This window comes from Burkholderia sp. JP2-270 (assembly GCF_003233675.1).
Lineage (GTDB): Bacteria > Pseudomonadota > Gammaproteobacteria > Burkholderiales > Burkholderiaceae > Burkholderia > Burkholderia pyrrocinia_C.
Genome location: NZ_CP029825.1, coordinates 1,261,745 through 1,377,087 on the forward strand (window position 1 = coordinate 1,261,745; position 115,343 = coordinate 1,377,087).

The following is a 115,343-nucleotide window of genomic DNA, read 5'->3' on the forward strand; positions in this document are numbered from 1 at the left end:
TGAGCCTCACGCCGCTCGCGCCGCGCTCGAACAGCAGCACGCCGAGCCGGCTTTCGAGCGACTTGATCTGGTGCGACACGGCGGCCGGCGTCACGGATAGTTCGTCCGCGGCGGCCTTGAACGTGCCGAGCCGCGCCGACGACTCGAATACACGTAATGCGGTCAGGGGAATTTTCGAGAACACGGAGCCTCGCGGGCCGGATGCGGCCGGGTTGAATTCGATTCAATCGGGGTGAGATTAGGTGAATTGAAGCAGGCGTGCAACGCGGATAGCCTTGCGGAACGTCGCGGCACGGCGCCGCGGCGGTTGCCGTCGAACCGGAGAAACAACGTGCAAGGCCTACCGCGCAGGATCACGCAGGCGGTGCTCTACGAAGCGATCGCCATCTCCTGCATCTCACCCGCGATCGCGGCGATCTTCAAACAGGACCTCGTCTATTCGGGCGCGCTGTCGGCGACGATGTCGGCGATCGCGCTGCTGTGGAACATGATCTTCAACGCGCTGTTCGAGCGCTGGGAAGCGTCGCGCCGGCAGCCGGCGCGCACGCTCGGGCGGCGGATCCTGCACGCCACCGGATTCGAAGGCGGGCTGATCTTCATACTCGTGCCCGTGGTGTCGTGGTGGCTCGACATCTCGTGGTTCGACGCGTTCGTCGTCGATATCGGGCTGTTCGCGTTCTTCTTCTGCTACGCGTTCGTATTCCAGTGGGCGTTCGATCGCGTGTTCGACGTGCCGGCGACGACGAAGGGGGCGTGACCTTCATTCTCGCGCGCTGCTTCGCCACACCCAAAGCAACGCGGCCCGCCCGCACGATGCGGGAGGGCCGCGCTTCATCACGCCGGCGCGCCGCCTTCAGCAGGCGCGCCAGCCACGTCGACGCTCAATGCACGCCGAGATACGCCTTCACCGCCGGCAGCCCCGGCTTCCCGTCGAGCGTCGTCACGCCCGCGAGCCACTTGTCGAGCGCCTGCGGGTTCGCCTTCAGCCACGCGGCCGCCGCCTTGTTCGGGTCTTCCTTGTTCATGATCGGCATCATCACGTGGTTCTCGATCGTCGTCGTGAACTGCAGGTTCGACACGAACTTCGCGACGTTCGGGCAGCGCTGCGCGTAGTCGGGCGGCGTTGCCGTCAGCACCTTCGCCTCGCCGTAGTTCGGGCCGAACACGTCGTCGCCACCGCTCAGGTAGTCGATCTTCATCTGCACGTTCATCGGATGCGGTTCCCAGCCGAGGAACACGATCCACTGCTTGTCGCGGATCGCGCGGTTCACCTCGACCAGCATCCCCGCCTCGCTCGATTCGACCATCTTGAACTTGCCGAGGCCGAACTGGTTGCCGTCGATCATCTTCTTGATCAGCAGGTTGCCGTCGTTGCCCGGCTCGATCCCGTAGATCTTGCCGTTCAGCTTGTCCGCGTACTTCTGGATGTCCGCGAACGACTTCAGGCCGCCCTGGTACACGTAGTCGGGCACCGCGAGCGTGTATTTCGCGCCGGTCAGGTTCGGCGTCGACAGCACCTTGATCGTGCCTGCCTTCGTGAACGGCTGGATGATCGGGTCCATCGTCGGCGACCAGTAGCCGAGGAACACGTCGATCTGCTTGCTCTTGATCCCGGCAAACGTGATCGGCACCGATGCGATCGTCTTCGTCGGGCTGTAGCCGAGCCCCTGCAGCATCGTCGAAGCGAGGCCCGTGGTCGCCGCGATGTCGGACCAGCCGACGTCCGCGAAGCGCACGTTCTTGCATACGGGCGGATCGGCCGCATAAACGGCCGACATCGGCGCAGTTATCCCGATCCCGCACACCGCTGCGATCAATAGGCGCTTCATCTTGCTTCTCCTCAAAGTGATGTCGTTTGCATGAATACGGGATCGTTTATTGGAGCCGAGCGCCGCGATCCCGGCGACGCTGCGGACTGGATGATTCTTGACGGTCAACGCCCCGGCAACCTGCGCTCGTAGCTCGGCGCATGGCCGAACTGCGCGCGGTACGCCTTGCTGAAATGACACGGCGAATGAAAACCGCAGACCGTCGTCACGCGCGCGATCGACGCATCGGTCGTGCGCAGCAGGTCGCGTGCGCGCTTCAGGCGCAGCGTCAGGTAATAGTGGGTCGGCGACACGTTCAGATACACCTTGAACATCCGCTGCAGGTGCCGCTGCGACAACCGCACGAGCCGCGCGAGTTCCTCGAGTGACAGCGGCTCCTCGATGTTCGCCTCCATCAGCCGCACGACCTCGATCAGCTCCGCACGCGAGAAGCCGACGCGCGCATCGACGGGAATCGGCTGCGTGTCGGTCGAGCTGCGGATGCGCTCCAGGATGAACTGCTCCGACACCTGCGCGGCAAGCTGCTGGCCGAACCGCATGCCGACGAGGTTCAGCATCAGGTCGAGCGGCGCGGTGCCGCCCGTGCAGGTCAGCCGGTCGCGGTCGACAACGAACAGCTCGTCGGCGAAGCCGACCTGCGGAAACTCGGAATGCAGCGCGGACAGGTTCTCCCAGTGGACGGTGCAGCGATAGCCGTCGAGCAGCCCGCTCGACATCAGCGCATACGCGCCCGTGCAGATTCCGCCGAGCGGCAGCCCGCGTTCGGCGAGCGCCGCGAGCGTATCGCGAGCGCCCTCGTCGACCACGTCGCGGATGCGGATGCCGCCGCACACGATCATCACGTCGGGCAGGTTCGTGTAGTCGAGCGCCTGCGTGGGTCGTACCGCTATGCCGTTGCTGGCATGCACGGGGGCACCGTCGAGCGAGTAGATCGACCACTTGTAATGATCTGCGCGCCCGACGTAGTTCGCCATCCGAAGCACTTCGACCGCGCTAGAAAACGCGATCATCGAGAAGTTCGGCAGCGTCAGGAAGCCGAAATGGGCCAGGGACGAAACCGGTGAAACGCAGGCGGCGGGCGCGACAGCGGCGGCGGACGTCACATCGGTCTCCTGGCGAACAGGTTGCAAGCGGCCAGCCCCGCGGCAAACGCCGCGGAAGCGGTTATCGAATCAGGGAAGGCGGCCGGAAGACGGGCCGGCCGCCGGTCAATCAGGCTTGCGCGGGTGTGGCCTTCGCGCGAAAAAGCTGCTTGAGGCCCGAGAACAGCGGCGATTTCACGGTGCCCGGTGCACGGCCGAAGCTTTCGGTGATGCGGTCGAGAATGATCGCGAGCAGCACGACCGACAGACCGCTTTCGAAACCGAGGCCGATGTCGAGGCGCTGGATACTCGCGAGCACGTCGTTGCCGAGACCGCCCGCGCCGACCATCGACGCGATGATCACCATCGACAGCGCCATCATGATCGTCTGGTTCACGCCCTGCATGATCGACGGCAGCGCGTTCGGGAACTGCACCTTGTACAGCAGTTGCCACGGCGTGCAGCCGAATGCCTGGCCGGCTTCGACGATCTCGCGGTTCACGTGGCGGATGCCGAGGCTCGTCAGGCGCACCGCAGGCGGCATCGCGAAGATCACCGTCGACAGGATCCCCGGCACGCGGCCGAGACCGAACAGCATCGCGGCCGGAATCAGGTAGACGAATGCGGGCATCGTCTGCATCAGGTCGAGGATCGGACGCACGATCGCGGCGACCCACTTGCTCTTCGCGGCCCAGATGCCGAGCGGGATGCCGAGCACGAGGCTGATGATCGTCGACGACAGCGTGAGGCCGAGCGTGATGACCGTCTGGTCCCAGAAGCCCGTCGCGAAGATCAGCAGCAGCGACGCGGTCGTGAACAGCGCGAAACGCCAGCCCACCCGCCATAGCCCGACGCCGATGAAGATCGCCATCATCAGCCACATCGGTATCGCTTGCAGGCCGTGTTCGACGAGCGCCGCGAGGCCTTCGATCGCCTGGCCGATCGCGTCGAATGTCTTGGCGTCATGGTCGAGCAGGTAGTGAACGGACTGGTCGACCCAGGTACCGAGCGGAATCATTTCAGACATGGGAACCTCGCGAACGCGTGATGGCTTTCAGGATGAGTGCGCGGTCGACCGAGCCGCAGTAGCAGCCGTCGTCGTCGACGACGGGCAGTGCGTTCGGGCTCGCCACCACGCGGGCGACAACGTGATCGAGCGTCGCGTCGCGGCGAATGCTTTCGATCGGACGGACGGACGGCGACGCATCGCCGATCGCGTCGCGCGTGACGAAGCCGCGGATCTTGCGTTGGGCGTCGAGCACGAACGCGTATTCGTCGCTGCCGTTCAGCGCCGCCGCGACGTTCGCGGCATCGCACTTCGACATGGTCGGCACGGCACCGGTCTGCATCAGGTCGCCGGCGGTCAGGTAGCGGCTCGTGTCGATGCCGTCGAAGAACGCGCGCACGTAGTCGTCGGCCGGGTTCGCGATGATGTCCTGCGGCGTGCCGACCTGCACGAGCCGGCCGCCTTCCATGATCGCGATGCGGCTGCCGATGCGCAGCGCTTCCTCGAGATCGTGCGACACGAACATGATCGTGCGGCGCTGCTCCTTCTGAAGCTGCAGCAGCACGTCCTGCATCTCCCTGCGCTTCAGCGGATCGAGCGCGGAGAACGCCTCGTCCATGATCATCAGCGACGGGTTCACGGCCAGCGCACGCGCGAGGCCGACACGCTGCTGCATGCCGCCCGACAGCTCGGACGGCAGCTTGTGCGAGAACGGCGCGAGGCCGACCTGCTCGAGCACTTCCATCGCACGGCGCTCGCGTTCCTTCTTGCCGACGCCCGCGACCTCGAGGCCGAACGCGGCGTTCGACACCACGGTGCGTTGCGGCATCAGCGCGAACGACTGGAACACCATGCTCATGTCCTTGCGGCGCAGCGCGGTCAGCGCCGAGCGGCGTGCCGACGCGACGTCGAGTCCGTCGATCAGCACCTTGCCGGCGCTCGGATCGACCAGCCGGTTCACGAGGCGGATCAGCGTGGATTTGCCGGAGCCGGACAGGCCCATCAGCACGAAAATTTCGCCTTCCTGCACATCGAAGGAGACGTTGTGTACGCCGACGACCTGACCGGTGCGCTTGAGCACTTCGTCCTTCGTCGCGCCGGCGGCGAGCATGTCGAGCGCCTGCTTCGGGTTGTTTCCAAACACCTTGCACAGACCTTCGACTACGACCTTGGGGGCATCCATCGAAACCTTCTCCTCGTGTAGCGGGGACTCACGCGAGTCATAGCGTGCCTACATAGTTGCCAGAAAAAACCCTGACCTGCCGACGAATTACGACAAACGCTTGCGCAAATACGACACGGCCTCCAGCCCCGCCAGGCGGGCCGCGGCACGCGGCGACATCCGATTGCGGCGGCGCAATACGCGCACACCCAATAACGACGGGCATCGCATGCGGGACTTGTGCGCAGCAGCGCGGCGCGCATCGCATGTTTTTTTGCGCCAATCCGCATCGGGCGCGCGTCGTTTTGCGACAATTTCACGTCCGATCAGCCGGCGTCGCGACTGTCGTCAGATCAATGCATCCCAGCGGCCGTCTCGCCGTGCCTGTCGGCCCCCGCAAAAAGCATGACCGTACAGAAAATACCGTGCCGCGCGATCGTCATTAACGGAAATCAGGCACGCATCGGGGCCCGCCCGCAACCCAGAAAATCCCGCATGGCCGCTGTGATACATTGCCGGCAAACACGCCGATCGCGCTGTTGCCGCGCGCCTTGCGCACGACGATCCGCCAACGGCGCGCATGCCGGTTCGCCTGCCGGCCGTGCTGAATCCGCCTCGATCCGGTGCGAACCGCGAGCGAAGGACGATAACGATACGAGAGAGGGAGTAAGGCGTTGAACTGGGCATTCGCCGTAATCGGCTTCATCGTGGGCGGCATCGCCGCATTGACCGGGGATTTCTCGGCCGTGAACGGCTCGCTGCTCGGCGCCGTCGTCGGATTCTGCATCGGTCACGCGCTGCGGCAACACAAACCCAAAAACGACAGCCCCGCGCCCGACGCGTTCGCGATGCCCGCGACGCCGCCACCCACACCCGCGCCGCTCGTCGATCGTGTCGCACGCCTCGAAGCGACCGTCGAAACGCTCACGCGCGAACTCGATTCGCTGCGCGGCCAGCTCGCCGGCGCGAAGGCCGGTGCGGCCGCTGCCGGCAGTGCCGCGCAAACGCCTTCGTCCGGCGCGGCCGGCGCCTCGTCCGCTCCGCTCTCACCCGCTGCGTCGGCAACGCCACCGACACCGCCTGTGCAACCCGCAATCGCAGCAGCCGCGCGCGCGGGCATGCCGGCATCGACATCGGTGCCGACGCCGGCCGCGGCACCTGCAACCGCGGTACCCGCCCCCGTTCCCGCCGCCGCCCACGCAACGGCGAACGCACCCGCAATACCCGTCCGTCCCACCCCGCCCGCACCGCGCGAAACCGGCATTACCGAACGTGCATTCAGCGCCGCGCGCGACTGGCTGCTCGGCGGCAACACGGTCGTGCGCGTCGGGATCGTCGTGCTGTTCTTCGGCATCGCGTTCCTGCTCAAGTACGCGGCCGACAACAACATGCTGCCGATCGAATTCCGCCTCGCGGGCACCGCGCTCGCCGCGGCCGCGCTGCTCGCGATCGGCTGGCGCGTGCGCGGGCGCCGCGCCGCGTACGGCCTCGTGCTGCAGGGCGGCGGCATCGGCATCCTGTACCTGACGATCTTCGCCGCGACCAAGCTTTATGCGCTGCTGCCCGTCGGCGCCGCGTTTCCGCTGATGGTTGCGGTCTGCGCGCTGAGCGCGTTCCTCGCGGTGAGGCAGAACGCGCTGCCGCTCGCGTTCATGGGCAGCGCGGGCGGTTTTCTCGCGCCGGTGCTGCTGTCGACCGGCCAGGGCAACCATGTCGCGCTGTTCAGCTACTACGCGCTGCTGAACGCGGGCATCTTCGCGATTGCGTGGTTCAAGGCATGGCGCCCGCTGAACCTGCTCGGCTTCGTGTTCACGTTCACGATCGGTTCGGCGTGGGGCGTGACGGCCTACCGCCCCGCGCTGTTCGCGAGCACCGAGCCGTTCCTGATCCTGTTCTTCCTGATGTATGTCGGCATCGCGCTGCTGTATGCGGTGAAACGCGAACTCGCGCTGCGGCACTACGTGGACGGCACACTCGTGTTCGGCACGCCGATCGTCGCGACCGCGCTGCAGGCGTCGCTCGTGAAGGGCATGCCGTTCGGGCTCGCGTGGAGCGCCGTCGCGCTGTCGGCGTTCTACGTCGCGGTCGCCGCATGGCTCGCGCGGCGCCGCGACCGTCTCGCGCTGCTGTTCGAAGCGATGCTCGCGCTCGCGGTGATCTTCGCGACGCTGGCCGTGCCGCTCGCGTTCTCCGGACCGACGACGAGCGCCGCCTGGGCGATCGAAGGCGCGGCCGTCGTGTGGCTCGCGGTGCGCCAGAAGCGCCTGCTGCCGTTCGGCTTCGGCCTGCTGATGCAGGTCGCCGCGGCCGGCGCGTTCTTCACGAGCCTGCTCGGGCCGGCCGACGCAACGGCGCTGCCCGTGCTCAACGGCCCATATATCGCGATGCTGCTGATCGCGCTCGCCGGCCTGTTCACCGGCTGGTGGCTGCACGGGCGCGGCGAAGCGCGCGCGTGGCATGCGTGGATGCCCGAGATCGGCGCCGCGGCCGCGGCGTGGGGGCTGCTGTGGTGGGTGAGCGGAGGGCTGCACGAGATCCTCGTCTACGCGAGCCGTCACGTCGACCTGCATGCCGACCGCTTCGTCGTCGACGCAACCGCGCTGTTCGCGGCCGGCACCGCGTGGCTCGCGCACGTCGCGCGCCGCCGGCTGGCATGGCCGCTCGCCGAATGGCCCGCGCTCGCGCTGACGCCGGTGCTGGCGCTGCTCGCGTTGCGCGCGTTCGATGCCTACGAAGCGCCGCTGTCGGGCCTCGGCGCATTCGCGTGGCCCGTCGCCGTCGGCGCAGGTCTTGCGCTGCTGTGGCGCCAGTCGCGCGGACCGGCAAGCGCCGATGCCGCGCAGGATGCGGCATCCGGCATCGGCCAAGCCATCGCCGCAGGCGTGATCGCGCCGCTGCATACGCTGATGTTCTGGACCCTGTGCGGGCTGCTGTCGCTCGAAGGCTTCTGGCGCCTGCGCGCATTCGTGCCAGAAGGTGCGTGGAGCTGGAGCGCGTGGGCCTACGGTTTCGGTGCACTGCTCCTGCTCGTGTCGGGCCCCGGCTCGCGCCTGCGCTGGCCCGTCGCCGCGTTCCCGCGCGCTTACCAGGTATGGGGCGCGGCGCCGCTCGCCGCGCTGCTGTGGCTGTGGAGCATCGCCAGCGCGACAAGCGACGGCGACGCATCGCCGCTCTTCTGGCTGCCTCTGCTCAATCCGCTCGACATCGCGCAACTCCTGGTCTTCGTCGCGTTCGCCACGTGGCTGCGCCGCCTGAAGACGCTCGGCATCGCGTGGCATCCGCGCGCGGTCGACTATGTTGCGATCGCAACCGGATTCCTGTGGTTCAACGCGCTGATGCTGCGCACGCTGCATCACTGGGCCGGCGTGCCGTACGAATTCGGTGCGATGGCCGAATCGACGCTCGTGCAGGCGTCGGTGTCCGTGTACTGGACGGTCTGCGCGCTCGCGACAACGATCTGGGCCACGCGCCGCGGGCGGCGTCCGCTGTGGTTCGCCGGCGCCGCGCTGCTCGCGCTCACGGTCGTCAAGCTGTTCCTGTTCGACTTGTCGCACGTGACCGGCATCGAGCGCATCGTGTCGTTCATCGGCATCGGCGTGCTGCTGCTGTTGATCGGCTATTTCTCGCCGCTGCCGCCGAAGGCCGCGGCCCAACGGGACGACCCGCAATGAAACGACTCGCGGCCCTGCTCGCACTGAGCCTGCTCGCGTCGTTCGCGGCCGCCGACGGCACGCCGGGCGCGGGGCGCGTCGCGCAGCGCTTCTCGCTCGAACTCGACGGCAGCGCCGCGTATTACCAGCTCACCGTGCCGCAGCCCGTGTATGCGGCCAGCCGGCGCGACGATCTCGGCGACGTGCGCATCTTCAACGGCGCGGGCGAGCCGGTTCCGTATTCGCTCGACGCACCCGCGGCGGCCGCGCCCGCCGTGCCGCCGTCGCGCACGCCGGTGCACTGGTTCCCGCTGCCGCCGGTGCGCGCCGATAACGGCAACGCGCCGCTTGGCGTGACGGTCGGCCCCGACGGCTCGCTGCGTGCGGCCGTCGCCACGCCGTCGCCGGCAAAGCGCGGCGCGGATCTCGTCGACCTGTCGCGTTCGAACGGCAACATCGACGCGCTGCTCGTGCACGTGGGCGACGACAGCTACCAGGGGCGTGTCGCCGTCGATGCCAGCGACGACCTGCGCAACTGGCGCTCGCTCGGCAGCACGCAGTTGCTGAAGGTCGGCCGCGGCGACGACATGCTGGTGCAGGAACGCATCCCGCTCGAAGGTGCGGCGCCGCGCTATCTGCGACTGGACTGGCTCGACGGCGCGCCCGCGATCGCGTCGATCGACGTCGAGACGCATCCGCGCGACGCGCGCGGGACGGACACCGCATCCGTGCCGCGCCAATGGCGCGACGCCGCGCGCGTGCGGGCCGGCAGCGCACCCGGCGAGTATCTGTTCGACACCGACGGTGCGTATCCGGTCGACCGCGTGCGCATCGACCTGCCGCAGCCGAACACCGTCGCGCGCGCGACGCTGCAAAGCCGCGCCGACGCTCAGGCGCCGTGGCGCGACGTCGCGGACGGTGTGCTGTTCCGGCTGCAGGGCAAGGCCGGCGAGCAGCGCAATCCGCCGCTCGAGTTCGCGGCGAACACGGATCGCGCGTGGCGGATCGTCGTCGACATGCGCAACGGCGGGTTCGGCGCCGGCCAGCCCGCCGTCGCGATCGGCTGGCATCCGGCGGCGCTGACCTTCGTCGCGCGCGGTACGCTGCCGTTTACGCTCGGTGTCGGCGATGCGTCGCTCGTGTCGTCGGCCGTCAGCCGCGATGCGCTGCTGGTCGGCATGGCGCCCGAAGTCCGGCCTGCTCGCGTCGGCACGGCGCTGCCGGTATCGGCGGTTGCGCCGGCGGCGGCTGCCGATACGGACGCGAAGCGCCGCTACGTGCTGTGGGGCGCGCTGGTCGTTGCGGTCGGCGTGCTCGGCACGATTGCCTGGCGTCTCGCGAAAGGCGGCGGCGAGTCGCGCAACCGCAACGAGTGACGCGACGCGGTCGCCTTTGTACGGCGTTTATCCGGCGTGCCTGTTTCTTTCTCTTTCGACGACCGCAACGCATCACTGCGACGAACCGTCGTGACGGCGTCAGGCATCGCGCTTCACGGGCCGACGCCGTCGCGCGCACGGTCGCGCAGCATCCGTTTCCACTTGAACCATCTTATGAAGGTTCGCGTGAAGATCGCTGCAAGGCATAAAAAGCGCGTAAACATCGGTTTCGCCGCGGCGCGACGGGGGTGTCTCATGGGCCGTACGCGAGCGGAAGCGCCACACTCCGCTCACGCGATGTTTACGCGGTGAAACCGGGAAAAGAGCCGGTGCGCGATGCTCAGCCGAACGTGTAGCGCCCATGCTGGCGCGGCCGCCACGGCGACGAACGGCAGCTCGCGGCGCCGGCCGCGCGTCGCGCCGCCCATCCCGCGCCACGGCGCACGCGCAGGTCGCGCCGGGCCACTGCCACAACGCGCGCCGGCAACGCATGCGCGAGACGCCGCACGGCCGCCACGCGCACGGCCAGCCGCGACACCGGCGACACGCGGCGCGCGACGGGCCGCTTGCAGAGGATCGCACTGTCGTAGCGCTTGCCGGCGAAGCGCATCACGTCGACGACCTCGAAACCCTGCTCGCCGTAAAACGCCAGCAGATGCGACGCGGGATGCGGCGTATCCAGCGCGAGCAGCGTATAGCCGCGCAATGCAGCCCACTGCTCGGCGAACGACAGCAGCAATGCACCGATCCCGCGGCTCTGGCAATCGGGATCCACGGCTACCTGGCGCACGCTCGCGACGCCTTCCCGCCGGTACAGCGAGCAGGCCGAAGACGGATCGGTCCCATACAGCGTGGCCGTGCCGATGACGCGCCCGCCGCACACGGCGACGTAGCACTCGCCCGCTTCCGCACGGCGGCGCGTGACGTCCTCGCCCTGATCGACGCACGTGCAGTTGAGCCCCATCGCGCCGAGCCGTGCGAACGCGCGATGCAGCATCGGCGTGAGTTGCGCGTAGCTGTCGACTGCCGGATCGAAACGCCGTACGACCACCCGGTCGGCGCACACGGAAGGCGGCGCGGCAGGGAGACGTTCGGCAATCGCGTTCCAGGGTATCGACATCGCAGTGCTCCGTGGTTGGGATGCCCGAAGTCTATGAGCGCGCCGACCGCCCTCGCAAGAAAAAATGTCGTAAAAGTTCGGGGAAATACTTGCAGGAAAAACGGCGACGACGGTACGTTCCGCCGCTTTGCCGGCGTCGTTGCGAACGCATGAAAATGCGTCGATCGTTGTTCGCGCAAGCAACGAATCCAGCGACGGCGTCGACGCCCCGCACGCGCTCCGTTGACACCTGCGGCGACGCGATCCAGACTCGCTGTTCCGTCACCGCACCGCGAGCGCACATGGTCACCTGTTTCCTCCGCTACGTCATCGATCCGTACAAGCTCGACCAGTTCGAAACCTACGGCAAGATGTGGATTCCACTCGTCGAAAAGTTCGGCGGCACGCATCACGGCTACTTCCTGCCGTCCGAAGGCGCGAACGACATCGCGCTCGCGATGTTCTCGTTCCCGAGCCTCGCCGAGTACGAGCGCTACCGCGAACGCTCGAAGGACGACCCGGCCTGCCAGGCCGCGTTTCGCTACGCGGAGGAAACGCGCTGCATCGTCAGCTACGAACGCAGCTTCTTCCGGCCGGTATTCGAGTAACCGGCGACGTCCGCCGGCATCGCGCCCCTTTTCCTGACCGGGACGAAAAAAAGGCCCCGCCTGCATCCGCGCGGCGGGGCCAACCCATGTCAGTAGAGACATCATGGAGGAGACGGGCCCATCTTATCGACCGTCGCGCACCGTCCCAACCAAGCATTTCTGCTATCGATCTGCGCGGCCGCGCACACGATTGCCCTCGCCGTGCGGCATATCGATAGAACGAAAAGTCGTTTTCAGAGTGGCGACGGGGTCGTTACCATCTGGTTTTAAGCCTGTGCTTAGCCGGGCAAGCCATCCCCGAGGAGCGCCCCTTGACTGCATTCGATCAACATCGCCGCCCGTTCGTCGTCGGCATCGGCGGTACCACCCGAGCAGCGTCGTCGACCGAACGCGCGCTGTCGTTCGCGCTGCGCGGCGCGCAGGCCGCCGGCGCACGCACGCGCCTGTTCGACGGCCCGTTCCTGCATACGCTGCCGCACTACGCACCCGAACACAAAACGCTGACCGACGCGCAGCGCGAACTGATCGACGCCGTGCGCCAGGCCGACGCGATCATCATCGCGACGCCCGGCTATCACGGCGGCGTCTCCGGCCTCGTGAAGAACGCGCTCGATACGCTCGAGGAACTGCGCGCGGACGAGCGCCCCTATCTCGACGGCCGCGCGGTCGGCCTGATCGTCACCGCGTACGGCTGGCAGGCAGCCGGCACCGTGCTGACGTCGCTGCGTTCGATCGTCCATGCGCTGCGCGGCTGGCCGACGCCGTTCGGCGCGACCGTGAACACGCTCGAAACGCGCTTCGAAAGCGCCGACAGCTGCTCGGATCCGAAGGTCGTCGCACAGCTCGAGACGGTCGGCGCGCAAGCGGCCGAGTTCGCCCTCGCATTCGCGTCGCATCGCGCGACCGCGCACGCGGCATCGGTCGACGCGCTCGCACCCGTGCTGAAGGTCGCCAACCAGTAATCCCCTTCACTCCGCCGCCCGCGCCCGGCCGACAAGGTTCGCCGTGCGCGGGCGGCGCGCCTTCGGACGTGCGGCGATGTACCGTACGTGCCGGCACCGCACCACACGCAGGCCGCGCCGACGCTTCGCGTTGAATACCCTTCCCCGGCATGCCCCCTCGATATCGATTCGGCCCGCCGCGTGATTTGCATTGGCCGAAAGATTGGTTCACGCGGCCGGCGGGTTTTCGTACGCTGAAAGTCCGAACTTTCTCCGCGCACGCCATGAACCGTACGATCCGCTACAAGGGCTATGAAGTCGCCCCCGCCGCCGCCCGGTTGCCGAACGGGCTGTTCGCCGCCAACCTGACGATCGAGCGGGCGGGCGGCGGGCCGTCGCCGCGCTCCGTTTCGTTCGACGCGATCGACTTCTTCTTCGAAGAAGAACACGCTCTCGCCTATGCGTCCCGCTGGGGCCGCCTCTGGGTCGACACGCACGCGTGACGCACGCCTGACCGGCATGCGCATGGCCGCACGAAAATACGCGTTTACGGAAGCTATGCAAGAATCTTTCGACCCGTAATCGCATAACAATAGCCATGACTGACACGCTGCAGGAAGAGCAAGCAGCCGCAGATCACGCGATGCGCAACTGGACCTTCGAGAGTCAAGGTCCGGTCAGGATCGGTTCCGATGCGCACAAGCAGATGTTCTGTCGCATGCTGCTCGACACACACAACCCGTACAAACCGGCCGTGATCGACTGGCCGGCGCTCAAGTCCGACGAGCTCAGGCGGCTCACGTCGCTGCCGATCTGGGACATCGCGGTGCAAACCGAAGGCCGTGCATCGATTCGCGTGGCGACCTACGCAGCGACGATCGACGATCCACTGTTGCGCCGCGCGCTCGAGATGGACGGCGGCGAGGAAGCGCGTCACAAGGTCGTGCTGTCGAAACTCGTCGAGGCCTATGGCATCCGGCTCGCGCCCGAGCCGGCCTACCCGGCGCCGAAGGACCCCGAGTGGTCGTGGATGATGACGGGCTTCAGCGAATGCATCGACAGCTTCTTCGCGTTCGGCCTGTTCCGCTCCGCGCAGCGCTCCGGTTATTTCCCGCCCGAACTCGTCGATACCTTCGAGCCGGTGATCCAGGAAGAAGGCCGCCACATCCTGTTCTTCGCGAACTGGTATGCGTGGTACCGGCGCACGATCCCGTGGTGGCGCCGGCCATGGTTCTTCGCACGCGTCGCGGCCGTGTGGGTGCACCTGATCCGCGACCGCATCGGCATCGCGCGCGGCATCGATGCCGACGGCGTCGCGCGTGACGCGAACTTCCCGGCGACCAGCACCGCCGACATCGGCGAGGCGCTGAACCCGCGCGAGCTGATCGAGCTGTGTCTCGTCGAGAACGACCGGCGGATGGCCGGTTACGACAAGCGCCTGCTGCGCCCGATGTTCGTGCCGCGGATGGCACGGTTCGCACTGCGGTTTCTCAAGAAGTAAGGTCGAGGGGCGCGGCCACCGGCATGCGGGCAAGCCTTCGTGCGTAGCGTGGGCTGATCGTCGCCACTGCGGCCGATTCGATCCGGAACGCTTGCGTCGCACTCCGGACGAATCGACGCCCCTCCTGCTCGAAGCCGGCTCGTTGCCGGCGATGAGCGACCGCTTCGGCTCACATCCGTGGACCGAGTGTGGCGCGCCCGGCACATCTTCTCCCGCCTTTTTTCCTCCGGCGAGTCGGCGCGCCCACGGCGTGAGGGCACTGACCAGCGAGGTCTTTGCCCCCCCTTGGCGACGCCACGTGGGGCACGCTGCGGGGCCGTCTCCGTGGCTGTCCGGCACGCCTCCCGATTTCGCTCTTATACCGGCATCACCTATATCGTCAATAGGACAAATCCGATAGTTGAATGCCAAGAATCCTATCTGTCGCTTTGTAGCAATTTTCGTAGCAATTTTTTACAAATTCGACGAGCCAGCCAGCCTGGAACGCCCGCCGCACGGGCTGCCACGACGGCCGAGATGCGCAAATCAGCACAGACCGATATCCGCAACTTCAGATTAAATTGATTTACATAAAATCAAATAAAAATAAAAACCAATCCCACATCAAATCACAAATTAATAAGACAACAAGATATTCAACACATTATCAATCAGCGCATCATTTGACATTATAAAAATGAAAGAATGACTTCATGCGCAAACGTTTGCTATTTCATTCGTCTTACTTATTCGCCTCTTTCTTATGTAACCTGCCGCACACATCATACATAACTCCTTGATTTTTATACACATTAAGAGTTCGTCGGCGGAAAACTCAAACCCTACATGTAACATTCTTACACCTTTCACATCAATTCTTCACCGATACATCAAAACACGATGCATTAACCATATTTTAACTTTCACAACCCTCCATTTATCACTATTTAGCAATTAATAAAATCAGCCTCCAATAAACTCCGCCCATCAATTTTGAGATTCGCGCGAGCGCACGGAGTATTCCTCTAACAAAAGAGACCGGTGTGTGGCGTGCACATTTGGAGGTAGTAGGACATGAACCGTACATACCGCTCGATCTGGAACGAAGCTCTTGGCGCCTGGGTCGCGGCATCGGAAATCGATTCGGCACGGGGCAAGCCGAACAAGTCGGCCGTCGTGGTCGCCGCAGTCGCAGCACTGGCGATCGGCCTGCCGGGGCTCGCCGAGGCCAACACACTCAACACACAGCAGACCTGCTTTACGGGAAGCAACGGCGCAGTCGGCCGAGTCAACCCGGGCGGCACGGCGAACCAGGCAGGGGACGGCTCCGGTACGTATTCGGTCGTGGCCGGCTGTAACTCCAACGGCAACGGCTGGACCGGCGTCACGGTTTACGGCTCCTTCGCGCAAGCGACCGGTAACGGCGCCGTCGCCACCGGCATGCAGTCGTCGGCCGGCCTGTGGGGCGTCGCCGCCGGCCTCGAAACCACCGCGAGCGGCACAGGCGCCACCGCGCTCGGCTTCGGCTCGACGGCAAACGCGTTGAACTCGGTCGCGATCGGCGGTGCGGGCGGCAACGGCACGACGCCGCTGTCGCAGGCGAACTCGACCATCGCGTCGGGCGCGGGCTCGATCGCCATCGGCAGCAACGCAACGAAGGGCGCGCAGTCGGCCGCTTCGGACAGCATCGCGATCGGCGGGCAGTCGTCCGTCGCATCGACCGCAACGTCGGGTATCGCAGTCGGCCGCGGCGCGACCGTCAACGGCACGTACGGCATCGCGCAGGGCGACGGCGTCGTCTCCGGCGCGACGGGTCAGAACGTGGCGATCGGCTCGAGCGGCACGACGGCCAATAGCAGCACGGCGGCCGGCGGCGCCGTCGCAATTGGTCGCGGCCAGACGGCGACGGGCAACGGCGCGGTCGCGATCGGCGACCCGAACTCGGCGATCGGTACGGGCGCCGTCGCGCTCGGTGCGAACGACTCGTCGAACGGCCAAGGCGCCATCGCGATCGGCAATGCCAATTCCGCGACCGGTCAAGGCTCGGTCGCATTGGGCAACAGCAGCACGGCCACCGCGGCCGGCGGCGTCGCGATCGGCGACACCGCGGTCTCCGGCGCCACCAACGCCCTGGCCTTCGGCTCCGGTTCCAATGCGAACGTCGCCGGCTCGGTCGCGCTCGGTTCCAATGCCGTCACGACCGGCACCGCGAACACCGCCACCGGCGGCACCGGTACCGTCAGCAGCACGACGATCGGCAGTCAGACGTTCGGCACCTATGCCGGCGCGAGTTCCGGCGCCGGCGTGGTCAGCGTCGGCGCAGCCGGGGCGGAGCGGCGCATCCAGAACGTCGCCGCCGGCCTGGTCAGCGCGACCAGCACGGACGCGATCAACGGCAGCCAGCTTTTTGCGGTCGCCAGCACGACGACGTCGAGCATTGCCAGCCTGTCCACGTCGACTTCGACGGGTCTGTCGTCGGCTAATAGCTCGATCTCGTCGCTGTCCACGTCGACGTCGACCGGTTTGTCGTCGGCTAACAGCTCGATCACGTCGCTGTCCACCTCGACGTCGACCGGTCTGTCGTCGGCTAACAGCTCGATCACGTCGCTGTCGACGTCGACGTCGACCGGCCTGTCGTCGGCCAACAGCTCCATCTCGTCGCTGTCCACCTCGACCTCGACCGGTTTGTCGTCGGCCAACAGTTCGATCACGTCGTTGTCGACCTCCACGTCGACCGGCCTGTCGTCGGCCAATAGCTCGATCACCTCGCTGTCGACCTCCACGTCGACGGGTCTGTCCTCGGCCAACAGTTCGATCTCGTCGCTGTCCACGTCGACCTCGACCGGCCTGTCGTCCGCCAACAGCTCGATCTCGTCGCTGTCCACCTCGACGTCGACCGGTCTGTCGTCGGCTAACAGCTCCATCACGTCGCTGTCGACCTCCACGTCGACCGGCCTGTCGTCGGCCAATAGCTCGATCACCTCGCTGTCGACCTCCACGTCGACCGGCCTGTCCTCGGCCAACAGCTCCATCACGTCGCTGTCGACCTCCACGTCGACCGGCCTGTCGTCGGCCAACAGCTCCATCACGTCGCTGTCGACCTCCACGTCGACCGGCCTGTCGTCGGCCAACAGCTCGATCACCTCGCTGTCCACGTCGACCTCGACGGGCCTGTCGTCGGCCAACAGCTCGATCACCTCGTTGTCCACGTCGACCTCGACGGGTCTGTCGTCGGCCAACAGCTCGATCACCTCGCTGTCGACCTCGACTTCGACCGGCCTCTCGTCGGCCAACAGCTCGATCGGCTCGCTGTCGACCGGCCTGAGCACGGTCACGACCAAGACGGACAACCTCGGCAACAGCACGGCATCGGCACTCGGCGGCGGCTCCACGTACGACCCGACGACCGGGACGGTCTCCGCGCCGGCGTACACGACCTACAACGCGAACGGCACGACGTCGACCGCCAACAGCGTCGGCTCGGCGATCGACAACATCAACAGCCAGGGCATCAAGTACTTCCACGCGAACTCGACCGGTGCCGACAGCGTCGCGACCGGCACCGACGCCGTCGCCATCGGCAGTGGCGCCACCGCCGGCACCAACAATTCCGTCGCGCTCGGCGCCAACTCGCAGACCGCCGCGGCCAATCCCACGAGCAGCGCGACCGTCAACGGCGTCACGTTCGGTGGATTCGCAGGCACCGCGCCGGTCGGCACCGTCAGCGTCGGCAGCCCGGGCAACGAGCGACAAATCACCAACGTCGCCGCCGGCCAGGTGACGCAGACCAGTACCGACGCGATCAACGGCAGCCAGCTTTATTCGGTCGCCCAACAGGTTGGTACCGCGACCAGCGCCATTTCGTCGCTGTCCACGTCGACTTCGACGGGCCTGTCGTCGGCTAACAGCTCGATCTCGTCGTTGTCCACCTCGACCTCGACCGGTCTGTCGTCGGCCAATAGCTCGATCACGTCGTTGTCCACGTCGACCTCGACCGGTCTGTCGTCGGCTAACAGCTCGATCACCTCGCTGTCGACCTCGACCTCGACCGGTCTGTCGTCGGCCAACAGCTCGATCACGTCGCTGTCCACCTCGACCTCGACGGGTCTGTCGTCGGCCAATAGCTCCATCACGTCGTTGTCCACCTCGACCTCGACCGGCCTCTCGTCGGCCAACAGCTCGATCTCGTCGTTGTCCACCTCGACGTCGACCGGCCTGTCGTCGGCCAACAGTTCGATCACCTCGCTGTCGACTTCGACCTCGACCGGCTTGTCGTCGGCTAACAGTTCGATCACCTCGTTGTCGACTTCGACCTCGACCGGCCTCTCGTCGGCCAACAGTTCGATCACCTCGCTGTCGACTTCGACCTCGACCGGCTTGTCGTCGGCCAACAGTTCGATCACCTCGTTGTCGACTTCGACCTCGACCGGCTTGTCGTCGGCTAACAGTTCGATCACCTCGTTGTCGACTTCGACCTCGACCGGCCTCTCGTCGGCCAACAGTTCGATCACCTCGCTGTCGACTTCGACCTCGACCGGCTTGTCGTCGGCCAACAGTTCGATCACCTCGTTGTCGACTTCGACCTCGACCGGCTTGTCGTCGGCCAACAGTTCGATCACCTCGTTGTCCACCTCGACGTCGACCGGCCTGTCGTCGGCCAATAGCTCGATCACCTCGTTGTCCACCTCGACGTCGACCGGCCTGTCGTCGGCTAATAGCTCGATCTCGTCGCTGTCCACCTCGACTTCGACCGGTCTATCGTCGGCCAACAGCTCGATCACCTCGCTGTCGACCTCCACGTCGACCGGTCTGTCCTCGGCCAACAGCTCGATCACGTCGTTGTCCACGTCGACGTCGACCGGTTTGTCGTCGGCCAACAGTTCGATCTCGTCGCTGTCGACTTCGACCTCGACCGGTTTGTCGTCGGCCAACAGCTCGATCTCGTCGCTGTCGACTTCGACCTCGACCGGTTTGTCGTCGGCCAATAGCTCGATCACCTCGCTGTCGACCTCGACTTCGACCGGCCTGTCGTCGGCTAATAGCTCGATCACCTCGTTGTCCACCTCGACGTCGACCGGCCTGTCGTCGGCCAATAGCTCGATCACCTCGTTGTCCACCTCGACGTCGACCGGCCTGTCGTCGGCTAATAGCTCGATCACGTCGCTGTCCACCTCGACTTCGACCGGTCTGTCGTCGGCCAACAGCTCGATCACCTCGCTGTCGACCTCGACTTCGACCGGCCTGTCGTCGGCGAATAGCTCGATCACCTCGTTGTCCACCTCCACGTCGACCGGTCTGTCGTCGGCCAATAGCTCGATCACCTCGCTGTCGACCTCGACTTCGACTGGCCTGTCGTCGGCCAACAGCTCCATCACCTCGTTGTCCACCTCGACGTCGACCGGCCTGTCGTCGGCTAATAGCTCGATCTCGTCGCTGTCCACCTCGACGTCGACCGGCCTGTCGTCGGCCAACAGCTCGATCACCTCGCTGTCGACCTCCACGTCGACCGGTCTGTCCTCGGCCAACAGCTCGATCACGTCGTTGTCCACGTCGACGTCGACCGGTTTGTCGTCGGCCAACAGTTCGATCACCTCGCTGTCGACTTCGACCTCGACCGGCTTGTCGTCGGCTAATAGCTCGATCTCGTCGCTGTCCACGTCGACTTCGACCGGTTTGTCGTCGGCCAATAGCTCGATCACCTCGTTGTCCACCTCGACGTCGACCGGCCTGTCGTCGGCCAACAGCTCGATCACCTCGCTGTCCACTTCGACCTCGACTGGCCTGTCGTCGGCTAATAGCTCGATCACCTCGTTGTCCACCTCGACGTCGACCGGCCTGTCGTCGGCTAATAGCTCGATCTCGTCGCTGTCCACGTCGACCTCGACCGGCCTGTCGTCGGCTAACAGCTCGATCACCTCGCTGTCGACCTCAACGTCGACGGGCCTGTCGTCGGCCAACAGTTCGATCTCGTCGCTGTCCACGTCGACCTCGACCGGCCTGTCGTCGGCCAACAGTTCGATCACGTCGTTGTCCACGTCGACGTCGACCGGTCTGTCGTCGGCCAACAGCTCGATCACGTCGCTGTCCACCTCGACCTCGACGGGCCTGTCGTCGGCCAACAGCTCGATCACCTCGCTGTCGACCTCGGCGTCGACCGGTCTGTCGTCGGCCAACAGCTCGATCTCGTCGCTGTCCACCTCGACCTCGACGGGCCTGTCGTCGGCCAACAGCTCGATCACCTCGCTGTCGACCTCGGCGTCGACCGGTCTGTCGTCGGCCAACAGCTCGATCTCGTCGCTGTCCACCTCGACCTCGACGGGCCTGTCGTCGGCCAACAGCTCGATCACGTCGCTGTCCACCTCGACCTCGACGGGCCTGTCGTCGGCCAACAGCTCGATCACGTCGCTGTCCACGTCGACGTCGACGGGTCTGTCGTCGGCCAACAGCTCGATCACGTCGCTGTCCACTTCCACGTCGACGGGCCTGTCGTCGGCCAACAGCTCGATCACGTCGCTGTCCACTTCGACGTCGACCGGCCTGTCGTCGGCTAATAGCTCGATCTCGTCGCTGTCCACGTCGACCTCGACCGGTCTGTCCTCGGCTAACAGCTCGATCACCTCGCTGTCGACCTCAACGTCGACCGGTTTGTCGTCGGCCAACAGCTCGATCACCTCGCTGTCGACCTCGACCTCGACCGGCCTGTCGTCCGCCAACAGCTCCATCACGTCGCTGTCCACCTCGACCTCGACCGCGATCAACGCCGCGAAGACGCACTACTACAGCGTCAACGACAACGGCACGCAGCAAAGCAACTACGTCAACGACGGCGCAACGGGCACCAACGCCCTCGCGGCAGGCGTCAACGCCAGCGCGGCGGGCGCAAGCAGCGTCGCGGTCGGCGACGGCTCGAACGCGCAGTCGAACGGCGCGGTCGCGATCGGCCAGAACGCATCGGCAACGGGCGGCAAGGCCGTGTCGATCGGCTCCGGCAACACCGCGAGCGGCGACGGCGCGGTCGCGATCGGCGACCCGAGCATCGCGACGGGCACCGGCGCGGTCGCGATGGGCGCGAACGACACGGCGACCGGCAACGGCGCGGTCGCGCTCGGCAACGCGAACACCGCAAACGGCGCCAGCGCGCTCGCACTCGGCAGCTCGAACCAGGCCACCGCGGACAACACGATCGCGCTGGGCAGCCAGGCCACGGCCAGCGCCACCGGCGCACAGGCCTACGGCTCGGCTGCCAAGGCCACGGCCGCCGACGCGCTCGCTTTCGGCACGAACGCGCAAGCCAACGTCGCCAACTCGATCGCGCTCGGGGCGAACTCGGTCACGAGTACCGCGAACCCGACGTCGAGCGCCACGATCGGCGGCGTCACGTACTTCTTCGCGGGCAGCTCGCCGGCCGGCGTGGTGAGCGTCGGCGCGCCGGGCCAGGAACGCCAGATCACGAACGTCGCCGCCGGCCGGATCTCGGCCAGCAGCACGGACGCGATCAACGGCAGCCAGCTCAACGCGACGAACCAGGCGATCACGAGCCTGTCCACGTCGACCGCGTCGAACATCTCGTCGCTGTCGACCGGCATCAACTCGCTGTCCACCGGCCTGAGCACCACGAACAGCAACGTGGCATCGCTGTCCACGTCGACCTCGACCGCGATCAGCTCGCTGTCGACGGGCCTGAGCTCGACGAACAGCAACGTCAACTCGCTGTCGACGTCGACGTCGACCGGCATCGGTTCGCTGTCCACCGGACTGAGCTCGACGAACAGCACGGTCGCCTCGCTGTCGACCGGCGTGACGAACATCAACAACACGCTGAACTCGCTGTCGACGACGATCAACAACAACACGACGCGTACGACGAACAATTCCGGCATCGCGGCCGACATGAACGGAACCGGCTCCGACAAGCCTACCGTCACCGCCGGCTCGAACTCGGTGGCGATCGGCGCGAATTCGACGGATGGCGGCCGCCAGAACGTCGTCTCGGTCGGCAGCGACACGCAGCAGCGCCAGATCGTGAACGTCGCGCCCGGTACGCAGGGCACCGACGCGGTGAACGTGAACCAGCTGACGCAGGTGCAGACGACGCTGTCGACGGCACTGTCGGGCCAGCAGGCGCAGATCAACTCGCTGGGTTCGCAACTGCAGCAGACCGACCAGATGGCGAAGCAGGGTATCGCGGCCGTCGGCGCGATGGCGTCGATCCCGCAGCTCGATCGCGACGCCAACTTCGGGATGGGCGTCGGCACGTCGACCTTCCTCGGCCAGAAGGCGATGGCGGTCAGCATGCAGGCCCGCATCACGGAGAACCTGAAGGCGTCGATCAACGGCGGCTTCAGCGGCGGTCAGAAGGTGATCGGCGCCGGCATGCTGTACCAGTGGAAGTAATGCGTCGCGCCGCCAGGCCGCCCGGCTCGCCAGCCGGCCGGCCCGCGGCAGCCCCGACGGCAGGACGAGCCGGCCGCGCAGCCCGCGGCCTGCTTCTGTCAACCCAAGCTTTGAGGACGTAACCGTGAACAAACTCGCTCTTGCTCTTGCGCTCGCGCTTTCCGCAATGGCCCTCGCCGCGTGCTCGACCGCATCCGGCCCGACCTTCAGCGCCTCCGAATTGCAGCCGCGCGACGGCGTGCGCACGTTCCAGGTGGACTGCCACGGCCTGCTGTCCGGCCCGCAGACCTGCATGAAGGCTGCCCGCAAGATCTGCGGCGACCAGCCCGTACGCGCCATCGACTCGGCCCGCGCGCTGCGCGACAAATCCGATCCCGCGACACTCGTCTTCCAGTGCGGCGCCGCGCCGGCCGAAGCGGCCTCGGCCGCCGAGCCGGCGCCTGCCACCGTCGAACGCGTGAACCTGTCGGGTGACGCGCTGTTCGCGACCGACCACGCGACGCTCGCACCGACCGCGCGCGAATCGCTCGACCGGCTGCTGAGCGAGCGTGCGGACCGCACGTACTCGCAGGTGACGATCACCGGCTTTACGGATACGGTGGGCAGCGAAGACTACAACCTCGCGCTGTCGAAGCGCCGCGCCGAGTCCGTCGCCGCCTATCTGAAGGCGCACGGCCTGAAGGCCGACACGCTGACGGTCACGGGCCGCGGCAAGGCCGATCCGGTCGCGTCCAACGCGACGCCCGAAGGCCGCGCCAGCAACCGTCGCGTGGAAATCACGCTGCAGCACTGAGCGGACGGCCGCCGCGCGCGGCGGCCCGATCCGGCAGGCCGCCAGCGCCGCGCCGGACATCCGCCGATCGACGCGCGCGTCGCTGCACCGGCGCCCCGCTCTCGTTGGCCGGCGGCTATGTCAAAGTTCGTCACGTCCCTCCACAAACCGGCGATTTCCGTGCCACAATCGCCGCAGACAGTCGCCGGGGCAGCCTGCCCGAATCGCACGCCGTGCCAGGCGTGCCCGACGACACGCCGGAATCCGGCTGCCGCCCTCGCGAACCACGTCGCCCGATTCGCGTGCCGCGGCGCACCGGCGCGAATGCAACCACGACAATCCACGGCGCGCCGCTTCCGGGCCAGACGCTCGACGCCATGCCCGGACGCACGACGCCGCAGAGGAAACCAACCGGTGACGGACATCAATGAAGCCGCCTCGGGCGGCACCCGCAAGCCACGGCCGGCCATCGGCATCTCGCTGTTTGCGCGGGACGGCCAGGCGATCTGGGAAAACGGCATTCACCAGAACATCGCGTTCCTCGCGATGATGCTCAAGCGCTCGGATCGCGTGGGCCCCGTCTATTTCCTGAACGGCGGCGACGCCAACGCACTGCCGGCCGGCCTCGAACTCGACGGCCTCGACATCCCGCTCGTGAAACCCACCGACGTCACGCACGAACTCGACGTCGTGATCGAAATGGGCGCGCAGTTGCCGGTCGAATGGCTCAGGCACATGAAGGCGCTCGGCAAGAAAATCGCCGCGTTCTTCTGCGGGCACGTGTATGCCGGCCTGTGCGAAACCCCGATCTTCGAAAAACCGTCGGGGCATATCTTCAACGGCGCGCCGTTCGACGAAGTGTGGCTGCTGCCGCAATACGACAAGACCGCGGCGCCGATGCTGCAGACCATCCTGCGCGCGCCGGTGCATCTGATGCCGCATATCTGGTCGCCGTACTTCCTCGATCGCCGCATCGCCGCGCTCGCCACCGAAGGCGAAACGTTCGGCTATCGGCCCGGCCGCCGCCCGTGGCGCCTGGCGATGCTCGAGCCGAACATCTCGGTCGTCAAGTCCTGCCACTACCCGATGCTCGCGTGCGACGAGTTCTACCGCGCGCGGCCGGACGCGGTGCAACACATGTTCGTCGTCAACTCAATGCATATGAAGGAGCATCCGACCTTCGTGCACTTCGCGAACAGCCTCGATCTCGTGCGCCAGCACAAGGCGACCTTCGAACCGCGTATCGACCTGCCGGGCTTCATGGCGCGCCATGCGGACGCGGTCGTGTCGCACCACTGGGAAAACGGGCAGAACTATCTGTATTACGACGTGCTGCACGGCGGTTATCCGCTGATCCACAACTCGACGCTGCTCGGCGACGCCGGCTATTACTACCCGGACTTCGACTCCGCCGCGGGCGGCCGCGCGCTGCTCGAAGCGTGGCTGCATCACGACGAACGCCTCGACGACTACCGTGCGAAGGCCGGCCGGCTGCTGCAGTCGGTCTCGCTCGACAACCCCGCGAACCTCGACGCGTTCGTCTCGCGTCTGGTCGCCTGAACCGGAGCATACGCATGTCGGACTCCAATGCCCGTCAAGCGCCCGGCGAGGGCAAGCGTCTCGTCGTCGGCGTGTCGCTGTTCGTGCGCGGCGCCGGCCAGTCGCTGTGGGAAAACGGCATCTTCCAGAACTGCCTGCTGCTGATCCTGCTGCTGCGCCAGTCGCCGCTCGTCGCGGAAGCCGTGATGGTGAACGGCGGCGAACAGGTCGCCGATCCGCAGATGATGCTCGGCGAATGGGACGTGCCGCTGCTGTCGATGGACGAAGCGCTGCAACGCTGCGACGTGCTGATCGAAATGAGCGCGCAGTTCGGCGCGGACTACCTGCGCGCGTTCCGCGAGCGCGGCGGCAAGGTCGTCACGATGCGGGTCGGCAACGACTACGTGATCGACATCGAACGCGCGATGTTCAACAAGCCGTCGGGCTTCCTGTTCTCGGGCGCACCGTACGACGCGGTGTGGACGATTCCCGAATTCGAGCGCTCGTGCCTGCACTATTACCAGACGGGCCTGCGCGCGCCCGTCACGATCGTCCCGCACATCTGGCACCCGATGCTGTTCGACAAGGCCCGCGCGACGCTCGGCGCCGGTTTGTCGTACGGGTATCGGCCCGGCAAGCCGCGCTGGCGCGTGACGATGTTCGAGCCGAACATCTGCATGGTGAAGACGAGCATCATCCCGATGCTGGTCACGGAAGAGGCATACCGTGCCAACCCGAAATTCCTTGAATTCGTGCGCGTGTGCAACACGATCCACATCAAGGAGCACGCAACCTTCGTCCACTTCGCGAAGAGCCTCGACATCGTCGAGCACGGCATCACGACGTTCGAAAGCCGCTATGCGGTGTACGAGTTCATGGCCGCGTACGGCGATGCGGTGGTATCGCACACGTGGGAAAACGCGCAGAACTACCTGTATTACGAGCTGCTGTACGGCGACTATCCGCTGATCCACAACTCGCCGTTCCTGGGCAAGGCCGGGTATTTCTATCCGGACTTCGACTGCCAGGCCGGCGGCCGCGCGCTGCTGCAGGCGTTCGCCGAACACGACGCGAACCTGGAAGCGTACCGCGAGCAGTCGAAGCACGTGCTCGACTCGGTCAGCATCTATAACCCCGAGAACGTCGCCGCCTATACGGACGCGATCGCCACCCTCTATCGCGACGCGTGACGCGCCGCCCTTTCCGGACCCCGACATGAACGCACGCACGCCCCTCACCCGAGCCAAATGGATGATCGGCTGCGCCGTCGCTTCGATCGCGATCGGCGCGCACGCGCAATCCGCCGGCGCATCCGCCGACTCGCTGCTCCGCGACTCGAACGCGGTGTTCAAGCAGCTCGATGCCGGCCAGTACGGCGCCGTCTGGATCGGCGCCGCCGCGTTCGTGAAGGCGCGCATCAAGCAGGACCAGTTCGCGGCCGACATGCAGCAGGCCCGCCAGTCCGTCGGTGCGGTCAGCCATCGCGGCTGGGCGCAAATCACGCGCATCCGCTACACGAACGCGTCGGCGATGCCCGACGGGCTCTACGCGAACGTCGACTATGCAACCACGCTGACGAGCGGCGCAACCGTGTACGAAAAGCTGAGCTTTCGCCTCGACGACGACGGCCGCTGGCACCTCACGGGCTACGTGCCGCGCCAGTCGCAAGGCGCCGTGCAATAAGCCGCGCACCGCCCGCCTCACGGAGCCGATATGAAACTCAATGTCGCGATAACGATGAACGTGCAGCGCGACGCGACGCAGTCGATCTGGTACAACGGCGCGAACCAGCACTGCGTGTACCTGTACATGCTGCTGAAGCAGTCGCCGCTGATCGGCGAGGTCTGGCTCGCGCACGACGACGGCATCACCGACTATCCGCAGGCGCTGATGATGGACGCGTTCGGCAATGCGCTGCGGCCGCTGTCGTCGGTCGTCCACCAGACCGACCTGCTGATCGAGATGAACGCGTTCATCGACCCGTCGCACACGGACGTCGTGCGCCGGCGCGGCGGCAAGTGCGTGTCGTACCGCTTCGGCAACGACTACGTGATCGCGGTCGAGACGATCAACTTCGAGAAGAACGACTGGCGGCCGAACCCGCACCGCGTGCAGTTCGACGAGATCTGGACCAACCCGCAGCACATGCACACGTGCGCGGCGTATTTCCAGGCCGTGTATCGCGCACCGGTGATCGAGCTGCCGCACATCTGGTCGCCGTATTTCATCGAGCGCAGCCTCGACGCCGACCCCGAACTGAAGGCCCGCTTCGGCTACCGGAACCACGGCCCGGCAAAGCGCATCGCGTTCTTCGAACCGAACCTGAACGTCGTGAAGAGTTCGATCGTGCCGATGCTCGCCGCGAACGCGTGCTACGTCGAGCATCCGGAACTCGTCGAGCACGTGTACATGACCAACACGTTCGACAAGAAAGAGAACGTCGCCTTCAAGCATCTCGCGCTCGGGCTCGAAATGGTGCGCGACGGCAAGGCGACGGCCGACGTGCGCGCGCCGTTCGTCGCGTGGGCCGCGCATCACACCGACATCGTCGTGTCGCACCACTGGGAAAACGGCCTCAACTACCTGCTGTACGACGCGCTGTACGGCAACTACCCGCTCGTGCACAACTCGCCGTTCCTGCGCGACGTCGGCTACTACTACCCGGACTTCGAGATCTTCGACGCGGCGCGCGCGATCGCGACCGCCGCGCAAACGCACGACGCGCGGCTCGACGACTATGCGGCGGCCGCCCGCCGCTGCCTGCAGCAGGTCGACACGCTCGCCGAACACAACGTCCGCGCGTATTCCGCGCAGATCCAGCAGCTGTTCGCCGGCCGCGCGCTCGGCTGACCTCCTTCGCACCCGTCCCGCCCATGAATCAGACCGTCCGCAATTTCGTCGTGATCGATTCGATCCACGGCCCGTTCGTCATCAACCGGCACTGCGCGCTGCAGGCCGAAGCGCTGATCAAGACCGGCCGGCCGCATATCCAGGCCGAGCTCGACACGATCCTGCAGGTGATCGACCAGTTGCCCGACGGCGCGATCGCGGTGGACGGCGGCGCGAATGCGGGGCTCGTGTGCGTGCCGATCGCGCACCGGCTGCACGCGCGCGGCGGCCACGTCTACGCGTTCGAGCCGCAGCGCACGCTGTTCCATGCGCTCGGCGGCACCATCGCGCTCAACGAGCTCGACAACCTCCATCTGCTGAACATGGGGCTCGCCAGCGCCAACGGCACGATGAAGGTGCCCGACATCGACTACGGGCAGGACGCCGATTTCGGTTCGGTGTCGCTCGTCGACGGCCAAGCGGCGGGCGGCACGCCGACGCCGGTCGCCAGGCTCGATTCGCTCGGCCTGCCGCGGCTGGATTTCCTGAAGCTCGACATCGAAGGGATGGAGATCGACGCGCTGCGCGGCGCGCGCCGGCTGATCGAGACGCATCTGCCGTGGTGCTGGATCGAATACTGGAAAGTCGGCGAAGCGCCGATCATCGATACGTTCGCCGGTCTCGACTATACGTTCTACCGGATCGACGGGCTGAACATGCTCTGCGTGCCGAACCCGCGCTGGGACAGGCAGCGGCTGTTCATCTCGGGCGAGCCGCTCGCCACCGCATCGACGGCCGAAAGCAATGCGAATCATGCGACCGCCGGCGCAGTGGACGCCGACGCGCCCGAAACGAACTGGAACCGCGCGCTCGACCATGAATCGCGCTGCGAGTGGGGCCATGCGATCGACCGCTGGCAACGCGCGCGCGGCCGCGGGCTCGACGACGATGCGATCGCGCTGCAGCTCGCGTCGTGCTACGGCTTCGCCGGCGTGCCCGACGCGGGGCTCGCGGCGCTCGACCGCTTCGGCGATCCGGCGGCGCTGCCCGACGCAACGCGCGGGCGCATCGAACTGGCGCGCTCGGCGCTGCTGCTGCGCGCCGGCCGGCGCGAAGAAGCAGCGCGCGCCACCGTCGCCAGCGAAAACGTGCTGACGGCCGCGCAGTTCGGACTGCCTACCGAACGGCTCTACCAAGGCCAGCCGCTGCAAGGCAAGCGGCTGCTCGTGCTCAGCTACGGCGGCGCCGGCGACCAGCTCCAGTACGCGCGCTACCTGCATGCGCTGGACGCGCTCGGCTGCGCGGGCGTGACCGTCGTCGTCCCCGATGCACTGACGGGGCTGCTGCGCCATACGTTCCCGCGCATCGAATTCATCGGCGTGCACGGCGCATGGGCCGACACGTCGCAGATCGCGCACGACTACTGGTGTTCGTTCCTGATGCTCGCCGCCCGGTTCGGCTACGCGCCGGCGCCGGAAGGCGCACCGGCCGCCTACCTGTCGTGTCCGCCCGCGCACGCGGCCGCGTGGCGCGAGCGCGTGTCGCACGATGGCCACGCGCCCGGCACGCGCCGCATCGGGCTCAACTGGCGCGGCCGCGACGAAAGCGACGCGCGCTTCCATCGCGCAGCGAGCCCGCGTGATTTCGCGCCGCTTGCACGGATGCAGGGCTACGCCGCGTACTGCATCAACCGCGACCTGTCCGCGCAGTCCGAGCAATCGGACCTGCCGGTGACGTTCCCCCATCACGCGATCGGCGATTTCGGCGATCTCGCGGCGCTGATGCTCGCGATGGACGCCGTCGTGACCACCTGCACCGCGCACATCCACCTCGCCGGCGCGCTCGGCGTGCCGGCCGTGCTGCTGCTCAGCCCGAAAGCCGATGCGCGCTGGGAAACCGGCTCGCGCACCGCGCTCTACCCCGGCATCCGGATCGTGCGCGCGGCGCGCGTCGGCCAATGGGACGACGCGATCGACCGCGCGATGGCGCTGGTGCTCGGCGGTTTCGGGAAGGATTGATCGATTTGCTGCGCGTCCGGGCGGCCGGGCCGCTGCGCCCGCACGATGTCGAAGCCGGCCGCGTCCGGCCGGCACGCGCACCGGATGCGCCAGGGCCTGCTCACGCTAATGACGGGCCCTTCTGGCGGCCAGCCACACGAATGATTTTGTCGAAACAGGGGGGCGCGCCCTACACCAGCATCCGAGCGCCGCTTTGCGCGGCGAATGCGCGGCCATGCCGCCGCCCCTTGCGTGCGAGCATGGCGAAGCAACGGGCCGCCGGCCGGCTTGCGCCGCCGGATTGCTTCACAAGGCTGTCGGACACGCCGCGCGCGATCGCCGAATCGTCGCCGCACGCACCCGCGATGACGCCCGCGTAATAGTGGCGCGCCGCCAGCTCGCGGCCGTTGGCGTCGAGCGGCGTCATCCGCTGAATGCGGCGCGCGACGGCCTTCAGGCCATCGAGATACGGCGTGACGTCGATCGGCACATCGGTCGATTCGGCGCCCAGTTGCCACAGCATGTCGGCCAGTTCGGCGAGCGCGGCCAGGTCGCGCGCATCGGTCGCCTGCATGCTTGTTCCGCCTCCGGCCTTCGTCCCCGCCATGTGTGCCCCTTTGCGATTCGTCCCGGCCACGCGCCGGATCCACCCGACTCCGGCGCGCATCACGCACGCCGCCCGCCGGTTCCCGCGCCGTCACGCGGCGGCCGCCATGTAAAACGGATGCCCTGCGCCCATGCGACGCCGGCATCCACGATGATCTGCCGGTCGATCTCGTTCTCCACGCCTTCGACGACGACGTGCCGCGCGCCTTCATGCGCGAACGCGATCAGCCTGCGGAACTGGTAGCGCCCGATCGAGTTGCGCTTGATCATCGACAGGACCGACCGGTCGAGCTTCACGATGTCGGGATTGCCGACCACCAGATTGTTCAAAGCGCTGAAGCCGACGCCGAAATCGTCGATCGCGATCCGGCATCCGGCCTGCCGGAAGCGGTTCACGAACGATCGGCCCGCGACGGGATTCAGCGGCCCCGTCTCCGTAATCTCGACCACCAGACGCGCCGCAACCGACGGTTCGCGCTCGAGCCGCCTGAAAATCGCGAGCCACGCATCGTCGACGACCGCGCTCGCCGCCGCGACGTTGCACCCGTAGACGGCGCCCGGATCGGCGCGCAGCCCGTCGATCGTCCGGCTCACCACGAGCCGGTCGAACCAGCGCATCAGCCCGAGCGCCTCGAGGCGCGGCAGGAACGCGACCGGCGGCAGCACGTCGCGCTCGCCCCAGCGCAACCGCGCCAGACATTCCTGGTACAGCACGCCGCCCGACAGGTCGGAGCGGCACACCGGCTCGTGTGCGAACCCGAGTCGGCTTTCCACGAAACTGCGTACCGACGCGAGGTCGGGATGATCGTCGGGTGCGCCGAACACGAGATCGATTTCGTCACGATTCGCTTCCCGATTCGCCTCCAGGCGAGTTTCGACCGCATTCATCCGGCGCTCCGGCAAATGGCGAGCCGCCGAAGGCGGCTCGACCTCAACAAACATGCGGAGCGAACCGACCATGACGCGCTCCGCCGCCTACCCGGCCCATCCTGTTATGTCGATCTTTTCCGGGAGCGTACTTATCGCTTCGGCGCGCCGTCAAATTCGATATTTTCAACGATATTCAATTACTGGGAATACATCATGTACGCACGACACCGACAGTGCGACAGGTTACACAACGCGAATTACGAAACCCCAATGCATACGCCGCCTATCCCTTCCATCCAAACAACTTCATCCAAATTGTTTTCCCGCGACATGCCCCCTGCAAATCGCGATTTTTCTCAATTGACCAGATAAATACCGCCCCGTAAAACGCCGCCCGCATTCGATGCCGAGCCCGCCGCCGTGGCCGGCTGCCCGGGCCATTACCTGCTGAAAACCTGTCGCCACGCGTCATTCGATCGTCGCAGCATGCAATTTCCCGCCTCAAACAAAATTATTAAATTTCAAAACAGAATCAGATCGCCTTGAATCAATAATATCAATTTTAATTATATGATGATTGCCGATCGAAACAAATTTAACAATCTTTCAGACTTGTTAACCTATAAACTTGTTTTCGACGGACTTCCCTCGGAGCCGTCAAATTCGTGCCTTCAAAAACCGTCGACCCGACCGGGTTCGACGGTTTCTTTTTTAACGGCATCAATTCATCAGACATTAGGGCGGGACAACCCCGATGGCGGCCAGCGGCGCAACGGATAAGCGCCGCGAAAAAAACGCCTTATGCGGCCGTCGCGCCGATCAGGTTCGCGAGCAGCGCGTCGTATTCGGCGACGAGCGCGGGATTCGCCGACGTATAGCGGCTGAGGATGTCGCGCTGGCGCCGCGTGTACGCTTCCCAGTCGTCGTCGTGCGTATGCAGCGCGCGCAGCAGCGCATCGGCGCCCTGCTGCACGTCGTTGTCCGGATAGTAGTAGCCGAGATCGGGCGCGAGGCTCGCGTTGTGCACGAGCGGATAGCCCTGCCAGCACACGTCGAAATAGAAATAGTTGAGCGGGTTCGACCATTGATGCGACACGACGATATCAGTCAGGTCGGCCAGGAACAGCGGCGTATCGAAGCGCCCGACGAAGCTCGCCTTGCCCGCGCGCACGATGTCCAGGTAATTCATCAGCATCACGAACTCGGGGCTGTCGTGCGCGAGGCGATCGGCGTTCGTCACGTGCGTGAAGCAGATCGCATCGGGATCGTGGCGATACGCCTCGTCGATGATCAGCATCGGATACACGCAGAACTTCACGACGTTGTGGTTCGGCTCCATTACCGTCAGTCGCTTGCCAGGCTCGCTGCGCGGCCGGTATTCGCCGTGCTCCGGCAGCGATTGCGCGCGTGCGCTCAGGAACATCGGATCCCACACGAACGGCACGACGCGCCCCGGGCAGCGGCGCAGCGACTGCAGGAACGGCAGCGACGACGGCGCGATCTGCGGAATCGCCCACACCTCGTCGTAGCCGCGGTTGATGAACAGCGTGTCCCATAGCCGGCGGCCGAACAGCATCGACTCCATCGCGTTGATGTACTCGACGCCGCAGCAATAGCTGACGAGCTTCGCGCCGCGCGCTTTCAGGTAGGCCGTCTGCTCGCCGTCGATCTGCCCGCCGAGCTCGATCACCACGTCGAGCGAATCCTTCATGTCGGCGAACGCGCGCGTGTCGTACACGGCGCGATCCCACGGCAGCGCGTCGGTGAGCGGCACGTCGGTCGTGTTGACCAGCGTCACGCGGTAGCTGTGGGGCGATGCCATCAGCAGCTTCGCGAGAAACAGCGCGTTCTGCTTGATGCCGTTGATCCAAAGGCTTTCGTCGGGGGCACGCAATCCGATCGTGATACCGATGCGCAGGCCGTTCAGGGCAGGAGACGTCATCGTCGGCGGGATGGGAGGTTCGAGGTGTGGAATGAGCGCAGTGTAGCGCGCGAAGCGCCGCCCGCGTCAAGCGACGGCGGCAACCCGGCATTTTAGCGAACCGCTAACGGGCACACTGTCATGGATGGTTAGTACCGGGCTGGCGTACGCAAATCCGCGACACGGATATGCGATCCTCCGGCGACCAGCTTCATTTCATTCGCGCGATGGAGTGCGACGGGCAGCTGCACGGCGAAGGCGTGGCCGCTCTCGTCAGCTTCAACACGCGCTGGCAGTTTCGCCGCGCGGACACCTACATCGTGCATTCCGACGGCATGTGGCCCGCCATGCGCGCGCTGATGATGGCGCACGACGACGGGCAGCTGCGCTGACGCCGCCACCGCAGCCGCAACATCGCAAGCGCATGCGCCGGCCGGATCCAACCAGCCGGCGGCGCATGCCGGTTGCCGTCAGATCGCCGTAATCGTCGGCGCCACGGCGGCCGGATCGGTAATGCTGGCCTTGCCGGTTTCGACGTGCCCCGCGATGCGGCGCATCCAGCCCGCATTCCCCGCAACCGCGAACTGCAGGTCGTACCAGTGGCTGCTGCACGACAGATCCCAGTGCGCCTCGACGCGCTGCCCCGCAGGAATCGTCAGCGTGCGCGCCGCCCCGCCGTACGCGACATCGGTCGCCGTGACCGTCAACGCGCTGCTGCCCGCATTGGCGAACGTCACGTAGACGTCGCCGTTCGCGGCGTCATAGCACGCGGTGATTTCGGGTTTCGCGGCCGCGTCCGCGGCGGCGGCCCCCGCAAAGCGCCGGAAATAGCCGTTCGGGCCCCAGACGCTCACCAGGTAGTTGCCGTTCGCGTCGAGCGCCCACGTATCGGTCAACTGCTTGCCCGCTTCGACCGTGTAGCGGCGCGGCATCGCGGTGGCGTCGCCCGTATAGACCCAGAAGTGCGCGCCTTGCGTGCCGGTATTCGCGAACGTCAGCGCGTAGCCTTGCGCGCCGAGCTGGCCCGTGACGTGCAGTTCGTACGGCAGCGCGCGCGCCGGCCGCGTGCCGGGTTCCTGCGCGGTCACGACCTGCTGCGCGGTGCTGGCCGGCGCGGTCTGCGACGACGCACGCGAGCATTGCAGGTCCGCCTGCGCGACATACGCCTGCGTGCTCGGCAGGGTCGGCAGCGTCGCATCCGATTTCGAGAAGTCGAGCGCCGACGTCAGGTCGCCGCAGATCGCGCGGCGCCACGGCGAGATGTTCGTTTCCATCACGCCGAAGCGCTTCTCGATGAATTGCAGCACCGACGTGTGATCGAAGACCTGCGAGCAGACGAAGCCGCCCTTCGACCACGGCGACACGACGAACATCGGCACGCGCGGGCCGAGGCCGTATGGCAGGTTGTCGGCGGTATACGTACCGGTCTGCGTCGAAGTCACGACGTTGTGCCGCTCGAGCGACACATCCACGGTGCTCATGCCGGAGCCCGGCAGCGTCGGCGCCTGCGGCGGCACGACGTGGTCGAAGAAGCCGTCGTTCTCGTCGTACATGACGAGCAGGACGGTCTTGCTCCACACGTCCGGATTGGACGTCAGCGCGTCGAGGATCGTCGACAGGTAGTAGGCGCCGTACAGCGGCGTGAACTTCGGATGTTCCGAATACGCGGCGGGCGGCAGCAGCCACGATACCTGCGGCAGCGCGTTCGCCTGCACGTCGGCTTTCAGTTGCGTGATCGGGCGCGTGCTCATCCCGCGCGTCTGCAGCGACGAACCGGCCGGCGCATTCACGAAGTTGTCGAAGCACGCCAGCATGTTCGTGCCGTAGTTGCCGGTGAAGTTGTCGAACCCGGTGCCCTGCTGATAGACCTGCCACGAGATGCCGGCCTGTTCGAGCCGCTCCGGGTAGGTCGTCCAGCTGAAGGGCGGCAACTTGATCTTGTCGAACTGGTTGTCGATGTAGTCGGTGTTGTCGAGCAGCGGGCCGCCGCCCGTGCCGAGCGGATCGACCATGCCCGTCATCAGGTACATGCGGTTCGGGTGCGTGTTGCCCGGGATCGAGCAGAAGTAGTTGTCGCACACCGTGAACGCATCCGCGAGCGCGTAATGGAACGGGATGTCGTCGCGGACGTGGTAGCCCATCGTCATGTTGGACTTCTGCACCGCCCATTGGTCCGCGCGGCCGTTGTCGATCGCGCCGTGCGTCGTCGCCCACGTATGCGGCAGGCCGCCGACGCACTGCGCGTTGACGCCCGGGTTGGTCGTGTCGTAGCGGAACGGCGCGATCACGCTCGTATTGTCCTCCTGCCGCGGCTGGAACCACACCGGCCTGCCGTTCGGCAGCGTGACCGGGAAGCGGTCGTTGTAGCCGCGCACGCCGCTCAGGTGACCGAGGTAGTGGTCGAACGAGCGGTTTTCCTGCATGAACACGACGATATGCTGGACATCCTGGATCGTGCCCGTCACGGTATTCGGCTCGATCGCAAGTGCCTTGCGGATCGATTCGGGAAGCAGTGCGGTGGCGGCGGTCGCGCCAGCGAGGCCGGCGGAGAACTTCAGAAAATCGCGTCGCGAATGGGTGACCATGCTGGTTGCTCTTGATTGGATTTCTGGTTGGAACGACCGGGATCAGGAAGCGGGCGACGATGCGGGCGCGATGAAACCCGGCGGGCAGCGCATCTGCGCGGTGGCGACGGCGGCGCCGCCGCAAGCGGCCTTCTGCTGCGCGACGGGCGCGGGGTCTGCATTCAGGTCGTCGCCGCAGGCGCTGAGGAGTGCTATCAGCGCGACCAGACCGACGACCGCGAAAGGCCGTAGGGCCGACGTTCGCATAACGTATCTCCGTGGATGTGATGACGTGACACGGACGCGAGCCCGCGTCGGTCATATCGACGGCGAGATGCTATGTTCGACTTGTTACACGACGGTGTCGAGTGACGATGGACGCGCGGTGGGAGGGTATGGCGCAGCAGGCCACGCGTTCGACGGAAGTATGGATTTCGCCGGCAAAACGTAATTCGATCGAAAGATTCGTACGGCGTCGGCGTGTCGATGCAATCGAGGCAGCGCCTGTCACAACCGCCTGCGTGCGGTGATTCGCGAAGCGGTTTTCACGGGCCGGCAGCCGCCGGCCCGCGCACCGCGAAAGCGTCGATCAGCCTTCCGCCATCATCAGCAACTGCGCGCCATCCGCGACCTGGTCGCCGACGCCGTACAGCACTTCCGCGACGACGCCCGCGCTCGGCGCGCCGATCGTGTGCTCCATCTTCATCGCTTCCATCACGATCAGCGGCGTGCCGGCTTCGACCTTCTGACCCGGTTCGACCAGCACTGCGATCACCTTGCCCGGCATCGGCGCGGTCAAACGCCCGCCGCCCTGTTCGGTGTCGCCCGCATGCGCGAGCAGGTTGCGCCATTCGAACGTCTCGGCCGCGCCCTGCGTGAACACATGGAACGTGTCGCCGTCCGCATATACGCGGCCGCTGCTGCGCACGCCGCCGAGCGTCACGTCGAAATCGAGCGGCGTTGCGCCGCGCGTCCATGCGAACGGCTGCGCGGCCGCGTCGCCGGCCGCGATGCGCACAACGGCGCCGTCGTCTTCATACGCAACCGTTACGTCCGCTTCGCGGTCCACCGCACGCCATTCGAGCGTGCGGCGATAGCCGCCGTTCAGTCGCCAGTCCGGCAGCGCGCCCCACGGCGATGCGCCCGGCGCGGCCGCGCCGCGTTCGCGCGCGAGCAGCGCCGCGCAAGCGAGTGCGAGCGTCGCGCGCGGCGGCTGTTGCGGCGCGAACAGCGCGTCGTGGTTGCGCTCGATCAGGCCCGTGTCGAGATCGGCCGTCGCGAACGGCTCACACGCGACGATCCGCTGCAGGAATGCGGCGTTCGTATGCAGGCCAACCACCTCGCACGCGCGCAGCACGCGCAGCATCAGGCCGAGCGCTGCCGTGCGGTCTGCGCCATGGACGATCAGCTTCGCGATCATCGGATCGTAGAACGGCGTGATCGCATCGCCTTCGCGCACGCCGCTGTCGACGCGCACCGCGGCGCCGATGTCGAACTCGACGCCGTCCGGCAGCCGCAGGTGCTTCAGCGTACCCGTGGACGGCAGGAAGCCGCGTGCGGGGTTCTCCGCGTAAAGGCGCGCCTCGAGCGCGTGACCCTGCACGCGCAGCTCGTCCTGCTTCAGCGGCAGCGGCTCGCCGAACGCGACGCGCAGTTGCCATTCGACGAGATCGAGCCCCGTGACCATCTCGGTGACCGGATGCTCTACCTGCAGGCGCGTGTTCATTTCCATGAAGTAGAACGCGTCGCCCGTCATGATGAATTCGACGGTGCCCGCGCCGACATAACCGACCGCGCGCGCGGCCGCGACGGCCGCCTCGCCCATCGCGCGACGCAAGTCGTCGGGCAGGCCCGGCGCCGGCGCTTCCTCGAGCACCTTCTGGTGACGGCGCTGCACCGAGCAGTCGCGGTCGAACAGGTAGACGGTATTGCCGTGCGTGTCGCCGAACACCTGCACCTCGACGTGGCGCGGGCGCGTCAGGTATTTCTCGATCAGCACGCGGTCGTTGCCGAAGCTGCTCGCGGCCTCGCGCTGGCACGATGCGAGCGCCGCCGGGAAATCGTCGGAGCGCTCGACCACGCGCATCCCCTTGCCGCCGCCGCCCGCACTGGCCTTCAGCAGCACCGGATAGCCGATCTCGTCGGCTTCGCGATGCAGGTTCCCCGCGTCCTGGTCGTCATCGTGATAGCCGGGCACGAGCGGCACGGCGGCCGCGTGCATCAGCGCCTTCGCGGCGGCCTTCGATCCCATCGCCGCGATCGCATCGACCGGCGGCCCGATGAACGCGATGCCGGCCGCTTCGCACGCATGCGCAAAATCTTCGTTCTCCGACAGGAAGCCGTAGCCGGGGTGGATCGCCTGCGCGCCGGTCGCGCGCGCGGCTTCGATGATGCGCTCGATGCGCAGATAGCTGTCCGCTGCCGCCGAGCCGCCGATATGCACGGCTTCGTCGCATGCAGCCACGTGCTTCGCGTTGGCATCGGCATCTGAATAGACGGCGACGCTCGCGATCCCGAGACGTTTGCACGTCGCGGCGACGCGGCACGCGATTTCGCCGCGGTTGGCGATCAGAATCTTGTCGAACATGGCTTCGGTTTCGTCCGGAAAGGGTGGATCACGACGACGTCATTCACGCCACGACGGCGTGCGTTTCTCGAGGAAGGCCGCGATCCCTTCGCGCGCTTCCGCGCCTGCGCGGGTGCGCGCAATCCAGTCGGCGGTCTGCTCGATCAGCGTCGCGTCGAGCGCGCGGCCAGCCACATCGGCGACGAGCCGCTTGCACGCACGCACCGCGTCCGGGCCGTTCGCGACGAGCGTCGCGGCCAGCTTCGCGACCGTCTCGTCGAGCGCACCGGCCGGCACCGCGTCGTGAATGAAGCCGAGCGATGCGGCGCGCGCGCTGTCGAACACCTCGGCCGTCGTGAAGTAGCGGCGCGCCGCGCGCTCGCCCATCGCGCGCACGACGTACGGTGCGATCGTCGCGGGAATCAGCCCGAGCCGCGCTTCGGACAGGCAGAACTTCACGCCGTCGGCGGCGATCGCGATATCGGCCGCCGCGACGAGGCCCACGCCGCCCGCATACGCATCGCCATGCACGCGCGCGATCACCGGCTTGCCGCAGCGATGGATCGCCTCGAGCATCCGCGCGAGCTTGCGCGCGTCGGCACGGTTCTCGTCGTCCGAGTAACCGGCCATCTTCTTCATCCAGTTCAGGTCCGCGCCCGCGCAGAACGCGGCGCCTTCCGCCGCGAGCACGATCGCGCGTACGCCTTCGTGCGCATCGAGCCATTCGAACGCGGTGGTCAGCTCGGCGATCGTCGTCTCGTTGAACGCGTTGCGCACGTCGGGACGCGCGAGCGTGACGGTCGCGACGCGGTTTGCTTCGTTAACCCTGATGGTTTCGTATCGCATCGTCCGCTCTCCTCGTTACATCCGGAACACGCCGAAGCGCGTATCGTCGATCGGCGCGTTCATCGATGCGGCAAGGCCGAGCCCGAGCACGTCGCGCGTCTGCGCGGGATCGATCACGCCGTCGTCCCACAGCCGCGCGCTCGCGTAATACGGATGGCCCTGGCGCTCGTACTGGTCGCGGATCGGCTGCTTGAATGCTTCCTCTTCGTCGGTCGACCACTCGCCGCCCTTCGCCTCGATACCGTCGCGACGCACGGTCGCGAGCACCGACGCGGCCTGCTCGCCGCCCATCACCGAGATCCGCGCATTCGGCCACATCCACAGGAAGCGCGGCCCGAATGCGCGGCCGCACATCCCGTAGTTGCCGGCGCCGAACGAGCCGCCGATGATCACCGTGAACTTCGGCACCTTCGCGTTCGACACGGCCGTCACCATCTTCGCGCCATGCCGCGCAATGCCTTCGTTCTCGTACTTGCGCCCGACCATGAAGCCCGTGATGTTCTGCAGGAACACGAGCGGGATCTTGCGCTGGCAGCACAACTCGATGAAATGCGCGCCCTTCACCGCCGATTCGGAAAACAGGATGCCGTTGTTCGCGACGATCCCGACCGGGTGGCCCCAGATGTGCGCGAAGCCCGTGACGAGCGTCGTGCCGAAGCGCGCCTTGAATTCGTCAAACTCGGAATCGTCGACGATGCGCGCGATCACCTCGCGCACGTCGAACGGCTTGCGCGTATCGACCGGAATCACGCCGTACAGGCTCTTCGCGTCGTAGCGCGGCGGCTTCGGCTCTCGCAGCGCCACCGGCGACGCGATCTTCGGTGCGAGATGATCGACGATGTTGCGCGCGATCGACAGCGCATGCGCGTCGTTCTGCGCGAGATGGTCGGCCACGCCCGACAGGCGCGTGTGCACGTCGCCGCCGCCGAGATCCTCGGCGCTCACTTCCTCGCCGGTCGCGGCCTTCACGAGCGGCGGCCCGCCGAGGAAAATCGTGCCCTGGTCCTTCACGATGATCGACTCGTCGCTCATCGCGGGCACGTACGCGCCGCCCGCCGTGCACGAGCCCATCACGACGGCGATCTGCGCGATCCCGGCCGCCGACATCGTCGCCTGGTTGAAGAAGATGCGGCCGAAGTGGTCGCGATCGGGGAATACGTCGTCCTGGTTCGGCAGGTTCGCGCCGCCCGAATCGACGAGGTACACGCACGGCAGCCGGTTTTCCGCGGCGATTTCCTGCGCGCGCACATGCTTCTTCACGGTCATCGGGTAGTAGGTGCCGCCCTTGACCGTCGCGTCGTTGCACACGATCACGCACTCGCGGCCCGCGATCCGGCCGATCCCGGTGATGACGCCCGCGCCCGGCGCGTCGTCGTTGTACATGCCGTTCGCCGCGAGCTGCGACAGCTCGAGGAACGGCGCGCCCGGATCGAGCAGTTGCGCGATGCGGTCGCGCGGCAGCAGCTTGCCGCGCGACAGGTGCTTGTCGCGCGCGGCCTGGCCGCCGCCCTGCGCGAGCTGTTCGATCTTCGCGCGCAGGTCGGCGACGACCGCCTCGAGCGCCGCGGTGTTCGCGCGGAAGTCTTCCGAACGCGGGTTCAGTCTGGATTCGATGATCGGCATCGACGGGGCTCCGTTCGCGTGACGTGGGGCGTTACATCGTTTCCGCGAACAGCTCGCGGCCGATCAGCATCCGGCGGATCTCGCTCGTGCCGGCGCCGATTTCATAGAGCTTCGCATCGCGCCACAGGCGGCCCACCGGGTATTCGTTGATGTAGCCGTTGCCGCCGAGGATCTGGATCGCCTCGCCGGCCATCCACGTCGCCTTCTCGGCCGTATAGAGGATCACGCCCGCGCAGTCCTTGCGCACCTGGCGAATGTGGTCGCTGCCCGCCGAGTCGAGATGGCGCCCGACCGCGTACAGATACGCGCGGCACGCCTGGAACGTGGTGTACATGTCCGCGACCTTGCCCTGGATCAGCTGGAATTCGCCGATCGCCTGGCCGAACTGCTTGCGGTCGTGGATATACGGCACGACCGCGTCGAGGCACGCAGCCATGATGCCCGTCGGGCCGCCCGACAGCACCGCGCGCTCGTAGTCGAGGCCGCTCATCAGCACCTTCACGCCGCCGTTGAGCTGGCCGAGGATGTTCTCTTCCGGCACCTCGACGTCCTGGAACACGAGCTCGCCCGTGTGCGAGCCGCGCATGCCGAGCTTGTCGAGCTTCTGCGCGACCGAGAAGCCCTTCATCCCCTTCTCGACGATGAACGCGGTGATGCCGCGCGAATTCGCTTCGACGTCCGTCTTCGCGTAGACGACGAGCGTGTCGCAATCGGGGCCGTTGGTGATCCACATCTTCGTGCCGTTCAGCACGTAGCGGTCGCCGCGCTTGTCGGCGCGCAGCTTCATGCTGACGACGTCGGAGCCGGCATTTGGCTCGCTCATCGCGAGCGCGCCGATGTGTTCGCCCGACACGAGCTTCGGCAGGTATTTCTGCTTTTGCGCTTCGGTGCCGTTGCGGTGGATCTGGTTCACGCACAGGTTCGAATGCGCGCCGTACGACAGGCCGATCGACGCCGATGCGCGCGAGATCTCTTCCATCGCGACCATGTGCGCGGTATAGCCCATGTTCGCGCCGCCGTATTCCTCGGCAACCGTCATGCCGAGCACGCCGAGATCGCCGAACTTCTTCCACAGATCCATCGGAAACTGGTCGGTGCGGTCGACCTCCGCCGCGCGCGGCGTGATTTCCTTCGCCGCGAACGTCGCGACGGCATCGCGCAGCATCTCGATGTCTTCACCGAGCATGAATTGCACGCCGGGCAGGTTGATCATGTCTCCTCCGTCTCCAGAAAGTGTGTCGCATGCACCGATTTCTGAGTTTCGCTCAAATCGAATGAATGCGCCGATTCATTGACCAATACAGCGTAAATTTTGCACAGTTTCACGCCTCTCCCGGTGCGGCGTCAATAGTTTTTTGAGTGACACTCAGATATCATGCCGACATGACAGCCGCTACCGCCGACACCATGACCGCCACCGTCAAAGCCGACCGCGCCGACACGCCGCGCGCACCCGCCGGGCGCAAATCCCAGCAGCGCGTGCAGGACATCTTGCGCGCCGGTCGTGAAGTGTTTGCCGAAAAAGGCTACGAGCATGCGACGGCCGCCGAAATCGCGCAGCGCGTGGGGGTATCCGAGGCGACGGTGTTCAGCTACTTCCGTGGCAAGCGCGAGCTGTGTGCGCGCGTCATCGCGGATTGGTACGACGAAATCATCGCCGCGTTCGAGCACGGGATGCCGCAGGATGCGTCGGTGCAGCAGCAGTTCGCGTTCATCGTGCGCACCCACCTGCGGCTGATGCTCGTGAACGGCACGGGGCTGTGCGCGCTGGTGCTGTCGGAAGGCCGTGCGAAGCAGCATGCGCTGAGCGACGAGCTCACCGCGCTGCAGCGCCGCTATACGGCGCCGCTGATGGACGTGCTCGCGCGCGGACAGGCGGCCGGGCAGGTTCGCGCGGACCTGCCGCTGAGCCTGCTGCGCTCGATGGTGTTCGGGCCGATCGAGCACGTGCTGTGGGACGCGATCCTCGGGCACCGAAAGCTCGATACGGAAACGACGGCCACGCAGTTGATCGACATGCTGTGGGCCGCCGTGCAGCCGCCCGCGCCGGAACAGGCGGCGCTGGTGCGCTTCAGGAACGAGGTCGCGGAAGCGGTGCGGCGGCTGGAAGGGGAAGCTTCACGCCCGTAATGCAGGCAGGCGGCGCGAAGCGCCTGCCGCGTTGCCGCATCTCCTATTCCATCGCGCGGAAATCAGCCGCTACGACTCCTCGCCGACCCGCAGCGGCGCGCGGCTCTGCTCGTTGTTCAAATGGACGAACTTGCGCAACAGACGCATCAGTTCCTGCGAATCGTCCTCGCCCATGCCGTCGAACAGGCCTGCACGCAGTTCCTGCACCGACGGAATCAGGTGCGTAAGCAGTTCGACGCCCGCCGGCGTCAGCAGCAGGCGCCGCTGACGCCGCGGCAGCACTTCGCGGACGATCAATCCTTTCGCTTCGAGCCGGACCGCGAGGTCCGCGGTCGTCGACGTGTCGAGCGCCACCCGCTGCGCGAGCGTCACCTGATCGAGCCCCGGACACTCGTACAGCATCCGCAGGACCGCGTACTGCACCGGCGTCACGTCCCGGCCCAGCTTCTCGTAGAACATCGCAACCGCGATCTGATGGGCGCGCCGGATCAGGTGCCCGGGTTCGTCGTACAGATCGAGCGGGAAAGCCGGTGCGTCGGCAGGATTCGTTTTTTCCATGAATGAGTCGATGACATAGGCGGCGCACGCTGTTGCGTGCGCCCACGGCATGGCGCTGCCTCGCGCCATTTCCCGGGAAAACCAGTATACCGCTCGCCTTGCCCCGGCCAATCTCAATGAGTACACTGAATCTCATTCAGTACACGGAATGAAGAACTGCCGCGTACCGGCGGCACCGCCCCGAAGGAGACGATGAACGTGTTTCTCAAGAACGCTTGGTATGTGGCGTGCACGCCCGATGAAATCGACGGCAAGCCGCTGGGCCGCAAGATTTGCAACGAATCGATGGTGTTTTACCGCGCGGCGAACGGCGAGGTCGCCGCGCTCGAGGACTTCTGCCCGCACCGCGGCGCGCCGCTGTCGCTGGGATTCGTGCGCGACGGCGTGCTCGTGTGCGGCTATCACGGGCTGGAAATGGGCTGCAACGGCAAGACGGCCGGCATGCCGGGCCAGCGCGTCGGCGGATTCCCGTCGATCCGCAGCTTCCCGGTAGTCGAGCGGTACGGATTCGTCTGGGTCTGGCCCGGCGATGCGTCCGAAGCCGATCCCGGCAAGCTGCCCGCGCTGTCGTGGGCCGAAGATCCGGCCTGGGCGCACGGGGGCGGCCTGTATCACATCCGTTGCGACTACCGGCTGATGATCGACAACCTGATGGACCTCACGCACGAGACCTACGTGCATGCGACGAGCATCGGCCAGAAGGAAATCGACGAGGCGCCGCCGAAGACGACCAGCCACGGCGACGAAGTCGTCACGAGCCGCTTCATGGAGAACGTGATGCCGCCGCCGTTCTGGCGGATGGCGCTGCGCGGCAACGGCCTCGCCGACGACGTGCCGGTCGACCGCTGGCAGATCTGCCGCTTCACGCCGCCGAGCCACGTGATGATCGAAGTGGGCGTCGCGCATGCGGGCCACGGCGGCTACGACGCGCCGGCCGACCGGAAGGCGTCGTCGATCGTGGTCGACTTCATCACGCCCGAGACCGACACCTCGATCTGGTACTTCTGGGGGATGGCGCGCAACTTCCGGCCCGACGATCACGCGCTGACCGCCGAGATCCGCGAAGGCCAGGGCAAGATCTTCGCCGAGGATCTCGAGATGCTCGAGCGCCAGCAGCTCAATCTCGAGAAGTGGCCGGACCGCAAGCTGCTGAAGCTCAACATCGACGCCGGCGGCGTGCTGTCGCGCAAGGTGATCGAACGGCTGCTCGCCGACGAAAACGCGTCGAACCCGCAGCGGCCCGCGATTCCGCTCGCACACATCAAGGAGGCGTCATGAGCGCCGCGACGCTGACGGTCCGGGTGGCACGCAAGTGGCAGGAAGCGCGCGACATCTGCGGCTTCGAATTCGTCAGCGATGACGGTTCGCCATTGCCGCGCTTCGACGCCGGCGCCCATATCGACGTGCATTTGCCGGGCGGCCTCGTGCGCCAGTACTCGCTGTGCAATCACCCGGAGCACGACGATCGCTATCAGATCGCCGTGCTGCGCGATGCCGAGGGCCGCGGCGGGTCACGCGCCATTCACGACGAAGTCCGGCAAGGCGACACCGTGCGGATCGGCATGCCGCGCAATCAATTCCCGCTCGCCCCCGACGCACCGCACCACCTGTTGCTCGCGGGCGGGATCGGCGTCACGCCAATTCTCTGCATGGCGGAACGGCTGTTCTCGTCCGGCATGCCATTCGACATGCACTACTGCGCGCGTTCGACCGACCGCATGGCCTTCGTCGAGCGGATCAACGCAGCCGGGTTCCATGACCGCGCCCGCATCCATGTCGACGACGGCGACCCCGCGCAACGCTTCGACCTGGCCTCCGTGCTCGCCGCCGCGCCTGACGGCACGCACCTGTACGTATGCGGCCCGCGCGGCTTCATGGATGCGGTGCTGAACGCAGCGCGCGAGCGCAACTGGGCCGACGAGCGGCTGCACTACGAGTTCTTCGGCGGCGCGGTTGCGACGTCCGGCGCGGATCGCGCGTTCCAGGTCCGGATCGCGAGCAGCGGCAAGGTGATCGACGTGCCGGCCGAATGCACGGTCATCGCGGCGCTGGCGGCCAACGGTGTCGACGTGCTGACGTCGTGCGAGCAAGGCGTATGCGGGACCTGCGTAACGCGCGTGCTGCAAGGCGAGCCCGATCATCGCGATTCGTATCTGACGGAAGCGGAACAAGCGGCCGGCGACCAGTTCATGCCGTGCTGTTCGCGATCCCGAACCGACCTGCTGGTACTCGATCTGTAGACGGACCGCCCGACACGCGGCGGCCAACCACAATACCGGAGACGATCAATGGAGCAAGATGCCCGACCACCGATCAATACAACTAAATTCCCGATCGACCGATGGTGGGTCGCCGCGCTGTCATCCGAACTGACGGACAAACCCGTCGCCCGCACCCTGCTCGGCCGCCCGGTCGTCCTGTTCCGGTTGCCGTCCGGGGAAGTCGGCGGGCTTGAGGATCGCTGCTGCCACAAGTCGCTGCCGCTGTCGTGCGGTTCGCTCGAGGCGCGCGGCCTGCGCTGCGGCTACCACGGGCTGCTGTTCGACCGCGGCGGCACCTGCGTGGAGATTCCCGGCCAGGACCGGATTCCGGCGAAGGCGTGCGTATCGTCGTATCCGGTGCAGGAACAGGACGCCGTCGTGTGGATCTGGATCGGCGCCGGCGCGCACGCCCAACCGACCTGCGCGCCGCCGCGCTATGCATTCCACACCGATCCGCAATACCGGTTCGGCGGCGGCAACTACCATTACGACGCACCGTATCAGCTGATTCACGACAACCTGATGGACCTGAGCCACCTCGGCTATGTCCATCTGAAAACGATCGGCGGCAACGCGCCGCTGCACATGGGCGCGGAAACCCGCGTCAGCACCGACGGCGACACGGTGACGCTGGTCCGCCGGATGCCGGATTCCGACCCGCCACCGACCTACACCGCCGCATGGCCGTTCGCGGGCCGCGTCGATCGCTGGCAGGAAATCGAATTCCACGTGTCGCATATACGGATCTGGACCGGTGCGATGGACGCCGGCACCGGCGACCTGCGCGATCCGTCGCGCGGCGGCTTTCACATGCGCGGCTTCCACGGCATCACGCCCGAGACGGACACCACGACGCACTACTTCTGGACCGTCGCGACCAATCCGCAACACGATGTCGAACGCGTCGCGCAAACGGTCATCGAGCAATCAGCGGCGACGTTCGATGAGGACAAGACCGTGATCGAAGCGCAATACCGGAATCAGATGCGGTTTCCGGGCCGCCACCAGATCGACATTCACGTCGACGCAGGGCCCAATCGCGCACGGCGCGTGATCGAGCGGCTGCTGCAATCCGAACCCGCGTAATCATCGCGCCGGTGCGCGAACGACGCCTGCCGGTCGCGACGAGCGTTCCCTGGGGTTGCCCGTCAGCCCACGCATTCGCTTTCGTCCCATTTGCTACTGCCGGCTTCGATTTCATCCTATTCGATTAGTCATACTATTTTTTATGAAGGGTCTTTGACGTGAGCGCAAATATCCGCAATACGATCGACGAATCCCCGATGAGCGCGTTCCAGACGACGGCTGTCGCAGCCTGCGTCGTGCTGAACATGCTCGACGGGTTCGACGTGCTGGCCATCGCGTTTGCCGCGCCGCACCTGGCGGCCGAATGGAAACTGAGCGGCAAGGAAATCGGTCTGCTGCTGAGTGCCGGGCTGGCCGGCATGGGCATCGGCTCGGTGCTGATCGCGCCGCTGGCCGACCGGGTCGGCCGCCGCCGCATCATCCTGCTCTGCCTCGCCGTGATCTCGACCGGGATGCTCGCCTGCGCGGCCACGCACGGCACGCTGCAACTCGCGGTCGCCCGTGCCTATACGGGGCTCGGCATCGGCGGCATGCTGGCGAGCCTGACCGTCATCAGCGGCGAGTACGCATCGAACAAATGGCGCAGCGCCGCGATCGGCATGCAGTCGACCGGCTACGCGATCGGCGCCACCGCCGGCGGCGTCATTGCCGGTTACCTGCTGTCGGTATGGGGATGGCGCAGCGTGTTCGCGTTCGGCGGCATCCTGACCTTGATGTCGATCCCGATGGTGCTGGCGCTGCTGCCGGAATCGCTCGACTTCCTGCTGGCTCGGCGTCCGGACAACGCGCTGCAGAAAATCAACCGCATCCTCGCGAGAATGAAGCGCGCACCGCTCGACACGCTGCCGGCCGCGACTGCTTCCATCGACACGGCGAACCCCGCGTCGAGCTGGACGGCCGTGCTGCGCGCACCGCTCACGCGCCGCACGATCGCGCTGTGGATCGCGTTCTTTCTCGTAATGGGCAGCTTCTACTTCGTCGTGAGCTGGACGCCGAAGCTGCTGGTCCAGGCCGGATTGTCGGCATCGCAGGGCGTGACCGGCGGCGTACTGCTCAATCTCGGCGGCATTGCAGGCGCCTCGCTCTTCAGCCTGCTGTCGACGCGGTTCGGCCTGCGCAACCTGCTGGGCGCGACGCTGCTGCTGGGCGGCGCACTGATGGTCGTGTTCGGTGCGAACACAGGCTCCCTCGGCATCGGGATGACCGTCGCAGTGCTCCTCGGTGCCGTGATCAATGCGTGCGTGGCCGGCATGTATGCGCTGTCGCCGACGCCGTATCCCGCGGAGATCCGCACGACCGGCATCGGCCTCGCGGTCGGCATCGGCCGCCTCGGCGCGATCCTGTCGCCGATGACGGTCGGTGCGCTGCTGGACGACGGCTGGTCCGTGCCTCATCTCTATCTCGCGTTCCTCGTGCCGATGGTCGGCGCGGCGATCGCCGTCGCCGTGGCGGGCGCGCGTGCCGCGGCACCGCACCGGCAACGCGATCCGGCGATGTCGTAACGCGCCCGCAGTCCTGCCGATACCCGTCGGTATCCCGGACATGTCCGGGGCATAAAAAAATCGATAAGTATATCTACATACTGTTTGGAGACAGCCATGAAAACGAAACTGGGCGCCGCACTCGCGACGGCGATGGCGCTGGCCGGACCGGCCTGCGCGCAAAGCAGCGTCACGCTGTACGGGATCATCGATACCGGCATGTCCTACTACAACAACGCCGCGCACGGCGGCTCGTTCACCGGGATGCCGACGCTGACCGGCGAGGTGCCGTCACGCTGGGGCCTGAGGGGCACGGAGGATCTCGGCGGCGGCTACCAGGCCTTCTTCGTGCTCGAAAACGGCTTCCAGCCCGGCACCGGCGCGCTGAACTACGGCGGGCGCCTGTTCGGGCGGCAGGCGAACGTGGGCGTGAACGGACCCTTCGGCGCGCTGACCCTCGGCCGCCAGATGAACATGTCGATGATTGTGCTGACCAATGCCGACGTGATCGGTCCGTCGATTCATTCGATGGCGGATTTCGACTCCTATCTGCCGAACGCGCGCAGCGACAATGCAATCGGCTACAAGGGCACGTTCCACGGCGTGACGCTCGGCGCCACCTACAGTTTCGGCCGCGACGCGGCCGGGCCGGCAGGACCGTCGGCGACGGGCTGCGCCGGACAGGTGCCCGGCGACATCATCGCCTGTCGTCAATACACGGCGATGCTTGCCTATGACGCGAGCAATTTCGGGCTGGCCGCATCGCACGACGTGATGCGCGGCGGCGGCGGCGCGCTCGCGCCGCTGAACAATCCGGCGTACACCGACACGCGCGACATCGTCGCCGGCTACGTGAAGATCGGCCCCGCGAAACTGGGCGCCGGGTGGATCCGCCGCAACCTCGCGGCGGCCGAACACCTGCAGGCCGACATCGTGTTCGCCGGCGGCACGTACTACGCGACGCCCTACCTCGCGCTCGACCTGCAGGGCGTACGCTACCTGCAGCGTCGCGAAAACAGCGAAGGCGGCACGAACGCCACGCTGCTCGTCGGCCGCGCGAACTATTTCCTGTCAAAGCGGACGACCGTTTATACGTCGGCGGGCTACATGTTCAACAGCACGCTGGCCGCAAACGCGGTCGCCGCCGGCGGGACGGTCGGTACCGGGATGAATCAGCTCGGCGTGATGGCCGGCATCCAGCAGAAGTTCTGAACGCCGGCCTCCGCACTACCTCAATCGGCGAGCCGGCAGTGCGAGAGCTTCAACCCGGGCAGCACCGGCGCGTCGATATAGCCTTCGTTCACGCAGCTGAAGCGGAAATTCGCGGATGCCGTGAACGGCTTGATCTCGCCGCCGGGGAATTTCGGCTTCAGCGCGGCCTGGTCAGCCACGTCGAAATGCGTGTCGAACTGCCCGCCGTCGGTCGTCAGCGCGCCGAAGTACGTGCCGCCCGGATCGCTGCCCATCCGGATCACCGCGCCGACGAACGCGAGGCGCTTGCCGTCGTATTTCGTCTTCGCGGCAGCCATGTCCTGCGTATAGGCCTCGATCACGACACTGTAGCGCGCATCGATCGCGGGCTCGTCCGCCGGTGCGGCGCAGGCGTTCTGGTGAACGCCCGCCAGCATCGCGCACACCGCAAGCGCGGCCGCCGCGAACGGCGCGGAAATCTTTTTCATTGGGTGGTCTCCCGTCAGGCTTGGTGGTTGAAGTGATTGAAAGCGGCGCGGTGCCGGCTGCCCGGCATAACGCCAGATGAATTCGCTTCCGTTTTAATCGTTCGAATGGCGGAACACGGCTGTGATCACTTCACCACCCGCAAGGTCGAGTGCGGTACGTTGCGTCGCGCCGAACGCGACGTGGCAGGAAGATGACATGGTACGGCCCCCGGCTCTCTCATTGAATTTCACTGCGTCTGATTTTGGCCGCTACGGTAGCAGACGGCCGACGGCCCGGCAACCAACGCCCGCCCGCTGCCGATTGCCCCATTACAATTGCAAATAATTCTCATTACATATATCATCCGCATCCCGGTTGTGGCGCAGTGCTGCGGCCCGCGACACGATCCTTAGCACTCCGCCCTGCATCGATTCATGCCATCCCGTCGAACCACCCGCCGCGCCCGGACCCTTCGCCCGTGGCGCACGAGCCTGCCTGCCCTGATCACTCTTTGCGTCGCAAGCGGCGCGCATGCCGACGCCGCCGAACGCGCCAACGCCGAACCCGTTGCGTCCGCATCCGCCTCCACGCCCGCATCGACACCCGCCGAACGCGAACTGCCGGCCATCAGCGTCAACGCATCGGCGGCCGTCGATCCGACGATCGGCTACCAGCCGCGCACCAGCAGCATCGCGGGCGGCAGCGACCGCCCGCTCAAGGAGATTCCGCAATCGGTCGCGGTGGTCAGCAGCAGCGTGATGCAGGACCAGCAGGCACGCTCGCTCGACGACGTGCTCGGCAACATCAGCGGCGTCACGCAGACGAACACGCTCGGCGGCACGCGCGACGCGTTCACCAAGCGCGGCTTCGGATCGAACAACGACGGCTCGGTGCTCGTCGACGGCGTGCGCACGCCGGTGCTGCACAGCTATCTCGCGACGATCGATCGCGTCGAAGTGCTGAAAGGCCCTGCTTCGCTGCTCTACGGGATGCAGGATCCGGGCGGCGTGATCAACCTCGTCACGCGCAAGCCGGAAGACACGTTCGGCGGCTCGATCTCCGCGTCGCACACGAGCCACGGCGGCAGCAGCGCGCTGTTCGATCTCACGGGCCCGCTCGGCAAGCCCGGCCAGGTCGCGGGCGGCACGCTCGCGTTCCGGCTCACCGGCGAATACGACACGAGCCGCTACTGGCGCAGCTTCGGCCGCCAGCGCGACGCGCTGATCGCGCCCGCGCTGGCGTGGCACGACGCGAACACGTCGGTCGACGTCAGCTACCAGTACGTCGACTACACGACGCCGTTCGATCGCGGCACCGTGCTCGTGAACGGCCAGCTCGACGATGCGCTGCGCTATCGCCGCTACGAGGAAGCGTGGTCGCAAAGCAGCGGCATCCAGGAAACGCTGCGCGCGCGCATCGAGCACCGCTTCTCCGACGCGTGGCGCGTGCGCGCGACCTACGGCTGGGGCCGCGATCGCTACGACCAGTACATCACGCGTGCCACGGCGTTCAACAGCAGGACCGGCGCGCTGACGCGCTCGTCCGATGCGAACCTCGGGCGCAACGATTCCGACCAGATCGCAACGCTCGGCCTGCTCGGCAACGTGACGCTTGCCGGGATGAACCACGCGATCTACATCGGCGGCGAATACGAGCGGCAGCGCAGCTTCCGCGGCGACACGATCCGCGGCAAGGCAACGACGGGCTTCAATCTCTACGATCCCGTGTACGGCCTGCTCGCGCCTGGCGGCACGCCCAACCCGAAGCAAAGCGATTCGCGCTCGGTGGTGCATGCGTATTCGATGGTCGTGCAGGACTCGGTGAAGCTCACCGAGCGTCTCACAGCGGTCGGCGGGCTGCGCTGGGAAAACTGGCAGCAGGAATCGGGGATGGGGCGGCCGTTCGTGTTCGCCGACCGCTCGCGCGGCAATGTCTGGCTGCCGCAGTTCGGGCTCGCGTATGCACTCACGCCGGCGCTGACCGCGTATGCGAACGTGAGCCGCTCGTTCAAGCCGAATGTCGCAACGAACGTCGCCGCGCCGCTCGCGCCGGAATACGGCCGCGTGCTCGAGGCCGGGCTCAAGTTCAGCCTGAAGCCCGCGATCACGGGCACGCTCGCGGTCTACCAGATCGACAAGCGCAACGTCGCGATCACGAACGGCGACATCACGTCGACGATCGGCACCGCGCGCTCGCGCGGAATCGAACTCGACGTCGCGGGGCAGATCACGCGCCACCTGAGCGTGATCGGCAGCTATGCGTATACGAACGCGACCGATCGCGACAGCAATACGCCGCTCGTCAACGTCGCGCGCCACACGGGCAGCCTGTTCGCGGTGTACGACACGGCGATCGCGAACCTGCCCGGCCGCTGGCGCTTCGGCGGCGGCGCACGCCTGGTCGGCGCACGCTCCGGCGACACCGCGAACAGCTTCACGCTGCCCGGCTACGTGACCGTCGACGCGTTCGCGGCCTACGAAACGACGATCGGCAAGTTCCCGACGCGCTTCCAGCTCAACGTGAAGAACCTGCTCGACAAGACCTACTACCCGTCGAGCAACAACAACCTGATCATCGCGGTCGGCGAGCCGCGACTCGTCACGCTGACGACGACGGTGTCGTTCTGACGGCCGGGGCAGCCGGAAGCCGGGCCCGGCTCGACGTCATTCCGCCGTCGGCGGACAGACCCGGTAGAACACGACGCTGCATAGCAACAGGAAGCCGGCAAGGATCGCCATGCCGGTGCGGATGCCCGCATAGCCGATGATCATCGCGCCGAGGATCCCCGACAGGCTCCCGCACGCGTTGATCAGCGCGAGGCCGGCCGCCGCGGCCGCACCGGACAGCACGCGTCCCGGCAGTGTCCAGTAGATCGGCATCAGCGACAGGATGCCCGACGTCGCGACGGTCAGCATGATCAGCGCGAGCCAGAAGCTGTCATGCGCCACCGTCGCGACGAACAGCCCGATGGCGGCCAGCGCGACCGGCACCACGCCGTGCCTGCGCAGCCGCCCGGACTTCTCCGCGTACTTCGCGTTCACGTACATGCAGATCGCCGCGACGCTGAACGGGATGGCCGTGAACAGCCCGACATCCAGGCTGTTCGCGACGCCGGCATCATGAAACAGCGTCGGCATCCAGAACGTCAGTCCATAGAAAGCGGTGTTGAAGAGGATCATCACGACGATCAGCGCATAGATCTTCGGTGTCCGGAACGCGTCCGCGACGCGATGCGACTTGAACGCCGCCTCCTTCGCGACATTCGCCTCGATGATCTGCTTCTCGCGCGGTGTCAGCCAATCGACGTCGGCCGGCCGGTTCCGCAGCAGCGCCAGGATGACGACGCCCAGCACCGCGGACGGCAGCCCTTCGAGCAGGAACAGCCACTGCCACCCCCTGACGCCCGCCACGCCGTCCATCGTCTCCATGATCGCGCCGGACAGCGGCGCACCGAACACGACGGCAATCGGCAACGCCATCAGGAACAGCGAATACATGCCGCTCTGGCGCCGGGCGGGCAGCCACGTGTTCGTGTAATACATCACGCCCGGAACGAACCCGGCCTCGCATACGCCAAGCAGGAAGCGAAGCGAGTAGAACGCGGCCTCGTTCCTCGAGAAGATCATCAGGGTCGACACGATCCCCCACGTGATCATGATCCGCGCAATCCATGCGCGTGCGCCGACCCGCCGGAGAATCAGGTTGCTCGGAATCTCGAACAGCATGTAGCCCCAGAAGAACACGCTCGCGCCGAGTGCGAAGGACGCATTCGTCAGGCCGAAATCGGCTGCCATCTGCAGTTTGGCGAAGCCGATGTTCACGCGATCCAGATAGGACATGATGAAGCCGAGGAAAAACAGCGGGACGATCCTCAGGATCACCTTCCGGTACAACGCGTCTTCGTGCAGCGCTTCGATGCCTGCGCCGAGCGCAAGCGTGATGTCCGCCTTCATGATCAGCTCTCCCGATTAATACAGGAACCTCGACGGCGACGGGACCGATCCGTACGCTGGTACGTTTCGCATGCTCGCGGCGGGGCCGGGTCGCCTGCCGGCGCCGCGTCACGGATTCGGCGGCCTCATCGCTCCGCAAGCGCGAGCACGTCGGCCCAGATTCCGTCGTCGACGGCAACGCCGTGCCGCCGCTGTTCGATGCGGGTTCGCAGCGCGCTTTGTCCGGGGTACAGCACCTCGTCGCTGTCTTCCGCGACTTCCGACGTATTCACATAATCGGCCACGCCGTCGGCGACCTCGTTCGTGAACGCTTCGCCGCCCAGCTTTCGCGGGTCGATCAGGATGAACACCTGCGAGCAGCCGGTGCAGCTTCCCAGCTGCACGGCATCGATCCCGTTCGTCGCCAGCCCCTCCGACAGCACGGCGGCCAGCACGTCGAGCATGATCGCGAATCCCGAGCCCTTCCAGTAACCCATCGGCAGGATCCGCATCGACGCCTCGATCGGGCCGGGCTCGACAGTCAGCTTCCCTTCGCTGTCGAAACCTGCGGGAAACGGCATGTTTCTCCCCTTGAGGCGGGTAGCCTGCAGTTTGCCGTACGAATACTGCGACATTGCCATGTCGAGCACGATAGGGCCCTTGTCCCGCGGCACCGCCATCACGAACGGGTTGTTGCCGACGCGCGGTTTCTTGCTGCCCCAGCCCGGCATGCAGGATTCGGTATTCGTCCAGCAGATCGCGATGTAGCCGCGATCCGCCGCGTGCCAGCCATACGTCCCGCCGCGCATCCAGTGCGTCGTGTTGCGCAGCGCGACGATACCGACGCCCTGCTCATCGGCGATCGCCATCGCGCGCTCGGTCGCGGACAACGCATTCAGAACGCCGGGGCCGCGATTGCCGTCCAGGATCTCGATCGCGCCGAAGCGCTTGACCGGCGTGGGGACGCCTTGCAGATTCACCCAGCCCTTGCGGACGTAGTCGACGAAGCGCGCGACGCGATTGATGCCGTGCGAATTGACGCCGTCGCAGGTTGCCTCCGCATGAACCCGTGCGCAAACGCCCGCGTCGCGCTCGTTCATGCCCGCATTCAGGAGCGCGAGATAAATGGCGCCCTGCAACTCCTCGAACGGAATTCGGATCATCCTGCGTGTCTCCTGAAGTTCTTGTGGTGCGGTTCGATCCGGAACCGGATGCCACCGCCCCGGCTCGCGGCGCGAACCGGTATCAGCCGCCCGCGAAATCGAGCAGAATCTTGCAGCTCTCGGCAGGCCGCTGCTCGGCCATCTCGAACGCCTGCGCGACGTCGCGGAAACCCACCTTGTGCGTGACGATATGCTCGGGCTGAATCAGCCCGCGGCCGATCCAGTCGATCACCTGCGGGAACATTGCGCAATTCAGCCGCGACGCAGCGAGCGTGAGTTCCTTCTTCGTCAGTTCCGCCTGCACGATCGAGGACGGCTCCGACGAGAAGCCGAGCACGCCGATCCGGCCCGCCGGCGCGGCGATCCGCACGGCCTCCTCGAGAATCGACGGATGGCAAACCGCATCGAAGATCAGCGTCGGGCCGCCGTCGACGCCGCGCTGCGCCAGCGCGTCCGGCAACGGCTCGACGCTCGTGTTGATGATCTCGTCCTCCGCCGCGCCGCACTTGCGCGCGAGCTGCAGGCGCGCGTCGAGCCGGTCGGTGATGAACGCGCGGATGCCGTACACGCGCTTGAGCACCTGCAGGATCGTCAGCCCGACCGTGCCGGCGCCGTAGATCAGCGCGACGTCGCCCGGCAGCACGCCGGTGCGCGAGGTCGCGTTCGCGGCCACCGCGAACGGCTCGACGATCGCCGCGCAGGTGTCGGCGATCTCCGCCGGAATCCGGTATGCATTGCCGGCCGGCACGCAGGTGTACTGGCTGAAGCCGCCGTCGCGATGCACGCCGAGCACGGTCAGGTGACGGCAGACGTTGCGCCGGCCGATCGTGCACGCATGGCAATGCCCGCAGCTGATCACGGGATCGACTGCGACGGTCTCGCCGAGCCGCGCCGCATCGACGCCCTCGCCGACCGACTCGATCGTCCCGACGAATTCGTGGCCGATGATGCGCGGATACGACACGAACGGATTCTTGCCGTGAAAGATGTGCAGGTCCGACCCGCAGATGCCCGCATAGCGGACCTTCACGCGCACTTCGCCGGCGGCGGGCACGGGCAGCGGCACCTCGCGCACGCCCATGCTGTTCGGACGATCGACAACGACGCTCAACATTTCGGTTCTCTCCTTCGGTTCTTCGCCGCTCACCAGTTCCACATCGAACCGTCGCGCAGCCGCGCGACCGGCAGGTACGCGCGTTCGTACGGATACTTCGCGGCCAGCGTCTCGTCGATGTCGACGCCGAGGCCGGGTACGTCGTCCATCACGAGATAACCGTCCTCGAAGCGGTAGCTGTGCGGAAACACTTCATCGGTCAGCGGGCTGTGCGGCATCAGTTCCTGGATGCCGAAGTTCGGCGCCCACAGCCCGAAGTTCACGGCCGCCGCCATGCAGACTGGCGACAGGTCGGTCGCGCCATGAAAGCCGGTGCGCACCTGGTACATCGCCGCGTAGTCGGCGATGCGGCGCACGTGCGTGATCCCGCCCGCGTGCACGATCGTCGCGCGGATGTAGTCGATCAGCTGATCGCGGATCAGGTCCTTGCAATCCCAGATCGAGTTGAACACTTCGCCGACCGCGAGCGGCGTCGTCGTGTGCTGGCGGATCAGCCGGAATGCGTCCTGGTTCTCGGCGGGCGTCGCGTCTTCCAGCCAGAAGAGACGATGCGGCTCGAGATCGCGGCCGAGCCGCGCGGCCTCGATCGGCGTAAGCCGGTGATGGGCGTCGTGCAACAGGTGCGGCGCATCGCCGACCGCGTCGCGCACCTTGCGAAACAGCTCCGGCGTATGGCGCAGATAAAGCGCGGTATCCCACGGCTCTTCAGGCGGCAGGCCCTTTTCGGCTGGTTCGTACGCACCCGCGGTCTTGCCGACGCCGTACACCTTGTCGAGCCCCGGCACGCCCGACTGCACGCGGATCGCACGGAAGCCTGCCTCGATATGCGCGCGCACCGCGTCGACCGCTTCCTCATGATCGCGCCCGTTCGCGTGGCCGTACACCATCAGGCCGTCGCGGCTCTTGCCGCCGAGCAGCTGGTAGACAGGCATGCCCGCGAGCTTGCCCTTGATGTCCCACAACGCCATGTCGATCGCGGCGATCGCCGTCATCGTCACGGGCCCGCGCCGCCAGTACGCGCCGCGATACAGGTACTGCCAGATGTCCTCGATGTTGCGCGGGTCGCGGCCGACGAGGCAGGGAAATACATGCTCTTCCAGGTACGCGCGCACGGCGAGCTCGCGCCCGTTGAGCGTCGCGTCGCCGAGGCCGTAGACGCCTTCGTCGGTCACGATCTTCACCGTCACGAAGTTCCGGCCCGGACACGTGACGATGGTCTGCAAGCGTTCGATTTTCACTGCGCTCCTCCAGCGGGCGATTCAGTCGACAAAGTAATGGGGGGCGCGGCTGCGCACGTCCGGCAGATGCGAGCCGATCCGGTCGACGTGCGTAGCGACCGATGCGCCGAGCAGCGCCATGTTGCGCGACGCGATATGCGCGAGGATCTGCTCGTGCTCCTGCAGCGCGCGGCGTGCATGATCCTCGACGCGGTCGAGCAGCAGCCAGCGCACGCGGTCGAACTGGCGCTTCATCGGCTGCAGCATTTCCCACACGTGCGGCCGGCCCGCGAACGCGAACATGCGGCCGTGCATCGCTTCATCCAGCTCGAAGAACGCCTCGACATCGTGCGCGGCCACCGCGGCGCGCTGCGCGTCGATGATCCGCGACAGCTCCGCGAGTTGTTCGGGCGTGATTTTCTGCGCGAGCTCGACGTGGTTCGCGCATTCGAGCGTGCTGCGCGCGAACCGCCCTTCCTCGAGGATCGACACCGGAATCGGCGCGACGAACGTGCCGACCTTCCGGTGGATCTGCACGAGCCGCTCGTCGGCCAGCTGCGCGAACGCCTCGCGCACGGGCGTGCGGCTGACCTTGATCGTCGTCGAGATCACGGCTTCCGACAGCGCGGTGTGCGGCGGCAGCGCGCCCCGCACGATCGCGTGGCGCAGCAGCGCGTGCACCTGCTCCGTATAAGACCGGCTCTCGTCCAGCGAGAACCCCTGCAACGCCGTGACGACGACGTCTTCCTCAAATGCTGCCGTTTCGCTCATGTTTGCCGATGCATCCGACTCGATTTCTATAACTACCATGGTACACAACACAAATAAACTGATCGAACTGGCGTTTACACCAATAACTTCCGTCAAAAACCCGCAATAACCTTCACTCACTCTTACATCTACCATGGTACAACCCGTTACCGATCGTCATGCCACCCGCACCCGACTTCCTGCACACCGCGCCGCCCGGCACGCGCCGCCCCCGCTATGACCGGCACGCGGTCCGCACGGGCATCGTCCATCTCGGCCTCGGCGCGTTCCACCGCGCGCATCAGGCGATCCATACGGAAACGGTGCTCGAACAAGGCGATCTCCGCTGGGGGATCGTCGGTGTCGAGCTGCGGCGGCGCCATACCGTCGACCTGCTCGCCGCGCAGGACCACCTGTACACGGTGACCGAACGCGACGGCGACGGCGCGCGCACCCGGATCGTCGGCGCCGTGCACGGCGCGCTGTTCGCACCGGAATCGCTGCCCGCGCTGCTCGCGCTGATCGCCGATCCGCGCGTGTCGATCGTCAGCCTGACCGTGACCGAGAAAGGTTATTGCCGCCGGCCCGGCGGCGGCCTCGATGACGACGATCCCGCGATCCGCCAGGATCTCGCGACGCCCGACGCGCCGCGCACCGCGCTCGGCGTGATCGCCGCCGGGCTCCGGCAGCGGCCGGCCGGCGCGCCGCTCACCGTCGCCTGCTGCGACAACATGACGTCGAACGGCGACACGCTGCGCGCGCTGCTGCTCGACTACGCGGCATGCATCGACGACGGCGCGCTCGCGCGGCGCATCCGCGACGACGTCGCGTTCCCGAACAGCATGGTCGACCGGATCGTGCCGGCCGCGACACGCGAATCGCTCGACTGGGCGCAAGCGCATCTCGGCGCGCGCGACGCGGCCGCGATCGTTTGTGAGCCGTTCTCGCAATGGGTGCTCGAGGATCGCTTCGCCGGCCCGCGCCCGCGCTGGGAAGACGCCGGCGCGCGCCTCGTCGCCGACGTGCGGCCGTACGAAACGATGAAGCTGCGGCTGCTGAACGGCTCTCATTCGGCGATCGCGTATGCGGGGCAGTTGCGCGGCCGCGCGACCGTGTCGGACGCAATGGCCGATCCGGTGATCGCGGCGTTCGTCGACGGCGTGATGACGCACGACCTGCTCGCGACCGTCGACGTGCCGTCCGGCTTCGACGCGCACGACTATTGCGCGACGCTCGTGCGGCGCTTCCGGAATCCGACGCTCGCGCACCGCACCGAACAGATCGCGATGGACGGCACGCAGAAGGTGCCGCTGCGCTGGCTGCCCGCGCTCGCCGAAAGCGCGGCGGCGGGCGTCGAGCGCCCGTATCTGGAGCGTGCGCTTGCGCTCTGGCTGTACTACCTGACCACCGCACGCGACGCTTGCGGCCGGCCGCTGACGATCAGCGACCCGGGCGCGGCGGCGCTTGCCGAAACGCTCGGCGCGGCCGGCGACGCGAACGACGCGGTGCGGGCGGCACTCGCGAGTGCCGCGCTCGCCGGCACGGCCGCGTGGCCCGACGCGCTGGTCGCGCGCGTCGGCGCGCATCTGTCGACGCTGCGCGCGCACGGCACCGACGCATTGCTCGCACCGCTGCACGCGCGCTGAACGCCCGCACGGCCGGTTTGCCGCCGCCGACGCGAACCGCGTGACACCCCTGCCCGCCGATGTCCGTGTCGACGCGGCGAACGATGGAAAAGACTTGACGGCCGGCCCACCGGCACGAAGGAGACAGACATGAAGCAGAAGTCGCAGGCATGGTTCACGGTATTCCTGCTGTTCATCGTGTATGGCATCAACTATCTCGACCGCGTCGCGCTGTCGATCGTCGCGCCGATCGTACAGACCGATCTCGGCATCGACGCCGCGCAGATGGGCCTCGTGTTCAGCACGTTCTTCGTCGGCTACGCGCTGTTCAATTTCATCGGCGGGCTTGCATCCGACCGGCTCGGGCCGAAGCTCGTGTACGTGCTGGCGGTCGGGCTCTGGTCGATCTTCTGCGGGATGACCGCGCTGACCGTCGGTTTCGTGAGCCTGCTGATCGTGCGGCTGCTGTTCGGCATGGCCGAAGGCCCGCTGTGCTCGGCCGCGAACAAGATGGTCAACAACTGGCTGCCGCGCGACGGCGCCGCGACCGCGATGGGGCTGCTCAGTGCGGGCTCGCCGCTCGGCGGCGCGATCGCCGGGCCGATCGTCGGCCTGCTGGCCGCGCAGTTCGGCTGGCGGCCGGCATTCTGGATCGTCTGCGCGATCGGGCTCGCGTGGGTCGTGCTGTGGATGGTGTCGACGTCGGACCGTCCGGCCATGCCGGTGAACGACGCGCCGAACGTGCCTGCCGCCGCCCGCGCGGGCGACGACGATGCATCGGCGCCTGCGCGCACGCTGTCGCACTATGTGCGCCAGCCGCGCATCCTGGCGACCGCGGTCGCGTTCTTCAGCTACAACTACGTGCTGTTCTTCTTCCTGAGCTGGTTCCCGAGCTATCTCGTGCGCGCGCATCACCTGAACATCAAGGAGATGAGCATCGCCACCGTCGTGCCCTGGCTCGTCGGCACGGTCGGCCTCGCGTGCGGCGGCGCGATCTCGGATGCGCTCTACCGGCTCACCGGCAACCTGCTGCTGTCGCGCAGGATCGTGCTCGTCACCTGCCTGCTCGGCGCGGGCGCGTGCGTGGCGATCGCGGGCACCGTGCAGTCGACGCAAGGCGCGGTCGCGCTGATGTCCGTGTCGCTGTTCTTCCTGTACGTCACCGGCGCGATCTACTGGGCGATCGTGCAGGATGTCGTGCACCCGGCGCGCGTCGGCGGCGTGAGCGGCTTCCTGCACTGCATGGGCAGCCTGTCGGGCGTGATCGGGCCGGCCGTGACCGGCTTCATCGTCGAGCGCAGCGGTTCGTTCGCGTCGGCGTTCGTGCTGGCCGGCGCGATTGCGCTGGTGGGCGCCGTGCTGGCAGGCGTATTCGTGCGCAACGGCCGGCCGTCTGCGGTCCTGCGCGAACGCGCGGCGCACTGACGCCCGCCGCGCGACGACTCGCAACGCGACGCCGCGCTCCGCGGCGTCGCCCCCGCCTCCCGCCCGATCATCAGCCCCCCGAATATCTCCCATCCGATATCGCGATTTCCGGTATCGATCGTGCGCCTCTAGACTGGCTACGCGATGGCGACGCTGCGCCGCCTCACGGCAACGCGACACGCCCCCACAAAAACGTTCCTGGGAGTCAAGCCATGTCCGACGGGCATGCGCGCCGAGGCGCGCTCAAGACACTCGGCCTCGCGGCCGGCTCCGCACTGCTCGCCGCCACGCACCGCGTTCACGCGGCGGCGCCCGAAACCGGCACGCTGCTGCCCGGCGCCGCCACGCGCCTCGCCGACCTCACGCGCCGCCTCGCGGCCGTGCCGAGGCGGCGCGACTTCAAGACGGTGCCGATGATCCTCGACCGCCCCGACCAGTGGGATCACGCGGCGCTCGCCGAAGTGATCGGCTATCGCGGCGGCCCGAAGCAGGTGTGGGACAACACCGAGCTCGGCGGCCCGTGGCTGAACCTGATGCGCAATTCGCTGAACGCGCAGGTCTGGTCGTACGGCCATCCGGATTTCCTCGTCGTGTCGGCCACGCACGGCAGCGCGCATCTCGCGCTGTTCGACCAGGCCGCGTGGGGCAAATACGGCCTCGCGAACCTGGCCGGCGCCGCATTCCCGACCAACACGCTGCTCGACGCGAAGCCCGCGCAATCGAAAGGCGCGCACGATCACGCGCTGCCCGACGGCGCATTCTCGTCGCACGACAACAGCATCGCCGCCCTGCAGCAGCGCGGCGTCGTGTTCCTGTCGTGCCACAACGCGATCTGGGAACTCGCGGAACGGCTCGACGGCGCGAACGCGAATCCCGACAAGCTGCCGCTCGACGCACTCGCGGCCGACCTGACCAACCACGTGATCCCGTCGGCGATCGTCACGCCGGGCGCGGTCGGCACGCTGCCCGAACTGCAGCAGGCCGGTTTCACGTACGCGAAATGAGGCCTGCGATGACCTCGACCCACCCGCAATCGCCGTCGCGCCGCCGGCGGCGCACGCTGCGCGCCGCGCTGGCCGCCTGGCTGTGCTGCGCGTCCACGCTGGCGTTCGCCGCGCCCGCCGACACAGCAGCGCGCATCTTTCCGCCCTGGCAGGACGGCCGCAACAACGACGCGCTTCATCGTGGCCTCGAATTCACGGTGCCGCAGGTCGACGTGCTCGCCGATTTCCACGGCGACCTCACCGCGCCGAAGCTCGTGCTGTTCGTCGGCGGCAACTACTTCTTCGCGATGGCGCCGCTCGTCGCGAAGTTCGAGGAAGACCATCCCGAATACCGCGGCCGCATCTACTGGGAAACGATCCCGCCCGGCCTGCTCGTGAAGCAGATCCACGCGGGCGGCACGATCACGGTCGGCAACATGACGTGGACGGTCAAGCCCGACGCGTATTTCGCGGGGCTCGGCAAGATCGACGGGCTGATCGCGGACGGCACGCTCGCCGGCCCCGCGGTGCCGTACGTGACGAACCGGTTGACGATCATGGTGCGCGCCGGCAATCCGAAGCGCATCGCGTCGCTGAACGATCTCGCGCGGCCCGACGTGAAGCTCGCGATGCCGAACCCGGAATTCGAAGGCGTCGCGCGGCAGATCCGCGCGTCGCTCGTGAAGGCTGGCGGCGACGCGCTCGCGCGCACCGTCTACGACGACAAGGTGCGCGCCGGCACGACCGAGCTCACGCACATCCACCATCGGGAAACCGCGCTGTTCCTGATGCAGGGGCGCGCGGACGCCGGCGTGCTGTGGCAATCCGAAGCGGCATTCCAGGAACAGGTCGGGCATCCGCTGATGCACATCGACATTCCGGCCGCGCAGAATACGACGGCGATTTATGCGGGCGCGATGGTAAAGGACGCGCCGCATCCGGAAGCCGCGCGCGCGTGGCTCACGTTCATCCGGTCGCCGGAAGCGCTCCGGATTTTCCAGCGCTACGGCTTCGGTCGCTACGATGCGACGACCCCGATGCAGCACCTCGCGCCGGCGGATGACCGGCCCGACGCAGGCTGACCGCGTGGTCGCGCCGGCCGCGTAGCGGCGCGCACGCGACATACAACAAGGAGGGGACACGTGAACGATGCGGTCGACACACGGCGACGCCGGCTCACACCGCTGCTGCTTGCCGCAGCGGCACTGCTGGCCGGCCACGCGCACGCGGACGACGCGACGCTCGGCAAGACGCTCGCGACCCAGGGCTCGGCGACGGGCGTCGCCGCGTGCGTCGGCTGCCACGGCAGCCATGGCGAAGGCAATGCGGCGGCCGGCTTCCCGCGCCTCGCGGGCACGAACGCCGCGTATCTGTCCGCGCAGCTTGCAGCGTTCGCGGACGGCAGCCGCCAGAACCCGGTCATGCAGCCGCTCTCGAAACTGCTGACGCCGCACCAACGCGACGCGGTATCCGCGTACTTCGCGCGCCTGCCCGCGCCGGCCGGCGTCTTCACCGCCGACGCCGCGTCGATCGACCCCGCGAACACCGGCGCGTGGCTCGCGACGCGCGGACGCTGGTCGCAGGGCCTGCCCGCGTGCGCGCAATGCCACGGCCCCGGCGGCCTCGGCGTCGGCACCGCGTTTCCGCCGCTCGCGGGGCAGCCGGCCGCGTATATCGCCGGCCAGTTGAACGGCTGGAAACACGGCACGCGCCCGCCCGGGCCGATGGCGCTGATGCCGATGATCGCCGGCAAGCTGTCCGATGCCGACATCGACGCGGTGGCCGCCTACTATGCGCGCGGCGGCGCCGCACAAGGAGACAAGCGATGATCGACCGCACGACGCTGATCCGCCGCGCACGCGCCACACTGATCGGCGCGGCCTGGATGCCCTCGCTCGCGTTCGCGGCAGCGCCGCAGGATGCGCCGGCCGCGGCTTCCGCACCCGTGACCGCACCGGCAGCGGCCGCAACCGCGGCAGCAGCCAAACCGTTCACGCCGCCCGCCGAATCCGCGATGCCCGCCGACGACTGCGGCAAGACCGTGAAGCTCGGCGAGCAGATCTTCCTGCACACGCCCGAGTTCGCGGGCAAGTACGTCGGCAACAAGCTGACCTGCGCGAGCTGCCACCTCGACGCGGGCCGCCGGCCCGATTCGAGCCCGATGTGGGCCGCGTACCTGCTGTATCCGGCCTACCGCAGCAAGAACGGCCACGTGAACACGTTCGCCGAACGGCTGCAGGGCTGCTTCCGTTACAGCATGAACGGCAAGGCGCCGCCGGCCGGCGACCCGATCCTCGTCGCGCTCGAAACCTATTCGTACTGGCTCGCGAAGGGCGCGCCGGTCGGCACGAAGCTGCCGGGGCAAGGCTTCCTGAAACTGCCGCCGCCCGCGCAGAAGGCCGACTACGCACGCGGCGCCGCCGTCTACACGCAGCACTGCGCGCTGTGCCACGGCGCGGACGGCCAGGGGCAGTCGAGCGGCGGCAAGCCGGCCTTCCCGCCGCTGTGGGGCGCGCGCTCGTTCAACTGGGGCGCGGGGATGGGCGACATCCGCAATGCGGCCGGCTTCATCAAGGCCAACATGCCGCTCGGGCTCGGCGGCACGCTGACCGATCAGGAAGCGTGGGATGTCGCAACCTTCATGGATAGCCACGAACGTCCGCAGGACCCGCGTTTCACGGGATCCGTGCAGGACACGCGCGCGAAGTTCCACGATTCGCCCGACTCGATGTACGGGCTCGGCGTGAACGGCCGCGTGCTCGGCGCACCATGACGCCGGGCCGCACCGGCCAGCTCGGCCGGCGCGGTCACGGACGCCAGCGATACACGACGATGCTCGACCCGTTGTAGTTGTCCTTGGTAATCACGTACTCGCCGGTCGAGCGCAGGTACGCACGCACGCCGTACATCGAGTCGACGTCGTTGCCGACGTCCATCGCCGACGTGTTCGAATTCGTCAGCGTGGTGACGAGCGCACCGGTGTTCAGGTCGAACACGTCGATGTTCGGCACCGTGTGTACGTAGCCGACGAACAGGTAGTGGCCGGCCGCCGCGATCGATTTCGGATTCGCGCTCGTCAGGTTGATCACCGGATTCGGCGCGCTAGTGTTGCCGTTCTTCCAGCCGTGATAGACCTCGATGTGCCCGTTCATCGCGGTCCAGTCCCAATTGCCAGCGAGGCCCTGAGCGAGGATCATCGTGTCGCTGTCGGCCTGGTAGATGATTCGCGTGACCGGCGACACGGTGCTCGGCACGGGCGTCGTCGTCGGCTTGCCCCAGGATGGCTTGCCGGTCGCGTCGAAGCCCGTCATCGGGTAGCGGGAAATCGCGTTGGATCCGTCCAGCCCTGCCCACACGTCGCCGTTGTCGTCGATCGCGAAACCGGCCGTCACCTGCAGCGTCGTGTTGAACGGCTTGCCGGGCAGCGAGCCGGCCGGAATCGCGATATAGCCGCTCGCCGTGTTGAAGTAATAGAAGTTGAAGTTGCCCGGGTTCTGGCCCGACGCGACGAGAATCCGTTTGCCGCCGACCATCACGAGCTGGCCGAAGTGCTGGCCGCGCTGATAGTCTTTCATGTCGAGGCGCGGGTCCTTCGGATAGGTGAACGGGTCGACCGTGTTCGCGACGAACGTGCCGCCCGCCGAACCCGTGTACACGTTGTTGCCGCTGTAGAAGAACGCGCCGTCGGTCACCGGATCGGGCGCGGCGATCCCCTCGAAGTTCAGCGCCTGCAGCTTCCATTGCAGCGCGCCCGTCGGGCTGTACGAATGCAGGTCGGTGCTGCCGTTGCGGCCGAGATCCCAGCCGCCGCCCCATGCGTTGTTCAGCACGTACAGGTTGCCGGCCGAATCCTTGCCGAGCGCGGCGACGCGCGTGAAGCGCTTGTCGCCGACCTGCCCCTTGATGCCCGTCGTCGTGTCGAGATAACCGCCCTGCACGCCGAACGTGCCGACCTGGACCGGCAGGCCGAGGAGCCCGCTGTAGACCTTGATGTTCATGTCGGGCCCTTCGTCGCCCACCATCAGCTGGCCCATCGACGCATCGAAGTACAGCGACGCCGGCCGCGCGCCGGCCGCCATCTGGATCGTGTTCATCGCCGTGCCGGTCGCGCTGAACTGCGCGACGACGCCCGCGCTCTTGCGCGCGACCCACAGGTTGCCGGCGGCGTCGAGCGCCAGCGCGCCCGGCCCCGATACGCCGATGTCGCGCTGCCAGACGCCGTCCGTCGTATAGACGCGCACGCGGTTGCCGTAGAAGTCGCTCACGTACAGCAGGTTGCCGGCCGTCGCGAGGCCCGTGATCACGTCCGCGTACTGAATGCCCGTCCACACACTGACCGGGATGCGCAGGTCACGCTGGTTCGTGCCGCGGTTGTAGCGGCCCACCGACCCGCTGCCGAAGGTGCGGTTGTAGCCGAGCGCGACGAACAGCGACGACGAATTGCCGGTGATCGCGCCGCCCTGGAATTCGTCGTGGATGCCGATCGTGCCGAGCGGCTGGCCGTTCTGGTAGATCGCGACGCCGCCCGCGTTCTCGTCCCAGCGCGACGCCGTGTAGATCACGCCCTCGGGCGCGACCCACATCGAGCGCGCGCCGTTGCCCACGTGCGCAGCCAGCGTGCCGAACGTGTTCGCGATCCAGTCCGTCGAGTATTGCGCCTGCGCGTGACTCGCGGGCGCCAGCACGGCCATGCACATTCCCAGCAATGCCGCGCGAATTTGTTTCATTGACATGAATAATGCTCCCGGACGATCGTGTGTCGACACTGTAAATCGCGACGCATGAAATATTGGTGATTCAGGCAAGAGCGCATTCGCCGTCATCCCGAATTATTCACCGCGTGCTTTATGCCGTCCGGCGCTTTTTCGTCAATGATGGTCAAACCCGCTCGCCGCACTGCAAGGGCCCGCCGGCAGCGCGATTTCGGCGCTTTTCACCGGCATTTTCTTCCGGGTCGCCCAATGCGAATGCGTCATTTTTTCTGACATGCCCGCATTGCCTTTTCATTCCGCCGGAAAGAGGTTCGATGATTACAAATCGAAATTAAAATGAAAGAGAAAAAATATTGTCCGGCGCAATCGTCGTTTCGCAAACCGGCGTATCGGGCGTGCCGCGAACGCGGCGGGCGAAAGAAAGGAAGGAAGACTGAAGAAAGATGCGGCGGAACAAGCCGCGCACCGGCACGCGGTCGCGATCGTTCAGTTCTCGCGCGCCGCCGGCTCGCCGCGCAGCGTGACGGTGACGGCTCCGCACAGGCAGCGCGCGGATTGCGTTCCGGTCATGTCGTCTCCTCGAAGAACAGAGGCGACAGTACAGGAGCCGGCGTGCAACGTCGCCCGCACCGGCTGCGAACGACGTTGCGACCGCAACGACCTCGGCGCGTCAGAACTTCTGGCGCAGCCCGAGGCTGACGATCGCCTGCGACCGCGAGTCCGATGAATGGCCGTTCGCCTTGTCGGACACCGACGCGGTCGCGGCCACCGGTCGGCCGAGCGCGTCGAGCGTCATGCCCGACGCATGCTGGTACGCGCCGAGCAGGTACACGCTGGTGCGCTTCGACAGGTCGTAGACGGCACCGAGCGTCACGTTGTGATACTGCGCGCGATCGTCGACGCCATCGACATCGCTGCCGCGCGTGTAGCTGTAGCCGGCGAACAGTTGCGTCTGCGGCCGCACGTTCCAGCGCGTGAACACGCCCGCGACGTTGAACGTCGCGTGGCCGGCGAACAGCGAACGGTCGCCGCTGCGGTACTGCACGTTGCTGTAGTTCACGCCGACGACGGCCGGGCCGAAGTCGTACGTCGCGCCCGTCGCGATGACCTGCTGCGACTGCGCGCTCGCATAGCCTTCGTTGATCGACGAGTTGAACAGGCCGTCGTCGGTGCTCTGCCATTTGCCCGTCGTCGGGTCGGTCGCGCCCGTCTTGCTGTTGTCCGAGCGCTCGTAGCCGACGCCGACACGCAGCGGGCCCGCCGCGTACGCCGCGCCGACGCTCCACGTGTTGCGCGGCTTCATGCTGCCCGGCTGGCCGCCGAAGCCGTACAGCGCGCCGAACGTGAAGCCCGCGTAGTTGGCGCTCGTGTACTTGATCGAGCTGTCGACGCGCGCGGTCTGGTCGAGATCGTCGATGTCGCCCGGGTGCGCGCCGAACCCGCCGATGAACGACGATGGGCCGACCGGGCTCACGAAATCGTCGAGCGACGTGTACTGGCGGCCGAGCGTGACCGTGCCGTAGCGGTCGCTGCCGATGCCGACGAATGCCTGCCGGCCGAACTGGCGGCCGCCCTGGCCCGACGTGCCGTTCGTGATGTCGAAGCCGTTCTCGAGGACGAACAGCGCGCGCATCCCGCCGCCGAGATCCTCGGAACCCTTGATGCCCCAGCGGCTGCCGGACAGGTTGCCGGTCGTGAGCCCGACGCTCGAATGCCCGGTGTATGCGCCCGCCGAGCCGACCCGTTCGTTGCTGCGATAGGTCACGCCCGCATCGACGATGCCGTAAAGCGTGACGGAGCTTTGTGCGAAAACGCTGCCCGCGAGCGAGAGCAGCAGCGGTGCTGCGATCAGTTGCTTGTTCATGGTTTTGTGTCTCCGGGCGGTGAACCCGTTGTTCTATGCGAGTAGCGCGTGCGGCGGCGAGCTCCGCCGGCCATGCACGGTCGTGGCGTCCGCACGCGGGAACGCGCGCCTGCGACGGGCGCGCGCGGCGTCGCGGCTGGGCAGGCCCGCCGCGGCCGCCATGGTAGATGGAACCGGTCCCATACTAAAGCGCAATAATGAAAACAGTTTTTTGCCAAAGTCGAGATAGTCGAAAGCGCGACTGGCCGCTCGACTGCCGTGCCTGTACAGCACGGGCGCACGCACCCGATAATCGAACGCGCGCCTTCCATCGGGAGTTCCTTCATGAATGAAACGACCCTGCTGATCTTCGCCGCCGTCGCGTTCGTCGGCATCGCGACACCCGGCCCGACCGTGCTGCTCGCGCTGACCAACGGCTCGCGCTACGGCGTGCGCCGCGCGGCCTACGGCTTCGCTGGCGCGATGCTGTCCGACTTCGTGCTGATCGTCGCGGTAGCGCTCGGCCTCGGTGCGCTGCTGATGGCGTCGGCGTTCTGGTTCTCGGTGGTGAAGTGGCTCGGCGCCGCGTACCTCGCGTATGTCGGCATCCGGCTGCTGACGTCGAAGGGTTCGCTCGACGTCGCCGCCGCGCATGGCGGCGCGGCGCCCGGGCGCAACGCGTCGATCTTCGCGAAGAGCTTCCTGACCGCAGTGACGAACCCGAAGGGCTATCTGTTCTTCTCCGCGTTCCTGCCGCAGTTCCTCGATCCGTCCGCGCCGCTCGCGCCGCAATACGTCGCGCTCGCGGTCACGTTCGCACTGCTCGACGGCGCGGTGATGTTCGGCTATGCGCTGCTCGGCGCACGCGCGGTGCGGCTGCTGAAGCGCTCGGGCGCGCTGTGGCTCGAACGCACGTGCGGCGCGATGCTGCTCGCGCTTGCCGGTTCGCTGGCGCTGTACCGGCGTCATGCCGCGTAGGGGCGGGTTCCGATGAGAGTCGACGCGCCGCCCCGCTCAGGCTTTCCGGGCCTGTCGCTCAGGCAGCTCGAACGCGCGGATCTCGATGCGTGGTACGCGTACCTGTCGAACCCCGACGTGATCCGCCACACGAGCTGGAACCTGCGCTCGCGCGACGATCTGCTGCCGCTGTTCGACAACATCGAATCGGCCGCCCCCGATTCGATCCGGCGTCTTGCGATCGTCGACACCGCATCGGGCGCGCTCGCCGGGACGATCGGGCTGCATACGGTATCCACCGCGAACCGCTCGGCGGAAATCGCGTACGACCTCGCGCCGTCGCACTGGGGGCGCGGAATCGCGAGCGCGCTGTGCGAAGCCGTCACCGCGTGGGCATTCGCGGACGGCGGCTTCATGCGCGTCCAGGGCGTCGTGCTGACCAGCAACGCCGGCTCCGCGCGCGTGTTGCAGAAGTGCGGCTACCGCTACGAAGGGCTGCTGCGCGCGTACCGGATGGTGCGCGGCACGCCGGGCGATTTCGCGATGTACGCGCGCCTAGCTTCCGACTGACGCGCCGCGCGCGGCATCACCCGCAAGCGCGATTGGACGGCCCGCGCCGAATTGGCGACAATCGCGGTTCCCTGCCTCGACGGTCCGCCATGAAAATCGCCGCGCTCTCCGACATCCACGGCAATCTCGCCGCGCTCGACGCTGTGCTCGACGACGTCCGCCGCCGCGGCGCCGACGTGATCGTCAATCTCGGCGACATCGTGTCGGGCGCGCTCCATCCGGCCGAAACGGCCGACCGCCTGATCGCACTCGACCTGCCGACCGTCAAGGGCAATCACGAACGGCAGCTGCTCAGCGGCGATCGCGAGTCGATGGGGCTGTCGGATCGCTGGGCGCGCGACACGCTGCGCGCCGACCATCTCGACTGGATCGCCGCGCTGCCCGAACGCGCAACGCTCGACGACGACGTATTGATGGTGCACGGCACGCCGGACAGCGACCTCGTCTATTTCCTCGAAACGGTCACGCCCGACGGCTGCCGCGCGGCAACGCCCGACGAGATCGCGCAGCGCGCGGGCGACGCGCCGGCGTCGCTGATCCTGTGCGGCCACACGCACGTGCCGCGCACCGCGAAACTCGCCGACGGCCGGCTGATCGTCAACCCGGGCAGCGTCGGGCTGCAGGCGTACGCGGACGAGAGGCCGCATCCGCACCGCATCGAAACCGGCTCGCCGCATGCGCGCTATGCGATGGTGTCGCGCACGGCGGCCGGCTGGAACGTCGAATTCCATGCGGTCGAATACGACTGGCACACGGCCGCCGCCACCGCGGCAGTGCGTGGGCGCGACGACTGGACCGTCGCGCTGCTCACGGGCCGGTGCTGACGCGCCCGCGCCTCCCCGTCACCCCGCTTCGTTCATCGGAAAACCGACTCGCCATGCCCGTTCCGTCGCAACTGCTCTTCCTGCCCGGCGCATCGGGCAGCACCGCTTTCTGGCAACCGCTGGCTGGTCTGCTGACGTATCCGGCCGAGCGGCGGATCGTCGGTTATCCGGGCTTCGGCGATACGCCGCGCGATCCGTCCGTCGACGATTTCGACAGCCTCGTGCGTCATGTGCTTGAAACCATCGACCGGCCGACCGCCGTGATCGCGCAATCGATGGGCGGCGTGATCGCGATGCGTGCGGCGCTCGACAAACCCGAACTCGTCACGCACCTGGTGCTGACGGTCACGTCCGGCGGCCTCGACATGGAAGGGCTCGGCGCGCAGGACTGGCGTGCCGGCTTCGCCGAAGCGAACCCGCAACTGCCCGACTGGTTCCTGACGTTCCGCGCCGACCTGTCGCGGGACATCGGCCGCATCGCGCAGCCGACGCTGCTGCTGTGGGGCGACGACGATCCGATCAGCCCCGTCGCGGCCGGCCGGCGCCTGCTCGAGCGGTTGCCCGATGCGCAGTTGCAGGTCGTGCCGGGCGGCCGGCACGATCTCGCAGCCGTGCATGCGCATGCGCTCGCACCACTGGTCGACACGCATCTGCAGCGCGTGTGACGTCGCGCTTCAGCTTCACCGTCGACACGAACCCGAAACCGCGGCGCTAGCGCACCGCATCGCATTACCCCGCATTCCTCAGCGTCAGCCTCGCCTCCAGCCCGCCGCCGTCCGGCCGGTTGTTCAGCGTGAGCGTGCCGCCCATCGCGAGCGCCAGTTGCCGCGCGATCGCAAGACCGAGCCCCGTGCCGCCCGTCTCGCGGTTGCGCGACGTCTCCACGCGCCGGAACGGCTCGAACACCGCGTCGAGCTGATCGTCCGGAATGCCGGGCCCGCGGTCGAGCACGGCGATGACCGCGCCGCCGTCCGGCGCGACGTGCACGTCGATCTCGGCCGCGCCCGCGAACTTCAGCGCGTTGTCGACGAGGTTGCCGACGATGCGGCGCAGCGCCTTCGGCCGCGTGACGAGCGCGAGCGGCGCGCGGCTGTGCAGCGCGACGTCCTGCCCCGCATCCGTGTAGTCGTACACGATGCTGTCGAGCAGCGCGTCGAGATCGATGCGGCGCGCGGCCTCCTCGGTACCGTGCAGCGTCCGCGCATACGCGACGCCCTCCTTCACCAGATGCTCCATCTCGATCAGGTCCTGGCGCAGCTTCGTGCCCTGCACGTCGTCGTCCATCACGTCGACGCGCAACCGCATCCGCGTGATCGGCGTCTGCAGGTCGTGCGAGATCGACGCGAGGATCTGCATGCGTTCGGCCATGTACTGCGCGATGCGGTCCTGCATCGCGTTGAACGCGCGCGCGGCGCGCGCGACCTCGGACGGCCCGTCTTCGTTCAGGCGTTCGCCCTTCAGGTCGGGGCCGAGCGCGTCGGCGGCCTGCGCGAGCTGCTTGAGCGGGCGCGTCGCGAGCCGCACCGCGAGCCAGCAGCACGCGGCCAGCACCGCGAGCTGCAGCACGAGCACGACCGGCAGCCAGCCCGACAGCGGCACCGTCGACATCGGATGAATGTCGATCGTCAGCGGCGACCCGTCGGTCAGCCGCAGGTGCACTTGCAGATGTTCGCGGTCGCCGGGGATCGCGTTCGCGGTCAGCGGGTAGTCGCCGCCGATGCCGTCGGAAATCGACCGCTCGACGCGCGCCGACAGCCGCGCTTCCGGCGGGGTGCCCGTTTCGCCGGGGCCGAGGATGAACGTATAGCTGCGCCGCGCGAGGCGCGGCAGCCACACGGCGCGCTCGGCGGGCGGCAGGTGGTCGAGCAGCGCGACCGAGCTCGCGACCTCGCGCTCGATGTAGCCCATCATCAGGTTGGTGGTCGCCTGGTCGCGCTCGGTCACCGTCAGCCAGAACGACAGCGTCTGCGCGAGCGCGAGGCCCACGCACAGGATCAGCGCGAGCCGCGCGAACAGCGAGCGCGGCCAGTGCCACAGCGTGCGCGCGCTCATGACGTACCGTCGACGGCGGTCACGGCCGACGAGAACACATAACCCTCGTTGCGCAGCGTCTTGATGTAGCGCGGTTCGCGCGCACCGTCTCGCAGCCGCTGGCGCAGCCGGCTCACGAGCAGGTCGATCGACCGGTCGAACGGGTCGGACTGCCGCCCCTGCGTGAGGTTGAGCAGCTGGTCGCGCGTCAGCACGCGCTGCGGATGATCGAGGAACACGCGCAGCAGCCGGTATTCGGCGCCGCTGAGCGCGACCAGCGTGCCTTCGGCGTCGAGCAGGTGGCGCCCCGTCGTGTCGAGCCGCCATTCGCCGAACGCAAGCAGCTCGGCCGTTTCCGTCACCTGCATGCCGGGCGGCAGCATGCGCGCGCGGCGCAGCACCGAGCGGATCCGCGCGAGCAGCTCGCGCACCGCGAACGGCTTGGCCAGGTAGTCGTCGGCCCCCATCTCGAGACCGATGATGCGGTCGGTTTCCTCGCCGCGCGCGGTCAGCATCAGCACCGGCACCGTGCGGAACTTGCCGGCGCGCAGATCGCGGCACAGCGTGAGGCCGTCCTCGCCCGGCAGCATCAGGTCGAGCACGATCAGGTCGGGCGCGCCGTCGTCCAGCGCGTTGCGCATCTCGCGGCCGTTCGCGGCCAGCGACACGCGCATGCCGTTCTTCTCCAGGTAGCCCGCGATCAGTTCGCGGATCGCGCGATCGTCGTCGACGATCAGCACGTGGTCGATCTTGTCCATGAGTCGGTGTCGTTGTCGGTGTCGGTGTCGGGTAGTTCGGCAGGCGTTGTCCGCTTTTATACCGCACGGCGGGCACGCGTTTGTATCCCAATGTATCGCGCGGCCGTGACGACACACAACATTGCACACGCGCGGCTTGCCGGACACATCGCAGATACGTCGGCGCAGCCTAATGGGGCCTGTCGAAACCCGTCCGGCTGCCGCTCCGAGCGGCGGCCTCCCGATCAGGAGAACGCCATGCTGCCCCGCCTCAAGACCGCCGCCCTCGTCATCGCCCTCGCCGCCGCGGCCGGGCTCGCCGCCTTCGCCGGCACCCGCGCCGACGCGGGCACGACGACCTCGCTGGCCGGCACGCCGGCACCCGATTTCACCGGCATCGACCGCTGGCACAACAGCGCGCCGCTCAAGCTCGACCAGTTGCGCGGCAAGGTCGTGCTGGTCGACTTCTGGACGTACTCGTGCATCAACTGCATTCATACGATTCCGTACGTGAACGACTGGTACCGGAAATATCGCGATCAGGGGCTCGTGGTGGTCGGCGTGCATACGCCCGAATATCCGTTCGAGCGAGACGCGGGCAACGTCGCCGATGCGATCAAGCGCTTCGGCATCCGGTATCCGGTCGCGCAGGACAACCGCTACGACACGTGGCGCGCGTACGGGAATCAGTATTGGCCCGCGCTGTACCTGATCGATGCGAGTGGAAAGGTCGTCTATACGCGTTATGGCGAAGGCGGGTACGACAAGACCGAGGCGGCGATTCGCGGTGCGCTCGCGCAGGCGGCGACAGGGGAGAAACGAACGCAATAGAGGGTACCAGCGGCCGGCGGAAACCGATTCGGCGATCGCAGCATGATGTTTTGTCCGCAACAGTTGATGGCTGCAACGCTCCATCTCAAGCCATCCTATCAATATCAAGACACGTTATAGCGCCGCGCAGCTACGATTACTGCTTTCCGAGAGGGCCGAACAATGAATAGAAGAATTGCCGTTGTTGGCGATAGTCTTTCAAGCGGCGGGACAATTAGCCCATACGACGGCCCGCGATTCCTCGTGCACGGCCATCAAGCAGCCCTGATTGGGGGTAGTGCATTCTGCCCCGCATGCCAAAGCATCGGCACCATCGCGAAAGCAGGCGGCCCATATCGACTCAAGTTCCGGGGAGAAGTCGCGCTAGACGACGATGTCGTCCTGTGTGGCTGCTCGACTCCACCTCGCATCGTTGCATTACTTGCCGGTGAGGCGTGGTGCAGTGACGGGCTAAAGGGCCTCGGAGAAGTTGTTTCGAGTCGCACGACAACGGGAGGCGTCGCATCGATCAGGGAAAGGCGCATTTCACCAGCAAGTCGCTGCGACGGTGGCCAGCGGTGCCATTGTCAGGCCAGAAGGCTATCCGTACTACATCGAGACTGCGGACGGACGTACATTCAGGCGTGCTCGATGCGAGCGGCGAGCTACCACGCATCCATACCGGTGATGCCTCAGGAGAGTTCACCGTCTATTGGGGAGACGAGGCCATTGCCAAACAACACGGAGGGGTAAGGCATGCCTAATCCCGCCACGAAGGTCCGCACGATCGACACACCGAAATCAAAGAAGCCCGTACAACTCAAAGCGCTATCCTTTCAGGAGTTTTGGAACGCGTACCCGACTAAAGACCCATACAACGACCCCACTGGCGAGTATGAGAACCAATGCGCCATTCGCATGAGCGTCACGTTTCACAGCATTGGTAGCGACATGAAGTCGTTTTCGCAAAATGTGTTAAAACCGATGCCTGGCAAGAAGACGCTCGGCCGTTTGATTCTGAATGGAAAGGCGACCGCGACCCGCGCTTACGAACTGGCCGAATGGTTGAAGCTTCGTCCGTTTCTAGGTATGGGTAAGCCTGAAAACATCACCGGTCAGGAATGGCAAGACAAGGTAAAAGGTCGAACCGGCATCATCTACTTTTTCGGCTATTGGCGGCAGGAAGGCGACTCCGCCGGCGCATTGAGCGGCGGCCATATTGATTTGTGGAACAAAGATACGCTTACTCCGTCTTTTGCCTCATTTTGGCGGTTTCGCCTTGGCAGACAAACAATGCCAGATCCAATGTCATGGTTTCGCGGTCGAATCGAAAATAGGATATCTGATCTAGGGGAATCCAAGGAAATTTTATTTTTGGAAGTGAAATGAAGCGCATAGCTTTCGTTGCTCTAGGTTTCGTATGGGGTCTACTCGTCACGGGGGCATCGTTCTATATTTTCAATCGAATCAATTGGCCCAAACCATCGTCCCCTTCAGCCGGTTGTGGAGAACCCTGTGGATCTCACGCCGGGCTAGTCGCGACGATGCTATTTATTCTCTTATGGCCATCGATTGTCTTTGCCGCACTCAATGCCTTTTCTTACAAACGATGGTCTCAGCGCAAATGGACCGTCTCGTTCGTCACCGTGACCTTGTTGGCGGTTCTGTTTCACCTTGCGACCTATGTGATGCCCATGCTAGGCCCTAGCAGGCTGTTGAAAAGCGCCTCGTTTTGACGACCGGAACGCGGTTTAAAAGGGTTTCGTATGCGATTGGCTGCTGAGTTTCAGACGGATCGTGCCGGATGCCCCGCTGGTGAGCGGGTCGGCCGGCGCGTTGCCGCGCAACGGCAGCGCTTGGGCGGCTCATCGCGCCGCTCCTTGTGGCACCGCTGCCAGTATTCGAGCCATTCGAGTCAGGTTGCTCGCCAGCATCGTCAGTTTGAAGTGCTGGTCGACCCGTTTGATGCCGCGATACGCAGTCTGTCGAATCCTGCCGACGGTCTTGCCCCAGCCGAAGTGCTCTTCGATGCGCTTGCGAATGACTTGGCTGATGCCATAGCCGGCGTGTCGCGAAGTGCGGCCGTCGATCGCGCTGCCGCCTTGATGCGTGTCGTTGCGCGCGACGTGTGGCGTCACTTTGCGAGCCCGGCAATCCCGGACAAAGTCGCGCATGTCGTAACCCTTGTCGGCGCCGAGCGTCTTGGCGTGACGACCCGGCACACAGTCGAGCAGGCGCAATGCACTTACACGTTCGCCGAAACCGTCAGCGTGGCTGACCACTGCGCCGACCACCAAGCCCGAGCGGTTCTCCATCAGGATGTGCCCCTGATAACAAAGGATGGCTCCGCTTTGCCGCCCCTTTCGGAACAGACGCGCATCCGGATCGGTACTCGATTCGTGCGTGTCGTTGCTGCGCCGCTTGCCTTTCCAGTCGGTGTCGGCATTGCGGCCACCGCCGGCCGGTGGATCGTCCGAACCGTCCTTGGGTCGGAAGCTCTTGTGGCTGGCCCACGCCTGGATCAGCGTGCCATCGACCGAGAAGTGTTCTCTAGACAGCAGCCCTTGCTTGTCGGCCAAGCTCATGACTTCGGTAAAGAACGCTTCGACCACTTCGTGCTCGAGCAAACGATCGCGGTTCTTCGAGAACACCGAGTGATCCCAAACGGCGTCTTCAATCGCCAGCCCGACGAACCAACGGAACAGCAAGTTGTAGCGCATTTGTTCCATCAGCATGCGCTCGCTACGCACCGAGTAAAACACTTGCAACAGCAGCGCACGCAGCAGTTTCTCGGGCGCAATCGATGCTCGACCGCTGTCTGCATAGATCGTGCTGAACAGCCCATTGAGTCGCTTCAGCGCTTGATTGACCAGCAGTCGAAGCGGCCTCGATGGGTGATCGGCCGGAACAAAATCTTCCAGCTTTACCGTCGTGAACAGCGGTTCTTGCATCTCGTCCATTCCGCGCATCGCTCTCGTCTGCCCAAGGTCATGAACACGATATCTCTAACGCACCGCCCTCAGGGCTCGTTTACACCGTATCCAATTTCAACAGCCTGCTAGCGCCTAACCATTCGCCCCATAGAGGCCAAATGAAACGGCTGCCGACATCACCGGATGGTTTTTTGTGAGGGGCTCGTTGCATGGATTTCCGTTCATACGACTTATTCTCAACAATGCTTTCTGATTCTCCTATCGCCGTCGATTGTCTTTGCCGCACTCAATTCCTTGGCATACAAACAATGGCCTTGGCGCACATGGGCCGTCTCGTGCGCCACCGTGACCTTGTTGGCGATCCTGGTTCACTTTACGGCCGCAGAGCTATTTAACCTTGCGCTCGATTTCCATCAGCATCGCTTCCCCGATCGCGAGCTTCCCGTCCGCGATCAGCGCGTCGCCGGCGCCGCGGATATCGGCTTCGGCCTTGTTCTGCCCGAGCTTGCGCTTGCCGACGAACCGCGTGATCTCGATCTGCAGCCCGACGATCGCCTGCAGCATCGTGTCGAGATAATCGGCCGGCGCGTCGCCCATCTTCCACGGCACCGGCTGCGACGCTTCGTGCGTGCGCGTCAGCCGGGCGACCACGCCGCGCACGAACTTCTCGTCGTCGCGCACCGTGATGCGGCCGTGCGCATGCACGACCACGTAGTTCCAGGTCGGCACCTGCCGGTGCGCGACCTGCTTGCTCGGGTACCAGCTCGGCGAGATGTACGCGTCGCCGGCGCGGAAGATCACGAGCACCTCGTCGCCGTTCGCGACATCCTGCCAGACCGGATTCGCGCGCGCGACGTGCGCATGCAGCTCGCCGAGCCCGCCGTCGCCCGGCAGCAGCTCGAACGGGATGTGGTTCGCGTCGAGTCCGCTCTTCCCCTGCGTGATCAGGCTGCCGAACGGATGCTGCACGATCAGCTCACGCAGCGCATCGGGGTTGGGCTCGTTGAAATCGGCGGGACGTACATGTCGGCTCCACGGTCGTACGGCGGTTGAAATGGCTCGGGCACTGGCCCGTCTTGCGCAGATTGTTACTCCAAACTGGTTTATGCTGTAGAGCCGGTTTGAAACATTTTCAGCAGACCAGAATCATGGCAAGAACGGCCCGGAACGTCGAAATCCCGTCGCTCGGCGCGCTCGACCGCGCGGCCGGCGACCTGAGCCGCCAGCTCGCGCAGGCGCTGCGCGACGCCGTGCGCCGCGGCGACGTCCGTCCGGGCGATACGCTGCCGTCCACGCGGCTGCTGGCGGCCGCGCTGCAGGTCGCGCGCGGCACCGTCGTCGATGCGTATGCGCAGCTGGTCGCCGAAGGCTTCCTCGAATCGCGCGGCGGCGCGGGCACGCGCGTCGCGAACGCGCTCGCCGAGCCGCCGCCCGTCGACGAACCCGACCCGCCCGCCCAACGCAGGCGCCGGGCCCACGCCGGGCTGCCGGAGCCGGCTGCGACCTTCGCGCGGATCGCCCGCGAATTCCGTCCGCTGCCGGCGCTGCCGTTCGCGATCTCGGTACCGGTCGGCCTCACCGCGCCCGACGACATCTGGCGCCGGCTCGGCAATCGCCTGCGCACGCGCGGCGCCGGCGCGCCGTCCGGTTATGCCGATCCGCAAGGCGCGCTGCCGCTGCGCGAAGCGGTCGCCGACTACGTGCGCCGGTCGCGCTCGGTGCGCTGCACGGCCGACCAGGTCGTGATCACGAGCGGCACGCAGCAGGGGCTGCATCTCGCGAGCCAGGTGCTGCTCGGCGCGAACGACCAGGCCTGGGTCGAGAATCCGGCCTATCGCGGCATCACCGCGCTGCTCGAAAGCACCGGGCGACGCGACGCGATGGTCCGCGTGCCGGTCGATGCCGACGGCATCGACGTCGACGCGGGCATCCGCCTGGCGCCGCATGCGCGCGCCGCATTCGTCACGCCGTCGCACCAGTACCCGCTCGGCATGCCGCTGAGCATGGCGCGGCGCAACGCGCTGCTTGCGTGGGCGCGCACGCATCAGGCATGGGTGGTCGAGGACGACTACGACAGCGAGTTGCGCTACGAAGGCTATCCGTTTCCGTCGCTGCAGGGGCTCGACCCCGACCGCGTGATCTATCTCGGCACGTTCAGCAAGATCCTGTTTCCGTCACTGCGGCTCGGCTACGTGATCGCGCCCGACGATCTCGTGCCCGCGTTCTGCGGCGCGCGCGTGCTGATGGATCGCCATGCGCCGACCGCCGACCAGCACGTGCTGGCCGCGTTCATCGCGGAAGGCCATCTCGATCGCCACATCCGCCGCGTTCGCGGCGTGTACGCGGAGCAGCGCGCGCTGCTGATCGACACGCTCGGCGCGCGGCTGCCGCGCGAACGCGCATGGGTGCAGCCGGGCGACCAGGGGATGCACGTCGTGCTGTGGCTCGCCGAAGGGATCGACGATCTCGACGTGGTCGCGCGCGCCGCGCAGGCCGGCGTCGCGGTGCGCGCGGTGTCGCCGATGTTCGCGCCGGGCACGGCCCGCCCGGGGCTCGTGCTCGGCTTCGGCGGGTTCGGTCGAGCGCAGATGGAGGCGGCCGCGCAGCGGCTCGCGGACGTGGTTTCGTCGGAAGATTAGCGGCCGGTCGCGCCGCAAAAGGTTGTCCGCAGGCAACAAACGTAATCGTCTGTAAATCCTGCAAGCAAAGGGCCGTTTCGGCTGCCGGCACGCGTGCGCCGTTTGCTAGGATCGCGCCTCTTCCGTCCACGCCCCTGCCGCCGTGAATCGCTTCGTGCCGTTTCTTCGAGACGCGTGGCTCCGTTGCCGCGCCCGCGTCACACCGCTCGCCGCCGCCTGCCGTGCGCGCACCCGCGCGCTGTGCGCCGGCGTGCTGCATCGCCTGCGTCATCCGACGCGGCGCGGCGTGGCGCTGACGCTCGCCGCGATACCGGCGCTGGGCCTGCTGGTCCTGCTTGCGTTCGTCCCGTTCACGCCGAGCATCGGCGACATCCGCAAGGCACGCATCGATCGCCCCGCGCGCGTGCTGTCGGCCGACGGCGAGCTGATCGCAGAGTTCCGGCCCGTCAACCGCGAATGGGTGCCGCTCAAGCAAATCTCGCCACACATGGTCGACGCGCTGATCGCGACCGAGGATCACCGCTTCTACTCGCATCACGGCATCGACTGGCGCCGCACGATCGCGGCCGGGCTGCATACGTTCTCGGGCGCGCGCCAGGGCGGCTCGACGATCACCCAGCAGCTCGCGCGCAACCTGTACCCGGACGAAGTCGGCCGTTCGCTGACGCTCACGCGCAAGGTGAAGGAGCTGATCACCGCGTTCAAGATCGAGACGGTGTACAGCAAGGACGAGATTCTCGAAACCTACCTGAATACCGTGCCGTTCCTGTACAACGCGTTCGGCGTCGAAATGGCCGCGCGCACCTACTTCGGCAAATCGGCGAACCAGCTCGACATCGCCGAAAGCGCGACGCTCGTCGGGATGCTGAAGGGCAACAGCTACTACAACCCGGTGCTGAATCCGGAACGCGCGGTACAGCGGCGCAACATCGTGCTCGACCGGATGGCGACGACGGGCATGCTGTCGCCGCGGCAGCTCGCGAAATTGCAGCGCCAGCCGCTGCGCGTCGACTTCGAGCCGCAGACGGCGCAGCCAGGCCTCGCGCCGCACTTCGCGGTGCAGCTTCGCAAGTGGCTGATCGCGTGGGCCGACCGCAACAACTACGACCTCTACTCGGACGGCCTCGTCGTGCGCACGACGCTCGATGCGCGGCTGCAGGACATGGCGACGCAGGCGCTGACGCAGCAGACCGAGCGGCTGCAGGCAATCGCCGACAGCGCATGGCGCGGCCCGTCCGGCTGCGGGCTGCGCAACGACCTGTTCCGCGGCTTCATCCGCCAGACACCCGACTATCGCAGCGCCCGCGACGCGGGGCTCGCCGATGCGGCGGCGCTGAAGCAGCTCGGCGCGAATCGCGCGTTCATGCGCGCGCTGTGCGAGCGCAAGACGCAGGTACAGGCCGGCTTCGTCGCGATCGATCCGCGCAACGGTGCGATCAGGGCATGGGTCGGCAGCCCCGATTTCGGCAGCGAGCCGTTCGATCACGTCGCGCAGGCGCGGCGCCAGCCGGGCTCGACGTTCAAGCCGTTCGTCTATGGCGCCGCATTCGCGGACGGCATGCGGCCGGGCGATACGTTCATCGACCGGCCGGTCGCGATCCCGATCGACGGCCGCGCGGTCTGGCGCCCGACCGACGAGGAACCGCCGACGGGCGAGCCGATGACGCTGCGCGACGCGCTCGCGCTGTCGCGCAATCGCATCACCGCGCAGGTGATGCGGCAGGAAGGCGCCGCGAAGGTCGCGCAGCTCGCGCGCGCGATGGGCGTGCGCGACAGTCCGCTCGACGCGGTGCCGTCGCTCGCGCTCGGCACGAGCCCCGTCACGCTGAAGGAGATGGTGTCCGCGTACGGCACGATCGCGAACCGCGGCGTGTACGTCGCGCCGCAGACGATCACGCGCATCGAGGATCGCGACGGCAAGGTGCTCGCCGCATTCGGCAGCGCGCCTCCCGAACGCGCGTTGCCGGTGCCTGCCGCGCAGACGCTCGTCGACGTGATGCGCGATGTCGTCGATCGCGGCACCGGCGCCGACATCCGCTCGCGCTACGGGATTCGCGTGGACGTCGCCGGCAAGACAGGCACGACGCAGGACAACACGGACGGCTGGTTCATCCTGATGCATCCGCAACTGGTGGCCGGCGCATGGGTCGGCTTCGATGACGGCAGCGTGACGCTTCGCAGCGACTACTGGGGCACGGGCGCGCACAGCGCGCTGCCGATCGTCGGCAGTTTCTACGATGCGGCGCTGCGCGCGCGTGCGATCGATCCGCGTGCGCAATTCTCGCCCGACTTCCGGCCGCGCAGTGCGCCAGCGCCGGCGTCGAGGCGACGTCCGCATCCCGGCCTGTTCGACTGGCTGAAATTCTTTCGCTGAGCGTACCGTCGGCGGAACATATACCTGCGCTCAGCCCGCCGCGAGCGTGGCGGCCAGCGCATCGAACTCCGGCGCCCACGCCGCACGCCACGCGGCCTTCGTCGCGTCGTCCACCCACGCGCCGTCGATCCCGTTCAGCATGAACTGCTTCAGTTCGGCAACGGTGAAGCCGAAATGGCTGAACATCAGCTCCCACGCCTCGCCTGGATTGACCTTGTGCAGCGTCGGATCATCGGTGTTCGGATGGATCTTCAGCCCGAGGCCCGGCATCTTGCGCATCGGATGCCGTTCCGCCCATTGCTCCGGCGGCAGCGTGCGCAGATAGTACGAATTCGTCGGCACGACGGTGAAGACGATCCCGCGTTCCACATAGCGCGCGCACAGCTCGGGGTTGTCGACGATCGTATAGCCGTGATCGACGCGATCGACCTGCAGCAGGTCGACCGCCGTCTCGACGTTGCGCCACGGCATCCCGAACTCGCCCGCATGCGCGGTCGTGCGGAAACCGGCCGCGCGCGCGTTGCGGTACGCCTTCCAGAACAGTTCCGGCGGCCGGTCGTTCTCGCGATAGTCGATCCCGAGCCCCGCCACTTCGTCCGCGCGATTCGCCTTCATCCATTCGACGATCGCCACTGCCTCGTCGGGATCCTGCTCGCGGTCGATGCTCGGGATCAGGCGTGCGCCGATCCCGAAGTCGCGCGCGGCATCGCGGATCGCCGTCACGATCGCGGCCTGCGCGTCTGCATACGCGATGCCCGATACGCGCACCGTGCCGGTCGGATTCCAGAAGAATTCCGCGTGCCGCACGTTGTGTGCGGCCGCATCCTCCAGATACTCGTACGCAATCCTTCGCAAATCGTCAGGCTGCGTGAGCAGATACTTGTCGAGCGCGCGCAGCACGTGCAGCACGCCGACCGGCTTGTCGCCGCGCGCATAGAACGCATCGATCTCCGCGCGCTCGATCGGCGCGCCACTGCGCTCCGCGAGCGCGACAAACGTGTCGTGCCGCACCGCGCCGAGCAGGTGGCAATGCAGCTCGACCTTCGGCAGCGCGTGGAAGAAGGCCCGATGGGCCGGCGTGATCTCGATGCCCGTGCGCGCGGCCGGGACGTTGCCTGGTGTTTCCTTCATGTCTTTCTCTTTGGGTATTGCGGTTTCGTCGCGAAAGCCGTCTCTCAGTGCGGCTTCACGACGGTCCAGAAGTAATAACCGAGCGGAATCGCGAGCACGACGAGCCCCCACGACACATCGCGCCAGCGGCCGGCCAGCAGTTTCACGAGCACGTAGCACAGCAGCCCGCCCGCGATGCCGGTGCCGAAGCTGTTCGACATCAGCGTGAGCAGCACCATCGACATCACGGGCAGCGCATCGGTAAAGTCGTCGAAATGCGTATGGCGGATCGTCGCGAACATCGACAGCCCGATCAGGATCAGCGCCGGCGCGGTCGCCTCCTTCGGGATCGCGAGCGCGACCGGCACGAACAGCAGCATCGCGGCGAACAGCACGGCCGCGGCCAGCGACGACAGCCCGCTGCGGCCGCCGGCCTCGACGCCCGCCGCCGATTCGATCAGCGCGGTCAGCGCGGGGATGCCGAACACGGGGCCGATCGTCGCGGCGAGCGAATCGACGAGGAACGGCCGGTTGATATCCGGCAGGTTGCCGTGTTCGTCGAGCAGGTTCGCCTTCGCGCCGACAGCGAGCGCGGTGCCGAGCGTCGAGAAGAATTCCGCCGCGAAGAACGCGAACAGATACGGCGCGGCCGCGAGGCTCAACGCGCTGCCGATATCGAGCTTGAACGCGATCGGCGCGATGCTGTGCGGCAGCGACACGAACGACGCGGGCAGGTGCGTGACACCGAGCGGCACGCCGGCCGCGGCCGCGGCGAGGATCGCGATCAGGATCGCGCCGGGCACCTTGCGCGCCTGCAGCACGACCGCAACCGCCAGGCCGATCAGCGCGACAAGCGCGCCCGGCCGCGAGAAGTCGCCGAGCGCGAACGCGTTGGTCTTCGCGTTCGCGACGACCATCCCCGCATTGCGCAACCCGAGCATCGTGACGAACAGCCCGATCGACGCGCCGAGCCCGAGCTTGATCTGCACCGGAATCAGCCGCACCACGACGCCGCGTGCCCCGAGGATCGTCAGCAGGAAGAACAGCACGCCCGACACGCACGCGATGCCGAGGCCCGTCTGCCAGCCGACGTGTTCCGTCGTCGCCAGCGTCACGCCGACGATCACGGAGCCGCCGATGCCGGGGCCGACGAGGAACGGCAGGTTCGCGTAGAGCCCCATCAGCGTGGTGAACAGCACGAACACGACGATCGTCGCGGTCGTCGCCGCACCGCGCTCCATGCCGCCTGTCGCGAGCAGCGACGGGATCACGACGAGCAGGTACGCGGCCGCGAGAAACGACGTGACGCCCGCGATCGTCTCGGTGCGCACGCTCGTGCCGCGCGCGGCGAGCGCGAAGCGGCGTTCGAGCCAGTTGGCCGGCGCTCGCGCCGGCATCGTGTCAGTCGCTGACATGGTGGTTCTCCTGTGATTCCGAATATTGTCCTGTGCCGATTCGCGCAGCGCGGTCTTATACTGCCGCGTACCGCATCCCGACCGTTATTGCCCGATGTCGTCCGACCGCTCGTCGCTGCTGCCCGCGCTCACGCTGCGGCAGGTCCAGCACTTCGTCGTGCTCGCCCATGCACGCAGCTTCACGCAGGCCGCACAGGCGCTGTCGCTCACGCAGCCCGCGCTGACCGCGTCGATCCGCCAGATCGAGTTCCTGCTCGGCGGGCGCCTGTTCGCGCGTTCCGCGCACCGGCTCACGCTGACGTCCGCAGGCGAAGCCGTGCTGCCGCTCGCCGAACGCCTGCTCAACCAGGCGCGCGGCACCTTCGACGACATGACGCGGCTCATCGGCGAACGCATCCAGACCGTGCGGATCGCGTTCATCCCGTCGGTCGCGGGCCGCCTGCTGCCCGCGCTCAACACACTGCGCCGCACGCATCCGACGCTGCGCTTCACGCTCACCGACCTGCCGAACAGCGCACTCGTCGAAGCCGTGCGCGACGGCGTCGCCGATCTCGGCATCGGCGTGCGCGAACCGGACAGCGACGACGGCACGCTGCGCTACCGGCAACTGTTCGAGGACGAGATCGTGATCGTCGTGCGGCACGACGATCCGCTTGCCCGCGCGAAGAGCGTCACATGGGCGAAGCTCGTCGATCGCGAGCTGGCCGTGTTCGTGCGCGGCAGCGTCAGCGAATCGCTGCATCGCACCGGCGGCGCCGAGAAGCTGCGCCTGAACGTCACGTACCGGATGGAGTACACCGAGCCTCTCTACGCGCTCGCGCGCAACGGCCTCGCGACCGCCGTGCTGCCGAGCCTCTACACGATGCATCTGCACGACCCCGAACTCGTCGCGCTGCGCGTCGACAAACCACGCGTCACGCGCGCGATCTCGCTGATCTCGCTCGCCGCCGACGATCGCGGCCCGCACGTGCGCGCGTGCCGCGAGTGGATTGCGAAGCACATCTGATTCCGTTCGCCGCGCGACGTCACGTGCTCAGGGCAGCTTCGCGATGCGCTCGACGAGCGCCGCGTAGAAGCGGTCCGCGTCGACCTCGTCGATCCACGTCGCGTTCGCCGCGCGGCCGCTGCGCCCGTTCCAGTCGACGATCGTCTCGCCGAGCGTCCACTGCCCGGTCGTCTCGATCACGACATTCACCTTGCGTCCGTTGAACATCGTCGGATCGACGAGATAGCCGACCGCGGTCGGGTCGTACATCGGCCCGTCGTCGACACCGCGCCGCTTCTTGTTGTACGCGAGCTCGGCCGTCATGATGTCCGCGACGATCGCGCCGCAGCGGTTGCCGAGCGCGCGGAACGGTGCGACGCGCGCCGGCGTGATCGGCGCCTTCACCGCGACGTCGCGCGGCAGTATGACGATCGGCACGCCGCTGCCGAACACCACTTCTGCCGCCTGCGGATCGACGTAGATATTGAACTCGGCGGCCGGCGTGATGTTGCCGCGCTCGAAGAACGCGCCGCCCATCAGCACGATTTCGCGCAGCGCGCCGCGAATCTGCGGCGCTTCGACCAGCGCGGTCGCGATGTTCGTCAGCGGGCCGAGCGCGCAAAGCGTCACGCTGTTCGGCGCCGCGCGGCTCAGCGTATCGACGAGGTACGACACCGCGTGGCCGGTCGCGAGCGGCGCGTGCGGCTCGTGCAGTTCGACGCCTTCGAGCCCCGTCTTGCCGTGCACGTTCGCGGCCGTCACGAGTTCGCGCACGAGCGGGCGCGGGCAGCCTGCATAGACAGGCAGCGTCTTCGTACGGCCGGCCCAGTCGCGGATGATCCGCGCATTGCGTTCGGTCAGGTCGAGCGGCACGTTGCCCGCGACGGCGGTCAGCGCGCGCACGTCGAGCCGGTCCTGCGCGCCGAGCGCGAACAGGATCGCGATGGCGTCGTCCTGCCCCGGGTCGGTATCGATGATCACCGTGCGGCGCGCGGCGTCGCCGCCGGCGGCGAACGCACCCGTTTCGGGCAGCAGCGCGGTGCCGGCCAGTGCGGCGGACAGTTTCAGGAAGGTGCGGCGCGATGCGATCGGATGGGTCATGGTCGGGCTCAGAAAACGTGCCGGACGCCGAGCGTCGCCATCATCTGGCGCGTGCCGGTCGAGCGCGAGTACGCGAAGATCTGCGCATGGTCCGCGTCGCCGGCCGCCTGCTGCACGATCACCGTCAGCGCGACGTCGGTGCGTTTCGACAGGAAGTAGTCGGCCTGCAGGTTCACCTGGTGCCACTTCGGGCGCTTGTCGATCACGTCGTACTTGCCGTTCGTGAACGCATACGCGGCGCCGAGAAAGAGCTGCGGCGTCATCGTGTAGACGACGTTCACGCCGAGGTTCTGCAGGTGCAGGTGCGAATTGTCGAGGTAATCGTAGCGCACGTCGGTAAACATCGCCGCGAACTGAGCGCGGCCGATCGTGTAGAAACCGCCCGTGCCCGCGATCCGCTGCCGGCTCGCGTATGCCGCCGGCGTCATCGCGCTCTTGCTGAAGATCAGCAGCGGCGACGCATAGTCGTTCGCGATCGCGCCGTCCTGGTTCGTGCTGCTGTACGGATGGTTGTACTGCGCATAGACCGCGCTCCAGCGCAGCGGGCCGCGCTCGTAGCCGAGCCCGAAGCTGTATGCGCTGTTGTTCGCGAAGCCCGTCGCGTTGCTGAAGCCGTACAGCGCGGTGAATTTCAGGCCGTAGTAGACGGGGCTCACGTACTTCACCGAGTTCTGCACGCGGATGTCGTTGTAGCCGTTGTCGTTGTCGCCGATGTTCACGCCGTTGCTCGCGATGATCACGGGCCCGATGTAGTCGTGAATCGCGTCGTACTGGCGGCCGAACGTCAGCGAGCCGTACGTGCGGTCGGCAAGACCGACGTAGGCCATGCGCCCGAACTCGCGGCCGTTTTGCGCGGCCGTACCCGTCATCACGTTGAAGCCGTTCTCGAGCTGGAAAACCGCGGACAGTCCCTGCCCGAGATCCTCCTTGCCCTTCAGCCCCCAGCGCGGGTTCTGGTTCGTGCCGGACAGCGCCTGCCAGGCGTTCTTGCCGCCCTGGTTCGTCGCGAACCCGACGCCGGCCGAGATCAGACCGTACAGCGTGATGCTGCTTTGCGCACCGGCATGGGTCGCGAAGGCGCCGAGCATCGCGAGCGGAGCGAGCTTGTAGAGAGTTTTCATGCGGGCCGTGTGATCGGTGGTGGTCCAGGCGCGGCAGGGTTCCGCGAAACTGGCCTCGACTATACGAACCCGGATCGGATAATAAAAGTTTGCTTTTCTTATGTATCAATAAAACGGATTTATTCTCATCGTCATGCCTCCAGTGCCTGCCGGAGCATCTGTCAATCGGCGGTATCGCCGCCCTGCGGCAGCTTCGACCACGCGTTGCGCCCCGGCAACGGCGACCACGCCGGGCGCGTCTTGCGTGCGCTGTCGATCACGACCAGGTAGCGGCCCGCGATCGGCGTGATGTCGCGGTCGCGGCGCAGCACCCACAGCGACCTGCCGGCCTCGACGCGCGCCTGGTAGTCGTCGTCGAGCAGGCCGTGCCGGTCGAAGAACAGGTTCAGCGACGCGGGAATCCGCACGCATCCTTTCGAGTGCCGGATGCCGAGCAGCGGTTCGAGGCGGTCGGGGTCGGTCGCATGCATCTGGAAGCGCATCGGCGACACGCCGCCCTTGCCCCAGCCGCGCTCGCCGTCCTCCCATCCGAAGTCGTAGATGCGCATGTCGCGGCGGCCGTAGCCGCGAATGCCGTTGTCGTTCGTCGTGCCTTCCGCGCGGAAATCCATGTTGTCGGGCGAGTGATGGAACACGCCGAGCGGCGTCACGAAATGATCGTACTTGCCCGGCAGCCCGGTGCCGACCGGCGATGCGCCGATCATCAGCCACGCATTGGCCGGCGTCGCCCGGAAGTAGATGAACAGCGCCTGCACGTTCGGCGCGCGGTCGACCATCGCGACGTATTCGCCGGCCAGGTCGCCGAGGTCCGCATCGGCGAGCGCCTTCTGGAGCCGCTCGCCGTACGCGCGCTGCTCGCTTGACGGTACGTTCAGGCGCCGAGTGACTTCCTGCGTGAAGCGCTTGCGCATGTCGATCGCGCGTGCCGTCGCGTTTTTCGCCTCGTCGGCCGACAGCGGCGGATGCCGGCGCGGCGCGGTCGGCACGGGCGGCTCGGCCTCGCTGGCCGGTACGGCGGACGCGGCCGACACTGGTTCGGCAGTGGACGCGGCGGAAGCCGCCGATGCGCCTGACACCTCGCTGGCAGGCTCCGCATGATGCGCATGCGATGCCGCAGGCGCGGGCTGCGCGGCCGACGCACCCGACGACGCATGCGCGGACGAAGCCGGATGTGCTTGGGAAGCCGCCGACGCCGGCGACGCAACTGATGAGGATGACGTAGCAGCGGACGACGGCGCGCCGGATGCCGCAAAGGCAGGCCGCCAGACAAGAACGGAAACCGGCAGCGCGGCAGCGAGCCACACATACGCGGCAACTGCGCGGGTACGGCAACGCGGCTTCGCAAATTGCCGCGTCAGGCTGGAAAGCATCATACGTTCGAAGCCATCGGTCGATCCGGCCGCCGCATGCTGCTGTTGCGAGCGGCGCATCTTCCGCGCGAGCCATCGACACGTCCGGCGCATCGCATGCGCCCGGCGCCGACGCCTCTTCGCGGCGGAGCCGTTCGCTGATGCAACGCGTGCGGTCCGATGGCGGCTAATGAGTCGTCAGGCCCTTCATTCTACGCGCCAGCGCAGGAATCGGCAGCGAAGAAAGGCATGGTTTCGCGGCGGATTGTGCTTCGTCACGCTTTGTTTCAACTCGTTGCCGCTTGCGGCTTCGTTGCGTGTCAGTCTTATAGGTTGCGCGTTTCAAAGCGTGCGCCCGACAGGCTCGTGCGTTTCGCCCGAAACGATGTTTCCACTAAACAAATTCGCATGCCAAACCATTTCGGCGATGCCGTTTCCTGCTGAGAAAACCGCATCGCACACATGCCGCACAAACCACGCGGCACGCGTGCGCAACCACCGACTACTTCGAGATGGTTTCGAGCGCGATGCCCTTCGTGCGCGGCCCCATGAGCCCGATCGCGGCCATCACGATCGCCATCGCGCCCGCGATGAACGCGAACACGCCGAAGGTGCCGAAGCCCTTCAGCACGGCCGCGATCACGAACGACGAGAAGATCGCCGAGAAGCGGCTCCACGAATAGACGAAACCGACGGCCCGTGCGCGGATCGACGTCGGGAACAGCTCGGCCTGATACGCGTGGAAGCTGTACGACATGATGTTGCTCGCGAGCGTGAGGCCGATGCCGAGCACGATCAGGAATGCGCCCACCGTCGTCTGGCTGAACAGCAGCCCGCAGACGACGATCGCCGCCGCCATCGCGACGATCACCGATTTACGCTCGAAGCGGTCGGCGATCACGAGGCCGATCAGCGGGCCGATCGGCGCCGCGAGGGCGATCACGCTCGAATACATCAGGCTCGACGTGATCGTGATGCCCTGCTTGATCAGCAGCGTCGGCACCCAGTTTGCGAAGCCGTAGAAGCCGACCGTCTGGAACACGTTGAAGATCGTCATCATGATCGTGCGGCTGCGATACGGCGGCACCCACATGTCGCGGAAGCTGCCGCGCGGCGGCACGGGTTCGGCCGGCGCGGGCGGCGGCAGCGGCCGCCCGTATTCGGCTTCGACCTTCGCTTCGAGCGCGCGCATGATGCGGTCGGCTTCGTCGACCCGGCCCTGCTGCGCAAGCCAGCGTGGACTTTCCGGCAGTTCGCGGCGAATCCACCATACGAAGAGCGCGCCGTGCGCGCCTATCAGCACGACCCAGCGCCAGCCGTCGAGGCCGAGCGGCGCGTGCGGTACGAGCAGATAAGCCAGAAACGCGACCACCGGCACCGCGACGAACCCCACCGCCTGCTCGCACGCGAATGCGCGGCCGCGGATCTGCTTCGGCACGAGTTCGGAGATGTACGTGCCGATCGTCACCATCTCGACGCCGAGCCCGAGACCGACGACGAAGCGCCAGAAGTTCAGCCCGGCCGCGCTGTCCTGGAACGCCATCACGACGTTGGCGGCCGTGTACCACAGCAGCGACCACGTGAAGATCGCGCGGCGGCCGAAGCGGTCGGCTAGAAAGCCGCATGCGATCGTGCCGATGAAGAGCCCGGAGAACAGCGCGGCGATGAAGCTCGCGACCCCGGTGGTGCCGAACAGCCCGTGCGTCGTCGCCGAAAGAATGCCGCTTTTCACGAGGCCGGGCGCGACGTAGCCGCTGTAGAGCAGATCGTAGAGTTCGAAGAAGAAGCCGAGGCTCAGCAGCACGACGAGCTTCCAGACGCTGCGGGTCGGCGGCAGGCGGTCGAGGCGGGCCGAGATCGAGCCGGGGTCGATGGATGGGGATTGGGCAGGTGCCTGCGAAAGGCTGTCCGTTGAGGCCATCTTGGGCGCGTCTCCTGATCGTGTCGTGTTGTGTGTTGTTGTCCGGCGACCGTCGAGCCGCCGTCGGGCGAATCGCTGCATTGTACCGGCACGCCTGTCCGGCGCACCTGCGCGCCTGCGGGCCGGCCGCGCCGCGTGCACCGAACCGATGCGGACTCCCCCGATTTCGCGCCGGACAATGTGTAACTTGCGTAACCGTCTGTCGGGTACGGAACACGCGTCGGAACGACGATCCGGCGCCGCCCGAGCCGCGCCCCGGGCGGCTGCGGCCCGACGGTACGGGCCTGCCGCGCCGTTTCGCGCCGGCGCGCACCGCCGGGATCGCCGAAAACGGGGTACGCAATCGGTGCAACCACGCGTTCCGCGCCCCGGTAACATGCTACCGGGCCAACTACCGGCTTCCGGATGCCTTTCGGCGACCGGCATTGTCGGAAAATCGTAAGCATTCCATGTTCATACAACGACTATCCACGCACGCCCGCCGGATCGCGCTGATCGCGCTGCTGCAGTTCGCGGCAATCGCGACCGCGTCGGCATTTCCGGCGGCTGCTTCCGCCCCGGGCGCGAGCGGCACGGACGCGTCCGTGCCGGCCATCTCGCTGAACGACGCCGTCGCGCAGCTCAAGCAGATGCAGGCCGAACAGGACCGCATCAAGCAGCAGACCTCGACCGCGTCCAACAGCAAGGAACTGGACGCGCTCGACGATGCGACGCAGGAGCTGAGCACCGATGTCGCGAAGCTGCAGAGCGAGCTCGTTCCGCAGCGCGCGCAGATCCAGGCGCAACTCGACGTGCTCGGCCCGGCGCCTGCGGAAGGCGCCGCGCCGGAAACGCCGGCCGTCGCGAAGCAGCGCGCGACGCTGACCGCGCGCAAGACGCAGCTCGATGCGGCGCTGAAACAGACCGCCGACCAGAAGGCCAACCTCGCGAACCTGACCGAACAGTTCGCTAAGCTGCATCGCAGCCTGCTGAAGAACCAGCTCGCGTTCCGTTCGAGCGGCATCTTCAGCGCGCAGTTCTGGCTGCCGCTGTTTCACCTTCCGCCGGACGACGTCCAGCGGCTCGAGGATTTCAACGACGAACTGCGCGACATGCTGCGCTCGTCGTGGGTACCCGGACAACGGCCGATCACCGCGCTGCTGCTGGTCGCCTCGTTCGCGATGTGGCTCGGCGGCCGCCGGCTCATCGAGCGCGGGCTCGCGTGGATCTGCCTGAACCGCCTGCCGCCCACCCGCTTGCGCCGCAGCGCGCTGGCGCTGTCGACCGCGCTGTCGACATTCCTCGCAACCGCGTTTGCCGTTCAGATCCTCTACCTCGCCGTCGCGCGCCACTACGAGCTCACGCCGGCGCTGACCGATCTGTGGGACCAGTTCGCGAAGCTCGCGGCGACCTGCGCACTGATCGCCGGGCTCGGCCGCGCCTTGCTCTGCACGAAGCATCCGTCTTGGCGCCTGCCGGCGCTCGCCGATCCCGTCGCGCTCGCGATGAAGCCGTTCCCCGGCATCCTGGCCGCGCTGCTGCTGATGTCCGGCACGCTCGAATCGATCAACCGGATCGTCGACACCAGCCTGTCCGTCACGCTGTTCGGCCGCGGCATCGTATCGCTCGTCGTCGCGCTGACGGTCGGCGCGTCGCTGCTGCGTTCGAACCGCGCGCGCAGCGCGCTCGCGGCGGCCGGCGAGGCGCCCGAGCAGCGCTCGACGCTCGCCGGGCTGATCCATGCCGGCGTCACGCTGGCGATCGTCGTGTCGCTGATCGCACTCCTGATCGGCTACGTCACGGTCGCGCGCTTCATCACCTACGAACTCGTGTGGTTCGAGATCGTGCTGTGCGCCACCTACATCCTGATCCAGTTGACGCGCGACGCGAGCGAAAGCCTGTTCTCCGCGGGCCTGTCGACGGGCCAGCAGATCAAGCACCTGTTCGCGCTCGAAGACCGGCACCTCGACCAGGCCCGCACGGTCCTGTCCGGTTTCGGCACGAGCCTGCTGATGCTGATCGCGGCCATCGCGCTGCTGACGGGCGGCTTCGGCACGACACCGGGCGACCTGCTCGACAGCGCGGTCGCGATGATCGGCAGCCAGCGGCTGCAGAGCCTGAACATCATGCCGGACCGGATCCTGAACGCGGTAATCGGCTTCGCGATCGGCTTCTACCTGCTGCGTTCGCTGCGCCGCTGGCTCGACGGCGAGTTCATGCCCGCGCTCGGCATGGATACGGGAATGCGCGTGTCGCTGATCACGCTGTTCACCAACGTCGGCTACGTGCTGCTCGTGCTGATGACGCTCGGGCTGCTCGGCGTCAGGTGGAACAACCTCGCGTGGATCGTCAGTGCGCTGTCGGTGGGCATCGGCTTCGGCCTGCAGGAGATCGTGAAGAATTTCGTGTCGGGGCTGATCCTGCTGACCGAGCGTCCGGTGAAGGTGGGCGACATGATCAGCATCGCGGGCGTCGAAGGCGACATCCGCCGCATCAACGTGCGCGCGACCGAGATCCAGCTCAGCGACCGCTCGACCGTGATCGTGCCGAACTCGCAACTGATCTCGCAGAACCTGCGCAACGTGACGATGGGCAACAGCACGCAGGGCGTCGCGACGCTGGTGCTGACGTTCCCGCTGAACACCGATCCCGAGCAGGTGCGCGACCTGCTGCTCGATGCGTACCGCACGCACGAGGCGATTCTCGAGAAGCCGGCGCCGTCGGTAACGTTCAGCCAGCTCGCGCCGGACGGGATCACGCTGAGCGTGACGGGTTACGTGTCGAGCCCGCGGATCGCGAGTTCGACGAAGAGCGATCTACTGTTCGAGATCCTGAAGCAGTTGCGTGCGGCGGGGATCACGCTGTCGAGCCCGCAGATGCTGGTCGTGCAGAACATGCCGACGGTGGAGAAGTAACGGGCGTTGCGCGCGAGCGCGTATTCGACTTGAACAGGCTGTCCGCGCTCGATGTGAAGGCTCACGACATCGTCCCCGGACACCGCTCGTTCGTCGCCGGCCCGCGTCAGGAATCCCGATCGGCGCCGACGCGCACGATACCCGATCGCCCCAAACACAACGGGCCGGCACCGCATCGCGGCAACCGGCCCGTTTCATCGTCAAGCGGCGCAACGCGCGCCGCGCGACATCACACGTCGAACTTCACGCCCTGCGCAAGCGGCAGTTGCCGGCTGTAGTTGATCGTATTCGTCGCGCGACGCATATACGCCTTCCACGCATCCGAACCCGACTCGCGCCCGCCGCCCGTTTCCTTCTCGCCGCCGAACGCGCCGCCGATCTCCGCGCCGCTCGTGCCGATGTTCACGTTGACGATCCCGCAGTCGCTGCCCGCCGCCGACATGAACTGCTCGGCCTCGCGCATGTCGTTCGTGAAGATCGCCGACGACAGGCCTTGCGGCACCGCGTTGTGCACGTCGATCGCATCCTCGAAGTTGTCGTAGACCATCACGTACAGGATCGGCGCGAACGTCTCGCGCTCGACCACCGCCGATTGCTTCGGCATCCGCACGATTGCCGGGCGCACGTAGTACGCATCCGCGTGACCGACGTCGACGCGCTCGCCGCCCTTCACCTCGCCGCCCTGCTCGCGTGCATCGGCCAGCGCCTTCTGCATCGCGTCGAACGACGCGCGATCGACCAGCGGGCCGACCAGCGTGCCTTCTTCGAGCGGGTTGCCGACCTTCACCGACGTGTAGGCCTTCTCGATGCGCGGCAGCAGTTGCTCGACGATGCTGCGATGCACGATCAGGCGGCGCAGCGTCGTGCAGCGCTGGCCGGCCGTGCCGACCGCCGCGAACGTGACCGCGCGCACGACGAGGTCGAGATCCGCGCTCGGCGCGACGATCATCCCGTTGTTGCCGCCGAGTTCGAGGATGCCGCGCGCGAGACGCTGGCTCAGCACCTTCGCGACTTCCGTGCCCATCCGCACGCTGCCCGTCGCGCTGACGACCGGCACCTTCTTCGACGCGGTCAGCACCTCGCCGACATCGCGCATGCCGAGCACCAGCTGGCTCAGCCCTTCCGGCGCGACGCCCGGATGGGTCTTGTCGAACTCGCGCAGCGCCTTCCCGAGCAGCACATGGCAGGCGATCGCGGTAAGCGGCGTCTTCTCCGACGGCTTCCACACGACCGGGTCGCCGCACACGAACGCGAGCGCCGCATTCCATGCCCACACCGCGACCGGGAAGTTGAACGCCGAAATCACGCCGCACACGCCGATCGGGTGCCACGTTTCCATCATCCGGTGGCCCGGGCGCTCTGACGCGATCGTGAGGCCGTAAAGCTGGCGCGACAGGCCGACCGCGAAATCGCAGATGTCGATCATTTCCTGCACTTCGCCGAGGCCTTCCGACGTGATCTTGCCGGCCTCGAGCGTGACGAGGTGGCCAAGCGCGGCCTTGTGCTCGCGCAGCACGTTGCCGAACACGCGCACGAGTTCGCCGCGCACCGGCGCCGGCACCGTGCGCCACTTGAGGAATGCGTCGTGCGCGGCGTCGATCTTGCGCTCGGCGTCGGCGGGCGTGTCGACGGCCAGCGTCGCGAGCGTCGCGCCGTCGAGCGGCGAACGCGCGGTCAGCGCATTGCCTTTCCACTGGGCGAGATCGATATCGAGCGCGGCAAGAATGTCGTTGAATTGCATCACTTCCTCTTCAGGGACAGATTGATCGGTGCGGCGGCGGCGCCGCCCGCGTGATTCGATTGGAGCGCGTTCGCGCGCCATGTGCAAGCGGATGCGCAGCTCGGCGGGCCCGGTGCGCCGCACGGCGCATCGTGCTGCGCCGCCGCCGGAAACCCGGCCGGACGGCGCGCCCCAGCCTCGCGGGGCACGATCCATGAAACACATTGTCGGCGGCCACAAGTCGGGCCGCTATTGATATTAACTCACGACTTCATTCCCAAAACGCAACACCTCGGCGGCCCGGACCGATGCTTTTTAGTGCTGATACGGGACGTTTGCAAAGCCCCTAGCCGGGCGGCCGGACGCGTCCCGACGCGACGCAAGTTGATGACAAGGCCGCATCACCCTGTTCGGAAATATCGTTTGCCGCCCCATGCATCGGGCACACACAATCGGTGCGACGTCGAGGTGCAACGCACCCGGCGCGCCGCCGGCCGCCACTACGGCAGCCGGACGACAGACGAACGCGACACGCATCGCGGCCCGGCTCATCCGGCCCGTTCCCGCGAAGCACCACCGCTGCCCGGCCGGCAACGCGTCGCGCTTCGTCGCCGAAAAAACAATCCCGGAGACAGCGCCCAGCACCCGCCATGCATTCAGATGCCCGCCCCGATTCGCCCCGTCCGTCCGGCTCGCCGCCCGCGAAGCCGTCCCTTCACCGCGCGCTGCAGGCCCGCCATCTGCGAATGATCGCGATCGGCGGCTCGATCGGCACGGGCCTGTTCGTCGCGTCCGGCGCGTCGATCTCGCAGGCCGGCCCCGGCGGCGCGATGCTCTCATACATGGTGATCGGCCTGATGGTCTATTTCCTGATGACGAGCCTCGGCGAGATGGCCGCGTTCATGCCCGTGTCGGGTTCGTTCGCGACCTACGGCGCGAAGTTCGTCGACGAAGGCTTCGGCTTCGCGCTCGGCTGGAACTACTGGTACAGCTGGGCCGTGACGCTTGCGGTGGAGCTCGTCGCCGCGCAGCTCGTGATGCACTACTGGTTTCCGCATGTACCGGGCGTCTGGTGGAGCGCGCTGTTCCTCACACTGATCTTCGCGCTCAACGCGCTGTCGGTGCGCGGCTTCGGCGAAGCCGAATACTGGTTCGCGCTGATCAAGGTGCTGACGGTGCTCGCATTCGTCGGCGTCGGCCTGCTGATGATCTTCGGAATCATGCAGGGCGGCCCGAGCGCCGGATGGGGCAACTTCACGATCGGCGACGCGCCGTTCGCCGGCGGCTGGGCGACGATGCTCGGCGTCGCGATGATTGCGGGCTTCTCGTTCCAGGGCACCGAAATGATCGGCGTCGCGGCCGGCGAATCGGAGAACCCGCGCACGACGATCCCGCGCGCGGTGAAGCAGATCTTCTGGCGCATCCTGCTGTTCTATGTGCTCGCAATCTTCGTGATCGGCGTGCTGATTCCCTATACCGACCCGAGCCTGCTGAAGAGCGACGTGACCGACATCGGCGTGAGCCCGTTCACGCTCGTGTTCCGCCACGCGGGCCTCGCGTTCGCGGCCGGCGTGATGAACGCGGTGATCCTGACCGCCGTGCTGTCGGCCGGCAACTCGGGCATGTATGCGTCGACGCGGATGCTCTACAACCTCGCGGTCGAAGGCCGCGCGCCGAAGGTGTTCGCGAAGCTGTCGCCGGGCGGCGTGCCGCGCAATGCGCTGTACGCGACGACCGCCGTCGGCGCACTGTGCTTCCTCACGTCGCTATACGGCGACAAGACCGTCTACCTGTGGCTGCTGAACACGTCGGGCATGGCCGGCTTCATCACGTGGCTCGGCATCGCGGTCAGCCACTACCGGTTCCGCAAGGGTTTCCTCAAGCAGGGCTACCGGCTCGACCAGCTGCCGTACCGGTCGAAGTGGTTCCCGTTCGGCCCGTTGTTCGCATTCGCGCTGTGCGCGGTCGTCGCGCTCGGCCAGGATTACCAGGCATTCCTCGCCGACAAGGTCGACTGGGCCGGCGTCGCCGCGACCTACGTCGGCCTGCCGTTCTTCCTCGCGATCTGGCTCGGCTACGCGCTCGTGCGCAAATGCCGCCTGGTGCGCTATGAAGACATGGAGATCGCGCCGTGGATCGAACGCAACGCGACGCCCGAAGTAGCACCGCAGGCCGAAACCGGCTATGCAGGCTACGTCGCCCGCCCGGCCAACCCGGCGCCGGGCGCCTGACGGCCCGCATCGCGCCGGCCGCCGCCCGACCGCGGCGGCCGGCGCCCTGACAGCTCCCATTCGACGCGCCGCGCGCGTTCAGGCAAGATCGACGCGCGCCGTCCGTTTTTCCGCCGTTACGAGTCAACGAAATCGCATGCAGAACTTCTACGAAGCCACCGTTACCCGCCAGCCCTACCCGCAACTGTCCGGCACGATCGACACACAGGTCTGCATCGTCGGCGGCGGCCTCGCCGGCCTGTGCACGGCACTCGGCCTCGTCGAGCGCGGCGCGCATGATGTCGTGGTGCTCGACAGCGAACGGGTCGGCTTCGGCGCATCGGGCCGCAACGGCGGCTTCGTATTCGGCGGCTACAGCCTCGACAACGCCGACCTGCTGCGCACGCTCGGCCGCGACGAAGGGCGCCGGCTGTACCGGCTCACCGTCGATGCGGTCGACCTGATCCGCGCGCGGATCGCGCGCTACGGGATCGACTGCGACATCGTCGATGAGGGCGTGATGCTCGCGAACTGGTTCGACGATCCGTCCCGGCTCGACAGCGTGCGCACGCTGATGAAGCGCGAACTCGGCGTCGACTGGGAACCCGTGTCCACGGACGCGCTGCGCACGCGGCTGAAGACGCAGCGCTACTACGGCGGCCTGTTCGAGCCGAACGCATTCCACTTCCATCCGCTCAAGTACGTGCTCGGCGTCGCGGCGGCCGCATCGCGCGGCGGTGCGCGCGTGTACGAGCGCTCGGCCGCGCTCGGCATCGAACGCGAAGGCGCCGGGTACGTCGTGCGCACGGCGCAGGGCGCGGTGCGCGCGAAGGACGTCGTGTTCGCCGGCGGAGGCTACGCGCGCGGCGTGTCGCCGCGCATCGAACGCGCGGTGCTGCCGATCGCCACCTACGTGATCGCGACCGAACCGCTCGGCGCGCGGCTGCCGGACGCGATCGACGCGCCGTACGCGATCTACGACACGCGTTTCGCGTTCGACTACTACCGCCCGCTGAAGGACACGCGCATCCTGTGGGGCGGCCGGATCTCGGTGCTCGACCGCGGCCCCGACGCGATCGCGCGCCTGCTGCGGCGCGACCTGCTGCGCGTGTATCCGCAACTCGAAGACGTGAAGATCGAATACGCGTGGGGCGGGCTGATGAGCTACGCGCGGCACAAGATGCCGCAGATCGGCCGCGACGCGGACGGCGTGTGGCACGCGATCGCGTTCGGCGGCCACGGGATGGCGCCGACCACGGTCGCCGGCGAAGCGCTCGCGGCCGCGCTGGCCGAAGGCCGGCCGGTGCCGGACGGCTTCGCCGAGTTCGGGCTCACGCGCACGTTCGGGCTGGCGGGCCTCGCCGCCGCGCAGCTCACGTACACCGCATACCAGGCCCGCGACGCGCTCGCGTCCTGCCGCCGCTGAGCGGCCGCGGCGGCCGCAACTGCCCGCCGATTAGAGCGGAAGGTCGGCAGGACGCGGATTTCCCACATGCTAGAATGCCCCGTCCCAGCCGCCGCGAAGCCAGAACAAATTCACATGAAAGCAGGAAGCAAGGCCGCCACGTCCGAAAGCCGCGCGCTTGCGTCCGATGCGCGGCGCAAATACGATCCCGAGCAAACCAAGCGCAACATCCTCGATGTCGCCACGCAGGAATTTTCCGCGATGGGCCTCGCCGGTGCGCGCGTCGACGCGATCGCCGAGCGCACGAACACGACGAAACGGATGCTCTATTACTACTTCGAAAGCAAGGAAGGCCTGTACGAGGCCGTGCTGGAGAAGGTGTACGGCGACATCCGCGCGCTCGAGCAGGAACTGCACGTCGGCGACATGGAGCCGCGCGAAGGCATGCGCCGCCTCGTCGAATTCACGTTCGACTATCACGACAAGCATCGCGACTTCGTCCGCCTCGTGTCGATCGAGAACATCCACGGCGCGAAGTATCTCGAACAGCTCAAGTCGTTCAAGAACCGCAACGTCAGCATCATCAAGACGCTCGAGGAACTGGTCGAGCGCGGCGCGGCAAGCGGCGCGTTCCGCAAGGACATCGACGCGTTCGACCTGCACCTGCTGATCAGCTCGTTCTGCTTCCACCGCGTGTCGAACCGCTACACGTTCGGCGCAGCGTTCGGCCGCGACCCGTCGGCGCCGCGCCTGCGCGCGCGTCATCGCGACACGATCACCGACGCCGTGCTGCGCTACGTCGCCGCGTAAGCGGCGGCCGTAGCAGCCGGGGCCACGAAACGTCCGTGCCCTTCGCGCGTCAGCACTTCAATGTGTCGGCGCGGCCGACGCCAGCGCGATCCGCGCCTTCTCTTCCGGGCTTCCCGCCACGTAATACTTCTTCGCCCAGCTCGAATCGGGCGCGAGCGCGAGCCGCGCATGCGTGCCCGTGCCGGCGCCGTGCTGCTTCGCACTGATCGCCAGCGCCCGTGCGCGATAGTGCTCGTAGAGCCGCAGGAATTCCGCCAGATAGATCGCCGCGATCCGCTTGTCGCGAATCTCGAGCAGGTTCTCGTCGTTGTACTGTTCGGAATTGCGGCTCATGTTCGCCGAGCCCGTATAAACGACCGGATTCGCGCCTTCCGCATCGATCACGATGAACTTGTGATGGATCACGACGGGCGGATAGGCCGGCGCCGGCTCGCCCGGAAACTGCCGCAATTCCGGCTCGAAGCCCTGCGGCACCGTTGCCGGCGAGAAGTACTCGGCATCGATCACGTCGTGGTTGTCGCGGCTGCGGTGATACAGCTCGAGGTTCGCGAGCGTCGCCGCATCGAGCGGCTGGCCGGCCTGCTGCGCGGCACCGGCCTTCGTCGCGCTGCCGATGTTGATCTTGTTCACCAGCCCGAACATCATCAGCCCGCGGTCGCCGGCCGCGAAGCACGCGTCTCGCAACGCCGCGTCGGTCGGCATGAACAGGCAGAACGACACCGAATGCTTCGCAGCCGCGATCGCGGCGACGATCGTATCGATCTCGGTGCGCTGCCCCGACGGTTCGGGCGAGAACGCCAGCCGCACCTGTGCGCTGCCGATCGTCATCGGCGCCGACCAGCCCGGCGACAGCCGCGCCGTCTCCGCGATCGACGGATTGCCGGCCAGCGCATGCGCGCGATCGTTGTACAGCGCGGCAAGCGCGGGCGAGTCGAACGCATGCAGCACGTTGGCCTGCTCCGTCAGCCCCTCGGTCGTGAAGTTCGCGGAACCGGTCAGCACGCGCGCGGGCGCCGGGTTCGACGGCGCATCGGTCACGATGAACTTGTCGTGCATGATGTGCGTCCTGTCGCGCGGCGCGAGCGTCGCGAGCCCTTGCAGCGCGTCGACCGCCGGCTGGTTCGGCGAAGGCAGCGGCGGCTGGCCCTTGCGCGCCGTCGTGTGCGCGTCGTAGACGATCGCGAGCGACGCGTCGCCGTGCTTGCGCCCGAACGCTTCGAACGCGGGCAGTGCCCACAGCGTGTCGGTCAGATGATAGACGGCCGACGCCGCGCGCGACGCGGGGTCGAGCATCTCCGCGAACACCTGCTCCATGTCGTTCGCGAGCCACGTGCGCAGCTTCAGCGCCTGCGCATCGCTCGGCGCCGCATTCGGCGCGAGCCCCAGCGCCGCGACCTGCTTCGCGAACGCCTGCGAACTCACCACCGCGCGGTTGAACCACGTGCCGATGCCGTCCTCGATATGCGCGGGCAGCACGACGTCGCATACACCGGCTTGCGCGTCGAGCACCTGCAGGCTGTCGGGCGTGCCGACGATCGGATACACGTCATAGCGGAACGACGCGTCGCGGTCCTGCGGATCGATGCGCGCGTCCCACCACATGAATTTCTGGATCGGCGCCTGGTCGGTCGGCGCATCGCCCTGCGTGTCGGCGGCCGGGCCGTCGAACGTCAGCCGGTTGGGCAGCCAGCTGTTCGGCGCGCGCGTCTTGCCGTCGGCCGACCAGAAGCCCGGCGTGCGCCGGATCGCGAAGCCGAGGAAATCGGTACGCGTCGCCGCATCGGGCCAGTCGAAGGCCAGCAGGACCAGGGTGGGGGAAAGATAGCTGCGCACGCTGACGGTCATTCGTTGCTCCCTGGCCGCGAGGCCGGTCGAAATGAATGGGTCAGTGTCGGCAGAGGTTCTTCCCGCAGGATGACGGTACGATGAACCTTGTATGTCGGACGCGCGTCAGCAGCACACGAGCAGTTCGATCCCGCGCGCGGTCAGGGCGCGGCGCACGGCCTTGTCGGGTGCACGTTCGGTCACGAGATAGCGCGCAGCAGCCGCGCCGTTGATCCGCACCGGCGTCACGCGGCCGAACTTCGAATGGTCGGCGACGATGATCGCCGTGCCGGCCGCTGCGATCATCCGGCTGCGCACTTCCGCCGCGATCCGCGAGTAGTCGGTGCACTCGCCGTCGGCCGTGATGCCGCCGGCACCGACGAACGCGAAATCGACATGGTATTGCGCGAGCTGGTGGATCGTGTCGAGCCCGAAGGTCGCGTCTTCGTCGTCGGACAGCTCGCCGCCGAGCAGCGTCACGCGGTTGCCGTTGCGCCGCGCAAGCACGAACGCGGTGCGCCAGTCGTTCGTGTAGATCGACAGCCGGTGCCGGTCGGCGAGCGCAAGCGCAACCGCATGCGGCGTGCTGCCCGAATCGATCAGCACGGATGCGTCGTCGGGCACGAATTCGGCCGCGCGCCGCCCTATCGTGCGCTTCGCTTCGGCGTTCGCGGCTTCGCGCTCGGACAGGCTCGGTTCGCGGCGGTCGGCGGCCAGCGCGCCGCCATGCGTCATCACGAGCAGGCCGCGCGCGGCGAGCGCGTTCAGGTCGCGCCGCACGGTTTCGCGCGACACGTCGAGCGAGCGCACGAGTTCCGCGACCGACAACGCGCCCGACCGTCCGAGCTCCGACAGAATGTATTGATGACGTTGTTCCGCCAGCATCGCGTGTGCGCCCGGGGCGACTGGTAATGGGTAAGCTGGGCATTGTATTACGGCCGCTTTACCGGTATTTGACTGCGGCGCGAAACGCGGCCGGGCGGCCGCCACATTCCCCCAAAGCGAAATTCTGTATTGCCTGACGCGCGCGAATCGGCACGGCGCCGGTTGCTACACTTTGCGCTTCGCCGAACGACAGACCAAGCAAAGGGGCTCGCACCATGTATCGCAAAGGCAGCGTGATCGAAATCCAGTTTCCGCCCGAACGACTCAACGATGCGGCCGGCGATCCGTACTGGATCGACCTGACGCTCGACGAGGCGCGCCGGCTCTACGAGCAGCTCGCCGCGCGCTTCGCGACCGACGCGCGCGCCAACCAGCCGCTCGACACGTTCTCGATCGACTGATCTCCGCAGCTTCGCGCTTGCCCGCACCGCTAGCGGTGCGGCGCCCCTCCCGTCCGCGCCCCGCTAGCGCTTGCGGATAGCAGGCCCGTGCGGGAAGCCGGAGGCCGGATGCCCGGCGCGCAACGAGCGCCGGCGCATTCGCACGAGGCGCGGCACGAGTGCAGGATTCGACAAGACGCCGGTGCCGCTTCCCCCGATACTGGCCGACTTTACGGTTCCGTCCGGCCGCATCGCGGCCCGCCTCGCATGCTTACCTCGATCGTCGCCGCCGCTTTCGTCGCGCTGTGGTCCACCGGCTTCATCGTTGCACGGGCAATCAAGCCCTACGCCGATCCCAACCTGTTCCTGCTCGCGCGTTTCGCGGGCACGGCCGCGCTGTTCGGCGCGGTTGCGCTCGCCGCGCGCGCGCCGTGGCCGGCCCGCCGCGAGTGGCCGCGCCACCTGATCGCGGGCGCGCTGCTGCAGGGCGTCTATCTCGGCGCGAGCTACTGGGCCGTCGCGCAAGGGCTGAACGCGGGCGTGATGGCGCTGCTCGGCGCGCTGCAGCCGCTCGCCACCGCCGTGCTCGCCGTCCCGCTGTTCAACGAGCGGCTGCCCGCGCGCGGCTGGTTCGGGATGGCGCTCGGACTCGCCGGCGTCGCGCTCGTGCTGGCGCCGAAGGTCGCGGGCGGCGTCGCGCCGCCGCCGGGCGCAGCGCCTGCGTGGTTCGTGGTCGCCGTATCGGTGCTCGCGGTCGGGTCGATCACCGCCGGCTCGCTGTACCAGAAAGGCAAGCTCGCGCAGAGCGACCTGCGCACCGCGGTCGCCGTGCAGAACTTCGGCGCGGCGATCGTCGCGGCGATCTTCGTCGCGCTGCTGCATGAAACACGCTGGATCGGCGCGCCCGCGCTGTGGGTATCGCTCGTGTGGGGCGTCGTGTTCCTGTCCGGCGGCGCGGTCACGATGCTGATGTGGATGCTGCGGCGCGGCAACGCGGCGCGCGCGACGTCGCTGCTGTTCCTCGCGCCGCCGCTTGCCGCGCTGCAGGGCTACCTGCTGTTCGGCGAGACGCTCGCGGTGATCCAGCTATTCGGCTTCGCGCTCGCGCTGGCGGGCGTCGTGCTCGCGCGGCGCTGACGCGGGCACACTGCACGCGGTCGTACGTCCGCGCCGATACCGGCCGCCAAACTCATCGCAGCCGGTCACGCGGATGCCCATCGCACGGCATCCTGCACCCGCGCGGCACACCATGCACCACGACGACGCAGCGCGTCTCGCCGAAGCAACGCAAGGCGGCCGGATCGCACGCCCGGCGCGGCGCCCCGCCGCGATTGCGCTTATGATGAGCGCCTTGCATTTCGTTCCGGAACCACCTTCATGACATCCGCCGATTACGCCAGCCGCCAACGCGCGATCATTGCCGAACTGAACGTCGCCCCGCACTTCGACGCCGAGGGCGAAATCGCCCGCCGCGTCGATTTCCTCGCGCAATACCTTCGGTCGACCGGCCTGCGGACCTACGTGCTCGGCATCAGCGGCGGCGTCGATTCGTCGACGGCCGGGCGGCTCGCGCAACTGGCGGTCGAACGCCTGCGCGCCGACGACTACGATGCGCGCTTCATCGCGATGCGTTTGCCGAACGGCGTGCAGAACGACGAAGCCGATGCGCAGCGCGCGCTCGCGTTCGTGCGCGCGGACGAGGAACTGACCGTCGACGTGAAGCCGGCCGCCGATGCGATGCTCGCATCGCTGGTCGCATCCGGTCATGCGTTCGATACGCCCGCGCAACAGGATTTCGTGCACGGCAACATCAAGGCGCGCGAGCGCATGATCGCGCAGTACGCGGTGGCCGGCGCACGGCGCGGCATCGTGATCGGCACCGATCACGCAGCCGAATCGCTGATGGGTTTCTTCACGAAGTTCGGCGACGGCGGCGCGGACATCCTGCCGCTCGCGGGCTTGAACAAGCGCCGCGTGCGCGCAGTCGCCCGCGCGCTCGGCGGCGACGAAGCGACCGTGATGAAGGTGCCGACGGCCGATCTCGAGGAACTGCGCCCGCTGCGCCCCGACGAGCACGCATACGGCGTCAGCTACGACGAGATCGACGATTTCCTTGAAGGCAAGCCGGTCAGCGACCATGTGTACGAAACGGTGCTGCGCTTCTACGACGGTTCGCGCCACAAGCGCGCGCTGCCGTACACGCCGTTCGACTGGCCGACCGCGCAGGCCGGCCACCAGCACGAAAATACCGTCGCATCGCAATCCGGCGCTGCGGCCGCGTGACCGGCCGGCCGCGCCGGAACCCGACCGCCACGCGCACCGAAGCGGCTAGGCGCGGCAACCAAACGACGGGCAACGCTACGCGTGCCCGCCCGTCTTCTTCGCCTGCAGCGCGCGAATCCGCATCCGCGCGCCCGTATCGCTGACCGTCGCGTCGTACATCGTCGCGAGATCCCGCTTGAGCGCGGTGCGCGAACCGCCGTCGAGATACACCATATGCCCCGACGGATAGAAACGCGCGGACAGGTTCTGCCGCACCTTCTGATCCTCGAGCGGCATCTGCTGCAGGTCGATCACGGTCTGGTAGAACGGCGTGACGAAATCGTACAAGCCGTTCGCCGACAGCACCTTCAGGTCGACGTTCAGCGCCATCACCGCGGCGAGATCGCCGGCCGTGTAGAGGATCACGTTCCCCTGCGCATCGATGCCCTGCTGCGCGCCGGTCGGGTCGATGTGGCCGAAATCCCAGTTCCGGAACGCCTGGTCGTTCAGGTCCGTGAACGCGGAATTCGACGTGAACTTCAACTGCTCGTTCAGGTAGCTGTTCCACATCGCCGTATAGACGCCCGTCACGGCCGTCATCGTCGGATCGTTGCCGCCCGAGTTCGGGTCGATCTTGCCGGCGATGCCCGTCGAAATCGCGGTCACGCGGCCGTCGTACGAACCGAGCGAGAGCCCCTGCGCATGCAGCAGCGTCGTCAGGAACAGCGAATTGCCGCGCGCGTCGTAGCCGGCGATGTCGAGGCTCCACGATTGCAGCGTCGCCGTGTCGATGCCCGTGTATTGCGACAGTTTCTGCACGGCGGCCGGGTCTGCATGCGGAGCCTTGCGCAGCGCGTTCAGGTAGTCGGTGCGCGAGAACTGCGCGACTTCCTCGACGAACGCGCCGAGATCGGCCGGCGCCGGCGTGACGCCGAGTTTCTTGTGATACCACGCGTCGGCCGCGGCGGTCGGTAGCGCGCCGACCGGGTTGCCGGCCTGCCGGTAGTCGAGGATCGACGATTGCAGCGTGACGCCGTTCAGGTCGACGCCGTCCTCGTGCAGCTTGTACGCGAGCACGCAGCTGCGCGCGGTGCCGTACGATTCGCCGAACAGGTACTTGGGCGAATTCCAGCGGTTGTTCTTCGTCAGGTAGCGCTTGATGAACTGCTTCAGCGAATCCGCATCCTGGTCGACACCCCAGAAGTTGCGGTTCTTGTTCGGCGCGACGGCCGCCGAATAGCCGGTGCCGACCGGGTTGATGAACACCAGGTCGCTGTGGTCGATCATGCTGTCCGGGTTGTCTTCCATCTGGTACGGCGCGGGCGGCGTGAAACTCGGCATCGACGTCTTGATGCGCTTCGGCGCGAACGAACCGAGCAGCACGAACACCGACGACGAACCGGGCCCGCCGTTATAGAAGAACGTCACGGGCCGCGTTTCCTCCTTCGCGCCGTCGGCCGTGAATGCAACGTAGAAGATCTTCGCGGCCGGCTGCGAACTGCTCGGGTCGACCGTCACGAGATGGCCGACCGTCGCCGTGTACGCGATGCGCTTCCCGTCGATCAGGATCGTGTGATGCGTGATCGCGGCCGCTTCGGTCGTGTCGGTCACCGAATCGTCGGGGCCGTTGCCGTATGCAACCGGATCGAAGAACGGCTGGTCGCGGCCGTGGCTCAGCGCGACCGGATTGATGGTCGGCGGCACGCCATGCGAATTGTGGTCGCCGTGATGCAGCGGATACACGCCGCCGGAAGATGCGGAATCGATGCCCATCGTGCTGCTCCTGGAGGTGAAAAAAGACGCGGGCAGGAAACCCGCGTCGAACGGAAAGGCGCGTGCCGACGCGTCAGCTCGACGGCTTGCGCGCGAGGATCGCGGCGAGCTGCGCGCCGTCCGGGCTGCCGAGGCCCGTGCATGCGTCCCAGCCCGATGCAGCCGCATACGCGCCGTTCGATCCTTTCGTGATATCGCGCAGCGCGCCCGGATTCTTGTACAGCACCGGATTGACCCAACCGGCCGATGCGCCGGCCACCGCATTGATCCGCGCGATCAGCGCGGCCCACAGCGGCGCGACCGCGCTCGTGCCGCCCATCACGGTAGCCGTGCCGGCGACCGATACCTCGTAGCCCGTCTGCGGCGACGCATCGCCGGCGACGTCCGGCACGCCGCGCTTCGCGAGCGGCGTGCGACTGCCGTCGCCGCGCGTGACGGCGAGCCCCTGCTGCCACGCCGGCAGGTCGAACAGCGTACTGACGCCGCCGCCGCCCGCGCCGCCGCCCGCCGCCTCGTCGTTCCACGTGACCTCGCTGCGGATGCCCTGCCCGGGCAGCGCGTCGAGCTGCGTGCCGCCGCAGCCGAGCACGTACGGGCTCGATGCGGGGAAGTCGACGTGATCGGCGCCGTCCTGCAGCCCGTCGCCCGAGCCGCTGTCGCCCGACGCCGCGCACACGGTGATCCCCTGCGCAGCCGCCGCCTGCAACACGCGGTTGAACGCCTGCGCCGACTGCGCCTGCCAGACCGCTTCCGCGCCGCCCCAGCTGATCGAGATCACCGACGGCTTGTTGGTCCTGTCATTGACGGCCGCGTTGACGGCCTGGATGAAGCCCGCGTCGCTGTTCGGTGCGAAGTAGACCGCGATCTTCGCGGCCGGCGCGATCGCACCGGCGATCTCGATGTCGAGCGCGACTTCGCCGTCCGGGCCGTTCGGGTCGCCGGACGGCGCGTTGCGGCCGGTGCCGACGTTCACGTCGACGAGCGTCGGCGGCGTCTTGATGCCGAGCCCGCTGAAATACTGCCGGATGTCGGCCGCACGGTAGCCGCCGCCGAGTTCGACGATCGCGATGCACTGCCCGGCGCCGTCGCCGGCCGGGAAGCCGTACAGCGACGCGAGCTGGATCGGCGTGAACGTGACGCCCGCCGTGCCGCCGCGCGCTGGCCTGAACGGCGGGCGCAGCCGGAAGTGCGGCCGCGCCTGCGGGCGGCTGTCGAGGCCGAGCACGGCCGTGACGGCGTCGCCGAGATCGTCGGGCAGCGTGATCGGGCCCGAGCGGCCGCGATACTGGCCGATCGAACGATGCTCGAAACGCTCGAGCTTCACGCCGAATGCCGCTTCGAACTGCTGGATCATGCCGGACAGCACGACGACGCTTTCGACGGGATCGACGCGATCGACCGTCAACTGGTGACGGCGCGCGAAGTCCTCGGTCTTGCGGATGTCGTCGGGATTGGCGGAGAAACGCTGCGCGAACGCGTCGCGCGACAGCGGCTTCGCCTGTGCGTCGCCGGTGGCGAGCTGGTGGACCAACGTATCGAGTTGCCCTTCTTCCTGCCGCCGCAACATGATCGTGACGTGGATGCGTTCTGCCGGATCGCACGGGCCGAGGCACTTGGACTCGGCGACGATTCGGGGTTCACGGTCGGCGTGAAGATGCCTTGCCATGTTCAGACCCTCCTTGGTACCGCGTTGCACGGAACAGCCAGGAAATCGGACATAGCCGGCGGAAGTCGGTTCCGTTCGGTCAGTCGGTTCGCAGCAGCGCGAAGTTACAAGGAGTTTAGAACAGTCAGATGATTTGCGCGCGCGCCCTTCCGCGGCGGGGCATGCGCGCGAAGGCCGGCATTGCGCGCAGCCTTCGCCGATCTGCGCATCGGCGCCGCGCGGCCCGTCGACCTGCGCGGCGGCAAGGCAACGGCGGCGCTCAGTCCATCGACAGGCGCAGTGCGAAACCGATCAGCGCCGCGGAAAACGTCCAGCGCTGCACCGTCTGCGCGAGCGGATGCGCGCGCATCCACGCCGCGATGCGCGACGCGCCGAACACGCAAGCGAGGTCGAAGCACACGCCGGCCGCGACCAGCAGCGCGCCGAGTTCGAGCATCTGCCAGACGACCGGCCCGGCCTCCGGCCGCACGAACTGCGGCAGCAGCACCGAGCAGAACAGCAGCGCCTTCGGGTTCAGCAGGTTCGTCAGCAGGCCCTTCACCAACGACTGCCGCAGCTCGCCCGCCGCCGCGTCGCCGTCGCCGAGCGCGAACACCGGCGAGCGAAACACCTGGATCGCGACATACGCGAGATAGAGCGCGCCGCCGTAGCGGATCACCTCGTACAGCCACGGCGCGCTGCGGATCAGCGCCGCGACGCCGCATGCGGACAGCGTCACGTGTGCGGTACGCGCGAGCGACAGGCCGGCCGCCGCCGCCATCCCCGGCCGCACGCCGCGGCCGATGCTGGTCTGCAGCACGAGCGCCATGTCGGGCCCCGGCACCGCATAAATGGCCGCCAGCGCGGCGAGATAGATCAACAGCAAATGCGTGGAAATCATGTTCTGCCCCCGTCCTTCAATGACGATATGTTGCCGCTGAAGGGGGAGGGGTTATTGGCCATCTACGGCTCAGGATTGGCGATCTATAGTGGAATCCGCCACAATCACGGAACCTGAAAACGGATTCCGCCAATATGACCGATCTCGACAAAACCGATCGCGCGATCCTCGCTGCGGTGCAGCGCGACGGCCGCGTGCCGATCGCGCGTCTCGCCGAATCCGTCGGCCTGTCCGAGACGCCTTGTGCGCGGCGCCTCAAACGTCTCGAAAACGACGGCTACATCGAGCGCTACCGCGCACAACTGTCGCGCCAGGCGCTCGGTTTCGGCGTCGTCGCGTTCGTGCTCGTGCGGTTCGCGACGCACGACCGCAAGGTCGCCGACCGGTTCGAACGGGAAGTGCTGGGCATCGAGCGGATCCTGGCATGCCACAACGTTGCGGGAACGGCCGACTACCTGCTGCAGGTGGTCGCGCGCGACCTCGACGACTACGGCACGTTCGTGCGCGACTCGCTGCGGATGCTGCCGGGCGTGACGTCGATCGAATCGGCGCTGTCGCTGCGCGAGGTGAAGCACGACGCGGGGTTGCCGGTGCCGTGATGCGCGCAGCGGGCCGCGCCGACGTAACGCTCGTTCACATTGCCGGCGGCGCCGGCGTCACGCGATGTCCGGCCGCTGGTGCGCGCGCTCGAGATCCTCGAGAAACGCCTCCACGAGCGGATTACCGCGCCCGTTGCGCGCGACGACCATGTGGAACGTCACGTCGTAGCGCAGTTGCTCCGGATTGAGCGGCGCGAGCAGCCCCTGCGCGACGTACGGCGCCGCGAAGTGCTGAGGCAGGTAGCCGAGGTGGTGGCCGGACAGGATCAGCAGCGCGACGGCCTCCATGTTGTCGGCGGTCGCGGTCACGCGGTCGGGCGTCGTCGACAGTTGCGCTTCCGGCAGCGGATACGAGCGCCACGCCCATTCGAAGCCCGCGACGTCGGCCGGCGTCAGCGTGCCGGCACCGTCGAACAGCGGATGGCCGCGGCCGCAGTACGCGACCTGGCGCTCGATGAACAGCGGCGTGTAGTGCAGCGACGGCACGCGGTGCCAGAAATAACCGACCGCGATCTGGATCTCGTCGCTCAGCAGCTTCTCCTCGAGATCGCCCGGCGCGCGCACGGAGATCGAGAAGCGCACGGCCTCGTCGCGCGTGCGGAATGCGGCGATCGCCTCGGCGATCCGCGCGTTCTGGCTCACCGGCGTATGGCCGATCAGGCCGATGTTCAGTGTGCCGACCAGCTGGCGGTCCATGTGCCGCGCGGCCATCCCGAATTCGTCGAGCGCCGCGAGCAGCTTGCGGCTCATCGCATGGAACCGTTCGCCCTTCGGCGTGAGCCGGAAACCGCTGCGGCCGCGCTCGCAGAGCCGGTAGCCGAGCCGCGTCTCGAGCGACGCCAGCTGCGCGCTGATCGTCGACTGTCCGACGTTCAGCACGGCCTGCGCGGCCGATACGCCGCCCGCGTCCGTGACCGCGAGAAACACGCGGATCAACCTCAGATCGAGGGTCGACAGATTCCCCAGCACGCTCTTCCCCTTCCATACATCGATGAAGATCGATGTTAACGTCGATATCTTCGCATTCTTCTTTCCCGGCGGAGCGCGTAAAACTGTGCGCCAAGCCGCGTCGAATGATACGGCAACCCCACATCGGAAGAGGCGTCCCATGAACGACCACACCCATTTCCAGCCGCTCGGCGGCAACGAGATGCCGCGCTGCGGCGGCATCGCGACGATGATGCGCCTGCCGCACGTGGCGAGCGCCGAAGGCCTCGACGCGTGCTTCGTCGGCGTGCCGTTCGATCTCGGCACGTCCAACCGCACCGGCGCGCGCTTCGGCCCGCGCCAGATCCGCACCGAATCCGTGCTGCTGCGCCCGTACAACATGGCCACGCGCGCCGCGCCGTTCGATTCGCTGCAGGTTGCCGACATCGGCGACGTCGCGATCAATCCCTACAACCTGCACGATTCGATCGCGCGGATCGAAGCCGCATACGACGCGATCCTCGAGCACGACTGCAAGCCGATCACGCTCGGCGGCGACCATACGATCGCGCTGCCGATCCTGCGCGCGATCCACCGCAAGCACGGCAAGGTCGCATTGATCCACGTCGATGCGCATGCCGACGTGAACGACACGATGATGGGCGAAAAGATCGCGCACGGCACGCCGTTCCGCCGCGCGGTCGAGGAAGGCCTGCTGCATGGCGACAAGGTCACGCAGATCGGCCTGCGCGGCACGGGTTACGCGGCCGAGGATTTCGACTGGTGCCGCGAGCAGGGCTTCCGCGTCGTCCAGGCCGAGGAATGCTGGAACAAGTCGCTCGCGCCGCTGATGGAAGAAGTGCGCGAGCGCGTCGGCGACACGCCCGTCTACATCAGCTTCGACATCGACGGCATCGATCCGGCCTACGCGCCGGGCACGGGCACGCCGGAAATCGCGGGCCTCACGGTGCCGCAGGCGCTCGAGATCATCCGCGGCGCGAAGGGGCTGAACATCGTCGGCTGCGATCTCGTCGAAGTCGCACCGCCATACGACCCGTTCGGCACCACGGCGCTGCTCGGCGCGAACCTCGCGTACGAGCTGCTGTGCGTGCTGCCGGGCGTCAAGTACCGCGACTGATCCCGCGCCGCCACCTATTCCAAATCAGAGGATTCCAGAGGAGCACACACAAAGATGGGGACTTCCGTCAAGCAACCGAAGCGGGCGGCGCTCGCTTCGTTCGTCGGCACCACGATCGAGTGGTACGACTTCTATAGCTACGCGACCGCCGCCGCCATCGTGTTCGGGCCGCTGTTCTTTCCCGGCGAAAACCGCTTCGTCAGCCTGCTCGCGTCGTTCGGCTCGTTCGCGGTCGGCTTCTTCGCGCGGCCGCTCGGCGGCGTGATGTTCGGCTATCTCGGCGACCGCTTCGGCCGCAAGCGTTCGCTGCTCGCGACGCTGATGCTGATGGCCGTGTCGACGGTCGCGATCGGCCTGCTGCCGACCCATGCGCAAGCCGGTGTGATCGCGCCGATCCTCCTCGTGCTGATGCGCGTGCTGCAAGGCATCGCGGTCGGCGGCGAATGGGGCGGCGCGGTGCTGCTCGCCGGCGAGCATGCGCCAGAAGGCAAGCGCACGTTCTTCGCATCGTTCGCGCAGCTCGGCAGCGCGAGCGGCCTGATCCTGTCGATGCTCGCGTTCGGCGCGATCAGCACGCTGTCGAAGGACGACATGATGAGCTGGGGCTGGCGCGTGCCGTTCCTCGCGAGCGCCGTGCTGCTGGTGGTCGGCTTCGTGATCCGCGCGAGCGTGTCCGAGTCGCCCGAGTTCGAGGAAGTCAGGAAGAGCGGCACCACTGCGCAAAACCCGGTGCGCGAAGCGCTCAAGTACTGGCCGCTGCTGCTGCTCGCGATCGGCGCGAACGTGTACGGCATCGCCGGCGTGTATTTCAGCAACATCTTCATGATCAGCTATGCGACGCAGTTCCTGTCGCTCGACCGGTCGATGGTGCTCCATTGCATGGCGATCGTCGCGGTGCTGCAGTTCGTCGTACAGCTCGCGGCCGCGTTCCTCGCGCAGCGCTTCGGCACCACGCGGGTACTGCTGATCACCGGCGCATGGGCCGCGATCGTCCCGTTCGTGATGCTGCCGCTCGTGCACATGGGCACGCCGTTGTCGATCACGGTCGGCGTCGGCCTCGCGACGCTCGCGGAATCGGGCTACTACTCGGTCGTCGCGGGCTTCGTCAGCGGCATCTTCGTCGCGCGGATCCGCTATACGGCGATCTCGATCGCATACCAGGTGTGCGGCGCGCTCGCCGGCGGCCTCACGCCGCTCGTCGCGACCGTCATCGCGCAGAACGTCGCGCCGCAATGGTGGCCGCTCGCGATCCAGTACACGAGTGCCGCGATCCTGTCTTCGCTGTGCGTGTGGCTGATCTCGCGCCGCGTCGGCATCGACGATGCCGGTGCGCCCGGCAAGGCGAACGAGCCGCTGCCGCGCGGCGCGCGCACCGCGTAACGTCCTGCAACGGGCAGGCTGCGTCACTCGCCTGCCCGGTCATCGCATGCAAGGGGCGGCGCAACCACGCCGCCTTTTTTCATTTCGCCGCCGGAAGGTCGCGCGCACGACAAGTATCGCAGTGCGCTTGTCGCCGAACACGCTGCAGAACCGGCCGTGCGGACGGATATAGTCGTCGCGACAGGCGCAGCGCTTGCTATTGCACCTGGCTGCGCAGCGCCTTTGCCGCCGCGACCATGTTCGTCAGCGCAGGAATCACTTCCGCCCATTGGCGCGTCTTCAGGCCGCAATCCGGGTTCACCCACAGACGCTCCGCCGGAATCCGCTCGGCCGCCTTCTTCATCAGGCCGACGATGTGATCCTGCGTCGGAATGTTCGGCGAATGGATGTCGTACACGCCCGGCCCGATCTCGTTCGGATACCTGAAGCTGTCGAACGCGTCGAGCAGTTCCATGTCCGAGCGCGACGTCTCGATCGTGATCACGTCCGCGTCCATGTCGGCGATCGACGCGATGATGTCGTTGAACTCCGAATAGCACATGTGCGTGTGGATCTGCGTTTCGTCCCGCACGCCGTTCGCGGTGATGCGGAATGACTCGACCGCCCACTTCAGGTACTCGCTCCATTGCGCGCGGCGCAGCGGCAGCCCTTCGCGCAGCGCGGCCTCGTCGATCTGGATCACGCGCACGCCGGCCTTCTCGAGATCGAGCACTTCGTCGCGGATCGCGAGCGCGAGCTGGTAGCACGACACCGAGCGCGGCTGGTCGTCGCGCACGAACGACCAGTTCAGGATCGTCACGGGGCCGGTCAGCATGCCCTTCATCGGCTTGTTCGTCAGCGACTGCGCATACGTGATCCATTCGACCGTCATCGCCTTCGGGCGGCTGATGTCGCCGAACAGGATCGGCGGCTTCACGCAGCGCGAACCGTACGACTGCACCCAGCCGAACTGGCTGAACGCGTAGCCGTCGAGCTGCTCGCCGAAGTATTCGACCATGTCGTTGCGCTCGGCTT

At 67.0% G+C, this 115,343-nt stretch carries 88 protein-coding genes and 2 pseudogenes (2 of these 90 running past the window's edge); 48 read left to right on the top strand and 42 right to left on the bottom strand.

Annotated features, from left to right (window positions below):
* Nucleotides 1-184, bottom strand: the 5' portion of a protein-coding gene (locus DM992_RS23595; protein WP_111018871.1) for a LysR substrate-binding domain-containing protein. Its footprint begins 779 nt before the window's first position; the window shows 184 of its 963 coding nt (coding positions 1-184); its start codon is at nt 182-184; the stop codon falls past the left edge of the window.
* 147 nt (nt 185-331) lie between these two features.
* Here DM992_RS23595 and DM992_RS23600 point away from each other — a divergent pair, with 147 nt between their 5' ends.
* Complete coding sequence (locus tag DM992_RS23600; protein WP_111020362.1) at nt 332-757, top strand: PACE efflux transporter; 426 nt, start codon at nt 332-334, stop codon at nt 755-757.
* Between the two features lie 124 nt (nt 758-881).
* Here the strand turns inward: DM992_RS23600 and DM992_RS23605 are convergent, their stop codons facing one another.
* The 4 genes and pseudogenes from DM992_RS23605 to DM992_RS23620 all read right to left on the bottom strand — a co-directional run.
* Nucleotides 882-1,829: a choline ABC transporter substrate-binding protein gene (locus DM992_RS23605; RefSeq protein ID WP_034180834.1), complete on the bottom strand. Its 948-nt coding sequence runs from the start codon at nt 1,827-1,829 to the stop codon at nt 882-884.
* Between the two features lie 104 nt (nt 1,830-1,933).
* Complete coding sequence (locus tag DM992_RS23610; protein WP_111018872.1) at nt 1,934-2,932, bottom strand: GlxA family transcriptional regulator; 999 nt, start codon at nt 2,930-2,932, stop codon at nt 1,934-1,936.
* Nucleotides 2,933-3,041: 109 nt separating this feature from the next.
* Entirely contained in the window at nt 3,042-3,938 is an 897-nt protein-coding gene (gene choW, locus DM992_RS23615; protein ID WP_034180836.1) for a choline ABC transporter permease subunit, read from the bottom strand.
* Nucleotides 3,931-5,222, bottom strand: a pseudogene (locus tag DM992_RS23620) (glycine betaine/L-proline ABC transporter ATP-binding protein); the annotation flags it as partial. The pseudogene DM992_RS23620 and the gene choW, both read right to left, overlap by 8 nt.
* 531 nt (nt 5,223-5,753) lie before the next feature.
* Between DM992_RS23620 and DM992_RS23630 the strand changes: the two are divergent.
* Nucleotides 5,754-8,750 carry a DUF2339 domain-containing protein gene (locus tag DM992_RS23630; protein ID WP_111018873.1) on the top strand — a complete coding sequence of 999 codons (2,997 nt, stop codon included), beginning with the start codon at nt 5,754-5,756 and terminating at the stop codon, nt 8,748-8,750.
* Entirely contained in the window at nt 8,747-10,105 is a 1,359-nt protein-coding gene (locus DM992_RS23635) for a DUF3999 domain-containing protein (RefSeq protein WP_111018874.1), read from the top strand. Before DM992_RS23630 ends, DM992_RS23635 begins: the two co-directional genes overlap by 4 nt.
* Before the next feature lie 340 nt (nt 10,106-10,445).
* Here the strand turns inward: DM992_RS23635 and DM992_RS23640 are convergent, their stop codons facing one another.
* Nucleotides 10,446-11,225 carry a GNAT family N-acetyltransferase gene (locus DM992_RS23640; RefSeq protein ID WP_111018875.1) on the bottom strand — a complete coding sequence of 260 codons (780 nt, stop codon included), beginning with the start codon at nt 11,223-11,225 and terminating at the stop codon, nt 10,446-10,448.
* A 281-nt stretch (nt 11,226-11,506) separates the two neighbouring features.
* Here DM992_RS23640 and DM992_RS23645 point away from each other — a divergent pair, with 281 nt between their 5' ends.
* The 11 genes from DM992_RS23645 (at nt 11,507) to DM992_RS23695 (ending at nt 29,785) form a co-directional block, all read left to right on the top strand.
* Nucleotides 11,507-11,812 (top strand): NIPSNAP family protein, encoded by a 306-nt coding sequence (locus tag DM992_RS23645; protein WP_034180841.1) that lies wholly within the window; start codon nt 11,507-11,509, stop codon nt 11,810-11,812.
* A 311-nt stretch (nt 11,813-12,123) separates the two neighbouring features.
* Nucleotides 12,124-12,774, top strand: coding sequence for an NAD(P)H-dependent oxidoreductase (locus tag DM992_RS23650; protein WP_111018876.1), 651 nt, complete (start codon nt 12,124-12,126; stop codon nt 12,772-12,774).
* Nucleotides 12,775-13,037: 263 nt separating this feature from the next.
* Nucleotides 13,038-13,256 carry a hypothetical protein gene (locus DM992_RS23655; RefSeq protein WP_034180843.1) on the top strand — a complete coding sequence of 73 codons (219 nt, stop codon included), beginning with the start codon at nt 13,038-13,040 and terminating at the stop codon, nt 13,254-13,256.
* 95 nt (nt 13,257-13,351) lie between these two features.
* Nucleotides 13,352-14,254 carry a ferritin-like domain-containing protein gene (locus DM992_RS23660; protein WP_111018877.1) on the top strand — a complete coding sequence of 301 codons (903 nt, stop codon included), beginning with the start codon at nt 13,352-13,354 and terminating at the stop codon, nt 14,252-14,254.
* Between the two features lie 1,053 nt (nt 14,255-15,307).
* Nucleotides 15,308-22,627 (top strand): ESPR-type extended signal peptide-containing protein, encoded by a 7,320-nt coding sequence (locus DM992_RS23665; RefSeq protein ID WP_111020364.1) that lies wholly within the window; start codon nt 15,308-15,310, stop codon nt 22,625-22,627.
* A 124-nt stretch (nt 22,628-22,751) separates the two neighbouring features.
* Nucleotides 22,752-23,420 carry an OmpA family protein gene (locus tag DM992_RS23670; RefSeq protein ID WP_111018878.1) on the top strand — a complete coding sequence of 223 codons (669 nt, stop codon included), beginning with the start codon at nt 22,752-22,754 and terminating at the stop codon, nt 23,418-23,420.
* A 393-nt stretch (nt 23,421-23,813) separates the two neighbouring features.
* Nucleotides 23,814-24,959 carry a DUF2827 domain-containing protein gene (locus DM992_RS23675; protein WP_111018879.1) on the top strand — a complete coding sequence of 382 codons (1,146 nt, stop codon included), beginning with the start codon at nt 23,814-23,816 and terminating at the stop codon, nt 24,957-24,959.
* 14 nt (nt 24,960-24,973) lie between these two features.
* Nucleotides 24,974-26,128 carry a DUF2827 domain-containing protein gene (locus DM992_RS23680; RefSeq protein ID WP_111018880.1) on the top strand — a complete coding sequence of 385 codons (1,155 nt, stop codon included), beginning with the start codon at nt 24,974-24,976 and terminating at the stop codon, nt 26,126-26,128.
* A gap of 25 nt (nt 26,129-26,153) precedes the next feature.
* Nucleotides 26,154-26,621, top strand: a complete 468-nt coding sequence (locus DM992_RS23685; protein ID WP_111018881.1) for a DUF4019 domain-containing protein — start codon at nt 26,154-26,156, stop codon at nt 26,619-26,621.
* Nucleotides 26,622-26,651: 30 nt separating this feature from the next.
* Complete coding sequence (locus DM992_RS23690) at nt 26,652-27,788, top strand: DUF2827 family protein (RefSeq protein ID WP_111018882.1); 1,137 nt, start codon at nt 26,652-26,654, stop codon at nt 27,786-27,788.
* 23 nt (nt 27,789-27,811) lie between these two features.
* Nucleotides 27,812-29,785 (top strand): FkbM family methyltransferase, encoded by a 1,974-nt coding sequence (locus tag DM992_RS23695; protein ID WP_111018883.1) that lies wholly within the window; start codon nt 27,812-27,814, stop codon nt 29,783-29,785.
* A gap of 169 nt (nt 29,786-29,954) precedes the next feature.
* On the opposite strand, the gene DM992_RS23700 is transcribed toward DM992_RS23695, so the two are convergent.
* The 3 genes from DM992_RS23700 to DM992_RS23710 form a co-directional block, all read right to left on the bottom strand.
* Nucleotides 29,955-30,371: a hypothetical protein gene (locus tag DM992_RS23700; RefSeq protein ID WP_204356171.1), complete on the bottom strand. Its 417-nt coding sequence runs from the start codon at nt 30,369-30,371 to the stop codon at nt 29,955-29,957.
* Between the two features lie 59 nt (nt 30,372-30,430).
* Nucleotides 30,431-31,258 (bottom strand): EAL domain-containing protein, encoded by an 828-nt coding sequence (locus DM992_RS23705; RefSeq protein ID WP_111018885.1) that lies wholly within the window; start codon nt 31,256-31,258, stop codon nt 30,431-30,433.
* A 781-nt stretch (nt 31,259-32,039) separates the two neighbouring features.
* Nucleotides 32,040-33,182 (bottom strand): DUF2827 domain-containing protein, encoded by a 1,143-nt coding sequence (locus tag DM992_RS23710; RefSeq protein WP_111018886.1) that lies wholly within the window; start codon nt 33,180-33,182, stop codon nt 32,040-32,042.
* Nucleotides 33,183-33,355: 173 nt separating this feature from the next.
* Between DM992_RS23710 and DM992_RS23715 the strand changes: the two are divergent.
* Nucleotides 33,356-33,553, top strand: a pseudogene (locus tag DM992_RS23715) (galactosyl transferase GMA12/MNN10 domain protein); the annotation flags it as partial.
* Between the two features lie 78 nt (nt 33,554-33,631).
* Here the strand turns inward: DM992_RS23715 and DM992_RS23720 are convergent.
* The 6 genes from DM992_RS23720 to DM992_RS23745 form a co-directional block, all read right to left on the bottom strand.
* Nucleotides 33,632-35,746 carry a phospholipase C, phosphocholine-specific gene (locus DM992_RS23720; RefSeq protein ID WP_111018887.1) on the bottom strand — a complete coding sequence of 705 codons (2,115 nt, stop codon included), beginning with the start codon at nt 35,744-35,746 and terminating at the stop codon, nt 33,632-33,634.
* Between the two features lie 42 nt (nt 35,747-35,788).
* Nucleotides 35,789-35,992, bottom strand: coding sequence for a hypothetical protein (locus tag DM992_RS23725; RefSeq protein WP_111018888.1), 204 nt, complete (start codon nt 35,990-35,992; stop codon nt 35,789-35,791).
* 322 nt (nt 35,993-36,314) lie between these two features.
* Nucleotides 36,315-38,312: an acetyl/propionyl/methylcrotonyl-CoA carboxylase subunit alpha gene (locus DM992_RS23730; protein WP_111018889.1), complete on the bottom strand. Its 1,998-nt coding sequence runs from the start codon at nt 38,310-38,312 to the stop codon at nt 36,315-36,317.
* 39 nt (nt 38,313-38,351) lie between these two features.
* The gene (locus DM992_RS23735; protein ID WP_111018890.1) at nt 38,352-39,137 is read right to left on the bottom strand and encodes an enoyl-CoA hydratase/isomerase family protein; all 786 of its coding nucleotides are present in this window, start codon (nt 39,135-39,137) and stop codon (nt 38,352-38,354) included.
* 15 nt (nt 39,138-39,152) lie between these two features.
* Entirely contained in the window at nt 39,153-40,760 is a 1,608-nt protein-coding gene (locus DM992_RS23740) for a carboxyl transferase domain-containing protein (RefSeq protein ID WP_111018891.1), read from the bottom strand.
* Between the two features lie 31 nt (nt 40,761-40,791).
* The gene (locus DM992_RS23745; RefSeq protein WP_039339638.1) at nt 40,792-41,973 is read right to left on the bottom strand and encodes an isovaleryl-CoA dehydrogenase; all 1,182 of its coding nucleotides are present in this window, start codon (nt 41,971-41,973) and stop codon (nt 40,792-40,794) included.
* Between the two features lie 170 nt (nt 41,974-42,143).
* Between DM992_RS23745 and DM992_RS23750 the strand changes: the two genes are divergently transcribed.
* A complete protein-coding gene (locus DM992_RS23750; RefSeq protein WP_034180868.1) occupies nt 42,144-42,890 on the top strand; it encodes a TetR/AcrR family transcriptional regulator in 747 nt (248 codons plus the stop codon).
* Between the two features lie 69 nt (nt 42,891-42,959).
* On the opposite strand, the gene DM992_RS23755 is transcribed toward DM992_RS23750, so the two are convergent.
* Nucleotides 42,960-43,448 (bottom strand): MarR family winged helix-turn-helix transcriptional regulator, encoded by a 489-nt coding sequence (locus DM992_RS23755; RefSeq protein WP_111020365.1) that lies wholly within the window; start codon nt 43,446-43,448, stop codon nt 42,960-42,962.
* Between the two features lie 198 nt (nt 43,449-43,646).
* Between DM992_RS23755 and DM992_RS23760 the strand changes: the two genes are divergently transcribed.
* The 5 genes from DM992_RS23760 to DM992_RS23780 all read left to right on the top strand — a co-directional run bounded on the left by DM992_RS23760 (nt 43,647) and on the right by DM992_RS23780 (nt 49,488).
* Nucleotides 43,647-44,726 (top strand): aromatic ring-hydroxylating dioxygenase subunit alpha, encoded by a 1,080-nt coding sequence (locus tag DM992_RS23760; protein ID WP_111020366.1) that lies wholly within the window; start codon nt 43,647-43,649, stop codon nt 44,724-44,726.
* On the top strand, nt 44,723-45,688 hold the full coding sequence (locus tag DM992_RS23765; RefSeq protein WP_111018892.1) for a PDR/VanB family oxidoreductase: 966 nt from the start codon (nt 44,723-44,725) through the stop codon (nt 45,686-45,688). Before DM992_RS23760 ends, DM992_RS23765 begins: the two co-directional genes overlap by 4 nt.
* A gap of 48 nt (nt 45,689-45,736) precedes the next feature.
* The gene (locus tag DM992_RS23770; protein WP_111018893.1) at nt 45,737-46,795 is read left to right on the top strand and encodes an aromatic ring-hydroxylating dioxygenase subunit alpha; all 1,059 of its coding nucleotides are present in this window, start codon (nt 45,737-45,739) and stop codon (nt 46,793-46,795) included.
* A gap of 158 nt (nt 46,796-46,953) precedes the next feature.
* Nucleotides 46,954-48,297: an MFS transporter gene (locus DM992_RS23775; RefSeq protein WP_111018894.1), complete on the top strand. Its 1,344-nt coding sequence runs from the start codon at nt 46,954-46,956 to the stop codon at nt 48,295-48,297.
* A gap of 96 nt (nt 48,298-48,393) precedes the next feature.
* Nucleotides 48,394-49,488, top strand: coding sequence for a porin (locus DM992_RS23780; RefSeq protein WP_111018895.1), 1,095 nt, complete (start codon nt 48,394-48,396; stop codon nt 49,486-49,488).
* A 20-nt stretch (nt 49,489-49,508) separates the two neighbouring features.
* Here the strand turns inward: DM992_RS23780 and DM992_RS23785 are convergent, their stop codons facing one another.
* Nucleotides 49,509-49,955, bottom strand: a complete 447-nt coding sequence (locus DM992_RS23785; RefSeq protein ID WP_111018896.1) for a hypothetical protein — start codon at nt 49,953-49,955, stop codon at nt 49,509-49,511.
* Between the two features lie 414 nt (nt 49,956-50,369).
* On the opposite strand from DM992_RS23785, the gene DM992_RS23790 reads away from it, so the two are divergent.
* A complete protein-coding gene (locus DM992_RS23790; protein WP_111018897.1) occupies nt 50,370-52,562 on the top strand; it encodes a TonB-dependent siderophore receptor in 2,193 nt (730 codons plus the stop codon).
* A gap of 36 nt (nt 52,563-52,598) precedes the next feature.
* On the opposite strand, the gene DM992_RS23795 is transcribed toward DM992_RS23790, so the two are convergent.
* The 5 genes from DM992_RS23795 to DM992_RS23815 form a co-directional block, all read right to left on the bottom strand.
* Nucleotides 52,599-53,888, bottom strand: coding sequence for an MFS transporter (locus tag DM992_RS23795; RefSeq protein ID WP_111018898.1), 1,290 nt, complete (start codon nt 53,886-53,888; stop codon nt 52,599-52,601).
* 125 nt (nt 53,889-54,013) lie between these two features.
* Nucleotides 54,014-55,030 carry a 3-dehydro-L-gulonate 2-dehydrogenase gene (gene yiaK / locus DM992_RS23800; RefSeq protein WP_111018899.1) on the bottom strand — a complete coding sequence of 339 codons (1,017 nt, stop codon included), beginning with the start codon at nt 55,028-55,030 and terminating at the stop codon, nt 54,014-54,016.
* A gap of 82 nt (nt 55,031-55,112) precedes the next feature.
* Nucleotides 55,113-56,144, bottom strand: a complete 1,032-nt coding sequence (locus DM992_RS23805) for a Zn-dependent oxidoreductase (protein ID WP_111020367.1) — start codon at nt 56,142-56,144, stop codon at nt 55,113-55,115.
* Between the two features lie 29 nt (nt 56,145-56,173).
* Nucleotides 56,174-57,382: a D-mannonate dehydratase ManD gene (gene manD / locus DM992_RS23810; RefSeq protein WP_111018900.1), complete on the bottom strand. Its 1,209-nt coding sequence runs from the start codon at nt 57,380-57,382 to the stop codon at nt 56,174-56,176.
* 21 nt (nt 57,383-57,403) lie between these two features.
* Nucleotides 57,404-58,132, bottom strand: a complete 729-nt coding sequence (locus DM992_RS23815; protein ID WP_111018901.1) for a GntR family transcriptional regulator — start codon at nt 58,130-58,132, stop codon at nt 57,404-57,406.
* Between the two features lie 158 nt (nt 58,133-58,290).
* Between DM992_RS23815 and DM992_RS23820 the strand changes: the two genes are divergently transcribed.
* From DM992_RS23820 to DM992_RS23845, 6 genes are all read left to right on the top strand, one after another.
* Nucleotides 58,291-59,757, top strand: a complete 1,467-nt coding sequence (locus DM992_RS23820; RefSeq protein WP_111018902.1) for a mannitol dehydrogenase family protein — start codon at nt 58,291-58,293, stop codon at nt 59,755-59,757.
* A gap of 129 nt (nt 59,758-59,886) precedes the next feature.
* Nucleotides 59,887-61,161, top strand: a complete 1,275-nt coding sequence (locus DM992_RS23825; protein WP_111018903.1) for an MFS transporter — start codon at nt 59,887-59,889, stop codon at nt 61,159-61,161.
* 212 nt (nt 61,162-61,373) lie between these two features.
* A complete protein-coding gene (locus DM992_RS23830; protein ID WP_111018904.1) occupies nt 61,374-62,165 on the top strand; it encodes a transcriptional initiation protein Tat in 792 nt (263 codons plus the stop codon).
* Between the two features lie 8 nt (nt 62,166-62,173).
* Complete coding sequence (locus DM992_RS23835; protein WP_111018905.1) at nt 62,174-63,226, top strand: substrate-binding domain-containing protein; 1,053 nt, start codon at nt 62,174-62,176, stop codon at nt 63,224-63,226.
* Nucleotides 63,227-63,286: 60 nt separating this feature from the next.
* Entirely contained in the window at nt 63,287-63,973 is a 687-nt protein-coding gene (locus DM992_RS23840; RefSeq protein WP_111018906.1) for a c-type cytochrome, read from the top strand.
* The gene (locus DM992_RS23845; RefSeq protein WP_111018907.1) at nt 63,970-64,917 is read left to right on the top strand and encodes a c-type cytochrome; all 948 of its coding nucleotides are present in this window, start codon (nt 63,970-63,972) and stop codon (nt 64,915-64,917) included. The genes DM992_RS23840 and DM992_RS23845 overlap by 4 nt, the downstream gene beginning before the upstream one ends.
* A gap of 34 nt (nt 64,918-64,951) precedes the next feature.
* On the opposite strand, the gene DM992_RS23850 is transcribed toward DM992_RS23845, so the two are convergent.
* On the bottom strand, nt 64,952-66,877 hold the full coding sequence (locus tag DM992_RS23850) for an SMP-30/gluconolaconase/LRE-like region family protein (protein WP_111018908.1): 1,926 nt from the start codon (nt 66,875-66,877) through the stop codon (nt 64,952-64,954).
* A gap of 649 nt (nt 66,878-67,526) precedes the next feature.
* On the bottom strand, nt 67,527-68,720 hold the full coding sequence (locus DM992_RS23860; RefSeq protein ID WP_111018909.1) for a porin: 1,194 nt from the start codon (nt 68,718-68,720) through the stop codon (nt 67,527-67,529).
* 324 nt (nt 68,721-69,044) lie between these two features.
* On the opposite strand from DM992_RS23860, the gene DM992_RS23865 reads away from it, so the two are divergent.
* The 4 genes from DM992_RS23865 to DM992_RS23880 all read left to right on the top strand — a co-directional run bounded on the left by DM992_RS23865 (nt 69,045) and on the right by DM992_RS23880 (nt 71,715).
* Nucleotides 69,045-69,677 carry a LysE family translocator gene (locus DM992_RS23865; protein WP_072443725.1) on the top strand — a complete coding sequence of 211 codons (633 nt, stop codon included), beginning with the start codon at nt 69,045-69,047 and terminating at the stop codon, nt 69,675-69,677.
* Nucleotides 69,678-69,689: 12 nt separating this feature from the next.
* Complete coding sequence (locus DM992_RS23870; protein WP_111018910.1) at nt 69,690-70,226, top strand: GNAT family protein; 537 nt, start codon at nt 69,690-69,692, stop codon at nt 70,224-70,226.
* Between the two features lie 89 nt (nt 70,227-70,315).
* On the top strand, nt 70,316-71,050 hold the full coding sequence (locus DM992_RS23875) for a metallophosphoesterase family protein (protein ID WP_111018911.1): 735 nt from the start codon (nt 70,316-70,318) through the stop codon (nt 71,048-71,050).
* Between the two features lie 53 nt (nt 71,051-71,103).
* Nucleotides 71,104-71,715, top strand: coding sequence for an alpha/beta fold hydrolase (locus tag DM992_RS23880; protein WP_111018912.1), 612 nt, complete (start codon nt 71,104-71,106; stop codon nt 71,713-71,715).
* Nucleotides 71,716-71,779: 64 nt separating this feature from the next.
* Here the strand turns inward: DM992_RS23880 and DM992_RS23885 are convergent, their stop codons facing one another.
* Together DM992_RS23885 and DM992_RS23890 are read right to left on the bottom strand one after the other, a co-directional pair.
* Nucleotides 71,780-73,102 carry an ATP-binding protein gene (locus DM992_RS23885; RefSeq protein WP_111018913.1) on the bottom strand — a complete coding sequence of 441 codons (1,323 nt, stop codon included), beginning with the start codon at nt 73,100-73,102 and terminating at the stop codon, nt 71,780-71,782.
* Nucleotides 73,099-73,839 (bottom strand): response regulator, encoded by a 741-nt coding sequence (locus DM992_RS23890; RefSeq protein WP_111018914.1) that lies wholly within the window; start codon nt 73,837-73,839, stop codon nt 73,099-73,101. The genes DM992_RS23885 and DM992_RS23890 overlap by 4 nt, the downstream gene beginning before the upstream one ends.
* A gap of 237 nt (nt 73,840-74,076) precedes the next feature.
* Here DM992_RS23890 and DM992_RS23895 point away from each other — a divergent pair, with 237 nt between their 5' ends.
* The 3 genes from DM992_RS23895 (at nt 74,077) to DM992_RS23905 (ending at nt 76,017) form a co-directional block, all read left to right on the top strand.
* Nucleotides 74,077-74,649 (top strand): thioredoxin family protein, encoded by a 573-nt coding sequence (locus tag DM992_RS23895; protein WP_111018915.1) that lies wholly within the window; start codon nt 74,077-74,079, stop codon nt 74,647-74,649.
* A 162-nt stretch (nt 74,650-74,811) separates the two neighbouring features.
* Nucleotides 74,812-75,381: a PAAR domain-containing protein gene (locus DM992_RS23900; protein WP_239511434.1), complete on the top strand. Its 570-nt coding sequence runs from the start codon at nt 74,812-74,814 to the stop codon at nt 75,379-75,381.
* A 3-nt stretch (nt 75,382-75,384) separates the two neighbouring features.
* Nucleotides 75,385-76,017: a type VI secretion system amidase effector protein Tae4 gene (locus DM992_RS23905; RefSeq protein ID WP_111018916.1), complete on the top strand. Its 633-nt coding sequence runs from the start codon at nt 75,385-75,387 to the stop codon at nt 76,015-76,017.
* A 476-nt stretch (nt 76,018-76,493) separates the two neighbouring features.
* Here DM992_RS23905 and DM992_RS23915 read toward each other — a convergent pair whose 3' ends face one another.
* Together DM992_RS23915 and DM992_RS23920 are read right to left on the bottom strand one after the other, a co-directional pair.
* Nucleotides 76,494-77,588, bottom strand: a complete 1,095-nt coding sequence (locus DM992_RS23915; RefSeq protein WP_111018918.1) for an IS5 family transposase — start codon at nt 77,586-77,588, stop codon at nt 76,494-76,496.
* 360 nt (nt 77,589-77,948) lie between these two features.
* Entirely contained in the window at nt 77,949-78,617 is a 669-nt protein-coding gene (locus tag DM992_RS23920; protein ID WP_111018919.1) for an FMN-binding negative transcriptional regulator, read from the bottom strand.
* A 92-nt stretch (nt 78,618-78,709) separates the two neighbouring features.
* Between DM992_RS23920 and DM992_RS23925 the strand changes: the two genes are divergently transcribed.
* Together DM992_RS23925 and DM992_RS23930 are read left to right on the top strand one after the other, a co-directional pair.
* The gene (locus tag DM992_RS23925) at nt 78,710-80,200 is read left to right on the top strand and encodes a PLP-dependent aminotransferase family protein (RefSeq protein ID WP_111018920.1); all 1,491 of its coding nucleotides are present in this window, start codon (nt 78,710-78,712) and stop codon (nt 80,198-80,200) included.
* Nucleotides 80,201-80,342: 142 nt separating this feature from the next.
* Complete coding sequence (locus tag DM992_RS23930) at nt 80,343-82,574, top strand: transglycosylase domain-containing protein (protein ID WP_111018921.1); 2,232 nt, start codon at nt 80,343-80,345, stop codon at nt 82,572-82,574.
* A 30-nt stretch (nt 82,575-82,604) separates the two neighbouring features.
* Here DM992_RS23930 and add read toward each other — a convergent pair whose 3' ends face one another.
* Both add and DM992_RS23940 read right to left on the bottom strand, forming a co-directional pair.
* Nucleotides 82,605-83,705 carry an adenosine deaminase gene (gene add, locus DM992_RS23935; protein ID WP_111018922.1) on the bottom strand — a complete coding sequence of 367 codons (1,101 nt, stop codon included), beginning with the start codon at nt 83,703-83,705 and terminating at the stop codon, nt 82,605-82,607.
* Nucleotides 83,706-83,749: 44 nt separating this feature from the next.
* Entirely contained in the window at nt 83,750-85,099 is a 1,350-nt protein-coding gene (locus DM992_RS23940; protein ID WP_034180898.1) for an NCS2 family permease, read from the bottom strand.
* Between the two features lie 94 nt (nt 85,100-85,193).
* On the opposite strand from DM992_RS23940, the gene DM992_RS23945 reads away from it, so the two are divergent.
* Nucleotides 85,194-86,105 carry a LysR family transcriptional regulator gene (locus DM992_RS23945; RefSeq protein ID WP_111018923.1) on the top strand — a complete coding sequence of 304 codons (912 nt, stop codon included), beginning with the start codon at nt 85,194-85,196 and terminating at the stop codon, nt 86,103-86,105.
* 27 nt (nt 86,106-86,132) lie between these two features.
* On the opposite strand, the gene DM992_RS23950 is transcribed toward DM992_RS23945, so the two are convergent.
* The 4 genes from DM992_RS23950 to DM992_RS23965 all read right to left on the bottom strand — a co-directional run bounded on the left by DM992_RS23950 (nt 86,133) and on the right by DM992_RS23965 (nt 91,576).
* Nucleotides 86,133-87,185 carry a nucleoside hydrolase gene (locus tag DM992_RS23950; RefSeq protein ID WP_111018924.1) on the bottom strand — a complete coding sequence of 351 codons (1,053 nt, stop codon included), beginning with the start codon at nt 87,183-87,185 and terminating at the stop codon, nt 86,133-86,135.
* Between the two features lie 8 nt (nt 87,186-87,193).
* The gene (locus DM992_RS23955) at nt 87,194-88,306 is read right to left on the bottom strand and encodes a porin (protein WP_111018925.1); all 1,113 of its coding nucleotides are present in this window, start codon (nt 88,304-88,306) and stop codon (nt 87,194-87,196) included.
* 161 nt (nt 88,307-88,467) lie between these two features.
* Nucleotides 88,468-89,769, bottom strand: a complete 1,302-nt coding sequence (locus tag DM992_RS23960; protein ID WP_111018926.1) for a hypothetical protein — start codon at nt 89,767-89,769, stop codon at nt 88,468-88,470.
* A gap of 388 nt (nt 89,770-90,157) precedes the next feature.
* Nucleotides 90,158-91,576 (bottom strand): MFS transporter, encoded by a 1,419-nt coding sequence (locus DM992_RS23965; RefSeq protein ID WP_111018927.1) that lies wholly within the window; start codon nt 91,574-91,576, stop codon nt 90,158-90,160.
* A 449-nt stretch (nt 91,577-92,025) separates the two neighbouring features.
* Here DM992_RS23965 and DM992_RS23970 point away from each other — a divergent pair, with 449 nt between their 5' ends.
* Nucleotides 92,026-94,470 (top strand): DUF3772 domain-containing protein, encoded by a 2,445-nt coding sequence (locus DM992_RS23970; RefSeq protein ID WP_111018928.1) that lies wholly within the window; start codon nt 92,026-92,028, stop codon nt 94,468-94,470.
* 229 nt (nt 94,471-94,699) lie between these two features.
* Here DM992_RS23970 and DM992_RS23975 read toward each other — a convergent pair whose 3' ends face one another.
* Entirely contained in the window at nt 94,700-96,211 is a 1,512-nt protein-coding gene (locus DM992_RS23975) for an aldehyde dehydrogenase family protein (RefSeq protein ID WP_111018929.1), read from the bottom strand.
* A 629-nt stretch (nt 96,212-96,840) separates the two neighbouring features.
* On the opposite strand from DM992_RS23975, the gene DM992_RS23980 reads away from it, so the two are divergent.
* From DM992_RS23980 to DM992_RS23990, 3 genes are all read left to right on the top strand, one after another.
* Nucleotides 96,841-98,421 (top strand): amino acid permease, encoded by a 1,581-nt coding sequence (locus tag DM992_RS23980; protein ID WP_111018930.1) that lies wholly within the window; start codon nt 96,841-96,843, stop codon nt 98,419-98,421.
* A 136-nt stretch (nt 98,422-98,557) separates the two neighbouring features.
* Nucleotides 98,558-99,826 (top strand): FAD-binding oxidoreductase, encoded by a 1,269-nt coding sequence (locus DM992_RS23985; RefSeq protein ID WP_111018931.1) that lies wholly within the window; start codon nt 98,558-98,560, stop codon nt 99,824-99,826.
* A 114-nt stretch (nt 99,827-99,940) separates the two neighbouring features.
* A complete protein-coding gene (locus DM992_RS23990) occupies nt 99,941-100,615 on the top strand; it encodes a TetR family transcriptional regulator (protein WP_111018932.1) in 675 nt (224 codons plus the stop codon).
* 57 nt (nt 100,616-100,672) lie between these two features.
* Here DM992_RS23990 and DM992_RS23995 read toward each other — a convergent pair whose 3' ends face one another.
* Together DM992_RS23995 and DM992_RS24000 are read right to left on the bottom strand one after the other, a co-directional pair.
* A complete protein-coding gene (locus DM992_RS23995; RefSeq protein WP_111018933.1) occupies nt 100,673-102,460 on the bottom strand; it encodes a phospholipase D-like domain-containing protein in 1,788 nt (595 codons plus the stop codon).
* Between the two features lie 105 nt (nt 102,461-102,565).
* Nucleotides 102,566-103,324, bottom strand: a complete 759-nt coding sequence (locus DM992_RS24000; protein WP_111018934.1) for a DeoR/GlpR family DNA-binding transcription regulator — start codon at nt 103,322-103,324, stop codon at nt 102,566-102,568.
* 215 nt (nt 103,325-103,539) lie between these two features.
* On the opposite strand from DM992_RS24000, the gene DM992_RS24010 reads away from it, so the two are divergent.
* From DM992_RS24010 to nadE, 3 genes are all read left to right on the top strand, one after another.
* Nucleotides 103,540-103,725: a hypothetical protein gene (locus tag DM992_RS24010; protein WP_006480515.1), complete on the top strand. Its 186-nt coding sequence runs from the start codon at nt 103,540-103,542 to the stop codon at nt 103,723-103,725.
* 246 nt (nt 103,726-103,971) lie between these two features.
* On the top strand, nt 103,972-104,841 hold the full coding sequence (locus DM992_RS24015) for a DMT family transporter (protein WP_111018935.1): 870 nt from the start codon (nt 103,972-103,974) through the stop codon (nt 104,839-104,841).
* Nucleotides 104,842-105,081: 240 nt separating this feature from the next.
* Nucleotides 105,082-105,987 carry an ammonia-dependent NAD(+) synthetase gene (nadE, locus tag DM992_RS24020; protein ID WP_111018936.1) on the top strand — a complete coding sequence of 302 codons (906 nt, stop codon included), beginning with the start codon at nt 105,082-105,084 and terminating at the stop codon, nt 105,985-105,987.
* 75 nt (nt 105,988-106,062) lie between these two features.
* Here the strand turns inward: nadE and DM992_RS24025 are convergent, their stop codons facing one another.
* The 3 genes from DM992_RS24025 to DM992_RS24035 form a co-directional block, all read right to left on the bottom strand.
* Nucleotides 106,063-107,739 (bottom strand): peptidase S1, encoded by a 1,677-nt coding sequence (locus DM992_RS24025; protein WP_111018937.1) that lies wholly within the window; start codon nt 107,737-107,739, stop codon nt 106,063-106,065.
* 73 nt (nt 107,740-107,812) lie between these two features.
* Complete coding sequence (locus DM992_RS24030) at nt 107,813-109,405, bottom strand: S53 family peptidase (RefSeq protein WP_111018938.1); 1,593 nt, start codon at nt 109,403-109,405, stop codon at nt 107,813-107,815.
* A gap of 259 nt (nt 109,406-109,664) precedes the next feature.
* On the bottom strand, nt 109,665-110,285 hold the full coding sequence (locus DM992_RS24035) for a LysE family translocator (protein ID WP_111018939.1): 621 nt from the start codon (nt 110,283-110,285) through the stop codon (nt 109,665-109,667).
* A 134-nt stretch (nt 110,286-110,419) separates the two neighbouring features.
* Between DM992_RS24035 and DM992_RS24040 the strand changes: the two genes are divergently transcribed.
* Nucleotides 110,420-110,884, top strand: a complete 465-nt coding sequence (locus DM992_RS24040; RefSeq protein WP_111018940.1) for an Lrp/AsnC family transcriptional regulator — start codon at nt 110,420-110,422, stop codon at nt 110,882-110,884.
* A 57-nt stretch (nt 110,885-110,941) separates the two neighbouring features.
* Here the strand turns inward: DM992_RS24040 and DM992_RS24045 are convergent, their stop codons facing one another.
* Nucleotides 110,942-111,853, bottom strand: a complete 912-nt coding sequence (locus tag DM992_RS24045) for a LysR family transcriptional regulator (protein WP_111018941.1) — start codon at nt 111,851-111,853, stop codon at nt 110,942-110,944.
* Between the two features lie 139 nt (nt 111,854-111,992).
* Between DM992_RS24045 and speB the strand changes: the two genes are divergently transcribed.
* Together speB and DM992_RS24055 are read left to right on the top strand one after the other, a co-directional pair.
* Nucleotides 111,993-112,949, top strand: a complete 957-nt coding sequence (gene speB / locus DM992_RS24050) for an agmatinase (protein WP_111018942.1) — start codon at nt 111,993-111,995, stop codon at nt 112,947-112,949.
* Nucleotides 112,950-113,003: 54 nt separating this feature from the next.
* The gene (locus DM992_RS24055; protein ID WP_111018943.1) at nt 113,004-114,329 is read left to right on the top strand and encodes an MFS transporter; all 1,326 of its coding nucleotides are present in this window, start codon (nt 113,004-113,006) and stop codon (nt 114,327-114,329) included.
* A 196-nt stretch (nt 114,330-114,525) separates the two neighbouring features.
* Here DM992_RS24055 and metE read toward each other — a convergent pair whose 3' ends face one another.
* A protein-coding gene (metE, locus tag DM992_RS24060; protein ID WP_111018944.1) for a 5-methyltetrahydropteroyltriglutamate--homocysteine S-methyltransferase crosses the window boundary here: on the bottom strand, nt 114,526-115,343 show its 3' end. Its footprint extends 1,477 nt past the window's final position; the window shows 818 of its 2,295 coding nt (coding positions 1,478-2,295); its start codon lies beyond the right edge, outside the window — the gene reads right to left on this strand; its stop codon occupies nt 114,526-114,528.

What these genes read in the sequence shown, in the direction of transcription:
- DM992_RS23605 (WP_034180834.1), bottom strand. Translation starts at nt 1,829, where the DNA reads ATGAAGCGCCTATTGATCGCAGCGGTGTGCGGGATCGGGATAACTGCG.
- choW (WP_034180836.1), bottom strand. Translation starts at nt 3,938, where the DNA reads ATGTCTGAAATGATTCCGCTCGGTACCTGGGTCGACCAGTCCGTTCAC.
- DM992_RS23635 (WP_111018874.1), top strand. Translation starts at nt 8,747, where the DNA reads ATGAAACGACTCGCGGCCCTGCTCGCACTGAGCCTGCTCGCGTCGTTC.
- DM992_RS23640 (WP_111018875.1), bottom strand. Translation starts at nt 11,225, where the DNA reads ATGTCGATACCCTGGAACGCGATTGCCGAACGTCTCCCTGCCGCGCCG.
- DM992_RS23645 (WP_034180841.1), top strand. Translation starts at nt 11,507, where the DNA reads ATGGTCACCTGTTTCCTCCGCTACGTCATCGATCCGTACAAGCTCGAC.
- DM992_RS23655 (WP_034180843.1), top strand. Translation starts at nt 13,038, where the DNA reads ATGAACCGTACGATCCGCTACAAGGGCTATGAAGTCGCCCCCGCCGCC.
- DM992_RS23660 (WP_111018877.1), top strand. Translation starts at nt 13,352, where the DNA reads ATGACTGACACGCTGCAGGAAGAGCAAGCAGCCGCAGATCACGCGATG.
- DM992_RS23665 (WP_111020364.1), top strand. Translation starts at nt 15,308, where the DNA reads ATGAACCGTACATACCGCTCGATCTGGAACGAAGCTCTTGGCGCCTGG.
- DM992_RS23680 (WP_111018880.1), top strand. Translation starts at nt 24,974, where the DNA reads ATGTCGGACTCCAATGCCCGTCAAGCGCCCGGCGAGGGCAAGCGTCTC.
- DM992_RS23685 (WP_111018881.1), top strand. Translation starts at nt 26,154, where the DNA reads ATGAACGCACGCACGCCCCTCACCCGAGCCAAATGGATGATCGGCTGC.
- DM992_RS23690 (WP_111018882.1), top strand. Translation starts at nt 26,652, where the DNA reads ATGAAACTCAATGTCGCGATAACGATGAACGTGCAGCGCGACGCGACG.
- DM992_RS23695 (WP_111018883.1), top strand. Translation starts at nt 27,812, where the DNA reads ATGAATCAGACCGTCCGCAATTTCGTCGTGATCGATTCGATCCACGGC.
- DM992_RS23700 (WP_204356171.1), bottom strand. Translation starts at nt 30,371, where the DNA reads ATGGCGGGGACGAAGGCCGGAGGCGGAACAAGCATGCAGGCGACCGAT.
- DM992_RS23705 (WP_111018885.1), bottom strand. Translation starts at nt 31,258, where the DNA reads ATGAATGCGGTCGAAACTCGCCTGGAGGCGAATCGGGAAGCGAATCGT.
- DM992_RS23710 (WP_111018886.1), bottom strand. Translation starts at nt 33,182, where the DNA reads ATGACGTCTCCTGCCCTGAACGGCCTGCGCATCGGTATCACGATCGGA.
- DM992_RS23720 (WP_111018887.1), bottom strand. Translation starts at nt 35,746, where the DNA reads ATGGTCACCCATTCGCGACGCGATTTTCTGAAGTTCTCCGCCGGCCTC.
- DM992_RS23725 (WP_111018888.1), bottom strand. Translation starts at nt 35,992, where the DNA reads ATGCGAACGTCGGCCCTACGGCCTTTCGCGGTCGTCGGTCTGGTCGCG.
- DM992_RS23730 (WP_111018889.1), bottom strand. Translation starts at nt 38,312, where the DNA reads ATGTTCGACAAGATTCTGATCGCCAACCGCGGCGAAATCGCGTGCCGC.
- DM992_RS23735 (WP_111018890.1), bottom strand. Translation starts at nt 39,137, where the DNA reads ATGCGATACGAAACCATCAGGGTTAACGAAGCAAACCGCGTCGCGACC.
- DM992_RS23740 (WP_111018891.1), bottom strand. Translation starts at nt 40,760, where the DNA reads ATGCCGATCATCGAATCCAGACTGAACCCGCGTTCGGAAGACTTCCGC.
- DM992_RS23745 (WP_039339638.1), bottom strand. Translation starts at nt 41,973, where the DNA reads ATGATCAACCTGCCCGGCGTGCAATTCATGCTCGGTGAAGACATCGAG.
- DM992_RS23750 (WP_034180868.1), top strand. Translation starts at nt 42,144, where the DNA reads ATGACAGCCGCTACCGCCGACACCATGACCGCCACCGTCAAAGCCGAC.
- DM992_RS23755 (WP_111020365.1), bottom strand. Translation starts at nt 43,448, where the DNA reads ATGGAAAAAACGAATCCTGCCGACGCACCGGCTTTCCCGCTCGATCTG.
- DM992_RS23765 (WP_111018892.1), top strand. Translation starts at nt 44,723, where the DNA reads ATGAGCGCCGCGACGCTGACGGTCCGGGTGGCACGCAAGTGGCAGGAA.
- DM992_RS23770 (WP_111018893.1), top strand. Translation starts at nt 45,737, where the DNA reads ATGGAGCAAGATGCCCGACCACCGATCAATACAACTAAATTCCCGATC.
- DM992_RS23780 (WP_111018895.1), top strand. Translation starts at nt 48,394, where the DNA reads ATGAAAACGAAACTGGGCGCCGCACTCGCGACGGCGATGGCGCTGGCC.
- DM992_RS23785 (WP_111018896.1), bottom strand. Translation starts at nt 49,955, where the DNA reads ATGAAAAAGATTTCCGCGCCGTTCGCGGCGGCCGCGCTTGCGGTGTGC.
- DM992_RS23790 (WP_111018897.1), top strand. Translation starts at nt 50,370, where the DNA reads ATGCCATCCCGTCGAACCACCCGCCGCGCCCGGACCCTTCGCCCGTGG.
- DM992_RS23795 (WP_111018898.1), bottom strand. Translation starts at nt 53,888, where the DNA reads ATGAAGGCGGACATCACGCTTGCGCTCGGCGCAGGCATCGAAGCGCTG.
- yiaK (WP_111018899.1), bottom strand. Translation starts at nt 55,030, where the DNA reads ATGATCCGAATTCCGTTCGAGGAGTTGCAGGGCGCCATTTATCTCGCG.
- DM992_RS23805 (WP_111020367.1), bottom strand. Translation starts at nt 56,144, where the DNA reads ATGTTGAGCGTCGTTGTCGATCGTCCGAACAGCATGGGCGTGCGCGAG.
- DM992_RS23815 (WP_111018901.1), bottom strand. Translation starts at nt 58,132, where the DNA reads ATGAGCGAAACGGCAGCATTTGAGGAAGACGTCGTCGTCACGGCGTTG.
- DM992_RS23820 (WP_111018902.1), top strand. Translation starts at nt 58,291, where the DNA reads ATGCCACCCGCACCCGACTTCCTGCACACCGCGCCGCCCGGCACGCGC.
- DM992_RS23825 (WP_111018903.1), top strand. Translation starts at nt 59,887, where the DNA reads ATGAAGCAGAAGTCGCAGGCATGGTTCACGGTATTCCTGCTGTTCATC.
- DM992_RS23830 (WP_111018904.1), top strand. Translation starts at nt 61,374, where the DNA reads ATGTCCGACGGGCATGCGCGCCGAGGCGCGCTCAAGACACTCGGCCTC.
- DM992_RS23835 (WP_111018905.1), top strand. Translation starts at nt 62,174, where the DNA reads ATGACCTCGACCCACCCGCAATCGCCGTCGCGCCGCCGGCGGCGCACG.
- DM992_RS23845 (WP_111018907.1), top strand. Translation starts at nt 63,970, where the DNA reads ATGATCGACCGCACGACGCTGATCCGCCGCGCACGCGCCACACTGATC.
- DM992_RS23850 (WP_111018908.1), bottom strand. Translation starts at nt 66,877, where the DNA reads ATGTCAATGAAACAAATTCGCGCGGCATTGCTGGGAATGTGCATGGCC.
- DM992_RS23860 (WP_111018909.1), bottom strand. Translation starts at nt 68,720, where the DNA reads ATGAACAAGCAACTGATCGCAGCACCGCTGCTGCTCTCGCTCGCGGGC.
- DM992_RS23865 (WP_072443725.1), top strand. Translation starts at nt 69,045, where the DNA reads ATGAATGAAACGACCCTGCTGATCTTCGCCGCCGTCGCGTTCGTCGGC.
- DM992_RS23870 (WP_111018910.1), top strand. Translation starts at nt 69,690, where the DNA reads ATGAGAGTCGACGCGCCGCCCCGCTCAGGCTTTCCGGGCCTGTCGCTC.
- DM992_RS23875 (WP_111018911.1), top strand. Translation starts at nt 70,316, where the DNA reads ATGAAAATCGCCGCGCTCTCCGACATCCACGGCAATCTCGCCGCGCTC.
- DM992_RS23880 (WP_111018912.1), top strand. Translation starts at nt 71,104, where the DNA reads ATGCCCGTTCCGTCGCAACTGCTCTTCCTGCCCGGCGCATCGGGCAGC.
- DM992_RS23885 (WP_111018913.1), bottom strand. Translation starts at nt 73,102, where the DNA reads ATGAGCGCGCGCACGCTGTGGCACTGGCCGCGCTCGCTGTTCGCGCGG.
- DM992_RS23890 (WP_111018914.1), bottom strand. Translation starts at nt 73,839, where the DNA reads ATGGACAAGATCGACCACGTGCTGATCGTCGACGACGATCGCGCGATC.
- DM992_RS23895 (WP_111018915.1), top strand. Translation starts at nt 74,077, where the DNA reads ATGCTGCCCCGCCTCAAGACCGCCGCCCTCGTCATCGCCCTCGCCGCC.
- DM992_RS23900 (WP_239511434.1), top strand. Translation starts at nt 74,812, where the DNA reads ATGAATAGAAGAATTGCCGTTGTTGGCGATAGTCTTTCAAGCGGCGGG.
- DM992_RS23905 (WP_111018916.1), top strand. Translation starts at nt 75,385, where the DNA reads ATGCCTAATCCCGCCACGAAGGTCCGCACGATCGACACACCGAAATCA.
- DM992_RS23915 (WP_111018918.1), bottom strand. Translation starts at nt 77,588, where the DNA reads ATGGACGAGATGCAAGAACCGCTGTTCACGACGGTAAAGCTGGAAGAT.
- DM992_RS23925 (WP_111018920.1), top strand. Translation starts at nt 78,710, where the DNA reads ATGGCAAGAACGGCCCGGAACGTCGAAATCCCGTCGCTCGGCGCGCTC.
- add (WP_111018922.1), bottom strand. Translation starts at nt 83,705, where the DNA reads ATGAAGGAAACACCAGGCAACGTCCCGGCCGCGCGCACGGGCATCGAG.
- DM992_RS23940 (WP_034180898.1), bottom strand. Translation starts at nt 85,099, where the DNA reads ATGTCAGCGACTGACACGATGCCGGCGCGAGCGCCGGCCAACTGGCTC.
- DM992_RS23945 (WP_111018923.1), top strand. Translation starts at nt 85,194, where the DNA reads ATGTCGTCCGACCGCTCGTCGCTGCTGCCCGCGCTCACGCTGCGGCAG.
- DM992_RS23950 (WP_111018924.1), bottom strand. Translation starts at nt 87,185, where the DNA reads ATGACCCATCCGATCGCATCGCGCCGCACCTTCCTGAAACTGTCCGCC.
- DM992_RS23955 (WP_111018925.1), bottom strand. Translation starts at nt 88,306, where the DNA reads ATGAAAACTCTCTACAAGCTCGCTCCGCTCGCGATGCTCGGCGCCTTC.
- DM992_RS23960 (WP_111018926.1), bottom strand. Translation starts at nt 89,769, where the DNA reads ATGCGCCGGACGTGTCGATGGCTCGCGCGGAAGATGCGCCGCTCGCAA.
- DM992_RS23965 (WP_111018927.1), bottom strand. Translation starts at nt 91,576, where the DNA reads ATGGCCTCAACGGACAGCCTTTCGCAGGCACCTGCCCAATCCCCATCC.
- DM992_RS23970 (WP_111018928.1), top strand. Translation starts at nt 92,026, where the DNA reads ATGTTCATACAACGACTATCCACGCACGCCCGCCGGATCGCGCTGATC.
- DM992_RS23975 (WP_111018929.1), bottom strand. Translation starts at nt 96,211, where the DNA reads ATGCAATTCAACGACATTCTTGCCGCGCTCGATATCGATCTCGCCCAG.
- DM992_RS23980 (WP_111018930.1), top strand. Translation starts at nt 96,841, where the DNA reads ATGCATTCAGATGCCCGCCCCGATTCGCCCCGTCCGTCCGGCTCGCCG.
- DM992_RS23985 (WP_111018931.1), top strand. Translation starts at nt 98,558, where the DNA reads ATGCAGAACTTCTACGAAGCCACCGTTACCCGCCAGCCCTACCCGCAA.
- DM992_RS23990 (WP_111018932.1), top strand. Translation starts at nt 99,941, where the DNA reads ATGAAAGCAGGAAGCAAGGCCGCCACGTCCGAAAGCCGCGCGCTTGCG.
- DM992_RS23995 (WP_111018933.1), bottom strand. Translation starts at nt 102,460, where the DNA reads ATGACCGTCAGCGTGCGCAGCTATCTTTCCCCCACCCTGGTCCTGCTG.
- DM992_RS24000 (WP_111018934.1), bottom strand. Translation starts at nt 103,324, where the DNA reads ATGCTGGCGGAACAACGTCATCAATACATTCTGTCGGAGCTCGGACGG.
- DM992_RS24010 (WP_006480515.1), top strand. Translation starts at nt 103,540, where the DNA reads ATGTATCGCAAAGGCAGCGTGATCGAAATCCAGTTTCCGCCCGAACGA.
- DM992_RS24015 (WP_111018935.1), top strand. Translation starts at nt 103,972, where the DNA reads ATGCTTACCTCGATCGTCGCCGCCGCTTTCGTCGCGCTGTGGTCCACC.
- nadE (WP_111018936.1), top strand. Translation starts at nt 105,082, where the DNA reads ATGACATCCGCCGATTACGCCAGCCGCCAACGCGCGATCATTGCCGAA.
- DM992_RS24025 (WP_111018937.1), bottom strand. Translation starts at nt 107,739, where the DNA reads ATGGGCATCGATTCCGCATCTTCCGGCGGCGTGTATCCGCTGCATCAC.
- DM992_RS24030 (WP_111018938.1), bottom strand. Translation starts at nt 109,405, where the DNA reads ATGGCAAGGCATCTTCACGCCGACCGTGAACCCCGAATCGTCGCCGAG.
- DM992_RS24035 (WP_111018939.1), bottom strand. Translation starts at nt 110,285, where the DNA reads ATGATTTCCACGCATTTGCTGTTGATCTATCTCGCCGCGCTGGCGGCC.
- DM992_RS24040 (WP_111018940.1), top strand. Translation starts at nt 110,420, where the DNA reads ATGACCGATCTCGACAAAACCGATCGCGCGATCCTCGCTGCGGTGCAG.
- speB (WP_111018942.1), top strand. Translation starts at nt 111,993, where the DNA reads ATGAACGACCACACCCATTTCCAGCCGCTCGGCGGCAACGAGATGCCG.
- DM992_RS24055 (WP_111018943.1), top strand. Translation starts at nt 113,004, where the DNA reads ATGGGGACTTCCGTCAAGCAACCGAAGCGGGCGGCGCTCGCTTCGTTC.